Below are 115,343 nucleotides of genomic sequence, written 5' to 3'. Positions count from 1 at the left end.
CAGAACTTTTCTTTTTTTTATGAAAAACGAAGCGGAAACCAGCCCGTGGAAGAAGGAGATGGGAGGAAAGGGCGCAGCCTACCCGAAAATCTCCTCCACGGCAGGCCGGTTGAAAGCAAAGTGTTCCTTTAGCCATCAACAGCGAACCCAGCTTATTTTAAAGACGATGCAGTTTTTCATCTTCCGCTTTCATTCGAAGGCGCTTTGTTTTTAGCCGATGACCTTCAAAATCTTCTTCAAACTCAGTTTGAAATTCAAATCCGCTCAACATATAGAAATTCTCGGCTTTTTCATTTCCTGATTCAATATCTATATACAACTCCCTTACGTTCTGCATGTGACTCCACAAATGTCTCATTAATGCAGATCCTACACCTTCCCTTTGTGCACCAGGAAGTACATATATAGCTTCAACTTCCGCTGAATCAACAGTTTCGTAAAAAAAACTGGCAAATCCAATTACACGCCCGGCTTTTTCACAGACAAACATATGGTTTTTATCAATCCGTTCCTGCAGACGCTCTTTGCTGTAATATTTATCTAAATATTTATCCTGTGACTCTCTCGGAATTAACCCCTCATAGGTATCATGCCAGGACTGTACAGCAATATCCCGGATATCATCTATATCTTCTTTCACAGCTCTTCTGCAAAACATTATTAACCCACCTTCCGATTTACTGTTTTATAATTCGTGCCGTTAATAACTTCGACATACTTTATTTTAAGCCTGCTATTTTATGATATACATGTTGGAAGCTAACTATAAAGACCCGCTTGTATTTATCCTAGCTTATAACAGGAATTCTTGCAAACGCTTCCTGCTGTCTTTTCCACTTACTTATAAATATGCTGAAGGTCTGTTTTTGTCATCTCACTGGGGGTCCCATTAAACACGATTTCTCCGTTTTGCAGACCTATAATCCGGGTAGCAAACTTCTCAGCCAGTTCTATATCATGCACATTGATAACAGTTGTCAGCTTTCTTTTCAGATGGAGGGACTTCAGCAGCTGAAATATATGATCCGAAGTTGTCGGATCGAGGCTTGCGACCGGTTCATCACCGAGAAGTATAGAAGGTTCCTGCACCATTGCTCTCGCAATACCTACCCGCTGCTTTTGTCCTCCGCTCAGCCTTTCCACTCTGCGCCCACGAAATTCATACAAGCCTACTTCTCTTAAATAAGAGTCTGTGAGTCTTTTTTCTTCCTCAGAAAACAAGCCCAGCATATTTTTCCAGACTGGCCGCTGCCCAAAACGGCCGGTGTAAACGTTCTGCTCCACTGACATCCTTGGTATTAAGTGAAAATGCTGGAAAATCATGCCTATTTCTGAACGAAGTTTCCGCAGTCTTTTTTCTTTCAGGCAGTTCAATTCATTTCCAAGTACTGTAACTCTTCCGTCAGTTGGAGTCTGAAGACCATTAACAGTGCGTATGAAAGTGGATTTCCCGGCACCACTTCTTCCGAGCACACATACAAACTCCTCCGGCTTGATTTCTAAATTGATATTATTTAATGCGGGGGCTTCACCCTTTTCGTAAACTACACTGACATTTTTGAAACTCAGCATGCAATCAGCCCCTGTCTTTTTATCTTCACCCTGGTAAAGCTTCTGATGTTAGAAGGACGCTCTGGCTCTTTTTTTACCTGCCACGGTGATAAGCGTTAAATAACACGTTTTCTCACAATACCTCCACTAACATCAACGATAATTACGAGTACCATTATAATTACTATTGCTGAAGCCATGGAATCGTATGCGAGGCTGTTATAATAGTTCATTAAACTTTGTCCAAGTCCCCCTCCACCAATCATACCAAGTACAAGAGATGTCCTGATCGCTACTTCAAATCGGTAAAAGTAGTGGGAAAGTACATTAGGCCAGATCTGAGGAAGGATAGAAAACAGCTGGCCGGTTCTTCTTCCGGCCCCTACAGACATCATGGCTTCCTGTGGTCCTTTGTCCGATGATTCCACAAGCTCTGCAATGAGTTTTCCAAGTACAGATACATTGTGAAGAAAAATAGCCAGAAGTGCGGCAAAAGGTCCCAGACCTAAAGAGACAACAAATATTAGACCAAAAACAATTTCCGGCACGGAGCGGAAAAGACTAAGAAGGGATCTGACGGAATAAAAACCGAAAGATGTCCGAGAAGTGTTTTCAGCTGCAAGAAAGCTTACAGGCAGTGCGATTACGAGTGCCATAAATGTTCCAAAAAAAGCTACTGATAAAGTTATAAGAGACTGCTGAAGAAGATAGGGAAACAAGTCCCAGCGGAGCGGCCAGAAATTTCTCTGCATAAAATCCCATGTATTGCCGAGCTGAAATAAAGCAGTTAAAGAAAAATCCGATCCGATGCCGCTGAATACCAGCAGCAGCAGAATTAGAACTGCGTAAATAAAAAGGCGCTTGCGGAACCAGACCATCAGTAAGCACTCTTATTCTGAATCATCAGTGTCATTATTCTCTTCCGTTTCTTCCGGCTCCAAAAGATCAAACGCCCGCGCAGCTTCAAGTACGCTGTCATACTCCTCATGGGAGGCTTCAGTGAAAGCCTCTGCACCTCCGAAAATACGAAGTATACGCTCATCTTCAATTTCCAGGAATGCTTCCTGCACTTCTGCCTTCAGCTCCTCATCCGTACCTCCTGGAACAGCCCAGGGGTACTGATAAAGCTGTTCGGACTCCCAAATAATTTTGTAGTCTTCTTCGTCAATCAGCTCATCGTCTACAAGCGCATTATATATAGCACTATCGATCGCTCCAGCATCTACATCACCATTAGCCACCGCACTGGCAGTAATGTCATGGGAGCCGGTAAAGCGGACATCAGCAAAATCATAAGTGCTTTCATTCTCATAAACACCGCGCTCATAAAGTTCATACCCGGGCACTGCAAAACCTGAGGTGGAGGACTGGCTTCCAAAAGCAAAATCAACACTTTCGGCATCCTCCACCAGTTCATCCAGCGAATCCCAGGGAGCATCGGGCTGCGTTAAAATATAAGAATAATAGTAAGGATCTCCATCGACTATCTGCGTTAGTATAGCTTCTGCGCCGCTTTGTTCATAAGCAATTAAATATGTAACAGGACCAAAATAAGCCAGGTCTACATGACCGTAATTAATCGCTTCTACAACAGCATTATAGCTCGGATAGTGGGTCACCTCGACCTCCCGGTTAAGGGCACCTTCCAGATGCTCTTCCAAAAGAGAAAGACCTTCTTCCATTTCTCCAATCGACTGGGAAGGTATAACAGCAACTTCATAAACAGATGAATCCTCCGCTTCATCTCCTGCTGTCTCATCTGTATTTTCGTTCACTGCTCCACAAGCCGTGAGTATCGCTGCAGATCCAAGCAAAGGTAAAATTGGTTTCATCTGTTTCATTCCTCTTTTCTGTTTATTAACTCAGACCGGTTTGTGACGGCTTCTGCAAGGTCGTGATTTCCAAAAAGTGCTAATACACCTAACAGCGTCTCGGTTTCAATAGGGCCTGCTTCTTCTTTAGAAACTGTCAGTTTAACTGCTTCCTGAAGCACAGGGTTGTCTGCCGCGCCATAAGCTTCCGCGTATACTTCTTCAGGATTCAGGTCGTTATTAATACACCACTGTGCAAACACGTGAGCCATCATCTGTTCATCCTGCTGAAAACTTTCAATAATCTTTTTTTCTCTATCTGACTGGTTCTCCATATTCTCACCTCGTTCTAACTCGCATATATTGTGCTTAAAGTTCCTTGGATTAATGTTTACTATCTTCGCTTCTTGTAAAAGCGTAAGAAATGAAAATTCAATACTCCTACTGATTTTTTCTTTCAAGCGTGGTATTTTTGTATTTATAGAAGTTTTCAATCAGCTCTGCAGGTGTACTCATAGATCACGTTGCAGAATATTTGTAAGAATTAACTGAGAACTTCGCTGAACCGGGACATGTGTATAAAGGATAGAAAGTGCCCCTTAAATCAATATGGGGCTTCAGCATCGATAAAATCAATTGGAAAGTGGGAAAAACTAATGATCAAAAAATTTATTAATATGACAGATGGTCAAAAAACCAAGGTAATTGTAAGCTTCGGTCTGCTGATGTTCGTGCTGAGCTACCTCGGAGGAACAGTTTTTGGGAACTTTTACTTTTCTGACTGAATCCTCGCTGCCCGGCGGCCTTCATAATGATCAAGCAGCCCCAGCATATCATTTAATAATCGTTCCATTTTTTCCAGATCACTGCGTCTGACAACTGGATCTTCATCAGACCAGCGCACAGTATAAATAAAATAATAGGATGGAAAAGAACGGAAAATCACCATGGAATTTGGAAACTTCGAAAAGACCGCTTTAATTTGATACCGTCTTCCGTAGCTCCAGTCAAGCAGTTCCATTCCTGAAATCCCCACCTTTTATAGTGTTATAAGAACCAGCTTAACCCGGTTGATCACCTGTCTGCAAGTGATAGCCCCCTGCTTAACTTGACGGTGAGAATTCAGCTTATAACCTTTAATCTGTTTGGGCTGATCTTCCTGCTGCGGCGGCTTTCATCCAGCCGACTGCACAATAAGATATCAGACATATACACTTCTCCTTCACTTTTCCAACTGAACTATCCACTCACGAAAGGACGCAGCTGCCTTTTTCAAAAAATCGGCAGTCTTCTCGTCCGTTACTTTTCCATTTTCTATGAGTTTATGTGCCTGAGCAATAAAAATCTGCGGCTGCTGGAGCGGATAAGCATCGCAGGCTGCAAGTGTCTGACGGAGCTGTGCCTGGGAGAACCCGGTGCCCATTCTTGTAGGCGTAGCACCTGCAAGCATCACCGGCTTATGATAAAGTACATTTTCATTAGTCATACTGCCGGCCCAGTCCAATGCGTTTTTCAATACTCCGGGAGTACCATGGGAATATTCTGGTGTAACAATAAGTATACCGTCTGCCTTTTTTAATTTCTGCTTCCATCTCGCTACCGGTCCCGGGTCTCCTCCCGTTTCGAGATCTGCGTTAAATAACGGAATTTCTTCAAGACTCTCTATTTGAATGTTTAGTCCTTCATACTCTTCATCTGCCATAAACTGCAGAAGATATTTATTAAGTGATTCCTGTCTTAAACTTCCGGCAATACCTATAATATTTTTTGTCTCCACTAATTGACACCCCTTCAAAAATTATTTTCGTTGATTTTTTCAAACATAAAACGTAAGATGAACTACGGGTATTTTCGGAGTCGAAATAAAATTCCGGATACTATGAATTATATATTCCCTTATTTAATTATGCATACACTTTTAATGTTTCATGGAAGACCCGGGCGGTTTTCTATGATTTTTTTGTAACTGACCTACTGGAGGCACTGTGATGACTGATTCAATTCCACAGAACAAAGAATTAACTAAAAAACAAAAAAATAGGCTGGTTCTGCTGCTCTGTATTATTCTTGCATTTACTGTGATGAATGGAACGATGTTTAACGTAGCTATCCCGGATATAGCTGAAGATTTTGATCTGCTCCCGTCCCAGGTTACGTGGGTAATGACAGGTTATATTCTTGTGTTCGCCGTTGGTGCATTAATGTATGGTAAGCTGGCCGACATTTATCCTATTAAAAGACTGCTGACTATAGGAATAATTTTGTTTGCCACCGGTGCTGCTATCGGTCTTTTTTCACAAAACTATGCCTTTCTTCTTATTGCCCGGATTATCCAGGCGATGGGCGGAGCTACCATTCCCGCCCTTGCTTTTATTATACCAGCAAGATTTATGCCGAAAGAAAGAGGCCGGGTTTTTGGGACAGTTTCGGCCACAGTAGCTTTTGCTTCCGGTCTCGGACCAATAACCGGCGGCTTTGTAGGAGGGGCTTTTGACTGGCGCTATTTATTTATCCTTTCTATTATTTCACTGATAGCCATTCCTTTTTTAAGAAAATGGATTCCGGACGAAACGGTGCGGAGTGGTTCGGTCGATATACCGGGTGCAGTTCTTCTCGCTTCCTCCGTAGCAGGCCTGCTGTTCTTTATTACAATGTTCAGCTGGATCGGACTTACCATTTTTGCTCTCTCATTAACTGCTTTTTATCTGCACATCCGAAAACATCCTGCTCCTTTTATTGACTTGGAAATGCTGAAGGATAAATATTATACAACTGCGGTATTAACAAGTTTTCTTGGAACAAGTGTCATGTTTGGTATGATCTTTATCGTCCCTATTATGGCCCGGTCTGTTTACGGGTTAAGCACTGTAGAAATTGGTCTGCTGCTTTTTCCCGGAGCAATGGGAGCAGCACTTGTCGGCCAGAGAGGCGGAAGATTTGTTGAAAGCCGCGGCAGCTTCCCGGTGCTTCAGACCGCTTTTTTACTTGCTGTTGGTGGAAGCTTTTTGATTTCAACTTTTATCGGTATTCCACCTTATCTTCTTGCACTGTGTATTCTTGTGCAGTATGTAGCATTTCCGCTGATCCAAAGCTCTACAGCTAATCTTCTTACTGAACTTGTACCGAAGGAAAAAACAGGAGTCGGTATAGGAATGTTTAATTTGATGAATTTTATGTCAGGTGCTATTTCCAGCGCTGTTTTTGGTGCTTTTTTGGACCTTCAGAATGTTCGTCTCCAGCTTAACCCTGTCGTATATTCAGATAATGTTCTTATTTACTCCAACCTTTTTCTTGTAATTTCTGTAATAGCAGCAGCAGCTCTCTTTCTCTTTACAAAACAGTTTAAAAATCGACCGGATCCTCTCCAAAAAAGCTAATACTAATATTTATTATAAAGGCTCTATTAAAGCTCCGTTTTATTTTTGAAGGTTGCCTGCGGCAGACCCTTCCGTCCGGGAGGGTCTGCGCGCTTCCGCAGGCGTCTCTGCCCGGGCCTCGGTTTTAAAAAAAAGAGCAGCATTTATAAAAAGCAGAACGTTTCTTTTTCTATGAAAAAACGAAGCGGAAACCGGCCCGTGGAAGAAGGAGATTGGAGGATAGGGCGCAGCCTGCCCGAATACCTCCTCCACGGCAGGCCGGTCAGCGAAGTTTTCCTCCAGCCGTCAACAGTGAACTTTAACATAGCTATTATAAAAAAACGGGCACTGACGATGTATCGTCAGTGCCCGGCTCTGTTTCGTGATGATTACATCATACCTATCGTATTATAGCCGCCGTCCACGTGCAGAATTTCTCCAGTAATTCCACTGGATAGATTACTCATTAAAAAAACAGCGGTGCTGCCAACTTCTTCCGTAGTTACAGTCCTCTTCAGCGGAGCATTATCCTCCATCTCTTTAATTACTTCATTAAATCCGCCGATTCCTTTAGCAGAGAGCGTCCGGATAGGACCGGCAGAAATCGCATTAACACGGATATTTTCCTTTCCAAGGTCATTTGCCAGATATTTCACACTTGCATCCAGACTTGCTTTGGCAACTCCCATGACATTATAATTTTTAACGACCTGCTCGCCGCCTAAATAGGTCATTGTAACGACACTTGCTCCCTCTGTCATAAAAGGCCTGGCTGCTTTCACTACAGCAGTCAGTGAATAAGAGCTGATGTTATGTGCCAGGAGAAATCCATCACGTGTCGTATTCAAGTATTCACCTTCCAGCTCCTCCCGGCTCGCAAAGGCCACACAATGTGCGATTCCGTGAATCGTCCCCGATTTACGCCCTATTTGTTCGAAAGCTTTCTCTATGTCCTCATCCTGGGTTACATCACAAGGAAGAACACTGTGGTTTCCTTCCAAGGAATCTGCCAGCTCCTGAACAGTTTTCCCAAAACGTTCTCCTGCATAGGTGAAAACGATATCAGCACCCGCCTGATCAAGTGCTCTTGCAATTCCCCAGGCGATGCTCCTTTTATTTGCGACCCCCATTACTACATAAGTGCGGCCGGACAAATCCAGATTAATCATACTGTTTCCTCCCTCAATATGTGCTTGCTTTTATTACCTGGTACTAATTTTACATTAGAGCTTTTAAAGCGTCAACGTTTTCATGCTACAATATCGTTAGATTAAGGGAGGGATACACATGTATGATGTAATAGGTGATGTTCATGGATGCCGGAACGAGATGCATACTCTACTTCGAAAACTGGGATATAAGCAGACTGAAACCGGTCTTTATCACCCTGAAAGCAGGATACCTGTTTTTTTAGGAGACTTAACAGACCGTGGTCCCGATTCTTTAGGTGTTATAAAAGACGTGAGCAGCTGGGTAAAAAAACAGCAGGCTTTATACTGCCCTGGAAATCACTGCGATAAACTCTATCGATTTTTTATAGGAAGGGATGTCCGAATTAACAATGGTTTGGAAACAACCATAGCTGAATGGGAAGCCCTGTCACCTGTCGAAAAGCAAACGTCAGCCGCGACTTTTCGAAACCTATACGAGAATGCCCCTTTATATTTAATGCTTGATTCCGATAATTTAGTAGTAGCCCACGCCGGCATTAGACATAAGGATCTTGGGAGGAAAGATCGAAAAGTGAAGTCGTTTGTTCTGTATGGGGATGTTACTGGAGCAAAAGATAAAGAAGGTTTCCCAATTCGAAGAGACTGGCCTGAAATCTACCCACAGGGAGAAAATTGTATTGTTTATGGTCATACTCCTGTCATTGCACCAAGAATTGCCGGTAAAACAGTAAATATTGACACCGGCTGTGTATTTGGAGGAGCATTAACAGCTTTCCGTTATCCGGAAAAAACATTTGTTTCTGCGGCATCTGAAATGCCGAGAGTACCGGAAAAATTCAAGACCTTTCCGGACGGGAAAAATGAAGCATAGACGAGCGGAGGTCAGCGGCAGAGGAAGCCGAAAGATCCGGCAGGATATGTGGAAACGGAGTTTTCCCCCGCTTATCAAAACGAACCTGGCTTATACGTAAATTTGGTAAAAACAGGGTGTATATTTCATTAAACCTTATTTAACCGAGAAGACTTTATCAATAAAAAGCTTTTCTTCCAGTTTTTCAGCAGATGGGCCCGCTCAGCCAAAAGCCCATAAAACGTATTCTCTCGCCTTACGCAAGAACCACGAATGCTTTAATATAACTGAATTAAAAAGGGACAGGAGCTTCCATTATCATTTCTTCACCTGTGTCAGGATGAAAAAATGTGATGCAGGCAGCGTGAAGTGCCTGTCTTCCTAATCCAGTATTCTCCTCTGCTCCATAAAGCGTATCTCCTGCCAGCGGATACTGCAGCCAGCTTAAATGTATACGTATTTGGTGGGTTCTTCCGGTTTCAAGCAGGAGGCGGATTCGCGTTCCTCTTTTAGAATTGATTTTCGTAATATGAGTAGCTGCATGTTTTCCGTGAACCGTCACTTCACGCTCAATCAAACTTCCTTCCCGACGTCCGATAGGGGCATATACTGAGCAGGCCTCCCAAGGAAATTTCTTTTCTGTTAAGGCTTCGTAAATCCTGTTAACAGATCCTTCCTTTTGAGCCGCCGACAGTTTCCCATGGGCGTAACAGTGTTTTGCTATAAGCATGATGCCCGATGTGTCCCGGTCCAGCCGTGTTACAATATGCACTGTAGCCGGCCAGTCTGACTGAGCGTAATAATTCAATATGGCTCCACTCACGGAGTGCAGGCTTCTGTCTGACATTGGAAGTACAGGAAGACCGGCAGGTTTATTAATGAGCAGTATATGGTCATCTTCATATACTATATCGAGAGGAATGTTCACCGGAACAATATTCGGACTGATTTCCTCCGGTGGAAGTTTTACGATAACCTCATCCTCCTCCTCAAGTAGTGCGGTAACTTTTGCCGGACGACTATTTATAAAAAGTCCCCCTCCGTTAAACTTAACATCCGCAAGCAGCCGGCGTGACATACCTTTCCTCTGTCGGAGAAACTCACGCAGTGTGGTTCCGGAATCTGAGGTGGTAATTTCCCACGCAAGTTCTATCGAAGAGCTGTTCATTAAATAAACGACTCCTTTACCCTTTTCCAGAATGGAAAAGGACGGAAACGGGCAAAACGTATTTTTTCCGCCGCGACCCTCACTTGAATAGATTTAACTTTTTTCTGTACAAGAGTTAAATGATCGAGAGTCACCTGAAAATCCACATCACTTCTTGGTTTCAGCAGGCAGGTGTGATGCTCAGGAAGTACAACAGGAGAACCGATCGTCCGGTAAACGCGGTTGTTAATAGAAGCCATTTCTGCAAGCTGAATCGACGCAAGAGAAGGATGCAGAATAGCTCCTCCGAGAGCCTTATTGTAGGCAGTACTTCCTGAAGGAGTGGACATGCATAATCCATCCCCCCTGAAAGTTTCAAACTGTTCTCCCTTTATTTCTATATCCATAACGAGAGAGCCTTCCATGCTCTTTACCGTGCACTCATTAAGAGCAAGGTACCGTTCTGTTTCCAAATCATTCGTATGACGGATAAGCACTTCCAGCAGTGGATATTCCACGATTTTAAAAGGAGTTTTGGCAATATGGATTACCAGCTTTTCCACCTCTTCCGGCTGCCAGTCGGCATAAAAGCCGAGGTGACCAGTATGCACACCTACAAAACTAGTTTCGTCCAGCCGGTAGGCATATTGATGAAAAGCTTCCAGCAGTGTTCCGTCCCCTCCAATGGAAATAACGATTTCAGGTTCCTCTTCATCGTAAACCAGTCCAAATTCTTCAAGGTAGGATTTTACACGCTGTGTCAGCACATTGGACGCATGATCTCCCCTGGATCTCACATTAAATTTCACCTGACCGCCTCCCTCTCTTTTCCGTGCAATTACGACTTTCTTCTTGATGCTTCCTGTTTTTTTGTCATGATTTTCTGGGCTTCCTGCACCTCTCCACGGATCTTCGACATTTCTTCATCCAGCTGAAATGCGGCCTCCGCAGCCTTTACCAGTCTCTGCTCAATTTCATCAGGAATTTCACCTGAATATTTATACTGCAGCGAGTGTTCTATCGTGGCCCAGAAATTCATAGCGAGTGTACGCACCTGCAGTTCTACAAGGATCTGTTTTTCCCCCTCGATTGTCTGTACAGGATAGCGGAGGATCATATGATAGGAACGATAGCCGCTCCTTTTCTTATGCTTAATGTAATCCCGCTCTTCTACAATTTCAAAATCAGTTCTGGCTTTGATTAAGCCTACCACTGTGTCGATATCCCCGACAAACTGACACATCACACGCACACCGGCAAGGTCCTGCATATCATGTTCCAGGCGGTTTAATGGAATGTTTTTACGTTTTGCTTTTTCCAATATACTGGAAACCGGTTTCACCCGCCCGGTTACAAATTCGATCGGGGTATGCTTGGAGGACAGCTGATACTGATCCCGTATTCCTTTGAGCTTAATTTTGAGCTCTTCCACCGCCTGCTTATACGGGGTGAGCATCACATCCCAATCCATCATCTTTCTCACTCCTCCATGCTGTCTTCCATAAATATCTTTTCTATTTTATTTACGAATTCTTTCCCGTAATTCTGATTTCCACGGATATTATCCAGCAGAAAATCAATCTCAGTCCAAAAGTCTTCCAATTCCACCGGCTTAATACCTGTACTTACGTATATGGGTTTTTCTGTCTGCCGGTATGTATGTATCTCGTTCCAAGTGTTTTCTTCAAAACGAAGGTGTACAAATTCCTCTCCATGTCCGAGAAGGTATACAAAAGCCCCTCCGTCTGAATCTACAAGCATACGACCTTCTGCTTCCAATCCATGAAACGGAAGCGTTACATCCGTGCGCACTATTAAAGTGCCTTCATTTTCTTCTATATGTGATGCGTGAATCATTGTACTTCCCCTTTCTGCTACCTACTTTTCCAGTTTATCATAATATCTTTAATTCCCGCTTTTGTAAACTTAAAAACAGACGTAATTTCTCCGCTGTTCCTTCATTGAAAACTGTTACTCCGTGTGGAATAATGATGATAAACTTACACAGACAGGAGATGCTCTATGACTCAGGAAATTGAGATCGAATTTAAACAGCTTATTGACGAAAAAACTTATCAGGAAATGATGGATTACTATCAGGATAAACTTACTTTCACTCAGGTAAATCATTACTTTGAAACCAGCAGTCTTGGCTTAAAGCAATTGGGTGCCGCCCTGCGTGTACGTGAAAAAGATAACGGTTACGTCCTTACTTTGAAGCAGCCTCACGAGACAGGCGGGCTGCTGGAAACCCACCAGGAAATCGGCAGTTCTGCTTTCACAGCTCTTCAGCAGAAAGGCCTTCTGCCTCAGGGAGAAACTACTGACCAGCTTATTACTCTTCTTGGAACAATGCCCGAGCTGCAGTATTTAGGTATGCTTCAGACAGAGCGCCTTGAAACAGAGCTCGACGAAGGAATTCTCGTTCTTGATCGGTCCGACTATGTGAATGTTACTGATTTCGAACTTGAATTTGAGTGCAGGGACGAAGTAAAAGGAAAAGAAGCTTTTAATAAACTACTTCAAAAGTGGAACCTTACCTGGAATCAGCCTGACAATAAAATTGCCCGATTCTACAAAGCTGCGTTTGAATAATACAACATATACTTCTCCAAAACTCTATGCTTAACTGCATGGAGTTTTTTTGGTAAATGAAGCTTTAATTAATCTGTTTACAAATCATGAAACATCAAGCGTAAATAATCCCTTAATTAACGAATGTTCATTACGTCAAACGCTGACAAATCTTCTTTCACAAACAATCAGGCCTTTTCCTCTCCTTTTTCTCTATTGTAAAAACTTTTCTGCAGCAGAAGGTACGGATCTGCAGGAAAGTATTGATTATCTGCATATGATTTGCATCCTGCTGTAAAGCCGGGTATGATAAGCAATCGGGGCAGAGACCGGCTCACTTAAATTGTCACTAATAGTTCACAATTGTTGCCACTCTCTACAACCCTTGCTACAATTACGGTACATTCAGTAAAGAGGGATAATTTATGAATGAAAAATATAATGTTTACGATCTGCTGGGTCCGGAAAGACTGGAAGAGGTCGTGGACCTCTTCTACGGACATGTTTCCGATCACCCTGACTTAAAACCAATATTTCCAGACGATCTCACAGAAACAAAAAGAAAACAAACACAATTTTTAACCCAGTTTTTCGGTGGTCCTCCGCTTTATACGGAAGAACACGGTCATCCAATGCTGCGCGCCCGTCACATGCCTTTTGTTATCACACCAGCGCGCGCCGATGCCTGGCTTTCCTGCATGGCTCAGGCTTTAACAGAGGCTGAAATCGAAGAACCTCTGCGCTCAGCCATGTTCGAACGGTTAAGCTTTACAGCCAGACATATGGTCAATCATTCAAATAATGCTGCCAGGGGGGATCAGAATTGACGATTAATCAACAGCCGACTTATGTCTGTGATGAAGAAAAGGATTACTGCTGCCCCACAGAAGCCTCCGATGTTTATAATAACAACGACGAGCAGAAGCTGCTTGAAATGTATGTCTTCATCGATCCGCTGTGCCCCGAATGCTGGGCACTGGAGCCAATTATGAAAAAAATGAAGATGGAGTACGGCCGTTATCTGGCAATCACTCCCGTACTGGCAAACGATTTAAACTCGTTTGACTCTTCCTGCCGGAGTGGACGTTCATTGACGAAAGATATGGCGAAAGCTTATCATGAAACGGCATGCAGGACGGGGATGCCATGTGATGGGGATGTATGGCACGAAAACTCTCTTTCAACACCCGAAACAGCTATAAGTGCCATCAAAGCTGCGGAACTGCAGGGAAAAGGCGTTGGTACAAGATACATGAGAAGAGTTCGCGAAGCACTTTTTCTTCATAAAGAAAATATCGCCGAAGAAGAAGTTCTTATTAATTGTGCCTTCCGCGTAAAAGGAATGGACGTCCGGGAATTTGTAAAAGATCTCCACTCTGCGACCACAAAAAAAGCTCTTCAGGACGACAAAGAGCTCGTAAAGGAAATGAATATAGTATCTGCACCTTCCATTGTATTTTTTGGTGAGGATGTGAATGAACCGGGACTTAAAGTGGAAGGGATGTACAACTACAGCGTTTATGAGGAAATTCTGGAGGACATGACAGATAAAAAACTTTCAAAATGTTCTCCCGTGCCTATGGAGGAATTTGTATCTTTCTATTCCCTTGTAGCTACTAAGGAAATTGCGGTCGTCTACGACTTAAAACTGGAAGAGGCGCACAGGGAAATGCGGAAGCTGCAGCTTCAGCGTAAAGTGGAGGAAATTCCGGCAAAGCACGGCTCCATATGGCGCTCTCTTTATTAAACTTATAGCAGCACTAAAAACCTGCTTCAGCCTTTTACGGGCTGAAGCAGGTTTTTTAAGATATTTTTTAATTATCTTTTTGAAATAATTGTTCTTTCTATCGGGTAACTTATTTCTCAATAAATCGTACCACGGATTATTTTTATTCGTGAAACATTAGATTTTCCAGTTCATTCAATGTTTCTTCAAACACATCCAGAGCCTGCTGGATTGGTTCCGAGGAAGTCATATCCACCCCGGCATGTTTCAGCACGTTGATCGGATAATCAGAATTGCCTGCTTTCAGAAAATCAGTAAACCTTTTTACTGCAGGTTCTCCCTCCTTCTGAATCTGCTTAGCCAGTGCTGTAGCCGCACTGTAACCGGTAGCATACTGATAAACGTAAAAATTCATATAGAAATGAGGGATCCTCGACCATTCGTAGGCAATTTCCTCATCGATGACAATTTCACTGCCAAAATATTTTTTATTTAAGTCGTAGTAAGTTTCATTCAGCATTGCCGGAGTCAAAGGAATGCCATCTTCTGCTTTTTCATGAATCAGCTGCTCAAACTCGGCAAACATTGTCTGTCGGAAAACTGTCCCCCGGAAACCTTCCAAAAAGTTATTCAGTAAATACAACCTGCGCTGTTTATCTGTTTCCTTATTAAGCAGATAGCTGTTCAAAAGCGCTTCATTTGTCGTCGAAGCTACTTCTGCTACAAAGATGGAATAATCAGCATAAGGATAAGGCTGATTTTTTCTCGTATAGTAACTGTGTACTGAGTGGCCGAATTCGTGGGCAAGCGTGAATAAGTTATTGATATTATCCTGCCAGTTCATCAGCACGTATGGTTTTGTTCCATACGTCCCGGAAGAATATGCCCCGCTTCTTTTACCTGCACTCTCTTCTACATCCACCCAGCGCTCATTCAAACCTTCTTTAACAATATTCTGATATTCCGACCCCATCTGAGCAAGTCCCTCGACCATCAATTCTTTGGCTTCATCGTAGGAAACTTCAAAATCAACATCTTTAACTATAGGAGTATACAGATCATACATATGAAGCTCTTCCAGGCCGAGCGCCTTTTTCCTAATATCCAGATACCGATGAAGCAGATGCAGATTGTCGTTAACTGTAGAAACAAGTTGATCATATACCACTTCCGGAATATGGTTTTTGCTTAAAGCTGCCTGTCTCGCAGATTCATACTTTCTGACTTTTGAAGAGAATATATTTTTCTTCACATTTCCTGCAAGCGTACTGGCGAATGTATTGTGGTAACTGCTGTACGTATCATACATTGCTTTAAAAGCATCTCTTCTCACACGTCGGTCATCGTTCTGCATAAAGCCAATAAATCGCCCCTGGGTTACTTCGACCCGTTCACCTTTTTCATCTTCAATGGAAGGAAACTTCAGATCCGCGTTATTGAGCATGCTGAATGTATTGGCCGAAGCTCCTGTGACATCACTCACCTGAGCCAGAAGCGATTCCTCTTTTTCAGTCAGAACGTGAGGACGTTTTTTATTTAACCGTTCCAGTGCATGGCCGTAAAGTTCCAGCTCTGGAGCCTCCTCCAGGAATTTTTCGATTTTCTCCTCCGGCATACTCAAAATTTCCGGTGTAATATAAGAAGCTTCTTCTCCAAGCTGTACAAGGAGCTGTCTCGCTTTTTCATTAAGACCCTGATAAAAGGAATTGGTCGTGTCTTCATCGTATCTCATGCGGGCGTAAACAAAAAGCAGCCCCAGCTCAATTGAAAGTTCATCTTCTTTTTGAAGAACTTCGTACAATTTTTTTCCGGATTCCGCGAGTTGACCTTTGTACTCAGCTATTTCTGGAATGCGGTTTTTCACTCTGCTGTAAGACTGCTCCCATTCTCCGTCCGTAGCAAAAATGTCTTCCAGGTCCCACGTCCTATCTTTAGGAATATCTTTTCGTTCAGGCAGTTTTGTTGGTGCAGCCATAATATCGTCCTCCAAAATTTTATAATAATTAGAAAAATAACACTGATATAATCATAGAGGTTACACATCAAATGTTCAAATATTTTTATAAACGAAACAATTTTCCGGGCTTTTTTAAGCTTTGTTTCGTTTTTGAATGGGGTGCAACAGTTTCCCGCCCTGCAGTGAAATTCACTGTACTGATTACTACTGAAACACTTATGTGTAATCACTGGACTATAAAGCAGAAAAAACCTTCCATATGATGGAATTACCCCTCTGAAACAATATATCATACCTTATTTTAGAGCAGGCTTTGTATTTTATTATAAATAAATTTGTCATCTTCAAGAAGCTGCTCCATCGGCTTTTTAACTGTTAAAGGCTGAATCACCAGATAAACTCCGGGATAAATGCGCTTAAGCACTCCTAATGACTCCATTATAAAAAAATATTTCCTGAGAGCCAGCCTTACTGCGTTAGCGGGATGATCCGTCATTGGAAAGCTATGAAATTCAGGCTCATTTATTATCGAAAGACAAACTTCACTCAGAGTGAACCGGCTTCCTTTATGCTGAACATATTTCCAGTGAATCCAGCTCTGCCATACTTCTGCCCCTGTCTGAACACCAAAAAAAGAATATACAGGAAGAAAACATAATGAAGGATAATAATTAAGTGAAAGCTGATGTTTATAATAGTAAGATAAGATTTTTTTCTCTGCTCTTGAATAACCGAATTTAGGAAAAAGTCGTTTTTTTCTGCTTAAGCTTTTCCATTCCTGATTCACTTTTTCTTTATAAGCTGCAGCAGCAGGAGAAGGTTGAGACGGATAAAGACTTTCACACGGATCCTTTTCCCATGTTATTTTTTTAAAATGAAAAAGACTCATTCCCGTCTGAAACTGTACATGTCCAAACTCCATATAGAGAGCATCTTCAGCTATTTTATAACAGAAACTATGCATAAAAGGAAAAGCGCGGAACCGAATCGTTTCAAGAGCTGACATTCTTTTTTTAAAAATGTGTTTCTCACTCGTTTCAACTCCTATCCAGAAAACGTCGTACCCAGCTTCACAATAAATGGTCTGCCTCTTATTAAACTCCCGAGCCGGAAGATAAGATTTCTGAATTTCAAAAACAACTTTTCTGCCATTTAAAAAAACATAAATATCCGCTCTTCTGCCTCCTGATCCAGGTACAGTAAATTCTTTTTTCGGCTGATATCCATGAGTCTTTAACCATAAGACTAACTGTTCTTTAACGTATTGATGTTCAAACGATTCTTCGCTCCCATTACATGAAGTTTTCCGGGCATGTGCGAAATGCCATCGCACCTTGCCGCTCCCAGCTTTGATTAATAATCTACTGCCGCATTCCGGGCAGGAAAAAACGCTGTTATTAACCGACAAATCCAGGTGATCAATGTGAATTGGATCTTTCCCGTCTACATACGCAGTGAACACAAGTATCCCTCCATTTTTATCCATTATATATAAAAGGGAACGTATGTTCAATAAATTAATTTTTTCGAATTTATCAGTACTTTTCCCGCGAAAGAAAGTTTAAACAAGTTGACGAGCCCCTATATTCGATAAATGAATCTACAAAAAAATCCGGACCGTTTTAAGCGGTCCGGATTTTCATTAGGAAAATTGATTTTTAATTGTCTGAAGTGCATCTTCTTCCAAAATTGTTTTTCCGTATTCAAGGATACGATGGATAGTTACATCGGATTCGTAACCAAATTCCAGCATACGGCTCAGCATATTATCCTGTTCTTCATCTGTATAGGAATCATCAATCGTAACGTATACGAAGTACGTTTCTTCAAAATGATACAGTCCGGTATGAACATTTTCTTCAAAAGTTCTGCTCAGGGAAATAATGTCTTCAAAATCCCGGAAGCCGATTACTACACTGAGAGTATGATCTCTGGCAGCTTCATTTTCACCATCAGATGAAAACTGCTGATCCAGCATATCAACGATATTTTTGTCTACATCAGAATCCGTGTCGTCTTCCAGAGGAATTTCAAGTTTTACGTTGCCATCATTCATCTGACCTCTGGTCACAATGACTTCCAGCCCCTTTTCCAGCGCGTGTACCTGTACCCAGAGCGGGCCGTTCATTTCAAACTTTTCCTGATCACTTACTTCACTCATCATATCAAAAAAAAGTTCTTCGCCCCGTTCCCGGCTGTACCAGATTTCCTCTTTGTCAAATCCGCGCCGCTCTATATCATTGTAAGTGATAAAAAACTTAATCGTCGTGTCATTGATTCTTTCTATTTCCATGGTGTCTCACCCTTTCGCGAGATTAACTCTGCTGTAGACGTGTTTTTTCAGAAAAGATTATTGATTAATCTATTCCCATTCCCTTCTAGGCTCAACCCTCTATTAAATACTTATATATCATTTTAAGGGATATGAAGCAGAAAAGAAATAAATATTACTTATTTACACTTACATTTTTCAGAAATTTCACTCAATTACCCAAACAGAAACAAGGGTGAAGCTATTTTCACAGCATTCACCCTTATTGAATCATCATATCATACTCGATCGAATCTGTTAAGCAGAGCAAATTATTCATTTACGAGCTTCTTAGCAGCTTCCTGAAGCTGGAAAGTACGAACTTTTCTAGGAAGAAAACGACGAATTTCAGCTTCGTTATACCCTACCTGAATCCGTTTTTCATCAAGAATAATCGGTCTGCGGAGAAGACCCGGATGATCACTTATAAGCTGGAACAATTCCTGCAGAGGCATTGAGTCAAGCTCCACATCCAATTCCTGAAATACTTTTGACCGTGTAGAAATGATTTCGTCGGTGCCATCCTCCGTCATCCGGACAACCTGCTTTACTTCCTCCACTGACAGTGGTTCAGAAAATATATTTCGTTCAGTAAATGGAATATCGTGCTCTTCAAGCCATGCTTTTGCTTTCCGACAAGATGTGCAGCTGGGCGATGTAAATAGAGTGACCATAAGGCTGAATCTCCCTTCAGAATTAGTAATCTGTGCTATTTATTAAGCTGGCGGCAATTTCTAGTTTATAATCATTATTATACAACAAATCTTTTAATTTTACCAGCCTCTTTATAAAAAACTTGAACAAAACTTGTACAAATTATTCATATGTAACTCCGTAGTTATTCGTTTTCCCTTTTTTGAAAATAATAAACATCGTATTAAAGAAATTCCTAAAGTAAGAGCTCACTTAATACGGGTTTAACTGGAAAAATTGTCTAGTTATCAACAGACAGCGAACAGATATTCCAGTTCCTTTAAAACCTATGTGTTTATATTATCACATTTTCATTTAGAATAATACGTTATCAATTAGACTGATCCTCCAAAAATCTAAAAAAGAGTGTCCCCCACTTTTCAGGGACACTCCTACGCCTCAGGCTGACGGCCGCTTATTAATATCCATCGTCATGCGACAAATGTTCTGGAATAAGGCACCGGCTGTTTTTTCGGCGCTTTATTCACTTCATCCAGCTTTCTTTTTAAAAGATCTCTCCAAAGCAGTTTCCTTTTGGATCTTCTTTTTGCTTTATTGCCTTTCATACAAAACACTCCTTTCTGTGTTTTGACGAGAGTGGCATTTTAGTTTGCGGGCTCTTTATCCGGACCGCCTGGATTCTTTTTTCTTTCCTTGTAGCTGAGCGCCTTACTAACCTCTTCATAAGGCCGGCCGTACAGCTCTATATCTTTATACGTATGAATTACTTCATACGTGTGGCGCATTTTATCATATATACTTTCCTCAGATTCGTTTACCGGCGTCCAGAAAAGTATTTCCATTTTATTTACTTCTCCTGTTGCCAGTGAGCGTCTTGTATACCCAATCGACTCAGCATGGCGAAAACCTTCCCGCCGATAAAATTTCTGTCTTTTTTCAGTATCTGAATCTTCATAATCCACCGGTTCGACTTCCAGAATGATTGGTTTGTTTTGTTTTTTAAGCTGATCAAGAAGCTTTCTGCCGATCCCCCTGCCCCGGGCTGCTTTTGACACAAAAAGGTAATCAATAAATAGAAAGTCTTCCATTTCCGCATACATCATCACGTGAAATTCATCTTCACTTTTCTTATAAATGTTTTCTTTCTCTTTAAGCAGCAGTTCTATATGCTCCTGCGATTTCATTTCCTCTATCGGAAAATATTGATTCAATTTTTCATACCAGTGCATCCTGCCACCTCCTGTTCGTGCCTTCTCCTTCTATTATAAGCGATAATTTAAAACAGGCAAGTCCCCTGGAACCTTTATCAGGCTGATTACTGCTTTTATCAGCTTCTAAAATAGAATGAGCCTCAGTATCATTTAGAATGCTTCTGCATGTTCTTTGAGCCTTGTTTAAAGGGGTGTTCTTCCCGGTAAGCACGGGCCGTCATCTTTCAGTTCCGAATCTTTCCTTCAGGTTAATAAAAGAATTCACAGAAATCACCGTTCCGGTGAACTAACAGACGAATTGATATGCTGTATTTCAACTGCAGCAAATTCCTTATTACTTTACTTTCGCCACTTTAAGTATATATACCTTCCAAATAGACAAAAACGATAAGAATCGGGTTAATGATGTCTGCTGTTCTACATTTCAACTCACTAAATACCACCTCAGGTAAATATATTGACTTTGCTTAAGCAAACAGGTATTATAGGTAAAATATCTTAAAATGGAGGCGATCGATGTGAGCCGTGTAACCTTACTGGATATATTCCAGCATCCCGCCGCACAAAAATACGTTAAGCGATCTGGTCTAGCTCATGCTGTTTCATGTGCTTTTCATGCGTATCGCTTCGCTATTGAAAAAGGAGCCGATCCCGACTCGGCATGTAAAGCCGCTTTTCTTCATGATATGGGACACTACACATGGTACCGTAATGGGGAATGGGATTATGACTTGTATAAACAAAATGATATTCATGCTATTAAAGGAGCAGAGCGGGCCCACAAACTTTTAATCCGTCTCGGGGAAGACCCGGTCAAGGCAAAAGAAATTTCTCTTGCTGTTCTGCTTCATACAGATTCTTTCCTTCCGCAAAAAAATATAAGCCGTGAAGCTCTTCAGGAGGTAGTGGCGATGGCCGACGAATTAGATGAAGAACCAGGAGGACTCCACCACTACCGCCGGATGACTGATGAGAAAGCAGCCGGTCTGTTAAAGCAGCTGGACGAACGTATTGAATCTTTCTATCACAATCCACAGACGGCCGCTTATTGTTAAATATCCTGTTCTAATAATACAATTAGTGTTATAGTTAAACTATCGTAAAAAGGGGAGTAGCGACCAGCTGGTCCTGGAGTCGTCATTACAGTATCTGTTAAGATGCTCGGTTCCTGGAGCTTTGATTACCAAAGTACGCAAGACCTTTTTATGCAGCGGGAGAGCTGTGTAAAAAGGTCTTTTTTTGTGCAGTTTTCGGAATCAAAGAAAGGGTGGTAGGTATGTTATATGTCGTTTTCCTTGCAGCGGCTGCAGTTACAGTGCTGGCAGCTGTCCGTCTGTCCACGTACGCTGATGTTATAGGAGAGAGAACTTCTTTAGGAGGTCTTTTAGTCGGCACATTCCTGCTTGCTGGAGCTACTTCTCTCCCGGAAGTAACTACGAGTCTGACAGCCGTATTTGTAGATAATCCGGATATTGCAGTCAGCAATGTATTCGGCAGTAATTTATTCAATATATTTATCCTTGCATTAATGGATGTTTTGTACAGAAGGAAACAGCTGCTCCGCTCAGCAGATCCCTCTCAGCTGAAAACAGCTGTCCTCAGCCTGCTGCTGGCCGGGCTGATGCTTACGGCTATTTTATTTCCTACAGGAATTATTCTGCTCGGAGCCGGTCTGGAAATGTATGTATTAATTTTAATGTACAGTGCGGGTATGATGTATCTCACAAAAACAGATACCCAGGAAACAGTGGAATCAGAAACCGAATTTCATATGCATGCTGTATCCCTGCGCCGCGCTAAAATAGGATTTGCAGCAGCTGCTGTTATTATTTTTGTTTCCGGTTCCCTTCTTTCCATTACAGGCGACCAGATTGCTGCTTCCACTGGTATCAGCTCAAGCTTTGTAGGCACCTTTTTTATAGCGGGTGCAACTTCCCTGCCGGAGCTCGTAACTGTGCTCGTAGCTGTTCAGCTGGCAAATTACAACATGGCTATTGGCAACATACTCGGTTCCAATGTTTTTAATATGTTAATTCTCATTATTATTGATTTTGCCTTCCGTGGAGGTGCGGTTCTTGCCGCAGTTCATCCAGTGACAATTATTACAGCCGCATCGGTACTTCTATTGAATACTGTAGTAATAGGAGCGGTTCTTGCATCACGCCGCAAACAGCATGCCCGCTTTTATGCTCTTCCTTCTTTAACTGTTCTTATTACCTACTTTCTTTTGAGTTACACTATCTACACTTTCAGTGCATAAGTAAGGCCGCCTTTTAACCAGGGCGGCCTTACTGCTTTCAAACTATCTGAAAAAGTTCGTCATCTTCAGGACAGGGAACGTTTTTCAGCAATCTTATCAATAATTACAGCAATTGCTCCATCACCGGTGACATTTGCGCCTGTACCAAAGCTGTCCTGAGCAAAGTACAGTGCAATCATCATACCCATAGCCGCCTCTGAAAAGCCGAGCATTGTCGTAAGCACTCCAAGTGCTGCAAATATAGCTCCTCCAGGCACTCCCGGTGCTGCCACCATGATTACTCCAAGGGCGAGAATCACTGGAAGCATCGTAAAGAATCCTGGTATTGAATAACCATCCATCACGCTCATTACAGCAACTGCACAGCTGACGATAGTTATTACACTCCCCGCTAAGTGAATAGTTGCGCTGAGAGGTACAGTGAAGTCCGCAACTTCTTCTCTCACGTTGTTCTGCTTCGCCTGCCGCAGGGTGACTGGAATAGTGGCTGCAGAACTCATGGTTCCCAATGCCGTAAAATAGGCCGGAAGCATCGTTTTAATAAGTGCAAACGGATTACGCCCGGATAACAGCCCTGCAACAGTATATTGTATGGTAATCCATACCCAATGTGAAGCAACAGCTACGGCAAGGACAATTCCGAAGACCTGGAGCGTCTGCAGTACTGTTCCTTCCGCTGCCATGTCCACAAAGATCCCGGCTATGTAAAATGGAAGCAAAGGGATAACTGCTTTATAAATAACTATTTCTATTATATTCTTACCTTCATCAAACACTTTTTTCAGTCCATCTGATTTCAATGCAGCTATTCCTATACCAAATACGAAAGCCAGCACAAGTGCTGTAAGAATCTCCATGAAAGGAGCAAGTTCAAACGTGAAGAACGGTTCAGGGGCTGTCCCCTCCTCCGGTGCTGAACGGTCTCTTGTCACCATAGGCATAATGAGCACCGCTATAAAGAAAGCTCCTACACCGGCCAGAACGGTTGATAAATACGCAGTACCCACCGTCGCCCCGACAAGTTTAGAAGAACCTTTGCCGATACTTGCTATCCCCGATGTAATAAAAAACAGTATAATAAGCGGAATAACAAAATTGATCCACTGCCCAAACACTTCTGTAAAAGTTACGAGAGCCCTGATCAGCGGATCCACTCCTGAGAGTCCAATTAATATACCGGCGGTTATACCAGCAATTAATTTAAGAATTAGCTTCATACTATTCCTCCTTCTGTTTACAGTGAATGTACAAATGTCCTGCACATAAAATTAATAGTGACGTAATTTCAAAGTGAACACAATACTGTTCGTAATAGTCGAAATTTTAAATTATTTCTTTAGTTGCATTTCTTTTCTCCTGCATATATAATATTTTTGTATATTGATAGGCGATGAGAAAGAAGAGTACTTTTCCGTTAGTGTATTCAGAGAGTCTGTGGCAGGTGAAAACAGACAACACGGGAAAAGGAATGGACTTTCGAGCCGGACAGCTGAACGTCAGTAGGCCGTCCCGGGCTTCTCCCCCGATACCACGGAGAGCTTTTTCCGGAAAGACGGAGAAGGCTGAAGAGATCTTCGTTTACATAGAACGCAGATAATAAGGGTGGCACCGCGGTCCATTCGTCCCTGATTTTTGGAGACGAATGGCTTTTTTGTCTTTTAATATCATTTGAAAGGAAGTAATAATTATGAAAACAATTTTTTCCGGCATTCAGCCGAGCGGCACACTTACGCTCGGAAATTACTTAGGAGCAATGAAAAATTTTGTGGAAATGCAGGAAGACTATAACTGTTATTTTTGTATAGTTGATCAGCATGCCATTACTGTGCCCCAGGACCGACTGGAACTGCGAAGTAATATTAAAAGCCTCGCTGCATTATATCTTGCCTCAGGGATCTCTCAGGAAAAATCGACTTTATTTATTCAGTCTGAAGTCCCGGCACACGCTCAGTTAGGGTGGATGATGCAGTGTATCAGCTATATTGGGGAACTGGAAAGAATGACACAGTTTAAAGACAAATCAGGCAGCAGTGAAGCTGTGCCATCTGCCCTGCTCACCTATCCACCTTTAATGGCTGCCGACATTCTATTATACGGAACGGATATTGTCCCTGTTGGAGAAGATCAAAAACAGCACCTTGAATTGACACGGGATCTCGCACACCGTTTCAACACCCGCTACAATGATATTTTCACTATTCCGGAAGTTCGTATTCCTAAAGTAGGGGCCCGCATCATGTCGCTCGATGACCCTCTTAAAAAGATGAGTAAATCAAACCCTAAAGCTAAAAGCTACATTTCCATGCTCGACGACGAAAAAACAATTTTAAAGAAAATGAAAAGTGCTGTCACAGATTCTGAGGCTGAAGTCCGCTTTGACCAGGAAAATAAACCGGGAGTATCCAACCTGCTTACTATTTACTCTCTTTGCTCAGGAGAATCTATTGAAACTCTGGAGAAAAAATACGAAGGATCCGGCTACGGCCCCTTCAAAGAAGATACTGCCCGGGCAGTTATACAGGTTTTAAAACCTATTCAGGAACGTTACGACGAATTAATGCAATCGAAAGAACTCGACGAAATTCTTGACAAAGGAGCCTCTCAGGCTGATCGTGAAGCCAAAAAAATGCTTGCAAAAGCAGAAAGGGCGATGGGACTCGGCAGAAAAAAACGTTAACCGATTTCTTTTTCAAAATGGCTGCCTTGAAAATAAAAAATAAACGTCTGCTTGCGTTTCCATGGAGAAATTTTCCATGCGGGCCGGCTTCAGCTCATTCTGCCCGCCTTTTTTCAGATCGGAGCTGAACGAGGTCTTGATCGCTCTGGAGTCCCCCATGTGTCCTCCACCTTTCATATTTTGAAGGAAGAGGCAGGTAGAGGAACAACACTTCTATTAAAATAATCCATGTTTACAGGAGGCCCCTGAGTCTAAATGACGAATTCAACAAAAGATCCCGATTAATAAAGAGAGTGGACTGTCGGCATAGTCAACGGTCCACTCTCTTTAAGTTCTCTACTTTTGATTGTTGTTTATACTGTGCCGCAGGCTTTGTACCCAGCGATTTACTCAGCGAACTTTCTGAATATCAACGATACGTTATGTCCGCCGAATCCAAGAGAGTTGCTCATTACAACAGAGGTATCCTTTTTACGGGCACCTTCTGTAACATAATCGAGATCACATTCCGGATCTTTCGTTTCATAGTTGATTGTCGGAGGGAGAATACCATCCTGAATGGCTTTCACGGAAAAGATTGCCTCGATTGCACCTGCCGCTCCAAGAAGGTGTCCAGTCATCGATTTTGTTGAGCTCACCGGGAGTTCGTAAGCATAGTCACCGAATACTGTTTTTACAGCAGTCGTTTCATATTTATCGTTGTATTCTGTGCTTGTCCCGTGAGCATTTACGTAATCAACATCTTCAGGCGTAAGTTGTGCCTGTTCCAGAGCCTGTTTCATGGCTCTTGCAGCACCTTCTCCACCAGGAGCAGGGGCCGTAACATGGTAGGCGTCACTCGTAGCACCATAACCGATAATTTCCGCATAAATTTCAGCTCCACGTTCCTTTGCAGATTCGAGTGACTCCAGAATCAGAATACCGCTTCCTTCCCCCATTACGAAACCATCACGATCTTTGTCAAATGGGCGACTTGCTTTCGCTGGATCCGGGTTGGTGGAAAGAGCCCGTGCGGAAGAAAATCCAGCAAAGGACATCTCAGTGAGAGGAGCCTCGGCTCCTCCTGTTATCATAATGTCTGCATCTCCACGCTCAATAGTACGGTAGGCATCACCTATCGAATTAGCACCGGAAGCACAGGCCGTTACTGAGCATGAATTGATACCTTTAGCTCCAAGAGTAATGGAAACCTGTCCTGCAGCCATATCCGGAATAAGCATCGGTACGAAGAATGGAGAAACACGTCGATACCCTCTTTTTTCATACATACGAAACTGCTTTTCGTACGTATCCATCCCACCGATTCCTGAACCGATCCACACTCCTACACGCTCTGCGTTTGAATCGTCTATAGTAAGTCCTGCATCTTTCACAGCCATCTGGGCACCGGCTACTGCAAACTGGGTGAAACGATCCATCTTCCGTGCTTCTTTACCTTCCATATAATCAGTAACCTGGAAGCTTTCTGCTTCTGCAGCTACCTTCGCCGGAAAGTCCGCCTCCTCAAAGCGGGTAAGAAGGGAAACACCCGATTCTCCTGCTTTTATTTTATCCCAGGTAGTATTAATATCATTAGCGAGCGGCGTAACCGCTCCATATCCTGTTATTACGACTCTGTTTTTCGTCATAAACTGTCTCTCCCTTTAGTTATTTTCCCCATACTAGAGCAATAGACCCCCATACAAGTCCTGCACCGAACCCTACGAGAACCACAACATCACCTTCGTTTATTTTACCTTGGTCCAGTTCGTACTTCAACGAGAGCGGAACAGAAGCGGAAGATGTATTACCGTACCTCTCCACCGTTTTCGACATACGCTCTTCCGGAAGTTCCAGACGCTGCCTTGCTGCTTCCATAATACGTATATTTGCCTGGTGGGGAATGAGAAAATCAACATCATCTTTTGTCAATCCTGCTTTTTCAACCGCATTCAGACAGGATTCCCCCATCTGCCGGACAGCGAATTTAAATACTTCCCGTCCGTTCATAAAAATATAATCATTCATGCGGATGTGCGCTCCTCCGCTGCCATCAGAACCTAGTTCAAATGAAAGTATCCCCCGGTCGTCCGCTACAGGACCCAAAACAGTGGCTCCTGACCCGTCTCCGAAAAGTACCGCCGTGTTTCTTTCGTCCCAGTTAATTGTCTGGGAAAGTTTTTCTGTACCAATAACAAGGACATGCTTATATGTTCCATTCTCTATAAACTGCTTTCCGGTTACAAGGCCGTAAATGTATCCTGCACAGGCGGCACTGATATCCATTGCCGCAGCGTTAACTGCGCCAAGCTGATGCTGAAGCATCGAGGAAACAGACGGAAAATCCTGATCCGGTGTAACTGTCGCAACGATAATCATATCAATTTCTTCCGGTGAAATTCCTGCATTTTTTACAGCTTCTTCTGCTGCATAGTAACTCATATGCGAAGTTTTTATGTGATCAGGAGCAATGCGCCTTTCTTTAATGCCTGTGCGTGTTCTGATCCACTCATCAGATGTATCCATTATTTTTTCCAGATCATGGTTTGTTACTACATTTTCAGGGACGTAGGTGCCCATGCCCCAAATGCCGACGCGCATGACGTCTCCTCCTCTAACTAATCATATTTATACGTATCATTATGACCTAGTACTAAATAAAATGCAAGCCGTACTATTAAGCGGGAACCCTGGTTCAGAAGCCTCTATTTGATTTTCCTTACATTAAAAATTCCTCACCTGCGACCAAAGATTTTCACCAGTAAGGGATCGTAATTCATTGAGGTATGCCTGCACTAAAACTACAACTTTCATGAGATAAATAAAAGCAGATTTGAAATTCTAAAAAATGAAATATATTTTTCTTTTTTTCTAATTTACGGTTTAAATATTTCATAAAAGTGTTATTATGAAATTAATATTTCAAATTTGCATACGGAGGTTTTTTAAATCATGGTAAAAACAAAAGCACCCTCGACCACGGATAAAATGGCTGTTTCCCGTCAGCTGCACGAGGAAGCATCCAGTGTTATTCCGGGAGGTGTTACAGCCAATATTAAATACTTTGCTCCCCATCCGATTGTTATGGAAGAAGGCCACGGCAGCAAACTGATCGATGTGGACGGAAACGAGTATATTGACTATTTAATGTGTTATGGCGCGCTGATGAGCGGACACGGTCATCCTTCCGTCTATGCTGCAGTTACGGACCAGATGTATTCTAAAGGAACGACCATTTTTGGAACCCCCCACCGCCTGGAAACAGATATGGCTAAAAAACTCGTATCACTTTATCCCGGGATCGATCAAGTACGCTTCTGCAACTCCGGAATGGAAGCTACACTCCTGGCAACCCGTCTTGCGGCAGCTTATACCGGAAAGAAAAAACTGGCAAAATTTGAAGGGCATTATCACGGAGGTTATGACCAGGTTCTTATGAGCGTGAATCCTGAGGAAGGAAAATCCGGACAAAGCAGCGAGCCTGCTGTTGTACCGGAGTCCAGTGGAATTTCTGATTATTATGTAAATAACACTATCATGCTCCCATTCAATGACTATCAAGCCACGGAAAAAATTCTCCGCAGGCATGCACACGAAATTTCCGCTATTATCATGGAACCGGTGCAGAGCGGGTTTATTCCAGGAAAGCAGGATTTTATGGAAAAGCTTAGAGCGTTAACCCTGGAGCTCGGTATTCTTCTGATTTTTGATGAAGTAAAAACCGGATTTCGTCTTGCACTCGGTGGTGCCCAGGAAATGTATGGGATTAAGCCGGACTTAACGACTCTTGGAAAAGTACTTGGGGGAGGTTTTCCGATCGGAGCGCTCGGTGGAAAAAGAGAAATTATGGAACTATGTTCGCCGAGCTCCAGCCGGGATATACTGACTGCAGGAGATGACAACCCCGGAGCCCGACAGGCTTTTTTCCACAGCGGCACCTATAATGGTCATCCGACGACGCTCGCTGCAGGGCTTGCTACTATTCAGCTCCTTGAAGAAGATAACAATCTGAGAAAGATTTTTGACCGTACGGAGCATCTGAAGGGAGAGCTTGAAAAAATGTATTACTCAGCCGGTATCCCTATGCAGGCGATGGGTGAAGGAAGCATCTTCAATATTGTCATCACCGACAAAGCGGTTAACAATCTGAGAGACATGAACGGGACAAACACTTCTTTAAGAAAAGCTGTAGACTACGAACTGCTAGATCTCGGGATATACTCCAAACCTCTTAACCGTTATTCTATGTCCACTGAACACAGTGAAGGAGATGTTGAAAAAACACTCCAAGCTCATCACGAAGCTATCCGGCGTGTAAAAAGCAAAATTAACGTGTAAACCAATCTAAAAAGCCGTTCCTGAAGTTTATCCGGACTCCTGGTATATCTCCATATTGATAGACTCTAAGCCTGTCAGAATCAACTGACAGGCTTAGAGCTGTGCATACTGCGTATTTTAATTTTTTCTCCTTCAATTTCTTAAGAGACCTGCTGGAATAACCAGGGGAAGGAAACTTTCTTTTGTTACAGGCTCTATTAAAGCTTTATGTGGTTATTTAAGGCTGCCTGCGGCTCTTTACACCTGCCGCGTAGAAAGCCTTCGGTTGTCCCTTCCGTCCGGGGGGATCTGCGCGCCTTCCGCAGGCTTTTCTGCCCCGGCATCGGCTTTACAGAAGAAAGAACAGCGTTTACTAAAAGTAGAACTTATCTTATTTCTACAACAAAACGAAGCGGAAACCGGCCCGTGGAAGAAAAAAATTGGAGGATAGGGCGAAGCCTGCCCGAAAATCTCCCCAACGGCAGGCCGGCTGGCAGCGAAGTGTTTCTCCATACGCCAGCGAAATTCAACACAGATTTGTTATGTTCTAAAAACATGAACTAAGAGCGGTCAGAATAAAAATTCCGTCTGCCGCGTGTCAAATTGTCTATTAAAAGGAAACAGGGATTAATCATTTTAATCGATACTTATTAATCTTTAAAGTATATTTCAGTATTGGGATAATGGCCTGTCTACTGCTTCCTGCCGGGTTTAATAATAGTGTAAAGTACAATAATCATTAAAACAGCGATTACAATGTATATAGGATCCTCCAGAAGGTTTTCCATCAGTTCTCCTTTCTTATTCAAACCTTTTTCTAATACCTCAGTTTACTATTATAGCAGAGAACTATTTACATACTGTGTTAAAATTCAAAGAGCTTTACACAGCTGTGAATGTATTAATTATTGTGATAAAACCTGCTGATTTTATTAAACACTAACAAATTTACCCCTCATCCATTGAATTAGATGCACTTTACTTATATGATAAATAGAAAGACAGCTCATATGCCTGCAAAGAAAGGTGACTTTTTAATGACGACTGAACAGGACAAATCATTCAGCACTAAAGATGTAAGCTTACAATTAAATGTAGGAACGAGTACTCTTCGTAAATGGGCTATTTCCATGGAAAAGCACGGCTATGTATTCACTAAAAATACAAACCAGCGGCGTGCATTCACAGAAGAAGACATTACTGCCCTCGAGTATATTCAGCAGCTTATCCAAAAAGAACACTTTTCGCTTACCAACGCAGCAAAAGTAGTTGTGACCAGGTTTAAGAATCAAGCAGCCGAATCGGAAACTCCTGCAGTACAGGAGGAATCGGATTTAGCCGAACGCACGGCTCAGCGCTACAACATGCTGTTGAATGAAATGCTTCGAAACACCATGGATCAGAACGAAAAACTTGAACGTCATGAACAGCTTCTTAATCAGATTACTGAACAGATCAGTACGAGCGACCAAAAAAGCGCTGAACGCGAGCAGCTTCTGCTTGATACGATCAAACGATTAACAGAAGAAGACAAACCTAAAAAAACATGGTGGAACGTTGCAAGCTGGTTCCGGTAAAAGAATAGTGCAGAAAAAACCTGAACCTGCGGGAAATCCGCAGGTTCAGGTTTTTTTACCGGAAGCACATTTTTTAATTACCGGTTCAAGTTGTTCCCGTCTGTTACTTTTCCGGTCGGCTTTCTTTTCAGAGTGCCTGCATCTTCCCTGACCTCAGGAAAGTTCCTTCCGTTTAATTTTCCATCGTCGCCTCTGACCTGAGGCTGCTTTTACGTAAGAATGGAAGAAGGAGATTGGAAGAACCGCAGGGCGGAGCCTATTCTAAAATCTCCTCCAAAGCAGACCGCGTGAAGCGGAATTTTCTTTAGGCATCAAAAGCGACTTTTAACCCAGCGTTTCAAATAACGACACGTATGAGTTATCTTTCAGAGTGATAAAACGTGCTGAAATGTTCCAACTGCTCGATGTTTGTAATATCATGAGGAAAAAAAGGCACCATAATGAGTTCCTGTTTTTTAAACGTGTCTTCAATTAACTTTAAATATTGTTTTTCATGCTCTTTCCGCTGTTTGAAGAACTCACCATCAGTCTGGTTTGGAAGCACTTTATTTACAATAAGGGTTTTTACGTGCAGGTGATATTTTTCCAAAAGTTCAAGAGCTTTTTTGGTCTCTAATACAGGAAGTCTTTCAGGATTCAACACAAAGATAAAACCTGTTTTGCTATCATCAAGCAGAATATCTCTCGCTTTTGAGAAGCGTTCCTGTCTTTCCTTCAGTACGTCGTAAATGGGATCTTCTATTGGCTCGCCATCATTGAGCAGCTGTGAATAATTTTCTTTTGTTTTTTTTCTCTTTTTAAGCAGACCTTCAATCCAAACACCCATTAATTCCGGAAGGGAAAGCAGACGAATCGTATGTCCGGTAGGAGCTGTATCAAAAATAAGTTTATCAAAATGTTCTTTCTCCTCCAGAATAATAGATATAAGCTTGTCAAACAATGCTGCTTCATCTGCACCGGGCGAAGCTTTAGCAGTATCCAGCTGCCTGTGAACTTCTTCCATCATACCGGAATGGACCGTTCCTTTAATGTTCTCCTTTACTCCCGCTATATATTTTTCAGTTTCGATTTCCGGGTCGATCTCCAGAGCATAAAGGCGGTCTGCCAGTTTTGTCGTTTTGCCTCCTATATTCCGGTTAAATATGTCCCCGAGATTATGTGCCGGATCAGTGGAGATCAAAAGAGTAGTGTACCCTTCTTCCGCAGCTTTCCAGGCTACGGCAGCAGCGGAAGTGGATTTACCCACTCCCCCCTTGCCTCCGATGAATATAATGTCTTTATTTAATACTTCCATAGCTTCCCCCTTCTTTCAATACCCTGTTTTAACAGCAGCGGATGCCGTTTAATGGGGACTTGTCCATTCCCATTCTCAGATGCCAGTCGTGAAATTCCTCTATCATGTGCGGATAAAGTTCCAGCGTATAATAATAAACAGGATTCGGGATCCCGATCATTTCCGAGTAAAGCAGCAGCATAAATAAATCATCTTCGTTCCGAAGCTCCCGTGCTATTTCCTGACGATGCGGCATACTCAGAACTTCTTCGTAATATTTGATGAGTTTTTTCATATTCTCGAGCATGTACTCCACCTCCCCGAATATTTATTAGTTTAATATCTTTCTTTTATTTTATCATCCGCATACCGCAAAAACCGAACTTTGATTTCCAGCATACCAACTGGTTCTCTTAAGGTTACCTTTAACTTCCGAAAAAATATGGTTCAGCTGGTCTTTTTCAAAGCAAATTAGGTGAGTGATACTATAAATCCGGCGCTCCTTTAACAAAAATCTTCTGTTTCAATAGTATTGGCTATATGGATAATAATGAAAATATTCACACCCACATTTTGAACAAGGATTCCAAAGAGCTGACTTAATTAATAGCTATGTTAAATTTCGCTGACGGTAGGAGAAACACTCCGCTGCCAACCTTCCTGCCGTGGGGCTGATCTTCAGCTGTTTGACCTGCGCCGCGCCTCCGCCGTTTCGGAGGCAAAATCATCTCTTTCTCAAAGAAAACGGCATTATAAAGAGAAATTCTTCATAACAGAAAACTTTTTTAATTTCCCTGCCGCAGCCGCAGAGACGACTCCTGGGCGAGCCAGGGCGAGGCGAAGATCCGTTTAGGAAAAAAATAGCTGAGCCCGGCCCGCCCGGAAGGCGAAAGCAGGGCAGTGCCTATCTATACATGAAAAATACTTTATCAACAGCCTGAAAGCCTGTCAGGAAAACCTGACAGGCTCTGATAATTGTAAAGTGTTCAATTTTTCATTTGAAAAGCACCTTAAATAATTCGTTATTTAACCATCTTAATTGTTATCCGCCGGAGTATCTGATTTTCCTGCGAGAACTGAAATAGCCGTCACAGCAATCCAGAGGGCAAAAACAAAGTTTACTGCTCCGATAATGAAAAGAAGCATATTTGATTCTGTCCCCCACCATGACCATGTAAACAATACTTGCTGAAAAAGAGCGTACATTGTCATAAAGAGCAGGAATACCATCGGGACGAAAGTAATGATATAGTTTCGCCCGAGTCGTTTCAACCAAACGGATATAAGCAGAAGACTGATACCTGCCAGCAGCTGATTGGATGTACCGAACAGCGGCCAGAGCAGGTAACCTCCGGAACCGAACCCTTGAGGTCCTTCAGGTATTAGGACAAGTGCCGCTGTAGAACCAACAGCAATGAATGTTGCAACGTGTTTTTTCGTTAAAGCCGGTACTTTGTATTCTGTACCAAGCTCTGCAATTATATAGCGCATCAGGCGGACAGCAGTATCCAGTGTAGTAGCCGCAAAACTTACTACGATGATGGACACTATTGTCGTTGCAACTCCTGCCGGAATACCAAGACCGCCCGCCAGAACTGCTGCACCTTCTACGAAGTTCCCGAGTCCAATCGCATTGGCTTCTGTAAAGCTGGAGTAAGCGCCTGTAAACTCATTCATATTCGCAAAAAGTGTAACTACGGCGAGAGTGGATATAAGTGCCAGCACCCCTTCACCAACAGCACCGAAATAACCGACAAACCGGGCGTCGGTTTCTTTATCCAGTTGTTTGGAAGAAGTCCCTGAAGAAACCAGCCCATGAAATCCTGAAATTGCCCCACATGCTATCGTAATAAAGAGTAATGGGAGCCAGGACGTTTCTGCACCCGTATTTGTAGCAGGGGCAGTAATTTCCGGATTAGTCAGGAAAAGACCTGCGTAAAGAATCAGCAGCCCAACAACAAGCTGATGGGAGTTAATAAAATCCCTCGGCTGTAAAAGTTTCCAGACTGGAAGCATGGAAGCAATGTAAACATAAATAAGGAGAATAATGATCCAAATGAAAAACGCTGTTGATACAGCCCCCAGTCCAAACAGACCGGCTGCTCCTTCCCCGCCCATATACTGCACGAGATCAATCTGCATTAACGGAATCTCACTTGCAAATATGGCAGTTCCATACATTACTGCTAAAGCAATAAGCGACGGAACGAGCATTTTAATATTCTTTTTATATACGGCGTATCCGATCCAGATTGCTAAAGGAATCTGAATAAATACCGGTAGTACACTTGCCGGATATGTAATGAATAAGTTGGCAATCACCCACGCAAATACGGCATTTACCATAAGTACCAGAATTAAAATGATAAACAAAAATAAAATTTTCGCCCGCTGGCCGATCAGCTTGTTCGCGAGCGTACCGATAGACTGTCCTTTGTTTCTGACAGAAAGAGCAAGGGTTCCAAAATCGTGCACCCCTGCAGCGAACACTGTTCCGAGTACTATCCACAGCACAGCGGGGAGCCATCCCCAGTAAACGGCTATCGCCGGTCCGAGAATCGGTGCAGCTCCGGCAACGGAGGTAAAATGGTGGCCCCATAGAACAAATTTGTTTGTTGGTACAAAGTCTACACCATCTTTATACCGATGTGCTGGAGTTACATAATCCGGATCCAGCCGAAAAATGCGTTCTGCTACAAATTTTGAATAATAACGGTAACCAAGTGCAAATACAATCAAACCTACAATAGCTACTAAAATAGCCGGCATACGTCATCCTCCTCTGTAACTAGTTTACTACGGTGAAATTCCCCTCCTTTAAAAACGCTTCCATAAAAGAAGCAGTCTATTATCAATTCTAGCAATAAATCTGTATTTGTAAATGATTTCGAAAATTTAAACAAATCAGTCGTGGTTAGATTTCTTCCCTTGAAATATTTTCAGTAATGCCACAGGTTTTCCCTTCCTATTGTTTGAAGCAGTCTTCTCCTGATTTAAAATTGTCAAAATTTTATTGACGGTCTTGTCAAAAACAGATACGCTCAAATTAGGCCTCCGTATATAAGCGTTATTTATCTTTCCTCTTCCCAATGGACCATTTCAAACCCTTACCGTCTTTCACGGTGTATAAAATTTTAAAAATTTTCAACCAATTTAATTCTATTTCAAGGCCTTCCTTTATGGACACTGTGTCCGTCCACGGCAGTTGGAATAAGCCGTCGGCATCTCCAAAAACATCATGGAGCTTACACCGGCTCTTTATGAAAGCGTTATCAGACAGGCGGCCGGCTTTTATTTTTTACTTAGGAGGTATTTATATGCATGTACCATTAATTTTGACAGACTTTCTTGATCGGGCTGTGAAGTATTACTCTAATAAAACGGCAGTTATTGATGGAGAAAGAAGACTCACTTATAAGGAGGTTGCCCAGCGTGTCCAGAAGCTGACAAGAGGACTCCAGTCTCTCGGCATTGAAAAAGGAGACCGCGTTTCCTACCTGGCTCCAAACTCGCTTGAAATGTTCGAAGGATTTTATGGGGTCTTTCAGGCCGGAGGAGTTATGAATTCCCTTAATACCCGTTTGAAACCGGAAGATTATATTTTCATATTAAATCATGCGGAATCAAAAGTGCTTTTTGTAGATCACGTCCTTTATGAAAGAATCAAAGGTATAAAAGATCAGCTGGAAACAGTCGAAACTTTTATCGTTCACGGAATGGAAGAAGATAAAGGTGAAGATCTTTCCTATGAAAAGTGGCTTGCAGGGTTTAAGGACTCTCCGGCAGAAAGAGCCCCACTTGAAGAGAACGATCTGGCCTGTCTATTATACACAAGTGGTACAACCGGGAATCCGAAAGGAGTTATGCTTACCCACAGAAGCAGCTACCTGCACGCTCTGACTACAATGCACCATCTTAGGGTAAGGGACGATGATACGCTTCTCCATGTTCTGCCAATGTTTCATGTCAATGGCTGGGGATCTCCTTTTTATTATACTGCCAATGGATGTACACAGGTTATGCAGCGGGAAATGGATGGACATTCTATTCTGGAAAACGTCAAATCTGAAGGGGTGACTGTCATGCACATGGCACCCACGGTCCTTAACATGGTTATAGAATCATACGGCAGCTTAAAAGATCCTTATAAACTGGATCAAGAACTTCGGATAGTTATTGCAGGATCAGCCCCTCCTCCAGCTTTCGTGAAACGAATCGAAGAAGATCTTAAATGGGAATTCATTCAAGTTTATGGTATGACAGAAACTTCTCCGCTCGTAACAACTTCCCAGTTACTTACAGAACAAAAAGATCTTGCTCCGGAAGACAAGCACCGGCTTAAAGCTAAGCAGGGATATGAAATGATCGGGAGTGATGTAAGGGTAGTTAACGATGAAGGGGAAGACGTTCCCTGGGATGGGAAATCAGCCGGGGAAATCGTCGTCCGGTCGAATAATGTAATGGAAGGATACTGGAAAAATCCTGAAGCTACAGCTTCTACTATAAGGGATGGTTTTTTCCACACTGGAGATATGGCTAATGTAGATGAAGGAGGATATGTTGAAATTGTAGATCGAAAAAAAGATGTAATCATCAGCGGTGGAGAAAATATATCTTCTATAGAAGTCGAAGGAGTTCTATACGAACATCCCGCCGTACTCGAAGCAGCAATTATTTCTGTTCCTCACGAAAAGTGGGGTGAAGCTCCTCATGCAATTGTTGTTCTTCGGGAGGAAGCCGAGGTAACCCAGGATGATCTAATTCAATTTGCGCGGGAGCATATGGCTCACTTTAAAGTTCCTAAAGGGATTACCTTTACAGATGCCCTGCCGAAAACAGCTTCTGGTAAAATACAAAAAGTGCAGCTGCGCAAACCATTCTGGGAAGGAAAAGACCGGTTTATAAACTAACGAACCTCTTAATAAGTAAAACTTACTGAAGAATTTTAAGAGCTTTCAATAGTCCTGAACCCCACCGAATAAATTCAAGGTGCTTTATTATTTATTTTTAAAGGGAGACTACCAGTAATCTGAGCAGGAGTGCCCTTTTTCATCTTCGGGTATTTTTCCCGATATTTCCATTCTCCTCACTGTACACGGTCTTTTCGATATGGATCGTTCATCGCTGCTGTAAACATTAATCTGCCTCCCTGATCTTTGTCGGTTCTGTTTATCTTTGTATTCGTGAATACGGGAACCTTGGCAGACTTGCGGCTTTAATTATGTTAGATATACCCGGAATTTCACCTGGTTCATTTATTCAGAACCAAATTATGAATATCTGGTTTACTGAAGGTTATTTGACCGTAACAAAATAAAAGGTTTCCGGATTTTAAGCCGGAAACCTTTTATCGTTTTTTTCTATTATCGTTTATAATAGTATGTCCTCTTCCAAATATATAACTTCGCTTCCATCCGCCACCCGCAGCTCGATTATGAATTCTCCAGTTAGACCTTCGCTGTCCCAGTTTACTTTGCTGCTTCCTGCTTTGTCCCATGTTCTTTCTTTAATATCTTTTACTTTGTTGCCTTGACTGCCATAGACAGCAGCCGAAACGTTAGCATTGTTATAGGTCGTATAATGCATTTCAACCTCTTCACTGTCAATTTTCATCTCATTCACTACTGCCAGTCCAATCTCAGGAATTTCCAGTGACTTTTCCTCATACACTACTTCATTTCCATCTGCTGCCCGAAGCTCAAATGTGTACTTGCCGGCGTAGGAGCCGGCCTCCCAGGTTACTGTATTTTCTCCAGCCTGGTCCCAGCTTCTTTCTTTCATCGTATCAACATGACTGCCGTCTTTATCGAATACTTCGATTGAAACATTGGCATTTTTCATCGTTTTATAAGTGAAGGATACTTTACGGTTTTCAAGATCCAAGGCTGCTTTAGTAACCAAATCCAGTCCCGGAATCTCCAGCGATTTTTCCTCATACACTACTTTACTTCCGTCTGCCGCCCGAAGCTTAAATGTATGCGTACCTGTATACGTCCCGGCATCCCAGGTTACTGTGTTTTTTCCAGCCTGATCCCAGCTTCTTTCTTTCACCGTATCAACTTGACTGCCGTCTTTATCGTATACTTCAATCGAAACATTGGCATTTTTCATCGTTTCATAGCTTACAAGTACTTCTCTGTCTTCCAGTTTAATATCATTGATTACAGCTGAAAGAGGAGAAGGAATTTCCACTGATTCTTCTTTAAAAATTACCTCGTTCCCGTCTGCTGCTCTTAATTGAACAATGTGGCCGCCATGCACATCTTCTACTTCCCATTCTATTTCATAGGAGCCGGCACTGTCCCACGATCTGGATTTTAATTCTTTTACTTTTTGTTCATTATTATCCAGAAGATCTATAGAAAGATTCGCACCAGTTTCGGAAGTAAAAGCAACGATAACTTTACCATCCTTGTATTCAACATTCGTCAGCTCAATCATGTCTTCCAGTTTTTTTAACTCTTCGATAGTGACTGTTTTCGTTTCATAGGCGACCTGCATACCATCTGCTGCTCTTAACTCAAAAGTAAATTCGCCTGAAAGCTCCCCAGGATCCCAGGAAATTGTTTCTTTCCCGGCCTTATCCCAGCTTCTGGATTTTAATTCTTCTATCAGTTCATCATTTTCGTCCAATATATTTATGGAAACATTACTGTTCCTTGCGGTTTCATACGTAATTTCTACTTTCCTGTCTTTTGAACTGATATCCATAGACTTTATTAATTGAGACAAGTCGTCGAAGCTGACTGATTTCGATTCATTTACAACGTTGCTGTCGGCATCAGCAGCTCTTACTGAAACGGTATATGTACCTTCCAGTTCAGATGCATCAAAACTGTAATTATTATCTCCGGCACTGAGCCAGGTACGTTCCTGAAGCGTCTCGACAATTTCTCCGTCTTTTTTCAAATGTACTTCTAAATTCCCCGACCTGGAAGTCGAAACCGTTACCCGCAGATCGTTACCGGGATTGACGTCTGCATAAAATTCTTTCAGAGACATTTTATCTTCTTTAGTCTCATCAGGTTCTGAAGGTACTTTCCAGCTTACGTTATCCGGATCGTATTGATCACCGTTATGTTCGATTAACGCATTAGGGAAGTAAAAAGCTAAAATACTTTGATCGCTGTAACCATTCAAAGCCCGTTGAATAGCCCCCCGCTGACTTAAACCTACCCCATGGCCAAGTCCTTTACCCTTCAACGAAATCGCATTGTTTGTAACCTTGACGTCAGTAATGACATGACTCCCCATGCCGCTTATACCTGAACCTAAAAGCTCAATGCGAAATTCATAAACAGGGGCTTTAAACTTCAAAGTAGAAGAACTTCCATTCTTCTCAACTAAAGCCTCAACCTGCATTAAAATCCTTTCGTTAGAAGCAAAATCAAGTGGAACAATATTAATGATATCTTTTACTTTTACTTCTCCACTTGAGAAATCATCTCCCCCGTGTCTTTTGACCAGGTTTTCAAATATTTTATAAACAGGAGAACCAGCATCCTTCCGCTTAATGTCGAAATTCCATTCAGGCTTAGGATCATAGTCATCGGTTCTCTTTTGCAAATATGGCAGGGAGCTTCCTCCCCATGCATTTACATTGGACTGGACGATTCCCCCATTACTGGCTGAATAAAATGTTTCAAACAGTTTGCCTTCGTAAGTGAGTACCTCTCCGACGGTTTCGTTCACAGCTTTGATACTGTTCGGCGCATCCAGAAGACCACCGTATACCTGATCGTTGGTCGTATCCTCCAAAGTTCTGTCCATTCTTGCCTGGGCAAAAGTTCTCGCAATTATAGCCTGTGCTTTCAGGGCTTCCAGTCCGCTGTTTCCTTGAGCGTCTGTATTTCCTGTGCTGTCACTCATTTCTCTTGGAACTACACCTTTCAAATAATCTTCAAATAAAAGGGTGTTTGTAGGAAGTACTGCATAGCTGCTCCCCCGTTTGTCTGACTGAAATTTCATGTTTCCAAGATAACTCTGATCGTTGATTTTAATATATTGATTTTCGTACTTTTCAGGGGTTAAAGTAAAACTCCTGCTTTCAGCTTTTTTCTCCGTCCCGTTCATAAACAGTATATTCTGACCGTCCGTCTTAACTTGATAATTTTTTCCTTCTTCCATTACAGTACCGTCTTCAAGATAATAATCACCTTTTAACTCGACATTAACGGATGAAGCGTTGTTTATATACTGCTTTAAGTCTACCGTTATTTCTTTCACTTCTGCTGAAGCGAAACCTCCAAACAAAAATAAGCTTAACAAAAAAGAAATAAATATCGTCCCAATAGTTCTTTTCATCTTCCCATCCCTTTCAATTCTTTTTACTAATCTGCTGTACTCCAGCATTACTTTAAAAAGCTGCAGCTGGAGAAATTCCCCCGCACCCGCAGTGAAATTTCTTCAAAATAGCAGCAGGGCAGTCTTGCCGCCTGTTCCCGTGAAAAGTAGCATCCCCCCCTATTATTTATTAACATTTAACGGAAAATAAAATTACTAATGCATCTTAATATTACAAAATACTTCCAAGTTATTATATCAATTTATAAGCTGTTGTGCTTAATTTTTTTCATTTTAGTGAACAATTTTCAGTAAAATGCCTCGCCCATTCGCTGGAACCGGTGATATCTGATACTTTAGAAGTGGCAGGGCACCACTTCATGACGACGAGTAGAAAATCATTTTACACAGGAGTAACGACCCCCTGTAAACAAAATCATCATTTCGAGTTTATTGAAGTTTTGGGAGCGGGTATGAGGGAAAAGTGCTTTTTAAATTTAATAGTTCTATTTGTATCATAGACTGCTGGAAATACAATTGCGGCTGCCAGCAGCTTTTAATGAACAATAATAAAACTAAATATGTTGAAACGGAGGAATTTTTCATTGTATAAATGGCTTCCTGAATCGTTGAGAAAATATTTTCAAATGAACAGACGGGAAAGAAAACATGAAATGCAGTCCACGCTATGGTACATGCCGCTATTATATATCACTCTTTCACTGCTTCTCGTTGCGGCTACACTGACAGCGGATATTTTAATGGAAGCTGAAACATATGTGCCGCCAATTATGCGGATCAGTGCAGAAGCTACGCAGGTTCTTGTCAGTACCCTGATCGGTGGTATTCTGACATTAAGTGCCTTCACGCTGAACTCCCTGCTTGTCTTCCTGACTACGTTCAGCGGACAATTTTCACCAAGAATGCTTCTTAATTTTGTATCAGATAAAAAAACGCAGCATGCCCTCGGTATATTCAACGGTAACTTTGTTTACGTGCTCGTTGTGTTTCTTTTTATCGGCAGCACCCAGAGAGAGGTATTCGCCGTTGTGCCGGCAGTTACGATATCTGTAACTTTCTTGTCATCGATAACGTTTATTTATTTTATTAACCATGCGACCACCTGGATGCAGGTGCACAATATTACTGACACCATGAAAAAAAATTCGCAGAAAATAATTAAAACGACGCTTAGCGAAGAGCTGGAAGTTTATCGTACGAAAGAGCCCGGATACATTATGAATGAAGAAAAATCTAAAGAAACTTTCGTTCCGGCTGAACGTAACGGTTATATTCAGCTTATCGACTACCGCAAAATGATTGAACACGCCCGCAGAGACAATGTCATCATTCAATTTCATGTAAGTATGGGAGAGTATGTTCTTGAAGGAAATACACTTTTCAGCTACTGGGGTAAAAACGTTGAAGCAATCGATGAGAACCAATACTTCGACATGATCCGTATCGGTCATAAAGAGCTTGAAGTTCAGGATCTCCACCTTGGTATGCATAAACTTTCAGAAATAGCCGTTAAATCACTCGGTAACAATGACCCAAAAACTGTCATAAACAGTATTCATCAGATGGCAGAACTGATGCTGAACGTCGTCAGTCACGTTACTTTTACTCCGTACCTTGTCGATCACGACAGGCAGGTCCGGGTTATTCTCGTGTCGGAATCGTTTGAATCATATCTTCACAAAGGCTTTGGCTACATCCGTTTCTATGCCGGCAATGACCATTTAATAATCGCAGAAATGACAAAAGCATTCAGCAAGTTAGCCCCGGCTATTGACGAGCAGAAAAAGCAGGCAGTGTGGGATTTCATATACGATACAGCTTTGCATCTTGACCCGGACAAAATTTACCGGCTTGACCGTAAGTTTCTTTTGGAAGCTTTTAAACAGCTTGCTGACGAAACCGGACGGAAGGATGACTACCAAAAGATTGAGCTGCATTTTTCTTAGTTCCCTTCACCTGGAACAAATAATATTATAAGCTCATTTATATGCATATCTACTGCAGCTCCGGGTTAGTCTGTTGGACGCACACAAAATCCTGCTTCATCAGTCCCCCTGATTATGTCCAGGTCTGAGATTATTATTTTTCCGGGTGTACAGGTTTTCTCCTGCATTCAACTCTGACGCAGGGCCTGTCTTCAGCTGTTAGTCTCAGGCTTTGAAAAAAATCTTCCGACTTCGCTGAATTCCACCTTCGTCCATGCCGGACATTTTGGTAAAAACTTTTTATATAAACAAAAAGAATCGGAGAGCCCCCCTCTCCGATTCTCATCCAATAATTAACGTTTCAAAGTATAATTTCCACTTCGGCCTGTATCCTTTTTATTAACTTATAGCTGTATCTCTTCTCAAAAATGCTGTCATACAATGGACCGCCCCCCACCCTTTCAGAAGTTCAGACAACTCTACTTCAATAACTTCTATTTGATGAGATTCGAAGACTGCTTTGGAGTCCGGACACCCTGCAGGCATTACAATTTTCCCAGGTTCCAGTACTATGAAATTAAGCGCCATCCCGTTTTTAATTTCTTCAATATTAGTCACTTCAATCAATTCAATACCTTTATTCATCAGTAATTCAGCAGTATCATATGCTAAATGCCAAGGAAATACAGCAAGTTTCCTCTTATCCACCATGTTCATAAATCCATCGAGATGAATGGATCCGTACGGTACAGGGGTACGGATAATTTCTGTTACTCCAATGCTTCGGAGTTCTCTTTCCACCTGATGAGCTCCAGCTTCGTTGGTCCGGCTTCCTGTCCCAAGTATGACCGTCTCCCTGTCGATCCACATTGCATTGGCTCCTTCAAAAAAACCTTCCCCATTGATCGTTTTAATAACAGGAACACCCAATTTGATGAATTTTTCTGCCACTGCCTTTTCTTCGCCACGCCGGGAAGACACCGCCGGACGTGAAAGGATTGCACCCTCCGGCGTCATAAGCATTAAATCCCGCATAAACATTGCATTGGGCCTGTCTATCCGCTGATTTTCCACATAATGAACCTCTACTCCCTTATCTCTGTATACTTCCGTGAGTTTGTCGTGTTCCCGCCGAGCCTTCTCTGGATCGATTACTCCCCGAAAACGATATTTTTCCACCGTTTCTGCTGTCATTCCTTCAATTTCCCGGCCCGGCCTGTGCATAAGCACCGCACGAAGCTTTCCTGTTTCCGAATCACAATACCAGTTCCCCCATAAATCTCTCATCTCATCAGAAAAAGATTTTTCTGACGGGAACCACCTTTCTCCCTGCACTTTCACTTTTTCTCTCCTCATGACAAGCCTCCCCATTCATTTACAACAATAAATTTTCCGGCCATTACATCTTTAACTATTAAAGAACCAGTCTTCAACGTTTGAAAAAAGTGGTTTTTGATCGTTAGTTGAAACTCTAATGATTGAATAGTATATAGATCCGGGGTTTCACTACACGTAAAAGAGTTTATATTGAGCTATCTTAATATCTCTCCCCCGTGCTCTTCCACTGATCGGAATATACGCTGCCTGTAAGTAACAAGTTCACTGTTCATGCTGAGTTCATACCGCTGCCCTACCGAAAAAAATAATTCTATTGATTCATAGGAAGCACGGTCTCCTTCTTCGTTAATGTGAAGAGCAATTTGGTCGATTTCCTCCCAAGCATAGTGGTTTTCTTCGAAGGAAAAGAGAGGATTGACTGAAAACCCTTCGTCATCAAAATAATAGTAGTGCATCATCCCTGAAAAAGCTATAGGCAGAGCCATAAGGGCGATCAAAAGAAAGGCAGCGCCACCTACTATTGGATGCATTCGCTTCCATATTTTTTTCGTCGAGAAATAAATGATCGCTGCAACCGGAATAACCAGAAAGCTGCCTATAACGATAATGTAAGAAAGAGCCGGCCTGGAGAGCAGCCACTGATCCTGATTATAGAAAAATATTTCCTGAAAAAGCAGCACAATTACAATGGGCATCATCACAGCCATTAATACTGCAAGAATAGCTGTAACTACTATCCCTTTGTCGATATCGTCATAATCTATCATATCCAAAAATCCCCGCATCTTCCCCCGCCTTTCCCCTTTTTATCCTACGTTACTGCTTCTATACAGGCTGTCCTGCTCCGCTGTAACCCCTGCTGTACCCACATATCAGGCCAGACTTATGAAAACCTTCTCACTCTGGTAAATTCAATTTAATCACAGCGATTAAAATTAACTACAGCATTCATGGCCTTCATTATATAAAACTTTGCTATGTTAAAGTTCGCGGCTCTTACGTAAACATGGGAAAATCAAACTTGTTTTTTATTAGAAAAGCGTCTTCTCTCTCCCTGAGTCACAACCCGGAGCTTTAACAGAGATACTCATGCGTAATCACTGCACAATGACAGATGAAAGGACGAGGTCTTTTTGTCATAAGCTGTAGTGGACACGAAGGGACTTCAGAGCGATGATGGCCTAGTCGAAGATCCATCCAACCGATCACAGGAGGATGGAATCCGCTGAGGCCTGTCCGCTCGGGAAGCCTCTCCATGGAAACGAAAGTGGACGTTCAATTTTTATTTTCAAAGCAGCTTAAAACTTAATCAGATTGGATCTATATAACATAAAGAGTTCTGTAAAAAAATCAGGCCCTGCTGAATTTGCCGGCTGATTTAATAATGGATGCGCTTTCTTCATCTGCTGCAGAGCTACTTCAAGGCAGAGCTGATCATTAAAACTGTTTTGGTTCTTTATTTATTATAGTATATAATAATTCACATCTGAATAAGCTTATATCTTCTTAATCCGTCAATTGTTACTAAGTCGGATTAGACGGCAGGAAAGGATGGAAATCATGATACGAACTGCAGCTTTACAATTACATGTAAAACCAGGAGATACTGTGGAAAATTTCAATAAAGCTGCCGGCTGCATAAGAGAAGCGGCTGCTAAAGGTGCAGATTTAATAGTACTCCCTGAACTTCCAATTACTGGGTACGGACTTACCGAAGAAAATTACCACTCTCTCGCCGAAGCCTTCTCTGGAAGTTTAATTACTTCTTTTCAGGAGCTGGCCAGGGAGCTTCAGACAGTTCTTGTTGTTCCCTTTGCAGAAAAATACGAAAGCCGCCTGTTTATTTCTGCTGCCATTATTGAGCGCACCGGAAGTCTTCTTTCCGTCTACAGGAAATCTTTTTTATGGGGAAACGAAAAGCGGATATTTTCTTCAGGTAAAAAATGCTATAAGCCGGTGGAGACTTCTTTAGGTAAAATCGGCATTTTAATTTGTGCCGACGCTGAATTCCCTGAACCAAGCCGCCTTCTTGCTCTCCAGGGGGCAGATTTGATCGTTGTCCCTTCAGTATGGAGTTTAGAGGCCGAAAGCCGGTGGGACATCCAGCTGCCGGCACGGGCTCTTGATAACACAGTGTTTGTTATGGGAGTTAACACTGTACACGAAGGCAGCTGTGGAAAAAGTAAATTCGTGCGCCCTGATGGAGCAGTACTGAAAGAAGCTCCCCGTGATGGGGAAAGCTTGCTGATTGAAGATCTCGATTTTACTATCATTAAAAACATTAGAAAAGCTGTCCCCTATCTGCAGGACCTCCCAGCCTCCTTTTACAACTTCCCACTAATTGAAAACAACCCGGAAAATTGACTTCTTTAATTTTCCGGGTTGTTTTATGGTGTAAGCCGCACTCGGTGCCGTTTTAACTATTTATTTAGAAGGCTGTCGAAGCCATTCTCTCGCTTTTTCCAAATCCTCTGTTCCGAACGTCCTGAAATTAGCTTTAGTAAAAGCATCTCCGGCTTTAACCAGCCCTGAGGCTGCAGAGGAATCTGTAACGAGAGCATATTTCTCAACATTTTTTAAGTCATCCTTCAAAAAACCGAAATAATCCTTGAAGGAACTCAGGTTGCCGGTCGGCATCTTTTCCGTGTATTCGAGCATTCTGATTTTACCATGAGTTTCGATCAGTCTCCTGACTTCTTTGAGCATTTCTTCTTCTTCCTCTGCAGAAATTTTTCCTTCTATTTCATATTCCAGAATATCTCCTTCACTCGTGCTGAGCTTTTTAAGCATTTAATTTCTCCTCCTTTTTGAACTATTATTCCCTATTTTTAATCATATTCAAACACAAGTAAACCGCCAGCTCAAAAACTCTGTTTAAAAAATTGCATTTCTCTCTGGAAAAGCGTATACACTTAATCATAGCAGTCTTTTTTTGCAGTCAACTTACGGGGCTGCTGCAGCCCGGGAAGAAGGGAACTATGAGCGAAAAAATTCTAATAGTGGAAGACGAACAAAAAATAGCCCGTGTACTGCAGCTGGAGCTGGAATACGAAGGGTATGCAGCCGAATCAGTTTATGACGGCATGGAGGCCTGGCAGCAAATACAAAATAACGATTACAGTCTGTTTATTTTGGACGTTATGCTCCCCGGATTAAGTGGGATAGAACTGCTCCGAAGAATCCGGAGAACAAACAAGGACATTCCTGTTTTAATGCTTACAGCAAGAGATGCCACCGTCGATAAAGTGACCGGGCTTGACCAGGGCGCAGATGATTATGTTACTAAACCATTTGATATGGAAGAGCTTCTCGCACGTGTCCGGGTGCTTATGCGGAGAAACAGCAGGAAATCCGCAGATGAAAAACTTCAATTTCAGGAGGTGGAAATCAATCTCCCACGCCGTGAAGCAAAGCGTGGTTCTGAAAAGCTGGATTTAACACCACGGGAATATGATCTTCTTGTATTTCTTATGGAAAACCCTTACCGGGTCCTATCCAGAGATCAACTGTTGGAAAGAGTGTGGGGTTTTGACTATCAAGGTGAAACGAACGTTGTGGATGTTTATATACGCTACCTCCGACAGAAACTTGATAAGCCATTTTCTGTACATTATCTACACACTGTCCGCGGCGTCGGGTACGTACTTAAGGAAGAAGACAGATGAAGCTTGCCCAGCGCATGACACTTTATTCAACCGGTCTACTTTTTTTAATACTTTTAGCTGTCAATATAGGAATTTACTTTGTGTTTCAGCAGAATCTGCTGGAAGGAGAAAAAGATCGGACGCTTGAGCAGGCACAAGCTATTACAGCAGCTGTGAGTGCACAGCCTGACGAAAATCCCACATCTTTTATCGAATCCTATGTTTCCGGAAATGGTATGCTTCGCATAATCAGTCCTGAAGGAAGCAGTCTCTTGACGGTAACAACTCAAAATACAGAAATTACTGCCATCCCTGCAGGTGATCCTAACCCCGGTAGAGAGAGAACACGGGCTTTTGAATTTGACGGGGTTTCCTATGCCTCTGCAGAAGTTCCCTTATTATGGGAAGATGGAGCCGTTGTAACCCTTGAAGTGACAGAACCAATGGCAATGTATGAAGAAACACTGCAGATTCTTCAGTTTGTTTTAATTTTTGCCACTGCTGTAATTCTTTTCCCCTCTTTTCTCGCAGCAAGATCATTAAGCCGCTTCATTTTACGACCTGTACAGGCGCTTGTCAGTACAATGAAACAAATTGAACAAAAGGGAACGTTTCAGAAGATTCCTCTTGACCAGAAACGAAGCGATGAGTTTGCGGATATGGGCCAGACTTTTAACCATATGATAGACCTTCTTCGGGAAAACTATGAAAAACAGCAGCAGTTTGTTTCAGATGCTTCCCACGAATTAAAAACCCCTTTAACAATCATTTACAGTTATGCTCAACTGTTGAAACGCCGGGGGATGGACAAACCTGAAATTTTTAATGAGTCCGTAGAAGCTATTTCTTCCGAAGCTGCACGCATGAAAGAGCTGACTAATCAAATGCTGGCTCTTGCTTCCGGGGAAAATGCTGCAGTTGAGAAAAAAGTTCTTTCTCCTGCACCTCTTTTTCGGGACACTGCAAGACAGCTTGCACTTGCTTATGACCGGAACATTATAACTGATGCAGATGATAATACCTTCATTGAAGGTAATGAAATACAGATAAAACAGCTTGCTTATCTCCTGATAGAAAATGCGTTAAAATACAGTATGTCGGACGTATTTGTTTATGTGCGAAAACAAGGCGATTATGTCACAGTCGGAGTGCAGGATAAAGGCATTGGTATTCACGAAAAAGACCTTCCTTTCGTTTTCGACCGCTTTTACAGGGTGGATAAAGCACGGACCAGGTCAGGAGGAGGTACGGGACTCGGCCTCTCTATCGCTAAACAGATTACTGAATATCACGAGGGGAAGATCTATGTTGAAAGCCTTCCAGAAAAAGGTTCTAATTTTTATTCTGTCTTCCCTGCTGTAAAAAAGGAGCCGAAACTATGAGCCTTTCAATGAAAATTATTCTTTTGGTTCTCACAGCCGGCTCTCTTGTCTTAATTTACGTTCTTTTTGTACAGGAGGAAGAATCATTAGATAGTGCAGACGTGGCTGCTATGGTAGAAAACCGGTATCAGGCAGAAATAAAAGATTTTTCTTATGAAGAGGAAGGCTATCTAGTAGTTTTTCATACCTCTTCTGGGGAGTATAGAACACTTGTAGATCCCATCTCAGGAGAAATTCTGGAGATGGAGCTGACAAATATACATGAAGAAAGCAGCCCCGAAGAACAGTCCCTGTTACTTGAAGAGGAAATTCGCTCTATCACCGAAAATACCGTTTCCGGTGACGTGGATATATCTTCTGTTGAACTTCAGACAGAGGGTAACCCACCTCACTATGAAGTCATCTTCTCACTTGATAATCAGAAGGGAAGGCTCGAAATTGATGCCTACTCCGGTTCCGTCGAATTATTTTCTCTGGAGGAAGAAGCCCCCGTTCAACCGATGACTGAAGAAGAAGCATCAGAAATCGCTCTTTCTGAACATCCCGGTGAAGTAGATGATATCGACCTTGAAGAAGATAATGGACGACTCGTTTTTGAAATAGAAATTGAAAACGACAGTACGGGAGTGGACGCCGATATCGTTATCGACGCCTATACAGGAGAAATTATTTCTGTTGAATACGATGATTGATCCATACTTGTACTACTCAGCAACTGTTAAATTTTAAAATCTCATATGTTTCTCATCGAATTCTCATTTTAAGTTCATCGTCCTCTCATCTTTTCTGGATATATTAATAACATAACCAATAAACATTATTCAGAGGAGATGTTACAAATGAAAAAAACCTCTTATCCCTTGCTGCAGTATCTGTTATTGGAGGTACTACAGCTTACGCGGCTTCCGGCTCAGAAAGTGTACGAAGTTGAAGTTGAGTTTAGTGAAGACGATGTGGACATTTACATTAATCCTTTTACTGGAGAAGTGCTTTACGAGGCTCATTAAATAGAACATGGCGCTGCCGCTGATTTCCGGCAGCGCCTTGCTTGGTTTTACGAGACGTTATTCCATATAATCCAGAGAAAACTACTCTCGTAATCAAATGGCGCCGTGAAAGAATTGCTGAATTTCTGATTAACACCAGGTACTGTAACCTGCCTGTTTGTCCTGCGTATTCCTTTCTATTTTCATAATACAGAAGGAGGAAATAACAACCATTTTCTACATATAGGAAGGTTTTTCCTTTTCGCCAATAGAAATCCGTACTATGATGGAATCATATCAGGAGGGATTGAATATGAAGTTCGGCATGCGTAAACCGAGTATCAAGCGGTCACTGAAAGCAAGAACTACAGGGCGTGCGAAAAGATCGCTAAAAAAAGCTGTCTCCCCCGGCTATGGCAGAAAAGGGATGGGAGTTATAAAAAACCCTAAAAAGTCTGCCTATAATAAAGTGTATAAAAAAACTTCCTTCAGCTTCTGGGATTTGTTTAAAAAATAGGCTTTTGAGAGTATCTGCGTCTCTTTTTTCTTAGCACGCAGGCTGAAAGCGGATTTATTTTCCTGGCACTAACAGTGAACTTAACATAGCGCTATAGTAAGCTCTGTAACAATGTCATGTGCTTTTTTACTGATGCACAAATATCCGTCCCCCCTTCTGTGCGGCACAGATTGGAAGACGGATATTTGGGGTGGTTCAATCAGCTGATAACCTTCAATCTGTTCCAGTCTGTAAATTTTCCGGTCCCCTGGCAGCCGGCACATTTAGACGGTTCCACATAGTAATACTCATTCTGCAGAACCTTCTCCAACCCCCGCCCCCGGCATTCCGGACAAACACCCTTTTCCCTGCAGCGGGAAATTTTTCTTTCATACAATACATTTTGTTTACGGAAAACAAGCTTTTTTTCTTTCATGCTTCCAACCCCCTTCTAATTAAGATCAGGCGTCAGGTACCAGCACGTCCAGTTAATTATTTAAAAAACCTGACAGGGGTTCACTTTTCTGCATCGTCGATGTAAAAAAGAAGCCGGTCAGGTTTTATTATACAAATATAATTAACTTGTTTTTTAATTATAATACCCGTCAGACCATTATTTTAAACGTCTTTCAGTATTGTTTTGTCCCCCGTTTTTATTGTTCCTTTCTTTAAAACAGTACAGTACATACCAAAAACATTTTCTCTGTTATTGACCACAGTTTTCAGAAGAGACGGCGAGAGAAGGCCATCTTCTGGATCAACGTTTATTATCATGCACCGTTCACAGGGCCTTTTAATGAAAAGTTCTACTTCCGGTCCGATCTGAAGTTTCTTACCCGTCCACCCCTCTTCTGCGAATGGAATTTTGTTTTTCAGTGACAAAATAATATTCGGACGAAACCTCATTGCATCGAGCTTTTTCTTCCCCCATATCTCTTCCAGCCTGGATAAGGAAGCATCTGTAATTAAAAGGATATGCTCTTCTTCAATCGCTCCAGCCGGCACTAATTCCGGTTCGTACTTTTTAAAGGCGACATGGGTTGAAGAGCCTTTCTCAATTTCCTTTTTTAACTCCTCTCCGCCCCAGTTCATACGGTTCCCTGAAGGTGTAACAATTGTTACCTCTGGGAATTCCTCGTCCTTTTCCGCTCCGGTAAAAGCTGCTTTATATAGAGCCATTTGCTTAAACTGTGTAATTGTTAAGAACTTTCCTTCCCGGCTTTCATCGAGAAACACGTGGCTCCGGTCCCCGTACAAACCATAATTCATTACACGGGTGCTCATAACACATTCTCCGCCAAACGATTTTACCGGGTATCTTATAAGCTGTTGAATTGTTCCTGTTTCCATATCTGAATACTCCTTTAATTTCACGAACTCAGCATGTTACACATTGGCAGCCAGTCGGATTCCCATGCACTGCCATCGTTTTTCCGGAGGGAAAAAATTGCGGTACGTTCCGCGTATGTGTGTTTTAGGAGTAAAGGCAGAACCTCCCCGAAGTACCATCTGACTGTTCATAAACTTCATGTTGTATTCCCCGAGCGCCCCTTCCGGACGAGCCGCCTGCGGGTACGCCACGTAGGGACTTGCTGTCCATTCCCAGACGTATCCGGTGTGAAGATTCGACAACTGGCTGTTCTCCAGTCCAATCGTCTGTTCCAGACAGCACCCGTCGCTTACATCTTCTTTTAATGCATTTTCCCACTCGAATTCTGTTGGCAGCCTGGCACCTGCCCACCTGGCATACGCGTCCGCTTCAAAATAACTTACGTGCTGAACAGGAGCATCCAAGTTGATATTTTTGCGCCCTGTCAACGAAAAATGGGTCCACTTCCCACCAGATTTTTCCCAGTAAAGAGGGGCTTTCCAATTTTCCTGTTTTACAGCCGCCCAGCCATCCGACAGCCAGTAGTCCGGAGTTTCGTATCCTCCGTCATTTATAAATTGAATAAATTCTCTGTTCGATACCGGACGGTCTGCAATTTTATATGAATACACATAATGCCGGTGCTCCGGCTGTTCATTATCAAAAGAAAAATACTCGTCGTTCGTCCCGACAGTGATTACTCCTTCGTCAAAAGGAATCCAGTTCATTATTTCCGGAAGGCCGGTGATTGGACTGTCCCGAAACTGGGAACTGTACACCGGTTCTGACGGATTAACCGATAAATTAAATTTTGTATCTGTTATTAATAGTTCCTGATGCTGCTGCTCGTGCTGGATTCCAAGCTCCATCAAGTGGACCAGCTCCTTATCAGGTGCTGAGCTGTCCAGGAGCTTTTCCATATTTTTATCTACTTGCCTGCGGTATGTTTTTATTTCATCTACTGTCGGTCTCGTAATCAGACCGCGCATCGACCGGGGGAACGGACGGCTTATCGTTTCATAATAAGAATTAAAGAGCTTTCTGGCGTCTTTTAAGTAGTATTCATAACCTTCGATCCGCTGCTTCAAAATAAATTCTTCAAAAAACCAGGTAGTGTGGGCCAGGTGCCATTTCGGCGGACTCACATCTTCCACAGCCTGCACAACATAGTCTTCTTTTTCAAGAGGCTCCACAATTTTCTCTGACAGCTTTCTCATTGCCATAAATCGTTTTTTTAATATCTCCAGTTCCGTAACAGCCATAGTACCCTCCTTAATAAACTGAACTATTTCAGGACACGAAACTACTTTCTGCAGCTGATTAATCTTTTCCTGCTTTCGTTAGTAAAGTTTTATAAAATTTTGCTTGGTATCCAATCTCCTGCTGCTTTTTTAAACGTGATGATATGTTAGAGAATACATTACGAAAAAAGTTATTGTTTTACCGGACAGCTTCGATGGGAATAATGGAGTAAAGAGTGAATTATAAGGAGGGATATTTGTGAAACGAAGAGTTGCAGGCATTTATGAATCTGAAGAAGAGGCCAAAGAGTCTGTGGAAAACCTTCAAGTTGAAGGGCATCGACCGGAAGAAATCATAATTGTTGTAAATGATAAAGAAAAAACCGACTGGCTGCGTGACGAGACTTCTGCTAAAACAGAAAAGCTCGTGGAAAACCCTGAAGAGATTGAAGAATCACCGGAAGAAAAAATGTCCTTTATGGAAAAAATAAAAACTGCCTTTAAAGGACAGACGGAATTCAGCGGGGACACTTCTGCTAACGATGCAAAAGAGCCTTTTAACTTCACAGAACATGGTTTCCCTCAAGAGGAAGCCGAACGATATGCTGCTGAAATTAATAAAGGTAATATTGTTATATTGGCTCCTGCCGCTTCCGAAACCGCAGCCGACCAGCCAGCAGAAAACGAAGCGTCACCCGAACCCGGCCGGAGTGAAGAATCTATTGGTTCAGATTCATCTTCTGAGGGAGACGTTAAATTCACAGAAGACAAAGATTCTGAAGAAAAAAGTCCCGGTCGCTAGAAAACTTTTTATTTGCAGTCCACTTTAACCGCTGCTATTACTGACTCCGGTAAGTTTTTAACCCTTTCGTAAATCTTCATACAAAAGCGGCATCAGTTTCTACCGATGCCGCTTTTGCTTATTCACACTGGAGGGGACCCAACCATTTCTTGACTGTGCTCTGGTAACCTTCATTCCAGATTTCATCCTTAGACTACTTACTGGAGCGGTGTAACAGGCTTCAGTCTCAGCTGCTTTCCGCAGGCTTTTCAATCGGGCATCTCTCCTATGGAGGTTCACTGAATCTTTTGTACCCGACGTAGTCGTCTGTCCAGCAGATAAAAAATCAGGTAAACATAAGATTCTATGCCCTTTCATCGGCTTGATACAGCTTACTCATCATCCGAAACAGGAAACTCTACATTGTAAAGCTTTCATTTCGTTAAAGGGGCGTATCAGCCACTCAGGTCAGTCGCGGAATCAACGCGATGGCTGAGTCTCCTGCAGTGTGAATTAATTCTGTTGTTATTATATATATACCCGCTTTTTAAGAAACTAACCCTGTATATTAAAAAAAGTGATAATTTTCCGAAGACAGCTAAACATTATCTTTTTATTAAAAAATTTTTTATAGCTTCCCAAAAGCGCGGCGAGGAATGAATATCATTATGCCCCCGATTTTCGATAAATTCATAATCAGATGTTCCTTCTTTTTCTTCCAGCAGCCTCAGCGCCCGTTCTTCCGGAATTATATGATCCTCTCCTCCGGCAATAATCAAAAGAGGTGCGTCAGTATCGTTGATGCGGGAAGCGGAATCAAACGAATAACGCAGCAGCCATGACACTGGAAGAAAAGGATAGTGATAGCGGGCCACTTCCTTCAGTGAATCAAATGGAGTGATCAGCACCATCCCGTCCACCTGTCTTTCTGAGGCGACTTTCACAGCAATTCCAGTACCGATACTCCTTCCCATCAATACCGTCTTTGCAGGATCATGATCCATTAATCCATTCACATTATCAAACACAGCAAGCGCATCTTCATACATCATTTCTTCGTCAGGAGTTCCTTCACTCATTCCATAACCACGGTAGTTGACGAGCAGTATCGTCCAGTCCGCAAGATTTTCAGACATCAATGATATTTGTCCGGATAATTCTTCCGCATTGCCCCCGTAATATATTAAGAGTTTTTCTTCTTCAGCTTTTTTACGCGGATGTACAAGCCACCCGTGCAGCTCCTTCCCTTCTCCACCAGTAAACATTACTTCTTCTGCTCGTTCGTACATTTGTGAGACTCTATCAGCTTCTTCTTCAGTAATTGTCTGTGGATAGAATATGAGGCGGTCCTGAAACAGGTAAATAAGTAAAATCACCACTCCAATAATAAGTACAGGTACACTCAACAGCCAAATCCACTTATTCCATAAAACAGCCGGAATAATCATCTGCCCCACTCCTTTACTGCTTTACTGCAGAAGTTCTTTTGATAAGTTTAGTTATGTTACAGTATCCTTATACTATATTTTCCAAACTTACAGTTTATTATGTGCATGTTTCAAAAGAAGTTCAAAACTAATATAAGAAAGATGTTTTCTGGAATAACCATTGTCAGCTGCTTTCTCCGTTCTCACGGGAGTAATAATTCGTGAAGCTTCCTTTAAAAAACGATGTCTTTACTTCCTTTGTATGAAAAGGCAGGTGGTTGAACATCCACCGATATAGTTTGCTGTTCTCACCTTCTGCAGAGAAAAAAGAGCGCAGGCAACCTTCAAAAACAATACGGAGCTTTAACAGAGCCATTTTTTAAGTCTACTGACGCCTGATACGAAAGGATGATTCGATGGTTTTTGGAATTCTCGGCGTACTCGCTGCGCTCATCTGGCTGATGATATCGCTCCTCAGCCTCCCTGTTCCTATACTCGTACTTGATTTATTTATTATATTTGGAATGCTGTTTTTAGCTGTTGGTGCAAGACAGCAGGGCCAGAGGAAAATGATGTATTTATTTTTTATTCTCACCGGCTTATATGCTGGTTTTTATCTGATTTTATTAACAGCAGCCTGAAAATTTTTTCAAGTATACTGATCAATATTTTTGCTGTCTTCATTATTTCATTTCAAGAAAGGTGGATTTGGATGTTTACACTTTACTTATTCTCAACGGGCTGGGATGATCCTGCTCCTGATAACGGGATCGAACAATGAATCAGCTGAACCCGGATATTGAATTCAGCGGCAGGCACAGGATCCGGCTTCTTTTATTATCTCTGGCAATGGTTGGGGCCATGACCTCCTGGTTTGCTATGACTGCCGTTCTTCCAGAGTTGTCTCAGCAATGGGAGATTTCCGACACCGGCCGAAGTATGGTCACCATAATGGTACAGGCGGGATTTGTAGCCGGTTCCCTTCTTTCCGCATTTACGAATCTGCCCGACCGTATACGGCCGGAACGTCTGTTTTTTTATTCTGCTGTAACTGCAGGACTTACTACTCTGCTCACAATTTTTCTTGCAGACGGTCTAACTACGGCTTTAATCCTACGATTTATTACCGGCATGGCTCTTGCCGGAGTTTACGGCCCCGGGTTGAAGTTAGTCTCTACCTGGTTCCGGGTACGCCGCGGAACAGCAATGGGTATTACAGTAGGTGCTTTAACTGTAGGTTCGGCTAGTCCCCATTTGTTCAGCGGTTTCTGGACAGGCACATGGGAACCGGTACTGGCCGCTGCCGGCTTTTCTTCGATAGCCGGAGGGTTTCTTGTTCTGCTTTTTGTCCCTTCCGGCCCTTATGTGCTTCCAAAAGGTAAATTCGATCCGAAAGCTATTCCGAGAGCATTAAGTGTTAAACCGGTAAGGCTTGCCAACTACGGCTATCTCGGTCACATGTGGGAGCTTTATGCCATGTGGGCGTGGTATGGAATTTTTTTGACACACAGTCTGAACGCAGCCGGAGTAGAGGAGCCATCACGGCTCGCTTCCATACTTACATTTGTTGTTATCTCATCCGGTTTTTTCGGTACGTGGCTTGGCGGTAAATTTGCCGATAAATTCGGCCGTGAACTGCTTACTTTATGGGCTCTCGGCATTTCTGCAGTTTCTGCGGGGACAATAGGATTTTTTTACGGAGCTTCCCCATGGATAGTCACAGCTGTCGGAGTTGTATGGGGAATAAGTATTATCGCAGATTCTGCCCAGTTTTCTGCATTAATTACTGAACATGCAGACCAGCGTTACGTCGGTTCAGCCTTAACTTTTCAGCTTGCCGCGGGCTTCGCTCTTACTATAGCAGCTATAATGCTTCTCCCATTCGTAGAAAATCTGATCGGATGGCGTTATGCTTTTCTTTTTCTTGTGCCGGGACCGGTCTTTGCTTTCATTTCCATGCTTCGAATGTACAGGCTGACGAAATAAAAATTTGCCTGTCAGCCTCCCCCGCCGTTTAATAATGAGCATGGAGGGAAAAGTTCAATGAAAGTATAGTGAAAGACAAATGAAAGCAGAAGCTCAGCAAATGTTGTATTTATTGTTAATGCTCATATAAAGGGTGTGAACTAACATGGCGAATAACGACAGACTTGAACCCGTAAAAGATGAAAATAATATTAAAGCTGTAGTTTCTCTTGTGATTGGTATCATATCCATTCTTTTCACCTTTTTGATCGGTATTTTCGGCCTCCCGCTTGCCGCTGCCGGACTGGTTATTGGGATTCTTGCGCTGCGTGATATTAAACGGAACAATCAACCCGGCCGGGGAACAGCTGTCGCCGGGATTGTGTGCAGTTCAATAGGGATTCTTCTTCCAGTCATCTTCATAGTTCTGGCTTTTACAGTTTTCCAGAATATGCCGCAGATGCCTGTACAGCAGCCGTAAACTTCTCATCATTTATGAATAAAACAATATTGGATTAATTTATCTGATATAGCAAAAGGGACCCCGCATTGTATGCTGAGGTCCCTTTTGCTATAGGCCGCTTTTTAATGTACGTTCTGTGAAGCAGTCGATTTTTTTACGCCATCATATCGCTTTCTTCGTGAGCCGGCAGCATGGAAGTCTGGATATCATTTTTCATGACAAGCGGATAATACTGTTCCACCCTGCGTGAAACAATCCAGTTCTGCTGATTGTACCAGAGGTCATTTCTTAATGTTATTACTCTTTTAGAAGCTACTCCTTCTTCATCAGCAACAGCAGAAATTTCTTTTTCATAATACGGATCAACAGAATAAACAGCAGTTATACTTTTCCCATTCTCTTTCTGCCATCCGGCTAATACAGTGTAGGCCTGAACAGTCATAGCGAGATTTTCCCATACTGCTTTCAAAGTACTTCCGCTTTCTTTATTCAGATGAAAGCGTTCATCAATAAGAGGGGCATACTCTTCATCAGAATCTTCCCCTGCAAGCAGAGCTATAATGTCGGCTCTTTTTACGCCGCAGGCTGTTGTAACTTCAGGAAAATAGCCTTCTTCTTCAAACAAAACAGCCACTCGCCCAATACCCGGTACAGAGACTACTGTAAGATCACTTCCCTCAGCCCAGTGACCATCTCCCTCGTGAAGATGGGTGCTTCTGTGCACAGCATCTATCTTCCCTTCTGCATTTATAATCCAGGCCGATAAATAAACCTTACTTTCCACATACTCCGGGGCACTGACTATAAGAGCAGTATTCATACGTTCTGCCAGAAGCTGATACTTCGGGAGCCACTCAGCGACAAACGCCTGACCAACGAAAATCAGCTCTTCGTACTTTAAATTCGACACTGATCCTGTTGCACTGAGAGCCGGCAGGACGGAGAGTGCGGGGATGCGTTCAGAATTTTTTTCCTGACGGTTAAGTTTTTCTTCCCAGTGATCATAAAACTGTTTAAATGTTCCTCCCCCTTCGATCCGGGGCATTGTATAAGACTTTAAATTTATTTCGGAAGGTTTTGCCGTTTTACGTGAATTCCACGGTCCAATGTGAAGCATAATATCCCTGTAAAGCTCCGGACGACGTTTAAGAAGCCTTTGACGATTCGGATTAACGTAATGCTTCGGATCAATCACTCCATAAATAATTTCCTCGTATCCACCGTCAATCATCGTTTTGGCTTCTACGAGCTTCTCTCCATAAGGTGACCATATTGCACTTGCTCCAGCCATTTGAAATCCCTTTTCCTCATCAGCACGGTTGGCACTGACAATATACATTCCATTCAGCGTAGCCCACCCCTGAAGCATGGAAATGGTCTGTGCACTCGAGTTTGTTGGGAATGCCAGGATGTCCGCTCCGTTCAAAGCCGGAATTCTGGAACTCTCCATATAAACAGCGTCCATACAGATGTTTATAGCTATCCGGCCCAGCTCCGTCTGATAGACTGGAAAACCTAGATTTCCAGGTGTCGCCCAGTGTGCTTCTGCTTCCCATAGATGCGTTTTTCTATATTTACCAATGAATCCTTCCGGTCCAATCAGTGCTGCCGAATTATATAATAAACCTGTTTCGCTGTCGTATTCGGGCATCCCCAATACTATATATACATTCCACTGAAGGCATACAGAATGAAAACGGTCTGTAACAGTGCCGGGGATTGTATCTGTATGAGGAAGAATGCACGAACGTGTATCGTACATATAGCCAGATACTGCAAGCTCCGGCGTTACTATGAATTTTGCTCCGGAAGAAGCAGCCTGTACCACTGCTTCTTCCAGACGTTGTAGATTATTTTCGACTTTCTCTAACTGTGGATGAAATTGAATTGCTGCTGCAAAAAACATAATATCCTGTATACCTCCTTTTATCGTGGTAATTCGTCTTAAAATAACAATATCACCTATATATATGTATCATACATCATTATTCTTTCACAAGCTTTATTTTTCTATATTGTTTGACTGTTTATTTAGGTTCCCTAAAATAGTCACTTGGGATCTTACTATCTCAATTTTTGTATGGATCAAGCCAGAATATTAATAATACTATTTGTTACAGAGAGGTTGTCTCAAAAGGTTCATAGAGACAGCCTGAAAAACACGTATGGAGCCGGACCAAGGTTTTAAACCCTTTTTAGGACGGGGGTTGTCCGACAGGGGGTTGGTCTGTGCGCAGCCGTACTCCATCCCTTATAGAACATCCCCGTCACCCGTACGAGCATTAACAACGGACAGTGAAAACAGTGCAGGCTGTTTCGAAAAAGTATCGAAACAGCCTGCAGGAATATTTTTACTGAAATTTCTTTAGTTAATCAGCTTCTTAACATTATTTCTTGGCAGTGTATTTTTTCACGGCGGGGATAATTTCTGTTCCGAGCAGTTCCAGATTTTTTTGAACTTTTCTGAACGGCATGCCGCCGAAATCTATTTGTGCAGTATAACGCTGATGTCCAAACATTTCATGCTGATACAAAATCTTTTCAATAATCTGCTGTGGACTTCCTACATTCATAATGCTTTCCTTTTCCATTCCATGAGCAAACTGTGCTTTTGGAAAGCCCTGACCGTTAGTTCGTTTCATACCTTCGTTTATATGGGGATACAGCTCGTCCACCGCCTGCTGTGAAGTTTCAGCCGCATAAAAGAAACCAGCTGTAGCAATCGGAAGCTCTGAAGAATCATGGCCGCTCTCCTCTGCTGCCTCACGGTAAGCATCAATTGTCCGTTTGAACATTGAAGCAGGCCCCCCCAGGTGAGCCATAAACATCGGTACTCCTGCCTTTCCTGCTTTTACAGCACTGGCCGGAGTACCGCCGACCGCCCTCCAAACAGGCATAGAACCTTCCACCGGTCTCGGGAGCACTTGGGCATCCTTAAGAGGCGCACGAAATTTTCCATTCCAGTTTATTACTTCTTCCTTATTGATTTTCAGAAGCAGCTCAAATTTTTCCTCAAACAGCTCTTCGTAATTTCTAATATCGTATCCAAGAAGCTCAAACAGTCCAGCTCTGGAAGCCCGTCCGGCTACAATTTCCGCCCGCCCCCCGGACAGTAAATCGATAGTCGCAAAATTTTCAAATACTCTCACCGGATCCGATGTTCCAATAATTGTGGATGAACTCCCGAGCTTTATTTTTTTTGTCGCCTGAGCCGCAGCCCCGAGCACAACCGCATGTGCCTGTGCTGCGAAATACTCCTGATGACTTTCCCCGACACTGAAAAAATCAAGACCTGCCTGTTCAGCCTCCCATGCATAATCGACGATTTCTTTTATCCGTTCCTGAGCGGACACCCGTTTACCGTCTTCTGGATCAGGCAGGTGATCACCGAGTGTATACAAGCCTATTTCTATTCCTTCACTTTGATCAATACGATATTTTTTCATTAATATACATACATCCTTTCAATAAAATAAAGCTCAAACCAAGATGTTAAAGCATACGATACCCGGGCCTCATCCGGAAACTTCCGGGCCGATAAAACAGCTGATGGAAGAAAGGTTCTCTTTTTCGTCCTGAAAGGCAAAACACGAAAACATTTAAGCGGAAATCTGCCACTTATGCTGAATTAACTATAGTTCAACTTACTATTAGTAAGCAAACAAAATACACTAAAGAGATAAGACCCTGCTTATTATTAAGCGTAAAGGGTATACCCATTGTATTAAACAATATTTTAATCTATGGCTCTGTTAAAGCTCCACGCTGTTTTTAAAAAGCCGCTGCGGAAGCGCACAGAACCTTCCGGACCAAATGTCAGCCACATGCTTTCTCCACGGCGGATGTAAAAAACGACACAGAGCATTAACAGAGACAGTCATATAAAAATCGCAGCATTATGACAGGTGAAAATAGTCTTCTATATCGTTAAATTTTCATCTCCTGCTTTTTCCTTCAAAAGATAAAAGGACGTTGTTTTTTAACAAAGCTGGTGGAGACATCGAAGGACTCCGGCCCGATGGGAAAGCTTATCCAAGGAAACGCAAGCAGACATTTATTTTCAAGCCAGTCTATTAAGAAGGAGAGATAAAATGTTGAAATATGTACTCGGGGGCGCTTTGATAGGAGCTGTCATTTCCGGAATTACCGCTGCCCTGTTTAACGGTGAAACCTTTTTATTAATTACAGTAGTACTTGGTGTTCTGGCATTTCTGCCTTTAATAATTAAAGCTTTTACAAGCAGCCAAGTTCCACGCCCTACACTGTATGGTACTTCCGCCCCCAAACGCCATACGACAATTGATGCAGACCAAAGTAAAAACAAACAGCCTGAACAGAAGAAAAAAATGAACAAAACGGCTGCGAGCACAGCTGCAGGCTTAATGCTGCTTATCGTTTTTTTCACAGGAGCTCTCATAATTTTATAAACTAACTATATTTAAGCATATGGCAGCCGGAGAAGTGGACCCACTCAAAATTACCGGCTGCTTATGCTCTCCGGCAAATACACAAAAAGTAACCCTTATTCGTTCCCTCCTGCCACATTTTCATTTTTCAGAGCATTGTCTATAATTCCTTCTTATTTAAATGGAAAAGATAAAAATTACGGAAAAAACTTAAAGAGGTCTATGTCAGTCATAGATTGTATGATGAGGTAATATATCGTGTTAAAATATGACATTAACCACATTCTTTTTTCTTTTATTTTCCATTTAAATAAACTAAATAACGATAAACTACCGTCAATTAAATCATTTTATCCTATATAACGAATATAATTTCTTAATACAAAACATTTGTGTTTATTTTTTGTGAAATCTCAAGTAAAATTAAGTAGAACTCATAAACAAAACAAACAAACGATTCCGGCTGTGCTTTCCTATTTGATTATCTATAACTTTCTAAAAAAACCTCATAAGCTGTAAAGTTTAACTGTAACAAGCGTTGTATACTTAAATTATCTTCTTCACACAGGAAAGCCGGCCGTCCAGGAATCAATATGAAAGGAAGGAATATATTATGATTGGTGAAAAAGTAAGACATTACCGCTTTTCCAGTGGGATGAATATGACCGAACTGGCTAAACGGGCCGGAGTAGCAAAATCCTACATAAGCAATATAGAGCGGGATATACAAAAGAATCCTTCGATTCAAGTATTGGAAAAAATTTCAGAGGTACTGGATATTGAAGTACATATGCTGCTTGCAGAAACTTCCCGGGAAACAGCTCAGGAATCTCTTGCTGTGGATGATGAATGGCAGAGTTTGATCATTGAAGCTATGAATTCGGGGATATCCAAAGACAATTTCAAAGACTTTATTTCTTACAATCGATGGAAAATGCAGCAGAACTGACTTTTCTCTATAAAGAGAAATAATTCTCTGTATCCGAAAGCCTGTCACATATGAGTGGCAGGCTTTTCTTCTGTTGAGGAGACCGCTGACTCGCGTACTCCTTTATACAATCATGACAGACGAAATATATTCCTTGGAATACGCGGAAGAAAACTGTTTGTTCTGTCACCGAAATCTGGAAAGTCTGTCGAAAAAGGCAGTAATAAAATGGTAAAATATTTCTTCTGTCGGCAGGAGTGCTCTGTCTTTGGAGGTAATAATTCCCACGGTCCGCGTGACCGCAGGTTCTGCCACTGGAATTTTAACAGTGGAACGGCTCTGAGTGTCCATCAATGTGGATTCCGGCATTAGAGTGACTCCCAGACCAGCTGCAACAAGTCCTTTCAAGGCATCAATGTCATCTCCTTCAAAAGCAATATACGGGGAAAAACCAACATCTCTGCAGGCTTCCAGAACCATTTCCCTAAAAACAAAACCTTCAGGAAGCAATACGAACGGATCTTCCATAAGTTCACGAAGCCTGACCGTTTCCATATCAGCCAGCGGGTGATTCACTGATAATAAAGCAACAATGTTTTCGGTAAATAATACACGCTGTTCCAGCTTTGACGTTTCTTCAGGCAGAGGTCCGATAACTGCCATATTAAAATCACCTTGCAGAACACCGGAAACCAGCTCATGGTAAAGCCCTTGTTTCAATTGGAATTTTGCTTCAGGATATTCGCGCCGGAAAGCAGAAATTACCATAGGAAGTGTATGAGCAGCCAGACTGATTGGAAATGCGATCCGGATTGTTCCCCTTTCCGGATTTAAATATTCTGTAACTTCCCGCACCCCGTCATCGATTACATTCATCGCGTGAGTCATCCGCTCGAGAAATATTTTTCCGATCGGGGTCAGTTTCACCCTTCTCCCTTCCCGTATAAAAAGATCCACACCAACCTCCTGCTCAAGATTAACTATCTGACGGCTGACTGCAGATTGAGCAACATGCAGCGCCTCCGCTGCTTCTGTCATATGTTCGCGCTTTCCGACTTCCATAAAGTAGCGGAGCTGCCTCAATTCCATCGTTTTCGTCTCCCCTTTTTAAGTATTTCTTCTGCACATTTTTCTGTTGGAATAAACCCCTGACGCTTTAAAGCTCCTTAAAACAATATCTGCGTTCCATCATGGAACATTGACGAGGAACAGTACTTGAAAGCAGAAAATAGAAAGTTTATTAACATAAACTTATGGGTCTTCTAAAGCTTAATTGTTATTAATCTCATATTAGCATCAATCTTATCTATAATCGATATTGATTAGATGATTTCTACCGAAGTAGAATACAGAGTACAGAAGTACTGCAATAAATGACGTGTATATAAATTCAGCAAAGGGGCTGATCGAATGAAAACTGTGGAAGAAATCGCGCACCTCCCGAGCCGGCGGGCGCTGGAATATTCAGACCGGGTTTTCCAGACAGTAAAGAGCCGGAACCCGAATCAGACGGAATTTCATCAGGCAGTGAAAGAAGTATTTGATTCGCTCGTACCGGTGCTGGCAGACAGACCGGACCTGGAGAAACAGGCGGTACTGGAACGAATATCCGAACCCGAACGATTAATTTCCTTCCGCGTGCCATGGGTCGATGATAAAGGCGGTATTCATATTAACCGTGGCTTCCGTGTCCAGTTCAACAGTGCGCTCGGTCCCTACAAAGGCGGGCTTCGTTTCCATCCCTCTGTGAACGAAAGCATAATAAAATTTCTTGGATTTGAACAAATTTTTAAAAACGCACTGACAGGTCAGCCTATCGGTGGAGGAAAAGGCGGTTCGGATTTTGATCCAAAAGGAAAATCTGATATGGAGATTATGCGCTTTACACAAAGCTTTATGACAGAGCTGAGCCGTCATATTGGAGCGGATACAGACATACCAGCAGGAGATATTGGTGTAGGAGCCCGGGAAATAGGTTATATGTTCGGGTATTATAAACGACTGCGCGGCGGCTACGAATCAGGTGTCCTGACAGGAAAAGATGTACAATCCGGCGGCAGCCTGGCTCGTAAGGAAGCTACCGGCTACGGCACGGTGTACTTCGTTCAGGAAATGCTGAAAGACCGTGGTCTCGACCTTTCCGGAAAAGATGTCGTAGTCTCCGGCTCAGGCAACGTCTCTATCTACGCTATAGAAAAGGCTGAGGAATTAGGAGCACGCGTAGTGGCTTGCAGTGATTCCAACGGATATATTGTTGATGAGAAAGGAATCAACATAAGTACCTTAAAACGTTTAAAGGAAGTTGAACGGAAAAGACTGGAAGAATACAAGGAAGAGCACCCCCATGCTCATTATGTGGAAAATGATATCTCCTCCATCTGGGCTGTACCATGTGATATCGCTCTTCCATGTGCCACGCAGAATGAGCTTGGAAAAGAAGATGCAGAAATGCTTGTACAAAATGGCGTGAGGGCGGTAGGTGAAGGTGCCAATATGCCTTGTACGCAGGAAGCAATAAGCCATTTTATGTATCACGGTGTCTTTTTTGCTCCGGGTAAAGCAGCCAATGCCGGAGGAGTTTCCGTTTCCGCACTGGAAATGGCCCAGAACAGCTCCCGCCTTTCCTGGAGTTTCAGCGAAGTTGATGAAAAACTCCAGGAAATTATGAAAAAAATTTACCATGATAGTCAAGAAGCTGCCAATCAGTACGCTTCCAGAGACAATTTAATTGCAGGAGCCAACATTTCCGGCTTTTTGAAAGTAGCAGATACTATGATCATACAAGGCGTTGTTTAGTAATCAGCGGTCCGTCTGAGCAGCTCGTGACCGCCGGAACATACATCCCGATAAAACAACAAACATTAACAGCTTTTAATGAAAAAAGCCGGACAGGATCATTTTAGATCCAGTCCGGTTTTTGTTATCCCCTATAATACCTTAAGCATAAAGGTCATACGCTTATTATCTCAGAGCACCAACCAACAATTTTAAGTAAATAATTCTTTATCCTCACTCATTATTCCCATTTTTTTCACGTCCTAATTCTTTTGTATGAATATGAATGAAAATTAGTATTTATCTATCTTTCTTAGTTTGGATGCCTTATATTCAAGGGAAACGTTTACCATAGTCAGATAATCTAATCGTTCTTTTGGTAATCAGCAGTCACCGTCGATTTTTTGCAATTTCAGTCAGCAGGGAGAGAACTAATATGAATATACGCATGGATAACAAAACGCGAACGTGGATTGAAAATCAAGGAGGCATATGCACGGTTAATCTTGTTGCTTACCCCGGCCAGGTAAACAATAAACGGCTGCTCGTTGATTTCGAATGTTCAACCGAACCACCGCATAACCTTGAAGATTACTACCGGCTTGAACTTGACGGTGCCGCTCTTTATTTTCACAAAAAGCTGGAACAGAAAAAGAAAGATGTTGAGCTTCGTGTTTCTGGACGTGAACCGTTTGAATATTTGGAAGTAAAAGGCTTTAAACGATTGTTTACCGAAGCAGTATAAATAATAGCCTTCTACTGCTTTTTCTATCATTCCAAGTAGAAAAAGCAGTTTTTTGTGTTTTAATTTGTAAATAATCTTTTATTATCCCCATTATAATACTCCATGTGAGTTGTAAAAAACTGCCTGGAGCTTTCTCCGCAGCCCCCCCTCCTATTGAATATCTATTTTCCTTCACATAAACTACTCTATCTTCGGCTTCATTTCCCAGCAGTCTGCAAATAAATCAATGTTAAGTATAGGCAAACCGGAAATGTTTCATTAAAATAAAGAAGCATGCAATTAATAACCCCTGGTACTGGAGGAAATTTACATGAAGAGGATGTACATATTATCGGCCTGCGTTTTATTAACCACTGCTGCAGGCTGCAGCAATCAAGAAGAGAACACTTCTACTGAAGATAAAAAGGTGGAATCAAACACTGCTTCTGAAATAGAACAGGATCCTGAAGCTCTGGAAATCGTTGAAAATGCGATTGATACAGAACGAAACATTGAAAGCCTGTTTCTTCATCAGGAAATGATTATGAAAATGGAAGACGATGAGGAAGCGCCCGGGGATACGATAGAAGAAAAGCTGTGGATCTTCCCTGAGGAAGGAGAAAATACTCACGAACGTCGGGAGGCATCCATGTTTGGTAATCCACTTGAATACATGATAAGTGATGGAGAAGAAATATTAATATATACAGAGGGAGACGACACCGCACATCTCTACCCTGCCGAATCGGACGATGAAGTGGAATTTGCTGATGAAGCATCTGTCATGGAAGAACGAATAAATACGTTTGATTCGCGTTTCGTTGGAGAAGAAAAAGTGAATGGGTACGATACTTACCATGTTGCTCTGGAACAGGAAACAGAATCCCATGAGTACTGGTTTGAAAAAGATTCCTACTTTACAGTACGTCAGGTCAGCACTATGACAACTGCAGACACAACGGAAATAAACGAACTGAATGTACTTGAATTTGACCTGGATCCGGAATATGAAGAAGAACTTTTCAATTTCGAAGAAGCAGTTGATGAGGAGACAGAGCTTATACGTACGGACGATCAGGAAGGTTAGTTGAGCGGATTAATGAAAAAAGATTTTTCAAACTGCGGCTTTTTATTCAAAAAAACGGTTATGACTGAATTTAGTCATAACCGTCAGCAGTCTTCATAGCAGCAGGAATATAATAATTTCCCTAGTTATTCACTGCTATGGGATTACGATAACAGCACCTGCGTTGATACGGGATGGATCAGTGATGTTGTTGTGCTCTGCAATTTTCTGTACAGTCGTACCGTTTCTTAAGGCTATGCTGTAAAGTGTGTCCCCCGGCTTAATTGTATACGAGGTGCCTGAAGGAGGAAGAGTTGAAGGCGGCTCTCCTGCTCCTTCTTTTAAAAGAATAACCTGGCCTACGCTGATAGCTGCAGGGTTGCTTATATTATTTATTTCTGCCAGTTTTTGTACCGTTGTATTATTGTTAACTGCAATTCTGTATAACGTATCTCCTGGTTTAACGGTATAAGTGTCTCCGGATGGCGGTGTGGTTGAAGGCGGCTCTCCTGCTCCTTCTTTCAAAATGATAACCTGACCTACACTGATAGCTGCAGGGTTGCTTATATTATTTATTTCTGCCAGTTTCTGTACAGTCGTATTGTTGTTTACTGCAATTCTGTATAACGTATCTCCTGGTTTAACGGTATAGGTTTCTCCGGAAGACGGTGGAGCCGGCAGCGCTTCTTTACTCAAAATGAGAAGCTGACCTACGCTCAAAGTCGTCGAGGAAAGGTTGTTAAGTTCCATCAATTCGGAAACGGTCATATTGTGATTTTGAGCAATTTTGTAAAGCGTATCCCCCGGCTGTACTGTATACGTTGTTCCTGCCGGTGGTTCACTATGGTAGTTGAGCAGTTCGGAAACCGTGACAAACTCATACCCTAATGCATCAAGTTCCTGAATCATGTCCGGCAGAGCATAAGGAGTACCGGAGGCCCCTTCTCCAGTATGCATCAGTACAATCGAACCGGGAACAACATTGCTGATAACCTTATCCACCATTTCATTTTTAGGGACTCCCCTCCAGTCAACAGTATCAATGTTCCATTGAATAGTGTGTGTGTAGCCTGCTGTTCCTACTGCAGCTAACACAGCATCATTCGTATATCCGTACGGAGCACGGAAAATTGGTTTTGTGGATTCCCCAGTTTCCTGCTTGGCGAGGGCTTCCGTTTTATCAAGTTCACTTTTTATCTGCGAGGCGGTCAAAGTTCTGAAGTCTGGATGGCTGTAGGAATGATTTCCAAGCTGGTGACCTTCGTCTGCGATCCTTTTAATGTCCTGAGGGTGATCTTTAAGGCCTGTTCCCGTTAAGAAAAATGTTGCCTTGACATCGTACAGATCCAGTGTGTCAAGAATACTGTTAATATTAGTGCCATCCGCACCATCATCGAATGTCAGCGCTACAACTTTCTGGCTTGTATTCGCTTTTGTAATAAACTTGGAATCAGCCGCTTCTGCAGATTGAGGACTAAACGTAAAAGCAGCAACGAAAATCAGAATAAACGCCAGCATTATTTTCAGCAGCTTTACCCCCATTGTCTTCACCCCTTTTTATGTTTATGCTGACTATTAATCAGCATATGTACAGTGAGCAAGACTTTTTGATCACGAAAAAAGTGAATTGTATAGTAATACTATTCCCTTATTCCTAAGAAAATAATCTATAATAATTCTTTGAAATACTACTTTATCCCCCTTATTAATACATATGGCCTGTTTTTGTCCATTATAATAAATCATTAGTTTCATAGATTCTACTGGTTAAGCACAGGCGCACGGATAATGACGCAACAAAACATTTTCGTAGAAGGAGTTCAATTTATGAAACGCTTACTACCTGCCAGTTCTATTTTATTTTTAACAGCCTGCTCCTCAGACACGTCATCCGAGGACCCTGTTATTCACGTAGCAGCAGCTTCTGGTTTATATCATGCTTTTTCTGAAATAGGAGAACAGTTTGAAGCAGAGACCGGCACGGAAGTTGTCTTCAGCTTCGGCTCCACCGGGCAGTTTACTCAGCATATTCGTGAAGGGGCTTCCTATGACTTGTTTGCAGCCGCCCAGGAATCCTATATTGATCAGCTGAACGAAGAAGACTTGATCGATGAATCAACCCGCCGGCTGTATGCGTATGGACGGATTGGATTTATGTATGAAGGCGATATACCGGATGGAATGACCCCGGACTATCTTCTTTCAGATGAAGTGGAGCAGATAGCCATCGCCAATCCCTCCCATGCTCCATATGGCATGGCAGCTCGCCAGGCATTGGAAACGTGGGGTATATGGGAGGAAGTTGAAGATAAACTTGTGTTCGGAGATAACATACGGCAGACTGTTCAGTATGTAGAATCAGGCAATGCTGACACAGCTATATCAGCTCTTGCCCTTTCTTACGAAACCAACCTTTCATTTGATTTAATTGACGAAACTTTGCACGAACCGCTCGCACAATCACTGGCTGTCCCAACAGCAGGTGAACATCCTGAAGAAGCAGCCCAGCTGATTGAATTTATTTTTTCTGAAGCGGGAAGGACTATTATGGAAAGCTATGGTTTTACTCCGCCGGATGAAGACTGATTTCCTGCCTCTGTAAAAGATTCACGCTGGTACAAGGACGCCTGCCCCCTTTAACCTGCCGCGGATTCAAAACTTTGTTATTGCGGGTTAAATGTAATTTTTAAAATGGAACGCTGAATTTTTAATTCGTATAAATGAATTTATTTACGGGAGGAAGAATAATGAATTTTGTTAAACCGCTGCTCTGGATTAATTTATTGGGAAGTACCGGAGCGCTCATCTTTTATTTGTTTACTTTTCAAACTATGAACTACCGGGACGATTTTTTAGTACTTGTCGGTCTTTTTATTGCTGTCAGTGCGCTGGGTCTCTTCATTACTAAAAAGTTGGAAAACGAACAGTCACACCGTTAGTTTCTCATTGGCTGCGCCTTCTGACTGTTTCCTTTCCTTTATCTATATAAAAAGTTCTTTCTTCTGCAGGCACTATCATGCCGCCGGTTGCCCAGACAAGATGGGTTGTATTCTCATTATCAATGTTATACCCTGATGTATTTATACGTGCGGGCCCTGCAAACCCGGCTGCAGCTGAAGGTTCCACGAAAATTCCCTCCGCTTCATAAAGCAAGGACAGCATTCGAAATAAATCTTCATCCCCTGTCGTGAACTCTCCGCACAGCAGCTGTTCGCAAATTTCGGATGCAAAGCTCGACGGACGCCCTACTGCCAGACCATCTGCTTCCGTTACGTTGTCAATTCCAATATCCTGCACGGAAATTTTATCTTTTTCTCCCGTCATAAGTCCAAGAAGCATAGCCGGGGCGTGGGTTGGTTCTATAAAGAAGCAGTGAACGGCACTTCCGAATACCTGCTTCAAACCAAATGTCAGTCCGCCGGGAGCTCCTCCTACACCGCACGGAATATAAACGACAAGCGGATGTTTTTCATCGATAATAATATTTTCTTTTTGAAGCTGTTCGTTCAGTCTGAAGGCCGCTGTACTGTAACCGAGAAAAAGATGTCTCGATTTTTCATCATCCACAAAGTACCCGTCCGGCTTATTAATCGTCTGTTCTCTTCCTTCATCTACAGCCAGGCTGAAATCCCCTTCCGATTCATGAACGAATGCTCCTTCTGACCGTAGAAGCTCTTTTTTCCACGCTTTAGCATCGCCGGACATATAAACATGAACTTTAAACCCCAGCCTGGCACTTATAATACCAATACTCAGTCCCAGGTTACCGGTGGACCCCACCCCAATCGTAAACATACTTAAAAATTTTTTCATATCCTCTGAAGCGAATGCTTCCCGGCTTTCCTCCTCTTTTATTTTCTCATGCTTAAGAGCCAGCTGCTCTGCATGGGAAAGCACTTCATATACCCCTCCTCTTGCTTTTACCGAACCTGCAATCGGCAGCTCATTATCGCATTTCATCCATAGAGACCCTTTTAATTCCGATTCGTAATATTTGTTAAGCTGGTTTTTCATAGTTGAAATACGACAGATGCGGGATTCAACAATGCCCCTGTTGTCTTTCGTTTGGGGAAATTCCTTTTCCAGGTAAGGGGCAAACCGGTGCCATAATGCTTCTGCTTCTTTCATATCTTCCAGATTTACAGGAAGATTATCGCCTTCCTCTATACTGCTTCGATGTTGGGGATTAAGCCATATTAATGGATCCATCTTTTTAAGAGCTTTAAATTCCGGGTACTTTAATTCCCACCATTTGATTTTATCTTCATGCATTTTTTAGCTTCTCCCTTCGGTCACACGATTGGACAGCTGTACTTCCCGACTGGTTATTAAGACGATCCCCTGCGTTTTCTTCGAACTGCCGGAAGACAGCTGTTTCTTTTCCTGTATGTTATATTTTCTCTGTTTTCTTCCTGATCCCTCCCTGCTATTTTTAATGACTTTCCTTACATACTTAGAAACGCTGTTACAGAAACAGCTTAATCGGGAAACGAAATCATATACTTACATTCATGGAGGAAGCAAAATGAATTTACAAGCGCAACTGTTCAGCAAATTTGTAAGAACAATACTTGCCTGCACTCCAAATGAATTAAAAAAGAAACTTCTGTATGCTTTCATTCGAAAAGCTCCACGTTTACAGCTGGACGATCTTCAGTCATCGAGGAAAAAACTAAACAAGCTGACATTTAAAAACCCTTCTATTCCCTACAAAGGGTATATTACACAGGAAAGAGCAGCCACTTCTATTAGAAAAACCCCGCTCCGGATCTATATTCCGGAAAGCGGGGGACCTTTTCCTGTTATTTTTTATATGCATGGGGGAGGGTTCGCTCTGGGCGGTCTGCAGTTGGGAGATAACCTGTGCCGGCTTCTCTCCTCTCTGACGAACAGTGTCGTAATAAACATCGACTATGGTTTGTCGCCGGAGTACAAGTTTCCCTCTGCACTGCAGGAATGCTCAGAAGTTATTGAATGGGCTTTAACAAACGCTGATCACCTGCATATTCTACGTGACAAAATAATACTTGCCGGAGACAGTGCAGGAGGAAATCTGGCAGCTGGCCTTGCCTTAAAACTGCCCCGGGACATGGCCATTTATCCTGAATGGCAGTTACTTATTTCACCGGTCGTCAATCTTAATCAGCCTGCAGATGAAAAAATGAATAATCAGGAGGAACTTGTTTTATCCCGTTCAGGAATGGAAAAATTCCATCAATATTATTTTATCCGACCGGAGGATTCCTCCACCCCCTATGCCTCTCCACTTCTTGCTTACATTGATCAGCTTGCACTTATGCCTCCGGTTGTACTTATTACCGCAGAAGACGATCCCCTTGCTGATGAAGCATTTTTATTTGCTAAAAAAGTCCGACAGGCCGGAACAGCTGTGTACCATAAACACTATGAAGGACTCTTCCATGATTTCCCGGCACTCACCGGCATCATTACTGAAGCGGAAGATGCCCTGATTTATATAGCTGAAATTATGCGCAGATACAGCCTGAAATAAGTTATACGTTTCCCTCTTAATCAAAGGTATCAGAATTAACGGAACAAGGTTTTTGGCTTTAGTGTTCCACAGGCACCATGTCCCTGCATTTTTGAGAGTGAATAACAGCTACAGCATCGTGCCTTGCAAATTCCATTCCTTCTTTTTGGTTCAGCCAATCCAGCTGTATTTCCCTGCCTGAAAGAATAGCAATAATCACCGCCGGAATATCGGCACCAGCTTCATGGGAGAAGCTGTACCCTCCTGCAAATCTCGGGTTTATATCAATGACATAGTAATGGGTTCCGTCAAAATAAGCGTCTGCATTTACGTACCCGGCATGCCCAAGGTTCCGGCCGATATCCCTGCAGATATTATGCAGAGCAGGATCTGTGACAATCCGGCACCGGTCCACATCCCCTGCCCGCATCGCCAGCTGTTTCCTGACAAAGGATACGATGAAATTCCCTTCAAGGTCATTAAAAATATCCATACTGAATTTTTCTCCGTGAATATACTCCTGGATGATTACATTTCTTTCCGGTTCGTTGACGGCAAGTTTATGAATTGGAGCACGCTTCAGCTGCTCAACAGAACTCCGGTAGGCAGGGTAGAGCTCTTTCAGACAGGAAGCTGTTTCTATACCAACAGAGGCGGAACCGTTTCTCGGTTTTAAAATCATCGGGAAAGAAGCTTCTCCTTTCATAACAGCTCTTTCCGCTTCCTCGCAGCTGAAATACGTTTTCGGGGCCTTAGCCTGGAATCCTTTAAAAACCGTCTCATAGCTGCCTTTATCCCTCATTTTTTCCACAGTCGCAGGATCCGGAGCAAACACCGAGACACCGATTTCTTCAAATCTTCTTTTTTGTGCGGCTACGAGCGCTATCTCCATGTCATTCAGCGGGATAAATCCTTCTATCTCATTGTCCCGGCAGATTTCTACAAGAGAATCTATATAAGCAGGATGTGTCTGATGAGGTGTTATATAGCCTTGATCCCCATACTGAAGCGCCGGGGCGTTATAGTCGGGGTCAGCGGTTATAATACGTCCCTCTACCCCTGCTTTTATAAAACCTTCTCTGAAATACTTTACAAAATCCACTCTTCTAGCGACAGAACTCAACAAAATATTCACCTTACACCCTCCTCTGTTTAGTGTTTTCTGCTTCTCCAAAACTAACATTCACTTTGGTCAGCAGTAGGATGATAATATAAGCGTTTTCATTTTTGCGATAGTTTTTAAATATTATGATGAGAAAAATACACTCCAGTTAACTTTAGACTCTACTATTTTGGATTATTATCCTTATTTTCATCCATTCATTTCCTATTGGCTCATTCTAGCATAAATAATAATGTAAAAGCAGAAATTTCTGTTCTTTTTACAGTTCTTCACATTTTTTAGAATTCAGCTAGACCTTATTTTTATTTTTCTATAACCAGAGGAATAACGTAGTAATAATGCTATTTGTAGATAAACCTTCTTAAACAAAAGCAATTGACTTTCTAGTTCTTTAGATGATATGTTTTTCACGTTGTAGTATCCCTGCTACTAAAAATCAACGTCTAATAAGAATAATTTTTAACTATATTATCCATAGGTGATTCGCTTGAATAGAAATCTTCTTTTTTTGATCATGGCTTTATGCTTAATTGTATTTGCTGGTTTATCTTTTCTCACAGCTGTAAACAGCCGTTTTATGCTGGATGAGCAAATCTTACAGTGGGTGCAGACCATTAACTCTCCCTTTCTTCTTGGATTGATGCAGGGGGCTACAATTATCGGTTCTGTGGAATTCATTTTTGTTATTTCCGCGGCTCTTATGTTCACCTTTCTATTGAGAAGAAACTGGTACCTGGTTATTTTTCTATCAGTACTCAGCGCCGGAGGCATCGTTTTAAATTATGTGTTGAAAATTCTTTTTCAGCGTGCACGCCCCGGTGAAATGACTTATATTGAACTGTTCGGATACTCCTTTGAACTGGCCTCCTACAGCTTTCCGAGCGGTCACACGATGCGTACTGTCCTTTTATTTGCATTTCTTATTTATCTTTCATTTTTATTAACAAAAAATTACTGGGTCCGTTTTGTTTCTTTTGTCGCAGCGCTCGTTATTATTTTGTCGGTAGCTGCAAGCCGTGTCATAGTTGGTGCCCATTACCCGTCGGATATTCTAGCCGCCGTTGCTGCCTCAATAGTATGGGCCGGTGTCTGCTGGTACTTTATTTCAGATGATTTTCGTCATAAGCGAAAAGGATTTAACCCAAAAGACACGGAAGCTTCACAGCAGCTGGAAGAAGAACAAAAAGAACGACAGTCATACCTTTAACAAATTAAGCTGTCTTTTTGCGAGCCGCTGTAAGCAGGCGTCTCCCCCGGGAAAGAATGAGGACGGGCGGAAGCAAAAAACCATCTATTTATAAATAGAAAACACTTTTTTAACAGCCCGGGCTGTTCAGTCGATTAAATCGATTGAACAGCTTTTTTATTTTTTAATTGACTTCTTCCAATAATATTATATACTTATATACATAACTATATAACCTTATAATCCAGGGTGGTGAAAGCATTGGGAATGGATTTTCACGACAGGAAGCCGATTTATCAGCAGATCAGAGAGCAGATTGAAGACCAGATTCTGGACGGACGATTGAAGGAAGAGGACAAAGCTCCTTCCACTACGCAGCTTGTTTCATTTTATAAAGTTAATCATCTGACTGCAGCTAAAGGCGTTAATGAACTGGTGGAAGAAAATATTTTATACAAGAGACGGGGGATCGGTATGTTTGTTGCCTCTGGAGCGGTAGAAAAATTGATTAACAAACGCCGTAAAGTCTTTGGAGAGGAATATATTACCGAACTTGTAAGAGAAGCTGAAAAACTTCATATTACAGAGCGGGAGCTGTTAGAAATGATTCGTGAAAGGATGAGAAAATAATGGATATGCATCTTCTGTTTAACAAAGTGGACTTGTTTTATGGAAAAGAACAGGCGCTTCATAATATTACTCTTGATCTTAAGTCGCCGAAAATATACGGTCTGATAGGCCGGAATGGTTCTGGTAAAACCTCCCTTTTATCCATTGCGTCCAATTATCGGAAGCAGTCTTCCGGAGAAGTGAAGTTGAACAACGCTTAGCTTTTTGAAAATTTTGAACGCACAAAACACGTCCAGTTTCTTTTTCAGCGTAATTTTGACGAATTTACGGAAACAGGAGAACAGCTTCTCGAAGCAGCCTCCCATTTCATCGACACATTCAGTATGGAAACAGCCTATCGGATCGCTTCCCGGTTCGAACTGGATCTCACCGTGCCGATGAAAAAACATTCCTCCGGCCGCTGCTCTATGTTTCAGGCTGTACGGGGCCTTGCTTCCCGGTCACCGGTAACTATATTTGATGAGGCTTATACAGGAATGGACGCCCCATCCAGGGAGATTTTCTACGAAGAGATATTAAAGGAGCAGGAAACTCACCCGCGGCTGATTATTATGTCTACCCACCTGATTTCAGAAATGGAGCATTTATTTGATGAAGTTATTATGCTGGAAAAAGGCCGCGTACTTTTGGCAGAAGACTACGAAACAGTGCTTTCCAAAGGTTTCACACTTACCGGGGAGTCTGCGCTTGTGGATCAATTTTCCGAAAATCTGCGGGTTGTAAAAGAAAAACGTCTCGGAGGAACGAAATCAGTAGTTATTTTTCAAAACGTGTATGACAGCGTATTGACCGAAGCATGGGAAGCCGGACTGGAAATAGGCAGAGTTTCGCTTCAGGATGTGTTTACAAGTCTTACGAAAGGAGGAGAGCTCTATGAAGAACAATAAAGCTGTTTCGGTGTTAATCCAGGAGCAGCTGAAATGGACGCTCTGGTTTATAGGCATACTATATCTGGTAAGAATAGGAGTTTATTTCCTTGGTGATTTTTCACAGGAACCTGAATTAACTGAGCTTGTTTTTCTTAATTTTGCTTATGATCCGAGTAAAATTTATATGCTCGTGATTGGACTCATGTCGGTTTATATGTTTCTTGGCTTTTGTATTGAGCACGGTCTGACAAGAAAACATTACTATCAGGCAGCTGCTCTTTCTGCCACAGCTCTTGCTTTATTCATTACTGCGCTCATCATACTGATTGCTGTCATTGATTCCTTTATTTTTGGAACAGACCCTGCAGCGTTTCATCTGATCGAAGCGGGAACGACAGCCGGGTCATTAGCTGCAAGCTTTCCTGCCTACTTTATTACCGTCTTCATGTATTATGTGCTCGGTATGTTTGTTAATTCCGGATTTTACCGCTTTGGCTGGATTGCAGGGCTTGGATTCGTAGCAGCTGGATTCTTTTTTCTGCTGATTGAAAGCCTCATCTGGGGAACGTACTATGCTGTATTCAACATCGGCGTGCTTACAGAAGGACTTTCCGCACTGCCGGCAGTACTGGCTACTGTGGTTCTCACAGCAATTATTTACTCAGCTTCAGCTGCAGTTATTAAAGATACCCCGGTTAAAATTGAATAAATAATAAGGACCAGAGTGTTGATTAAGTCTATTTTTCAGAATTATTATTTCAGTGTATAGTTTTCTCCTGCACTTTCCGAGCCTGCCGTGGGGGCTCGTCATCAGCTGTTTGCCCTCCGGCCATGGAAAAGGATTTTCTGACTTCGCTTTCCCACCGGCGACTCCGCCGAACGTTCCGGAGAAAAAAGACAGAAGCAACACGCATTTAAAAAAAGAAAACTGCTTTTTATTTTTTCTGCTGGAGTTGTCGTGGGCGGCTCCGAGGCGAAATAGTAAAAGCTGAAGATCCATTTTTCCCAACCCACAGGTGGGAAGAATTAGCTGAAGTCCGCCCGCCCGGAAAGCGTCCCATGAAAGCGGAAGCAAAGACCCGTCTATTTATAAATAAAAAACTTTTTAACAACCTAAAGGACCAGATGCTTTCAACATCTGGTCCTCAGTTTGTTGATTAAATGATCAGTGCATAAGCGCCTTCGCCGTTTAGACGGAAAGTGTTCTGCAGAAGCGAAAGCAGAGAATTGTCTACAAATAACGAACCAGTATAAAACTCAAAACAAACTGTCTTCCTCTTCAATAAATGTATATGTAAAGGGTAGTAAAACAGTCCATAAAACTGTAAGGACCCCGGCAAACATAAGGTTTCCGATCCACCCTGTGTTCATAACATTCATGCCGATCAATAAGACAAGAATAAGCAGGATATTTCCAGTCCCGTATTTTTTTCTGCTCGGTAAATAATTTGTTTTTCCACAGGAGGGGCACTTTTTAGACGAAATAAATAAAACAACTTCTTTCCATTGGAACCTGCGTCGGCAGTTCCAGCATTCCGGAAGTTTCACCGGATCACCACCTGTTCAACTATTTTTACTTCACATAACGATTAACTGTATTTCTTTATGTATTTACATAGCAGAAAACTGTCTTTTCATTGGCCCCCAAAGGTTCTGCAGATTACTAATTTATGAACGTAAACTTTACATTTATTTTTAACAGGAGGAATAACATTCTGAACTGCTTAATTTTATCATTTTACGTTCGTTTATTGAACTCCTTCTAAATAAATTACCGCCATTAAAAACTAAACCGAAAGCAGCTTGCTTCCGGTTTAGTTTGAAAATAAAAGCTGTATTTATTTCTTCTCTGCAGCGACTACTTCCCTGCAGTATTCAGCAGCTGACTGCATATTGGCCAGGGCAGCAATTGTTTCTTCTTCCGTACGTGTTTTCAGACCGCAGTCCGGATTGATCCAGAACAGCTTCGGCGGCAGAACACGCAGCGATTGAAGAATAATATCTCTCATTTCCTCTGCGGGTGGGATCCTCGGACTGTGAATATCATAAACACCAAGGCCGATCCCTTTATCATATACGTTTTCTTCAAACACTTCGATTATCTCCCCGTGGCTCCGGGACGTTTCAATGGAGATGACATCCGCATCCATAGCAGAAATGGCACTCATAATATCATTAAATTCACTGTAGCACATATGTGTATGCACCTGAGTTGTCGGCTGCACCTGCTCAGACACTGCCCGGAAAGCATTCACTGCCCAATCAAGATAATAGGCGTGATCTTCTTTTTTTAATGGCAGCCCTTCTCTGAGAGCCGGCTCATCTACCTGGATCATTTCAATATTATTGTCTTCCAGCGCTTTCAGTTCAGGCTGAAGTGCTTCTGCTATTTGAAACGCTGTCTGTTCTCTGGAAATGTCCCTCCGTTCAAACGACCAGTTTAAAATAGTTACCGGTCCTGTCAGCATTCCTTTAACCGGTCTGCTGGTCTGCGCTCCTGCATAAGCCGTTTCTTTTACAGTCATAGGTCTATTAAACTTAACATCAGAGTAGATCACCGGCGGCTTCACACAACGGGAACCGTAGGATTGGACCCACCCATTTTCTGTCACAGCAAAACCATCCAGCTTTTCACCAAAAAATTCAACCATATCGTTTCTTTCAAATTCCCCATGCACAAGAACATCCAGGCCGATATCTTCCTGCAGCTTTATCCAGCGGTCGATTTTTTTCTTAACAAGCCTGTCATACTGCCCCTGATCCATCTCTCCCCGCCGGAAAGCAGTACGTGCCCTTCGCATATCCAGTGTCTGGGGAAAACTTCCTATCGTTGTGGTCGGCAGAAGCGGCAGGTCCCACTTCTTCTGCTGCAGTGGAAAGCGTTCTTCAAATGAATGGTTTCTCTTTGCTTTTCTTACTTCTACTTGGGTGAAATTTTGATATCTTCTCCGGAAATCATGAAGCTTTTCCTGGTGAGCTTTCCAACTCGTTGTTTTTTCCTGGTACTTTAACAGCTGCAGTTCCTGAAGCTTCTCTTCGGCAAAAGCAAGGCCATTTTGAAGAGCGGAAGAAAGCTTCGTTTCATGCTTTAAAGACACCGGTACGTGAAGCAGGCTGCAGCTGGGCTGAAGCCATATTTCCTGTTTTGCCGAAAGTTCGGAACGAAGATACGCTGTCAGGGCATCTGCCGTTTCCAAATCCGTTTTCCATACGTTTCTTCCGTCAATAACACCGAGCGCCAGGATTTTATCTTCCGGCAGCTTGAATTCTTTTAACTGAACTGCGTTATTGCCCTGATCGTGGACAAGATCGATGCCTATTCCCTTTACCGGGAAATGAGCTAGGCGCTTAAGATCGGTAATAGACTCAAAGTAAGTCTGAAGGAGAAGGCCTGCTCCTGGAACGAGTCCGTGGATATCCTGATAAACTTTTTCCACAATATCCATTTCTTTATCATCAAGAGAATAGACCAGTGCGGGTTCATCCATCTGGATTATTTCAGCTCCTGCTTCCGTCAGCTCTCCAATAACTTTCGCGTAAAGAGTGACGAGAATGTCAAGATAATTCTGGAATTGTTCTTCCGGATATCCTTTAGACACCTTCAGCAGCGTATAAGGACCGACAAGCACCGGCTTTCCTTTTATTCCTGTTTTTTCTTCTGCTTCTTTAAACTCTGCGAGGGGCTTATTATAAGTAACTTTTGGAATCCACGCTTCTTCAATTTCAGGTACGATATAATGATAGTTTGTATTAAACCATTTCGTCATTTCACACGCTCCACTTTCTTTCGTCCCTCTGGCCATAGCAAAGTACGTATCCAATGAACCGGCCTCTCCTGCTGAGGCAAAGCGCTTCGGAATCATATTGAACATCACTGCCATATCCAGCATATGATCGTAACAGCTGAAATCTCCGACCGGTATATAGTCCAGTCCGGACTGTTTGAGCTTATTAAGCCTGCTCAGCCGTATCGTTTGCATCTTTTTTTCGAATTCATTGTTATTGATTTCGTTTCTCCAGAAGCTTTCCAGGGTTCTTTTCCATTCCCGCTGCTCTCCAATTCCAGGAAAACCTTGAATACTTGTTTTGACTGTCATTATCCTTCCCTCATTCCTTAAAATAGTTAATCCTATCTGCCATTGTATGAAATTGAAAAAACCCTTACATTCGTTGTTACACGAACATTCAGCTGACATAAAAAAAGGATATTCCTCTTATCGGGTAAGAGAAATATCCTGAAGATCAGCACAAAATAGACACGGGGGTTCCGTGTATGCGATCGATATTCCACCTCCTATGACCCGTAGGCTAATGGTTAGAAAAACACAGGCAGGTCTCCTGACTTGAGGATGAACACATTTATACCTTCCCGAACCAAATGGCTCAGTGGCATACATAAATGCTAGCCTCTTACAGTGGCGGGACCGTCCCGGAATTGCACCGGGTTCCCTTTTAATGAACGAACAAAAAGCTCATTCAACCTGAATTTTTATAATTATTAAGTTCTTCTGTATCTTAGCCTACACACCTTACATTGTCAAAACATTTCGAAGAATTTTCATTCCCTATTTATCATACTGTGTCTTTATTCGGCTGTTTTTAAAATCGCTTCAATAACCACTTCCGGCTCCTCATGGTGAATAAAATGAGTAGTGTGCGGAATAATTTCCTGCTCCGACTGACTGGAATAATCTTTCATATCCAGCTGTGTTTCATGCCAGTTTTCCCGGCCTGGGAAATCAGCCGTAAGAATGGTTAATGGAATGTCTCCGATATCTCCCTCTTCATATACAGTTCGACCGTTTTCATTGAATTTTTCTCTTTCAGCTATCATCGTATCGTTCCACCGGTGCTGCAATGTCATCAGCTCGTTCTTTTTTCTAATGTCCTCTGGAATCTGTTCATAGGGATCTACTTCCATTGAAGCAAAATATTCACTCTGCATTAACAGACGAAGTATCCCGGTATTTCGCATCGCTTTGTATACATAGGAGCGCATCGGAGTTTCGATCGTTCTTTCCGCCGCATGACGCGGATGAACGCCGTCGATCAGCACAATTCCCTTCACTTCTTCAGGATAACGCTGGGCATAGTGCAGCACTTCAAGAGCACCCATGGAATGAGCGGCAAAAACGTATGGTCCTCCTTCCCCGGATTTTTCGAGAGCCTGCTTTAATTCACTCGTCAAATTGTGAACTGTACGCTCCTGGGATGATGGTTCACTCCATCCGTAACCCGGCCGTTCATACATAATGGTGGAATGCTCTTTAGAGACTGCTTCCTGCAGTTTATACATATCGGCGTAAGGAGAGGCCGTACCGCTGCCGGCTGTAAAAACAACTGTCGGATCCCCTTCACCTCTTTGGTGGAGATGAATATTTTTATCGTTCACTTCCACTATTTTCCCAGGAGGAGGGTTAGCTTTTTTCTCCTTCTCCGAAACCCAGGCTTCATAAATAGAAGATGCGGCTAAAAATATAAGCAGGAGACCCCCGAAAACAAACATAAGGCGTCTCCAGCGTCGTTCAGGCTTTTTTTTATTATCCATCGTTTTCTGCTCCTTATGAAAATCTTTCCTGTCAAACAGGCTGTGATTTTCATTCCCTGAGTCATCGTGGCGGTAAACCTTTTACTCATGCAAATGTATGTAAAAAAGCTGTTTTTAATGGCTCCATAAAAAAACGGAAGTATGCGACCATCCGGCGTCAAATTTATACCTGTGATACGTTTTTTCTCAAACGGAAAATATATTTTCTCCTCAGAATTTATGTTTTATAAATCTAATAAATTCGAGAGTCATGATTCCCTTCTCCGCTTAGTGTGCTAGCCAACTGTAGCCGTTCTCTGCTGGAGATAATAGTTTATCAACAGCTTTATAAATATATATGGATCCTGTTTCTATTATAAAAAGGTAACTATTTTCAAATGAATTAAAGATCTTTTTTGAAAACATAGCTCGCTTTTTGATAGGCCATTTTATTTTCATAAAACCGGTGAGCAGCCTCCCGCTGCAGCCCTGAAGAAAGCGCTGTGCTTTCATATCCGTGAGCCTGCGCCCACTCCTGTACAAAGGTAAGCAGTTTTTCTCCATATCCCCGGGAACGGCTGTCTTCTGCAGTCACGAGATCACATATCCATACAAACCGCCCATAGTAAAGAGTGATCATCGGTTTAAAACCTGTAACTGCAGTTATTTTCCCTTCTTCCAGCAAAGCAAACAGACGGTAGCTGTCTTTTTCTGCGGCTTCCTTAACCAATGCTAAGTATGAAGATTCATCCAGATGCGTCCTCAGCTGTTTCATGACTGGAAAGGCACTGAGCAGTTCTGTTTTTGTTTTCAGTTCTTTTATTTCCATTTTCCTCACATCACATTCTCCTTTATCAATGACGATGTTAATGCGTATTATGGATAGAAAAACGAAGCGGGAACCGGCGGACGTCTTCGAAAAAAAAAGAGGTCGGAGGATAGGACGAAGTGCCAGCCGGAGATCTCCTCCACAGCAGAACTGGAGTGAAGTTTTCTCCAGCCAACCATGAACTTTCACATAGCTTGGTTAATAAAGTCTTTTAGTATAGCTTTCCTCCAAGCTTTTTTCAATGGATTCTTCTGATCTTCCGGGAAGTGCTGCGTGTTTCTTCAAAATTTTTACTGCAGAAGGAAGTGTTTCTTCCGCCGGCCACTTCTCTGTCTGCCATAAACCGGATCGTTTAAACGCTTTTGCACAGTGAATAAAACATTCTTCTACGTCCACCCCTATTCCGAAAAGTGGAGTCTTTCCTTTCACTGCCATTCTTTCCATCAGCTTTTTATCATTTAATACTGCCGCTTTTCCGTTTACACGCAGTGTTTCTTCTAGCCCCGGTATTATAAACAGCAGCCCGGCACGGGGATTGGAGATAATGTTTATCATGGAATCGAATCTTTTATTGCCGGGTCTTTCCGGAATAAGAAGCGTTTTGTCGTCCAGAATGTGCACAAACCCGGGAGCATCTCCTCTCGGTGATACGTCACAGGTGCCGGCTTGATCAGCAGTGGACAATAAAAGAAATGGAGATTTTTGAATGAATTCTCTGCAGTGGTCATCCAGGTAATTAATCGCTTTATTCGCTGCGAGTTCACCAGCTTTTCCTGCCGTTTCATGGAGCTCATTTACGGAGATAACTTTTTTATTAAACCAGGGATTCATTTTTACTATCTTCCTTGTTCACCCTTTGAAGCATCTCCACACGGTTTCCAAACGGATCCCGGAATTCAAACCGTTCCATACCGGGGATAGGCACGGATTCTAAAATAATTATTCCTTGGTCTGCAAGTTTATTTCTCCACAGGTTAAGATCTGTGACCTCATAGGCTAGATGGGCTTTCGTCTGAAAACGGTCAAATCCATCTTCCGTTCCAGCATGAACTTCCAAGTTTCCGGCCTGCAGCCAGAATCCTCCACGTTTTTTCAGGGATTCCGGCTTATCAATTTCTTTCAGGCCAAGAATTCCGCAGTAAAAATCTTTTGCCTTTTCTTCTTCGTTTCTCGGAATGGTAATCTGTGCATGGTGAATTCCTGTACTCATCATTTGTCCTCCTTTTATTGTTTTAACTATTATTAGGCATAGAATAAGGTAGAATATAAGAAACCAAAATCTTGAAAGGGCTGAAGCTGATGAAAAAAGTTACTGTTCATACCCGCCGCCTGACTCCTGTCTCTAAGGTGTATGAAGGGAAAAATCAAATAGGGCAATTAAAATCCGTGAAAAATATGACAGCGCAGCAAAAGGAGTTTTCCTTACAACTCGACTGGCATGGTATAGCTTATCAGGCACTGGAAACAAAAAATAATCTTGATAGAAGAAACTGGACGCTTTATAAGAAGAAAGAACAGGCTGGAACACTGTCTGTTCCAAGTCGTCCATCTGCGCTCGGGAATCCGGACTACGAACCATCACAACTTCTAATTCACGGTAGTACATTAACTTTGAACGAAGGAGAAAAGGGCCGTCACCTTACACTGATGAATGAACAAAGTGAAAAAACAGCCGAGTTGAAGAAAAAAGGATTCGGTAAAGTGGAAGCCACACTGTACCCGGAAGAAGACGAACCTCTTTTTCTTCTCGCCCTTTACATTGCATTCAAACTTTAATCATCCTTTATTCACCCATTCCGGCCGAAGCATACCGTATACGTAATGATCAACGTAGTTATCGTACAGTTTTTCACTCCCTCTAAGACATCCTTCGTATTCAAAGCCGAGCCGCTTTGGAACAGCAGAACTTTTCCTGTTTTCCGAAGCGGCCCGTATTTCCACCCGCTGAAGCTCCAGTTCAATAAAGCAGTGGTCCACCACTTCACGGCACGCTTTGGTCATCAGCCCTCTGCCCGTAAAGGCTTCCCCCAGCCAGTACCCAACAGATGTGGACCGGTTCGGCCAGTCAATTTTATGCAGCCCGATAACTCCGGCAAGGTCTTCCTTAAACCAGATTCCTGCCTGAAATCCATTGTTTTCTCCGTACTGTTTCATCGCACCATGAATAAATTCTTCGGACTGGCCGGGGGTCTCAATAAAATCCACCCATGGAAGCCAGGTCCGGAGACTCTTTCTGGAGCTGTCCGTCACAGCAAACAGCTGCCGGGCGTGATGCGGCTCCAGCAGTTTCAAATATGTATTTTCATCAATCTGCTTCGTAAACATATTTCCTCCTTAAGCATCCTCATTTTTTATGTTCTTTTTCCACTCGTTACTAAGCATACTCATTTCCAGAAGGCTCCAGAATTCCTCCCCGACTTTTACTTTATCTCTCAGCCTTCCTTCTTTGACAAACCCAACTTTTTTGTAGGCAGCAGCTGCAGATAAGTTAAAATCAAAAACGCCGAGACTTACCCGGTGCAGCTGCATTTCTTCAAAAGCAGTGTGAAGCACTTGACGCATCATTTCCTGTCCTTTACCCTGCCCCCGGTCTGCTTCACTCCCAATAAGCACTCGGCAGATCCGTGCAGATTCATTCTTTTTGTCTATGTAATCCAGCGAGATATGACCGATAATCTCCCCTTCTTCATTCACTGCACTGTAAATACGCAGCCTGCCTTCCTGCATTCTTTTACGGTACTTCTCAAGCTGAGATTTTGTCAGCGGGTAATTGAAATCAGATCCTCCCCATTGAACGAGCAGTTCCGGGGAATTGATCCATTTTATAAGCTTCTCGTCATCTTCCGGTTGAAACGAGCGAAGTATAATCATATGGTGCCCCCCTAAAAACAGCTGTAATAAAATTTTTAAAGTTTACTCTTTCACCTTCAGTTGCAGCGAGTCCTACTTTCCTTTCTCATTACCTGCTTTTATTTCTTCCCGCAGCTTAGTCAATTGATAAATTATTTGTGTGTTCTGGTTCACCTGCTCTTCAGAGTTGTTTTTAATTTTAAACAACAAATAATACATAACAATAATCAACCCGATAGAAAAGACTATATTGATTAGCATACCTATATTAACTATCATTCCACACCGACCTCCTATGATTTCTATTTGTTAATCATTTATCCGTCTTGATGAACTAAACTAAAGAATTACTCTTGTTCTATTGATTGGATTTCGGTGCAGGCAAAGCGCTGTACAATATCTAAGAATTCACATTCCCATTCATTACTCCACCGGAAAGTGAATCAGCTGCCGGATGAGGAGACGGCTGCCCCACCTGCAATGGTCGCGATCATGGCAGCATTCTGCGCTTCCATAACAGTTTCCATCGTCGCAAACAAATGCACGTCCACTGCTTTCTGCTGATCAAACAATGTCACCATAACCAAATTTGCTGCAGTCAGGCTGTTCCAGTCCTTATGCCACCGGAATGGTTTTTTCCGGTTAAGATCATCTGCCGTTCTCTTGATTTTTTCAAACGTTACTTTCTCCAGAGAGGTAAGGGCCAGAAGAGCGAGTGCCGGGTAATGCAACTGTTTAAGTTTCAGCCCCGACTTCTTCCATTCAGCTGCTGCTTCCTTAAGCCGTTCAACCAGCTCTTCTTTTTCATGTTCTTCATCCAGAGAAAGGATATGACTCAAAAACTGCAGGTCGTTACCTTTATGGAGACCGATGCCGGTCGCTTCCTTATAAAAGTACTCAATCCGGTTCATCAGTTCTTCGGTATTTTCTTTTCTCTGAGCCAGAAGAGAAGCAAGCGGATAATCATGCTCGGACGTAATGAACGGATGCTCCTTTTTCATTGCCCGGTGCACTTCCATTGTTTTACTCGTCTGCTCATGAAAAGGCACCGTCCGGTCCCCGGAAGAAAGCAGGACAAGAGCCGTGGTATAAGTGGCAGCTCCCTTCTTGAATTTTTGATTTCGAAGCTCTTTATAAATCAGCTCGACATCTTTCAGCCTCTCCTTCGGTTCCTCATAATTCGTATCCAGCACAGCTCCCATAGTCAATCTCGGGGTCGAACGGAGGGGAGAAAACAATGCCGCCTCTTTCTTTATATGTTCTGTAAGGTCCCGATACCTGGCCAGTGAAAAATCCTTTTCTTTCAGCACATACATGGAAGAGGCATTCATGAACAGTTTACTGTCCGCCATCTCCCACTTAAATGACTTTTTCAACTGCAGAAAGATATCCTCATATTTTTTCAAATACTCATTCATCTCGCATTCCTCCCCGGTAAATCAACTAATATTCCGTTTCCTTCATGCACCTTATGTTTTAAGAAAGAAAAAGACACCCGCTCCAAAAGCAGATGTCTTCAATTATTACTATATATTCTGTTTACCAATGAGATTATCCTGCTTTTGACTCGTATTCCACATCTTCTCTTTTTTCTTCTGCAAAATATCCGAAAGCTGCTGCAATAAGAGCGGGCAAAACCCAGCCGAGACCGTTGTCGTGCAAAGGGATATAACTGAGTCCGGCATTCAGCTCATTCGACTGTATCCCTACAGCGTTCAGTGACTCATATACAGCAAAAACGGAAGTAACCGCGACTGAGTAAACGTACATTTTCCTGCTTTCCTGAAAGAAATGCTGAAAAAGGGAAAGTGAAATAAGCACGATTGCGAGTGGATAAATCAGCACCAGCAGTGGAACCGCAATATCCAGAATCACAGCGAGGCCAAAGTTAGTGAAAACGAAGCCCGTTCCTACAAAAACAGTGGTGAAAAAGCTATAGGAAAACTTAGGAAATGTTTCATGAAAAAAGCTCGCGCAGGCGCTCGTCAGCCCGACGCATGTTGTTAAGCAGGCAAGGAGAATAATCATACCGAAAACGATGCTTCCACTGCTTCCGAAGAGCAGCTGGGAGGCGATAACGATAATTTCCGCACCGTCTGTAACTGGCTGATCCACCGGCAGCACCCGGCCTATCCAGCCGAGGGAAAGATACACTATCATGAGTCCGGCAGAAGCGATCAACCCTGCTGTAAGAGTCCCCTGGACGAGTGATTTTTTATCCGCTGCTCCTTTGCTTTTCAGTCCGTTAATTATGACAATCCCAAAAGCCAGGGCAGCGATTGCATCCATCGTAAAGTAGCCTTCAAGAAAACCACTCAAAAACGGGGAAGCTTCATATTTATCTGTAACCGGCGCATCGTTGTACTGAAAAGTACGGAAAGCCTGAATAAACAGGACAGCAAGTACAGCAAGGAGAGCCGGCGTAAGTATCCGTCCTACGTAGTCGACTACTTTTTTCGGGTTGATACTAAACAGATAAGTCAGTATAAAAAAAACTACCGAGAATGTGAAAAGTGCCAGAGTTCCCTCCACGTTGAACATTTGTACAAAACCCAGTTCATACGCTACGTTCGAAGCACGCGGGATACCATAAAAAGCTCCGATCGACATGTAAATAATAATCGCAAAAACAAGCCCGAAAAGCGGGTGCACCCTCTGTCCGATCTCCAGCAGTCCGTTGTTGGATAAAGTGACTGCAAGAATAGCGAGAAGCGGAAGAAATACTGCCGTCAAAATAAAACCGGTGACTGCCGGAATAAATGCTGCTCCGGCCTCCATCCCTAGCAGAGGAGGAAAAATTAAATTCCCCGCTCCGAAAAACATCGAAAAAAGCATGAAACCAGCAAAAAGATAGTGTTTCTTATCCATTTTATTCACTCCAAAAAATTCCGGAGCCACAGCTGTTCCGGATAATAGATACTGAAAATATAGCTTTTTATAAAAAAATATTAATAGAAATTGTTTCGGTTGGATCTCCGTGTACCCTAAGAGAATTTAGCATGGCTGATTGAGAAGGTCAATATATTTTTTTAATATATCAATAAATTGGAAATTGTCTGTATAATTATTATTTTTATAAAAATTTTGTATACACGAGAATGTTTTTGGACCAAAAAAAACTGCTTAACTGATGATTGCACCAGGAAAGCAGCTTTTTCTTTTCTCTTTGTTTTTAGTCGTTATTTCTATACCATAAACCTGCGGCATTCACCTCACTGCCTGTCAGTTGATGACCGGCAGATTCCCAGTGGGTTTTTACGGAAGCGCCGGCTTTTTCAAGAACTGCTGCCAGTTCTTCTGCCTGCTCTTTCGGAATAAGCGGATCGTTCGTCCCTGCTGCGAGAAATACTCGTTTTCCTGTCAGATCCGGCAGATCTACATTTTTAAGCGGTACCATGGCGTGATGCAGTACAGCTGCACTCAGGGCGTCTTTGTCGTGGTAAAGCAGACTGGCTGCAATATTGGCACCGTTGGAGTATCCGACAGCAGTAATATTATGACGGTCAAAGCCATACTTTTCAGAAGCTTCGTCCAGAAAGGAGTTCAGCTCCTTCGTGCGGTAGATGAGATCTTCTTCATCAAACACGCCTTCCCTCAGACGTTTAAAAAATCTTGGCATTCCGTTTTCCAGAACATTACCCCTGACGCTTAGAACCGGTGCCTCCGGATCAATCATGGAAGCAAGCGGCAGCAGATCTTTTTCTGTGCCGCCAGTCCCATGCAGCAGGAGCAGTACCGGTCTTTCAGAACTTACCTCTTTAAAAATATGTTCCATCTGTATAACACTCCTTTTATTCGACCCGGATGGCAGAACACCGTCCCCGGGTTTCGCTCAGCTGTCCTCAGCTGTTATTTTCTGATTGGTTTCATCGCTTCCGACCAGCTGACAAGCTGGTCAAGCATGTCGCTGACGGATTTTTCCTGTACGTCCGCCGGACGGAGTGTCGTTCCGTTTTCAAAGTCTGTAAACAGGGAGAGTGCTGGATGAACCCGCACATCTGCAATAAGCAGCTCTCCAAGAATTCCCCGGAGATGTTCAGCTGCCCTTGCGCCACCGACAGAGCCGTAGGATACAATTCCTGCTGCCTTGTTATTCCATTCGCTTCTCAAATGGTCGAGTGCGTTTTTTAAGGAGCCGGTAATCGAATGATTGTATTCCTGTACGATGAAAATAAATCCGTCTTTTGATGCTACATCTTCTGACCATGCTGTAACACCGGAAGTGTCCCCTTCCGCTTCTCCGAGAAATGGAAGCTTATAATCTGCAATGTCGAGCACACTGTAGTCTGCGTCTCCTCTGTCCTCAGCAATTTTCTTTACCCATTCTCCGACCTGCGGGCTGACTCTGCCTTCTCTCGTGGATCCCAGCACAATCCCAATATTTAATCTGCTCATTTTTTGTATCCTCCTTTAAATTTTACAAGTATTCTTTTTCTATAGTTTTTGTACTGCGTACTGTGTCGATGGGACGTACTTTGCTTTCGATCTGCTCTCTCTGGTCTTCAAAAAACGGCGGCAGGGAAAGTTTTTCCCCGAGCGTTTCATACGGCTCATCCCCCATGAAACCGGGTCCGTCAGTTGCCCACTCGAATAAAATCCCCTGTGCTACTCTTGCATAAAGAGATTCGAAGAAAAACCGATCGACGTAACCGGAAGTCGGGAAGCCGGTCTGGTGCATATGACTGATCCACTCTTCCAGCACACTTCGGTCAGCCACCCGGAAAGCGGCATGGTGTACTGTTCCAAATCCCTGGCGGCCCTGTGGCAGAACTGCATTGTACTCTACAATAACCTGGGCCCCGCTGCCTCCTTCTCCCATCTCATATAAGTGTAGCGAACCTTCAGACGCTTTTTCTTTCATAAACATGACCTTCTCAAGTACTTCCTTAAAATGATCAAATTGGGAAACCCGGATATGAAGAGGCCCAAGACCGGTAATAGCAAATTCCAGCGGCACCGGTCCGTTCTGCCACGGAATCCCCGGGGCCACCCCTTCGTTATGCTCATCGGATACGAGCATATACTGCTGGTCGTCAAAATCCGAAAAATTAATGATTTTTCTGCCAAACTGCTCTTTGATACCTGAGTGGGAGACCTCGTATTTATCAAAGCGTTTTACCCAGTACTCAAGTGCTTTATCATCCGGTACTCGGAAACCGGTTTTATATATTTCATCTGTGCCGTGCGATCCCTTTGGAATACCCGGAAAATCAAAGAATGTCATATCGGTTCCGGCAGATCCTTCATCATCTGCGAAAAATAAATGATACGTCTGAATATCGTCCTGGTTCACCGATTTTTTGACAAGTCGCATCCCGAGTACGTACGTAAAAAATTCATAGTTTTTTTCAGCACTGCTCGTTATTGCTGTTACATGGTGGAGTCCTTTAAGTTCGTTCATGCTATTCTCTCCTTTAGATTATCTCGTTTTCGAGATATTATATTAAAATTTTTTTATCTTTGCTGTGCTTTATAGCCGATCTTTTTCAGGCTTTCAATCAGCGTTTCTACTTCCTCCTCTTCCAGTTCGGAAAACACTTCATTTACCGAGAGTTCGTGTTCAGGGAAAATTTTATTCATGAGCGCTGTTCCCTCTTCGGTAAGTTCCGCATACGTTACGCGGCGGTCATCCGGGCAGGCTGTACGGACAACGTACTGTTTTTTTGTCAGCTTGTCGATGACGTAAGTAATACTGCTGCTGGCGATCAGCACATTTTTACCGATCAGCTGGATAGGATGTCTTCCTCGATGATGAAGAAGCTCCATGACCGAAAACTCTGTCGGGTTTAATCCATGCTCTGCTGCGTCTTTTTTAATCACTCCGTGAACCGCATCCGCAGCTTTTACGAGAACGGTCACTGCCTTCAAATTTCTATTTTCCGGTTCCATGAGCATCACCTCTCAAAAATTTATCTTGAATTAAAGATTCTTTAATATGAGATAAATATATCATGGGTATAGAAAGGTGTCAACAGCTACTTAAAAAAAGTTAGTGACCTCGACATCCTCAATGAGAAATTTTTTAAAAGCATAAAAGATAAAAACGTAGTATGATAGGTAGAGTCATTTGAGTAATAAAAGGAAGAGGTTTTATTAATGAGTAATACGTTTGATCAATTCCAGCTCAGCGGAGAAATTCGAGATGCGCTGGCCGGAATGAAATATGAACACGCAACGGAAGTGCAGAGTCTTGTTATACCGAAGCTGTTACATGGCAGCGATGTTATTGTAAAAGCGAAAACAGGAAGCGGAAAAACTGCTGCCTTTGGTGTCCCCCTCTGTGAGAAGGCAGTCTGGGAGGAAAACAAACCGCAGGCTCTCGTACTGACGCCGACACGTGAACTTGCTATGCAGGTTAAAGAAGATATCCAGAACATAGGACGCTTTAAACGTTTAAAGGCTGCTCTGCTTGTCGGACAGCAGCCGGCAGCTCCTCAGCGGGTGGAATTGAATCAAAAGGTTCATATTGTTACCGGTACACCAGGCAGAGTGCTGGATCATATCGAAAAAGGCACGTTGAATCTGGAAAACGTTAAATACGTGGTGCTTGATGAAGCTGACGAGATGCTGAATATGGGCTTTATCGACCAGGTCGAGCAGATCCTTGCGGAAGTCCCTGAAGAACGAACCACCTCACTGTTCTCAGCAACACTTCCCCAAAAAGTAATTAAGCTTTCGGAAAGACATATGAATCAGCCCGAGATTGTCGAAACTGTGCTGGAAGAAAAACCCGACATAGATTTTACCTGGCTGGAAACGTCCCGGGAAACGAAAATAAAAGACCTTTATAAATTTCTCGTGAAAGAGCAGCCGGAGTCCGCCGTGCTGTTCTGCAATCAGAAAGATACGGTAGATGAATTGACTTCCTACCTGAAGGAGCAGGGCCTTTCCTGTGACAAAATTCACGGAGGGCTGGAGCAGAAAGAGCGGACGCAGGTTATGGAAGAATTCAAGCGTGGTACTACCCGCTATCTTATTGCCTCTGATGTAGCAGCAAGAGGAATTGATGTTCTCGACATGCCCCTCGTTATTAACGTGGATGTGCCTGTTGAAACAGAAAAATTTATCCACCGGACCGGAAGAACGGCACGGGCAGGCAGAGAAGGAAAAGCAGTGACATTTATCATTCCTCAGGAAAGACGTTATGCGGAGATTATCGGCCGCCGCTTAAAAACAGAAGTAGATCTGGAACCGGTTCCTTTCCCAACCACGGCGGAAGAAAAAGCCTTCACACTAAAAATGAAGGAAGTTCCACAGCTGAAAAAAGATAAGAGTGCTCCTCTGGAGAAGAACATTACGAAGCTTTATTTTAATGGCGGTAAAAAGAAAAAACTCAGGGCTTTCGATTTTGTCGGTACTATCACTTCGATTCCCGGTATAGAAGCTGAAGATATCGGAATCATCACCGTAGAATCACTTGCTACTTACGTTGATATTCTCAACGGAAAGGGTGCCTTGGTTCTTCAGGAGATGGAGGATCGTAAAGTAAAAGGAAAGAATTTAAAAGTTAGAGAAGCAAGAAGATAAAGATAAAGAAGCAGAGCCGGCAGCCGGTTCTGCTTCTTTTCATTGGATGAGCTGATTTATCTGTCTTTAATAATAATTTACCGGAGGGAGAAATATTTCCCTTCCCGCTGATAGTCTGTCTGCAAAAACTTTATGAAAAACAACCGCATAAAAGTTCCCGGTGCAGCCTCCGGTTATCATTCCGTATTCTGCGGCTTCATCTCCAGTGGAATGAAATAGTTGGAACATCCCTGCCACCCGAGCTCCCCGCTTAATATATCAAAAGTGGAATGGAAAAAATCCTGCACCGCTTTTTGCGGCACCCCGGCTGAACGAATGGTTTCCACATTTAAAAAGTACTCGCTTAAAGCACTGTCAAAGTAGGCTCCTTCCGGCTTTAAGGATGTACCGTCGAGATCTTTATTAATAAAGGGATAAGGAAGCACAAAATAGGAAGGTACGTCCACCTGTTCGTCCCCGAGCCAGAAACCAAACTCAATCATCTGCTCATCGAACGCAGCTTTTTCAATAATCTTGTCTTCAGGAAAAGGCTCCATAATACCCGGCAGGATTATCATAGACACATCGAATGTCCCCCAGAACAAGGCCGGTTTGACTTTACGGCAGCGAAGCGGGCCGATAAATTTCGTCTGCTCCTTTACTGCTTCCTGAAACAACCGCAGCCCTTTTAAGGCGCTTTCTTTATGGTATAAAAGTGGAGTGCTGTCCTCATTCAGCAGCTGCTTGTATGCCATTTCCTGCGGCTTTGGATTAATGGAAACATTTAGATCGTGCTTCTGCAGTTTATGAAATATTTCGTCAAAGTAGTCCCGGATTGATTTGGAAGATTCGATAATGACAGACTCTGTTTTCCCGTCTACATGAATAAGGATCAAACTGTTGGGTATATCCACATCCAGCTGAAACACATGCTCTTTTTCAAAAAGCAGGCCTGTCGTAAAACCCGAGGGCGTCAGCGGAAGCGTCACGTGTGCCCACTGCGGCTCCTGCTGTGCTCTTTCCAGCTTAATTTTTCCAAGGATTTGAGAAATAAGGTGCAGCGTGAACTTCGTATCCTTCCATTCGGAGTGGCGAATAATTTCCATAGTCATTCCCCTTTCATAATTGTAATGGTCTACTGTCTTCTTTAAGACTTAGTTACTTCTTCCCCGCACCGGGGCTGTTAAACCAGTCGAGATCAGGAATGTTTTTCAGAGGGATAATCAGGGGATATAATCCATAGTTACCAGCAATTGTTCAGAGGAGGTTTTTTGATGCACAATCAGGACAAAGACATCAACCCGTATGCAGAATTTAAAGGTGCTAAAAAAGAAAAAGACCGGAAGCCAGTTTTCCGGATCATTGATTATGCCTGCTACGTATTCGGAACTCTGCTTATTATCGCGATGGGGACGGGCTGGAACCCGCTGCCGGAAGAAGGGTACCTTGGCGCGACTTTTTTCTTCCTTGCTGCTTTATACACAGGCTCCCATGCGCTGGAGGGCGGTATCGATGGAAAGAAACGGGTCGTTCTCATGTTTGGTATACCGGCATTAATCGGCCTCGTTACAGCGATACTTTTTGTTTACGTAGTATAACCGTTTTTATAGGCTCTGTTAAAGAACTGTACTTTTCACTGCTTCCATCCGACACAATAAAAAAGGAGCCGAAGCCCCGCCTTATTCATACTAACTATTAATAAAACTTTTAATTTTAAAAGCCGGTGCCTCCTTTTCATCCAAGTTAATCTATAAACTGCTGGTCACCGGGATCCTCCGAAGCCTCCGAAATTTTGTCTTCCACTTCCCATTCATACTCACTTAATACCCTGTTCACAGCCTGCCTTGTCTGATAGTCTTCCGTAGCGTAAGGAATTGTCAGAGTCCTGCCATTACCGCTGAATGTATAGGAGGTAACACGCTGCGTATCCTCTTCCACAACCCGCGACACACTTTCCACGTCCCCCCAGTGAATTTCATCTTCAGAAACACTCCAAAAAGCATTCACCTTCACTCCTGCTTCATCCAGATAAGCATAATGATAGATAGATAAGACGAAAATAGGGAATGCTGCTGCCATAAGAAGAGTATGCACACTCAGTGACCGGTCATTCCAATTCTTTTTCTCCGCAGCCGCTTTTATAAAATAAAGAGAAAACAAACAGACGGCGAGCCAGATCATCGCCCCACCGAAACCGAGATAGGCAGCCCGGGGACGTATAAAGGACCAGTGGTCGTATGAAAAAAAGAGCATATCCTGAACCATCATGATAACTATCACAGGAACAAAAAAAGCAGATATTATAAGAAGCGGCCCTGCAGTTAAAACATAAGGCATAAGGGTGTCCGCATCTATTTGTTTTCGTCGCTTCATGTAATGTCCTCCTTCGCAGCTTCTTCTATAGGCTACGAACAGAACTTCAAATCGTTTCATAATAGAGGATGAATTTGAAATAAATTGTAATTTGACATAAGCTGTTTCTTCTAACCGAGCTGCTGTTCTTCAACTGCTGACACATAGGTATTTCCAATTTACACAGGCTCTCCTAAGCCGGATCCCCTTATGAGTCAAAACATATCTGTTACAATAGGAGGCAGCTATAGTAAGTTTCCTCTGCTGACTTAAGTACATGCTTAATTCGGAAGACATCCTTATACCCAGTCAGCATGTTAAAATTTTTCGGAAAGGTTTTTTTAATTATGAAGAAAAGAACAGTAATAATTGCGGAAGATGATAATAATTCATCGGAAATCCTGCAGGAATTTTTAAAGAAAGCTGCTGATTTCGAAATTGTCGGCGTGGCAGAAAACGGAGAAGAATTAATAGAATTGAATTTTAACCTTAAACCGGATGTTGCTCTCGTCGATATTGGCCTTCCTGTGCTCGATGGCATGAAAGCGATTAAAGAGTGCATTAAAACAAATCCTTCTCTTCAATATATATTTACGACAGCTTATGAAGAATTTGCAGTCGAAGCTTTCGATATTTCCGCTGCAGATTATATCGTAAAGCCCATAAAAAAAATACGCCTTTACGAAGCACTGGAAAAAATAAAATCCCCTGTTCCTTCCGAAGAACCTGTGGCGGCGGATAAAAAAAGTAAAAAACTAATTGTTAAAACAGGTACCGCCCTCCAGGTAATAAATTCTGATACGATTGTTTTCATTGAAAAGATAAACCGCAAAACTTTTATTCACACCCGGGAAATGACGTACGAAAGTAATGAAACACTTGGGAATTATGCGAAAATGTTAAACGATAACTTCTTTTCCAGCCATCGTTCCTACCTTATAAATTTGAATTTTGTTTCGCAGATTATCAGTGACGGCGAAACATATTTTATCTACTTTCACGATTTCAGTAAATATGCTCACGTATCAAAGCTTAAATACCTGGAACTTGTAGAAAAATTAAAACGATAAAAAATCGTAACTGCTGGCACATTTCCCCGCAGGTCATTCTTAAACGAAACAAAATCACCCACCAGCCCCCTTGTCAGCCTTTTCACCTGCTAATCGAGCTTTATGACGGGTCATCAAGCGAGAAACGGCTGACACGATTCTTCTTTCCTGCCGATATAACTCCTTCCCCCTTTTTTTGACGCTATATTAAGTTTCGCTGTTGATGACTGGGTGAAAACTTTGTTCCTGACCGTCCCCCCTTATGGAAACGAAAGCGGGCGTCCATTTTTATTTTTAGAGCCCCTTTTTAAAAACCATTTTTTATAAACATTTCAGACACCTAATCACCCATTATAGACCCGTAAACCTGTCATTCACCTGGATTGCATTGTCTCCATTCCTTCTCTCACTTATAATTTAATGTTAGATAAGTGGAGGGAAACCTTACATAATCCAGTTCTTTTTTAGTTATTTATATATAAGAAGGGAAAACTCTCTTTCTTTATAGTGCACGTCATCGATTGAAGAAGAACAGCTTAGCACCCTGGCAGCAGGAAGGTGAGAAACATGCCAGAAATTCTTTAACAGGTGCCAGTAAAATTTTAATGACTTGAATCAATTTCATCAGAAGTTTTCCAGACAGAAATACGATGGCGGAGGAAAATCTCTGTTATAAACGTAAACTTTCTCGAAATCCTGCCTAAGTGAATTTAATTCAATCTTGCAATATAAATTTTTATTATGTAATTGATTTACTTATATTTAGACAATTTTCCTGCTCAATCTATTTTTAACATTACGAAAGCAGTACGTTCAAAAGGAGTGGGCGCGTTTTGGATAATTTGATCGACTATCAGCAGATGGCCAACCATCTGGATGATGAGGTAGTTATTTTTAAAGTAGAAGACCGTAACCGTTATCACTTCGTGTTTCTTAATGACAAAGCAGCCAAAAAATACAGCCTGAAAAACCCAATAAATAAAATTCTTCAGGATATCCTTCCCATTTCCGAATGGGCAAAAATAAAGAGGTATTATAAGGAAGCTGTTTCCAAAGAAAACCCGGTTACTTTTATTCAGTACAGAGAAGAGAGTGTTGAAGAAACAAAACTTTCATTAATTTCAAGTTCAAAGGACGGTTTAAACTACATTCTCGCTGTTACTAAAGATATTACGAAAGAAAAACATCTGGAAAGAAAAAATAAATTTCTTGAGAACAATGATCCTATAACCAGTCTGCCCAATAAATCTCTATTAAAAAACCAGCTCGCCAATTCTATCCTGAATTCCAAAGAAAAAAAATCTTTGACCGCTCTTCTTTACATCTATGTTGATGGTTTTCAAAGCGTACATGATTACTTAGGCCATTCTTCGTGCGTCGATCAGCTTTTAATTGAAGCTATCGGCCGTATTAACGGATGTTTTGAAGGCGAGCAAACGCTGGCACGAACAGGGAACCAGGGTTTCTCACTCCTTATCACAGATATTTCGCAGCAAGAAACCGCAGTTACCTGTGCAAAATCCATAATAAAAAGCTTGGAAGAACCGTTTTACTATAACGAGCACACGTACCATCTTTCAAGCAGTATTGGTATTACGTATTATGACGGCAGTGAAGAAACTTCAGTCGAAGAACTCTTGAAACAGGCTGAACTTGCTATGTATATGGTAAAAAAACGTTATAAAAACCATTATGTTGTGTACAAAGAAGAAATGCAGCATATGATCCAGCATCAAATAAATATCGGCGGCGATATTCAAAAAGCTTTAAATGAAGAAGATTTTTTCCTCGAATATCAGCCTATCATTGATATGAAAACCTACCGCATTAAAAGTTTGGAAGCGCTTGTCCGATGGGATCACGAAACAATAGGCACCCTTCACCCTGTTCAGTTCATTTCTCCCGCTGAAAGAACAGGCTTAATTGTTCCGCTTGGTGAGTGGGTTTTAAAAGAAGCATGTACACAGCTGGTAAAATGGCAGGAGCAAGGTTTAAAGGATGTCAATATTACTGTCAATGTGTCGACTGTCCAGCTTCAGAAAATAGAAAATTTTTACGAAATGGTTCAAAAAGTTTTGGCAGAGACAGGCGTATCACCTGAAAACCTGGAACTTGAAATTACTGAAACTATCTTCATGGAAAACATTGAAGCACTCTTCGTTATTGTAGAGAAATTATCCGACCTCGGTGTTCAAATCTCCATTGATGATTTCGGCAGGGGACACTCTTCGATGAATATATTGAAGTATCTCCCGGTCAATACAATAAAAATTGACCAGTCATTTTTAAGAGAAAAGTCGGACGGGGCCAAAAATCGGGCTGTAATTAAATCAATCAGCGGCCTCGCTGAAGATTTGCAGTTAAAAACTGTTATTGAAGGTATTGAAGATGAAGATCAGCTCACCCTTGCCTTAAAGGAAGGCTGTTACCTGCTTCAGGGATCCTATTTCCTTCCTCCTTCTTCAGTCAATGAAGTAACTTCGTATATAAATAAAAAGACTATTATTACCAATTGATTTTGATCTCCCCCTCGGTGTCCTGGTTTTATACTGTTCTTTTAAAAAGCTGTAAAAAAAAGATGAAGGGCTTTCCCCAGGTTAAAGAGGAAAGCCCTTTTTATCTTTTAATTGCTGGAACTCAGCCATGACTGACGATAACAAAAGATGCAGTGAAATAAAATCAGGGCTGTATGCTCCTGCTGCTTTGACTACTCTCTGACGGTTTCAGAGCATTCTTCAATAAACTCCGTGTTTTTAAGCTGTTTTCCTCATTAAAAACCTGATTTCTATCTAACAGACAGGCTCCTTTACTTCCTTTTTTCAGTATCTTCGAATAAACTAATCTGTTCCTTTTCAATTTTTTTGAAAGAGACCCAGAATGTAGCACCTTTTTCCTCGTTGTTATAAGCCCCGTACAAACCGTCCATTTCTTTTGTCAGCTTCGAAACAATCGCGAGCCCAAGGCCGGACCCTTTCCACTGCTGCATGTTCCGCTTACTGCGATAGAACGCTCTGAATAACATGTCTATTTCCTGTTCTGGAAGTCCGATTCCTGTATCTTCCACATTCAGCTTCAGTCTGTTCTGTCCTTTTGACGTATAGATTCGAATAGTACCATTTTTGGTATTGTACTTGAGGGCGTTTGTCAGTAAATTGTTGATAACCTGCTTTATCCGTCTATGGTCAGCCTGAATATATAGATCTTCCTCCATCGGTTCCACCTCTATATCAACGTGTGGGAGTTCTTCAAAAGAAATGGATGAGATGCATTCTTCCAGCACCTTTTTTACAGGAAGAGGCTTTATGTTTAAACGAATATTTCCGGCTTCAATAGCAGAAAAATCGAGAATTTCTTTGATTAATTCCAGCAAGTGGTTGGACGAATTATTGATGCGGTTCAGCATTGATAAAGATTTTTCGCTCATTTGTTCATCGTCCAGCAGAATTTGGGTAAAGCCGGAAATAGAATTTAAAGGTGTACGTAAATCATGGCTCATCTGCGATAAAAAAATACTTTTCGTCCTGTTTGCTTTTTCTGCATTCATTTTAGCTATCTGCAGTTGATGCTGCTCGAGCAGCAATTTAGTATTTCTTTCTTTAATTTTATTATAGTCATGCTCAATTTTCTTTAACTTCTTTTTGTCTGATTCGGCAAACTCCAATAAATAGTCTTCATTGTAGAAAGGAGATTTGACGATCTGTTCATCTGTCATAAAATACTCATGAACTTTAAGCATTTCATTTTGAATAAAGGAGGAACAGGTCAGAGCATTATACGAGCAGACGCTGATGACATGCTTTTCCCCGAGAAGCTCATCACAGGCACATTCATATTTTCTCAATTCGCTGATGGCGTTGCCCTGCACTAAAACCTGACCCCATATTCTCGTAGTGACATTGTCCATAAAATTCGGTTCCAGAAGCTTCAACAGGTTTTCATATGACTTGGACGCATTAAAATCGGTGTCCGAAGAGTACAGGTCGTCGTTTTCGACGTACGTGATCGTTTTCAGTTTCTTTTCAGGCATTCCTTTTTCAAGCAGTTTTTCTTTCACCTTTTCCAAAAAGGATCTGGACTCCACAATAATAATCTTTTCTCTTTTTAACATACCTTCTGTTACATAATTCACAGTATGCTCCATATACCGTTCCTCATCATCAAACATATAGAGAATATGAGCTCCCTGCTTATTTCCGATTTCATTTATATGATCCTGAACATTCATTTTTTTATGTGCGGCGGTCGTCTGGGGTTCCCTCATCGTTCTGCCTCCTCCGTGTCGCTGTTTATCATACTCAGGATGAATCCTTCCAGCTATTATATCAAATCTTCTTCTACGGGTAAGTACGTCAAGTCCGGCTTTTGGTAATGTCATAAACAAAAATCCCGCTCTTCAGTAAACACAGCCACTGAAAAACGGGAAAAGACAGCTGCACCAGCTGTTAAAATCATTACAGGATATAGTTGAATCGTTTCAAAAAGACATTCTTTTGTATTTAATGTCGAATTAAAGAAGTAATCTCCACCTCTTGCGGAAACTTTCCGCGGGACTTGTCTTCATCTTACCTGCTTTCAAGGGATGAGTAATCATTTTTATAATGAATATAAATCCGGCTTATTTTTCTCTTTTCTGCTGCTTCTTTTTCCGGTACCGGGACAGCCAGTACACAGATCCTGCAATAACAGCAAGCGGAACAATTACCGGGGATAATCCTATGAAGATAATAATTACCCGGGATAAGGCTGTAAGCATTAAATTCACTGTGTTCATAAACAGACGCTGTGCTTGTTCGAGAGTATTCAGCGACTCCCGATCCTGAATCTGGTCGACATGAACAGCTCGTTCCTGTATGCGGATTGTGACTGTGGAAAACGCCACCTGGTTTTCCAAATAATTCATTCTCCCGGTCACTCGTTCAATTTCACTCTGCACCTCATCTAAATTCTGAGAAATCGCGAGCAGATCTTCCGTCGTCTCCGCCTCTTCCAGAAACGTGAGCAGCCTCTCTTCCACCACTTCCTGGGACTCGAGGTAAGACTCAAGGTCGACATACTCTTCCGATACATCATTTCCGGTAGTAGACCGTTCCAATACTGTTGTGCTTGCAGATTCCAATTCCTGAAGAAACGGATGGAAATGCTCCTGTGGGATTCTGACGACTATGCTTCCGCTGCGTTCCTCGTTTTCTCTTTCCTGCTGGACATTGGACTCTACGACATACCCTCCCATACTATCGACTTGGTCCTGAATGGCAGACTGCACAGTATCAAAATCGTTTACTTCGATAGAGATGTCTCCGTTGTAAACCACCATTTGTCCTGTTTGATCAGCAGTTGCTTCTTCCCCGCTTTCCGGAAAATTTTCCTCTGAGCCGTTTTCTTCAGCGGGGGCATTCTCAGCCCCGTCATTTGACTCCACGAGTCCTCCATCATTGTCCACTGCTTCCTCTGTGTTTCGGTTATCGACAGCCTGATTATTTTCTGACTGATTCATGCATGCTCCAAGAACAACAAGCACTACAGTCAGAAATATGAAAAGAAGATACTGTTTTCTTTTCATAATTAAAACCTCCATTCTGTCTCTGCTTATAACTTTAGTCGTAAGAGAGAGACAGCAGGTTACAAAAAATGGAGGAAAACCCTTTGTATAGATCTATTGCTTAAAAACTATTAAACAGGGGCCTAGTTAATCTTCTGTGCTTTATAAGATAGCCGCGGCCTTTTTTCTTCGCCTTGCTGAATCGAAGTTCTCTTCGGCAATTAATATTAAATTTACAAAGCTGTTTTTATGTAACAAAATAACCGGCTGCAAGTATTAATAAAAGCAGAACGAAACATATGGCGATGATTTTTTTCGTTTTATTTTTTTCTTCTTTAGAAGAATTATTCATTTCTTTACTTGTTAATATTTTTATATTCGCTACGAGTATGCCGACAATTAACATAGCTGCCGAAACAGCGGCAGCCGTAAATATCTCCATCCTTTTTCTCCTTTTCTGATCATACCTGTATTATGTATCCCTCTCCAGAATAACCCCTGCAAACTCCCCTGTCAGTACTTCTTTTTCCAGTTGGTTGTGGCAGCGGAAGGAGGCCGTAATCGCCGTGCGTTTTTTTTCCTGTTTTTCGTACTGACCAATTGTGACGCGGCAGACGATCGTATCGTCTGTGAACACCGGACGCAGAAATTCGAAATTCATCGTCCGGGCCAGCACATTATGATCTCCGCCGACTTTAGTCGGAAGTACGGCAGTTAAAAGTCCCTGTACAACGAGTCTCCCCTTCTCATCCGGGGTCAGGTGATGGATACCTTCATCTCCGGAAATCCTCGTAAAAATTTCCACATCTTCTTTCGTAAAAGTACGTTCAAATGTAATAATGTCTCCTGTTTCTAAAGCCATAGGTTTTCCTCCTTTCCTCCTTACATTATTTGATCGCAGCCGGCGGCAGTCCTATCCGTACCCAGTCTTTCGGTTTAATATTCCTGTTCATCCAGGACGCATCCGGGGCATGATACGAAGCGGCAGCTTTCAAGTACTCTCCGTGCCATAAGGCGGCTTCGGAACGTATCATTTCCTCCATCAGCACCGGAAGAAAATCCGCCGGTTCCACGTTAAAAGCATGTTTTGCAAAATCACGGAACCAGCCGCACGACAGCAGATAGCTGTTGATTTCATTTTTATGCAGGCCATCTTTAATCATCAGGGTATAGGCAAAAACCCGCTTGCACCCATGCCAGGCGACTTTCTCCGGTTCTTTCAGCCATTTCTCCGTTCTTTTTCTTGCTTTATCGATAGCGGTCCCTGGGTCGTCCATCGCCGGACCGTGCCCGGAATATGCTTTTTTGATCCGGAAGCGGGAAAGTTTCTCCAGACTTTCCATCGACCGGTGAATCGCCGCTGTCCCCTCCCGGAACGTATTGAGCCAGCCGAGGTCGTCCCGGTGAAACAAATCCCCTGCCATAAGTATTTCTTCTTCCGGGGCATAAAAAGAAAGATGGCCAAGTGTGTGGCCTGGTGTTTCTACTGCCTGAAGCACCGTACTTCCGGAGGTGATTTCATCTCCTTCTGAAAGCGGCTGCTGAATACGGTAAGGCTCCACAGGCTGGTCAAGCCACTCTGCACTGCATGCTTCCGGATCGACGGCATTCACTGCCCCCGCCTCCCAGCGGTGAGCCGCGATGGGTGTCCGGTAGTTTTTCTGAAAGTAATAGTTTCCTCCGGCGTGGTCACTATGGTAGTGAGTATTTACAATCTGCCCTATTTTTTCCGGCTTTACTCCGGCTTCTGTAATAAGCTGCTTCGTTCCTTTAATGTCGCTTCCGAATCCTGTGTCAATCAAGAGCGGCTTCTTTCCTTTAACAAGCACCATATTGGCACTCGGAAACGTTCTTTCAATAAATACTATATTCGTATCGTTCAAACAACTCCCTCCCCCTTCAGCAGATTATCGTCCCGCAGCCATATAAGATATTTCTTTCTTCATCCGGTCAGGCAGCTTTTTTGTCAGCGCTTTCATAAAATTATACATAAGAAACCACCGTAAGTAAAAAATTCTCATACTTGATTTCGGCATAATAAAGAGGCAGAAGATGCTGGATTATCTCCCCTGCCTCACGGTTATTTAATTTTCATGTAAAAGCTGACTGTTGTAATAAAGTACTTTCTACTCTAACTTTCGTCTTCATGATTAACCTGCCATTCGATTCCGAATCGATCGGTAACGCTTCCATAGAGCCTGCTCCAGAATGTTTTCTGCAGGTCCATGTTGACATGTCCGCCCAGCTGAAGTTTTTCGAAATAGCTCCGCAGGCGTTCCTCATCTTTGTTTGAAACAGAAAGGCTGATGTTATTTCCCTGCGAAAAAGGCATGTCAGGGAAGACATCTGAAAACATGATCCGGCTGCCTTCCACCATCAGGTGAGTATGCATAATTAAATCTTTCGCTTCCTCCGGCATGGAATAGTCAGGATCTGGAGGAGCTTCTCCAAATGTCATAAACTGAGGCTTACCTGCCTGAAACACATCTGCGTAAAATTCCACGGCTTCCCTGCAGTTTCCATTGAAATTAATATAAGCATCAACTGCCAATGGAATCACTTCCTTTTCTCAGGATACGTGCTTAATTACAGTCTACTCTGCTGTTAAACTGAAGGCAACGGCTGAATAACAAAATAAGGAAAACACTTCTGTAGACCTATTCCTGCAGATCTTCAATAGATTCAATATCCATATAGTCCGGTACAACGAGACCGATTCTCGTGCCTTCTGTATTTGGTCCCAGATCTTCTATTTCCTCTTCGTAATCATCATAATAGTTTTGCTGCGCCGGGAGCCAGGAAGCAAACATCGCATCGGCACTTCCGTCTGCTATACCGGCGTACATAGCATCAATCATTACTTCTACAAGATTTGTTTCGTAGCCCAGATCCTGTAGAACTTCGCTTACAACGTTTGTAGCCGCTACAGCGTCCGCCCAGTTCACGAGAGTCAGTTCCACTTCCTGACCATCGCCTTCTTCGATACCGTCTGTCCATTCCGCAACAAGCTCCTCATTTTCCTCGATCCACTGTCTTGCAGCTTCTTCCACCTCAGTATCTTCTTCTTCAGCCATTACCATAACTTCTTCCATTTCGCTCATTTCCCATTCAAACTGATCAAACAATTGGTAGACACCGGGAAGGTCTTCTTCAAGCCCGAGACGTGCCATAGTATGTATATCATTTCCTTCGCCAAAAACTCCTTCAGGGTCTTCAAGAAATTTAAGGTCAAATTCGATAAACTTCCAGTGCGGCTGCCAACCTGTAACGATGACAGGTTCTTCATCTTCAATCGCGTTACCAAGCTCCGCCGTCATAACTGGTCCGGAACTGCTTACAACGGACCATTCCTCTTCCAGTTCGTACACTTCAATTGCTTCGTCTGCATTTTCCATAATTCCCGTGCCCGGATCAATACCGATGATTTCGTAGTCTGTTTCTTCTCCAATAGAGGCAGCAGCTTCATCATTTCCTTCTGCTCCTCCTTCACCGCTGGCACAGGCGCCTGTAATAAATAATAAAGAAGTAATACTCAATATACTTATTGATTTCGAGTTTTTAATAATCAAAATATCTCTCCTCATTTAAATACTTTTAGTGAAACGTCCTGAGACTAATTACTGAAAGCCTATGAAATTTGTTTCCTTAAAAGACTTTCTTGAAAAGAATACTTCAAATTCATCTGCTAATCAATAAACCGCATTAAAACATACTCGTGCTGTGTTTCGGCTGTGCTTTCGCAGCAGGATCTATATACATCTTTGCGTTGTTTACAGCGAGAGGCGCTTCCCCAAATCCGATCGCAATCAGCTTTACTTTTCCTTCATAAGTGGCAATATCTCCCGAGGCGTAAATACCTTTAATATTCGTTTCCATTTTTGAATTAACGATAAGAGCATTTTTCTCAATATCCAGCCCCCATGATTTGATCGGTCCGAGAGTGGAAACAAAGCCATGATTAACAATGACTGCATCCACATCAATTGTTTCCCGCCCGCCGTTCTTTTCCTGAAGAACGACATGTTCAATTTCCTCCTCGGTTCCTTGAAATTCTTCGACCGTATACGGGGTTTTGATATGCACGCTGGATTGAAGAAGTTCCCGCTCACTATGTTCATGACACCTGAATTTGTCCCTTCTGTGGACGAGCGTAACTTGTTCAGCAACAGGCTCAAGCATGAGGGCCCAATCTACCGCCGAGTCGCCGCCGCCGGAAATGAGCACTTTTTTGTTTTTAAAAGCCTGCAGATCGTTTACGAAATAATGAAGGTTTCTGCCTTCATAGCGGGAAGCTCCTTCAAGCTTGAGCCGTCTCGGTTCAAACGCTCCCGCTCCGGCGGTAATAACTACGGATTTGGAATAGTGGGTATCTTTATCTGTATTCACTTTAAAATGCTGTTCACCCAGTTTTTCGATATGCTCTACGACTTCTCCGAGGGCAATTGCCGGATTAAAATAAGAAGCCTGTTCGAACAAATTATCAACCAGCTGTTTTGCCCGCACTTTTGGATAGCCGGCAATATCATAAATGTACTTTTCGGGGTACAGCGCTGCCAGCTGGCCGCCAATTTCCGGAAGACTGTCAACGACTTTGACCTTCATTTGGCGCATCCCCCCGTAAAACGCTGTAAACAATCCGACCGGTCCCCCGCCTACGATAGTTAAATCATAAATTTCTTTCTCCTCGTTCATAAGTCATCACCTGTATTCCCAACTCTTTATTTGAACCAGTTCAGTGGTTCCGGGTTTGTATTCTGAAAAATGTGCTTCTGTTCTGTATACTCTTCCATCCCGATGTGGCCAAGCTCCCGGCCGATACCTGACTGTTTATAGCCGCCCCAGGGTGCCTGTGGAATATAAGGATGAAAATCGTTTATCCATACCGTTCCCATGCGGAGACGGGCAGCAGTTCGTTCTGCTTTTCCAAGATCGGTCGTCCAGACGGCTCCAGCCAGACCGTAAATTGAATCGTTGGCAGTTGCCGCTGCTTCCTCCTCTGTTTTAAACGTTTCTACTGTGAGGACCGGGCCGAACACTTCCTCCTGGACAATAGTCATTTTGGATTCACAGTTTGTAAATACAGTCGGCAGATAGAAAAATCCTTCCGAAAGCTCCGATTTATCCGGACGCTTCCCTCCTGCTGCGAGAAAAGCTCCTTCTTCTTTACCAATCTCCACAAACTTTTCAACCTTTTCCCGATGCTCTGCCGAAATGAGCGGACCCGACTCCGTGCCGTCTTCCATACCGTTTCCAAGCTTAATCTGCTTCACCCTTTCTATGAGGGCTTCGACAAACTTATCATGGAGGGATTCTTCAATTATAAGCCTTGCTCCGGCTGAACAAATCTGGCCTGCATGAAAATAAACAGCATTTAATGCCTGATCGAGAGCGGTTTCAAAATCACAGTCCGCGAATATAATATTCGGATTTTTCCCACCAAGTTCAAGCGCGATTTTTTTCATGTTATTACTGGCTTCCTGCATAATTTTCTTTCCAGTGATCAATCCCCCCGTAAATGAAATCATATCCACTTCATGACTTGCGGCCAGTTCTCTGCCTGCTGCAGCACCAGGACCCATAACAAGGTTAATTACCCCTTTCGGAAAACCTGCTTCCTCCATTAGTTCAAACACTTTAACGGTTGTGAGAGGAGTGATTTCACTCGGTTTCATGACGAGCGTATTGCCTGCAGCGAGCGCCGGCGCAAGTTTCCACGCAGCCTGCAGAAGCGGATAATTCCATGGGGTAATCTGCCCGCAGACACCTACCGGCTCCCGGATAATTCTGCTCGTAGAATCAGGAATAGGCGAGGAAGCAAGTTTTCCTCCGTCTTTATCGGCAAGGCCGGCATAATACCGGAATACGCCAGCGATATCATCCATGTCAGCTGCGCTTTCAGTCAGTGTTTTTCCTGTGTCCAGAGTTTCCAGATTCATCAGTTCCTCTTTATCCCGTTCAATCAGATCTGCCGTTAAAGCAAGCAGCTTTCCGCGTTCTGCAGCGGGAACTGACGTCCAAGCTCCCTTATCAAATGCTTCCCGCGCTGCAGCGACGGCCCTTTTTGTATCGGCTCCACTTCCTTCTGTCACCGTGCCGATTACCTTCTGATTGTAAGGATTGATTATCTGCCTTGTATCTTTTGAGAGCGATTCGACCCACTCACCGTTAATAAACATTTTTTTCATGTATTTTCACTCCCGTGGGGCTGTCTACTTGTAGACGATAACCTGCTCGTTTTTGACGTGAACTTTAAAGTTTCTTATTTTTAATTTTTCATTAGCGAGCATGCGTCCCTCGTTTTTTATATCAAATTCCCGACCGTGCCAGGGACAGCGGAGAATATCGCCTTCTTTTACGAAGTTATATTCTCCGACCTCATCCGTCGCGGCGGGGGCTCCACACAGTTTCCCTTTGGAAAGCGGAGCACCTTGATGAATACAGCGATTTAAAAAAGCGTAGTAATGACCGTCTGAGGCTCTGCACAAAACGATGGAATGCCTGCCAAACGTGCTTTCCATCATTTCTCCCGGCTTCAGGTCTTCTTCGTGACAGACTATTTCCCCCATTATTGTTCCTCCTTTAGATGAGCAAGTTTCGGATAAAAGTTCCTGGCATTTTCCGAAAACAGTTTGCGTTTCAAATCCTCATCGAGGCCCGGCGGCAGCGCTTCATATGGAGAATCATAATCCCAGTGCGGATAATCGGTGGAAAAGGAAACAATTTCATCTGATCCCATCTGTTCGAACGTCTGAAGAAACTCTTTTTTCGTCATTTCCTCCAGCGGCTGCGTTGTAAAGCAGATGTGCTCACGGATAATGTCACTCGGCATCCGTTTTACCCAAGGCACCTCGTGGCGCAGATCACGGTACTGCTGATCCATTTTCCGCATCAAAAACGGCACATACGTGAATCCGCCTTCTATCATCATCATCTTCAATTTCGGAAATTTTTCGAAAACACCGTTAAAAACCATGTTTGTTACCATCGTCATGTGAGCTACGGGAATAAGTGTATGCCACTCAATAAAGTATCTCGGCCAGCCTCCATAATGGATCGGTGGCTCATTGTGGTGCATCCCGATCATTAGCTCATACTTCTCAGCGGCTTCGAATATCGGATGATAGTAAGGGTCCCCCCACAGCTTGTCATCAATAGGAAGCAGAATCTGGATCATTTTTTTATGAGACCCGACTCTTTCGATTTCTCGGACAGCACTCTGAGGATCCTGTGCAGCTATATGCACGGAGCCGTAAAGACGCTCATCCTTATCCAGCCAATTTTCAATCTGCCAGTCATTGTAGGCACTCGCGAGAGCGGCAGCCATTTCATACCATCCGTGCATCGAAGAAGGAGAAGGATCAAGTGCTCCAGTGAGAATACCAACGTCATGACCGATCGCATCCAGCAGCTGTTCCTGCATGAAAGGAAGGTCGGATCCCGCCGGTCGTCCGTCCGGAACGACAGCATCTGCCCGGTTGACACCTGCCACTGCAGGCTGAGTGAAAGGCATATGTTTTTCCTGAATCCATCCGCAGTCTTCAATATAACGTTTATACGGCTGTTCCAGGTAAGGAAGAAGCTCCTCATACTCCACCCGTTCGTGAATATCCGTATCAATTAAATGAAGTTTTTTCTGTTCTTTTGTCTGTGCCATAGCTTTCATTTCCTCCTTGTTTTACACTGGTTATCTGCTGAAAAAGCATAGCATAGGGACTTTTTACCTCCAAACTTACTCCCGGACGATGACAGCACGTTACCTCGTTCAGTGAACGTCAGTGCAGTTCAGTGAAAGCCAGTGACATATTTTCAGATTATTTTCCTCTGAGCCGTAGAAACAGTATTATTTTATACAGGAAAATAGTGGCCGAAAGACTTTCATCAGCAGTTAAAAACAAAAAGCGGAGCAGAATTTTCTGCTCCGATAGGGGTGCTTCAGTATATAAATTCAGAAAATCATTAAACCGCAGTGTCCGATTATCGATATGTAACCTCTCCCTTTTTGCAGCTGTTGGATTTACAGCAGAAGGGACATGTAGTATTCGTCAGCATACTCTCCGTCAATTTTTAAGGAATCTCTTTTTATCCCTTCAATTTCAAAACCCATTTTTTGATAGAGCGCCAGAGCAGACTTGTTTTCCAAAAGCACTGTCAGTTCCAACCGGTATATACCTTCCTTTTCCGCCCAGTCTATCGCATGACTGAATAAAGCTTTACCAACCCCCTGTCCCCGGCTGCTGCTGAGGACACCAATAACAATATAAGCCCTGTGGGAAATCCGGTTCGGCTTTTCTCCCCTCAGCAGCAGATACCCGAGAATTTCAGCTTCGTCTTCAGCAATAAATACAGCGGATTTTTCGGTACTGTTCGTTTTTACAATAAAGGAGCTGAGAGAGTCGGAATCCATCTGTCTTTCTCCGGGATCAAACAACATGAACCCTGATTTTTCTGCATCTTTCATTACTTGCATTATTTGTTGTGCATCAGTTTCAGCTGCTTTTCGTATTCTCATCCTGTATTCCCTCCAAGTATCGTCCCATGAGTAAAACATGAAGTCTTGCTTCTGGGATAATTAATTTGCCGCAGCAGAGCTAATCCGTCCGGCTGTAAGTCATTACAAAATGCAGGACAGCTGTTTTTGGTGAAGGATTTTTATAAGTATGAGGGCTGTCCCCGTAAAATTTGATCGAGTCGTATTCATGAAGATGCTGAACTTCATTCTGCAGCTCAATAATGACTTCCCCTGCCATTACGGTTAAGTATTCTATGACTCCTGCCTGATGCGCACCTGGGGAATACTCACTGTACGGCTTTAAAAAGGCCCGGTGTATTTCCAGGGATCCAAAGCTGGAGGTATCAAAAACAGGTTCGAGCGTACAGGATCCGTCTGCACTGATTACTTTATTGCCTTCGTGTTTTCTTGATACAGTTACTTCCGGCTGTTCATTAATTAATGACGATATAGGTATTTTAAGCCCGTTTGCTATTTTCCATATGACAGCAAGAGAAGGATTAGCCTCGCCTCTTTCAATATTTCCAAGTGTCAGCTTACTGACCTCTGTCAGTTCGGCAAGCTCTTCCAGCGTAAGCTTTCTTTCTTTTCGGTTTTTTCTTAATGTATCTCCAACCCGTTTCGCTAATTTTTCTGGATTGTTTGAAGCGTCATAACTGTTCATTTCATCAGCTCCTGTTTTCTTTTTATTGAAAGTATATTATAATTTACTAATAATTAAATATAATATACTAAAAAGGAGGGCGGTATTAATGAAGGAAATACTGATAGGCACTGCAGCAGCGATGTTTTTCGCAGTGACATTTATTCTGAACCGCTCCATGGAGCTTTCGGGAGGCAGCTGGATATGGAGCTCCTCCCTGCGCTTTTTGTTTATGTTTCCTTTTCTACTGTTAATTGTACTGTTCCGCAGAAGCTGCACACAAGTACTCCAGGAAATCATTCAACGACCCCTTCCATGGTTTATATGGAGTTTTGTCGGATTCTTTCTTTTTTATGCACCGCTGACCTACGCTGCCGCATTGGGTCCCGGATGGCTTGTTGCAGGTACGTGGCAGCTGACGATTGTCGCCGGCGCCCTGCTCGCTCCCCTATTTTTCCGTACAGCAGAAACACCCGGCGGTACGGTCAAAGTCCGCCATAAAATCCAGGGCCGGGCGCTCGGTATTTCCTTTGTTATTCTAGGCGGAGTTGCACTGATTCAGCTTCAGCAGGCAGATCAGCTGTCTGCTTCAAGCCTTGTAATCGGTGTCCTCCCCGTCGTTATTGCTGCCTTTGCCTATCCGCTCGGTAACCGTAAAATGATGGAAGTGTGCGGCGGCCGCCTGGATACTTTTCAGCGGGTGTTCGGTATGACGCTCGCCAGTCTTCCATTCTGGCTGCTCCTCGGCATTTTTGGACTGTTTACTGCCGGTCCTCCCTCGTCCAGTCAATTACTGCAGACTTTTATTGTCGCGGTCTGCTCCGGCGTCATTGCCACGACTCTGTTTTTCATCGCGACCGACCGTGTAAAAAAAGACCAGCAGAAGCTTGCTGCGGTGGAAGCCACACAGTCTGCCCAAATAGTCTTCGTCGTTGCAGGAGAAGTACTCCTGTTATCTGCTCCTCTGCCGAACGGCCTTGCTGTGCTCGGGCTTATTGTAATTATTTTTGGAATGTCCCTCCACAGCTACGGAACATTTAAAACGGGAACCCGCACACAATATGGAAATCATTCTGCAAAAAAAGAACGTAACGCGTAACCGAACCTTCTGAATATGGTACCTATGAAGAAACCGTAAGCACCTTATACTCAACGGTGAAATGAAACGGGTTTAAGCATAATTTTATATTCCTGAAAATATTCTGCACAGAAGTTTTTTAGTGCGTAAAAAAGCCTGACAGACTGAATTTCTCTATCAGGCTTTAATCATATAAAACTTTTCTGTACTTTCTTCAGGGCAATTCCTCAAATACTTACACGTAAAAACTGTTTCGTTATCCTCCGTAAAAAATGATCCCTCCGACGATGCCGATTATTACAGCCAGCCAGGCGGGACGTTTCCAGTAGACGAGCATCATAAATAACAGCGCCGCAAACGCCAGATCCGCCGGACTCGTCACAGCTGACGTAAATACCGGCTGATAAAGGGCTGCTGCAAGAATCCCCACCACTCCGGCATTTATACCGGCTGCCGCTGCACGCATTCCTGGCTTCTGCTGAATAAGAAGCCATATAGGAAGTACACCTAGAAGCAGAAGAAACGCAGGCAGAAAAATAGCGATTGTCGCAGTAACGGCACCGGCAGTACCATCGATTACCATGCCGAGATAGCTCGCAAAAGTAAAGAGCGGTCCCGGAACGGCCTGAGCCGCCCCGTATCCTGCAAGAAATTCACTTTCTGAGATCAGTCCAGCCGGGACAACCTCCCTTTCTAAAAGTGGGAGAACAACGTGGCCTCCTCCAAAAACGAGCGCTCCGGCTCTGTAGAAACTGTCAGCAAGCTGCAGATGCAGGCTGTCAAATGCTGCTTTAAGTACCGGCAGGAGAGCCAGAAGCCCAAAAAAAGCCGTCAGACATACTGCTGAAAATTTCATCGACAGCTTTACGGGAAGACTCTCCGCCGATGGCAGCTTTTCCTGGCGGTAAAGCCACCAGCCGATGAGTCCGGAAGCTGCAATTACAGCGACCTGAATCCAGACTGCCGGTATAAGCAGAACAAGAATAAACGCCAGAACGGCAATGGAAGCCCGCTGGTTGTCCGGGGCAAGATTCCGTCCCATTCCTAAAAGAGCGTGTGCTACAATCGCTACTGCAGTAATTTTCAGGCCATCTATTATTCCGAGCTCAATCAGCCCCTGCTGCTGAAATCCTACGGCAGCCGCCATCAGAATCAGCACCGATGGAATAGTGAATCCAATAAAGGAGATAATTCCTCCAACCGTCCCTCCCCGGGACATTCCTATTCCTATTCCTACCTGACTGGAAGCCGGTCCGGGAAGAAACTGACACAGCCCGACCAGATCGGCGTACTGTTTTTCTGTCAGCCATTTTCTCCGTTCTACATACTCCTCCCGGAAGTAGCCGAGGTGGGCTACCGGTCCGCCGAACGACGTCAGCCCGAGGCGCAGGGAAACTATAAAAATTTCCAGCCATTTCTTTATCATATGTCCACACGTCCCTTTCCCATTCAACACGAATTCCGGCCACCCGAATTAGTAGCACTGAGCTTTCCGCCTGAACAAACGGAATCCACTTCTATGATAACAGAGCTTCGGCAAAAAAATCATAATTATTCATTCAGTGAACGTTTCGTAATACTGAATCTCCTTTTGAGCATTTTCAAACATAAGTTCTTTCAGTTCCACTGCTGTAAAAACTTCTTCATGTACGTCGAATAGTATTAACACTGCTTACTCCGCTTCTGCCGGATGGCTGCCGTACTTCGAGAAAACATCCTGGATGTCATAGTAGGAACGTTTTAACCGCTCTTCATACATTGGTTCCTCCCATTTCTCCCACGTATAATTTCCGACAGGAAGGGTGGAAGTTTTATCCTCACTTCTCCTTAAAACAGCACTCACTGCTATATTATCTATAAAAATAGAATCACTCAGTCCTTCATTCTGAAGATCTCCAATAAATTCCCGCTGACTCGGATCTTTTGCGTTTAAAAGCATCCATGGAATCCGTATTTCCACATAGTTATTTTCTGCTGAAAACATGTAATCATGAAGGGAATTATATTCCTCCTCCTCCGGATCCGCCTGCCCGTGAAGGAATTCTCCTGTTTCATAATATTCAAAAGGAATTGTTTCCCCGGTGTCTGGACGTATGATTTCTTTGTTCAGGGCTAAACGGATTGGCTGAAAAGAAGTCATGATTTCTTTCTTTTCCTTATCTGAGTAAGTTTCCTCTGTGATATCTTCTCCGTAGTCATGGAAAAAAGTATCATAATCGCCTGCGATCATCATCCTGCCTTTGTCCTCATTAAGAGACAGTCGAAAATCTGATTTCATTCCTCCTGCTCCGATCCCATTTTCCGACCGGATGCTGAAATATAAATTCAACTCGTCTCCTGCTTCGAACTCCCCTTCTGCCTTTACGTACAAATACCTTTCGTCATGATCGGCGGTTACACTCTGCAGCACCTTGATGCTACTCTAAAAACTGGACACAGCTAATTGGGGGAAAGCATGTATAATGATCTGTACATGGAACCCACATTAGAGGAGTGTTCAAGATGGTAAAACGAAAATATGATAAAGAGTTTAAACTAC

General features: G+C 42.7%; 114 protein-coding genes, 1 riboswitch and 1 other annotated feature. Of the genes, 42 read left to right on the top strand and 72 right to left on the bottom strand.

Annotated elements, in window-relative coordinates; genetic code table 11:
- Positions 1–157: 157 nt before the first annotated feature.
- From C6Y45_RS02110 to C6Y45_RS02080, 7 genes are all read right to left on the bottom strand, one after another.
- Complete coding sequence (locus C6Y45_RS02110; protein ID WP_160058078.1) at positions 158–640, bottom strand: GNAT family N-acetyltransferase; 483 nt, start codon at positions 638–640, stop codon at positions 158–160.
- A gap of 197 nt (positions 641–837) precedes the next feature.
- On the bottom strand, positions 838–1,572 hold the full coding sequence (gene phnC, locus C6Y45_RS02105; protein ID WP_107583373.1) for a phosphonate ABC transporter ATP-binding protein: 735 nt from the start codon (positions 1,570–1,572) through the stop codon (positions 838–840).
- A 95-nt stretch (positions 1,573–1,667) separates the two neighbouring features.
- Positions 1,668–2,429, bottom strand: coding sequence for a phosphonate ABC transporter, permease protein PhnE (gene phnE / locus C6Y45_RS02100; RefSeq protein WP_107583372.1), 762 nt, complete (start codon positions 2,427–2,429; stop codon positions 1,668–1,670).
- Positions 2,430–2,441: 12 nt separating this feature from the next.
- Entirely contained in the window at positions 2,442–3,383 is a 942-nt protein-coding gene (phnD, locus tag C6Y45_RS02095) for a phosphate/phosphite/phosphonate ABC transporter substrate-binding protein (RefSeq protein WP_107583371.1), read from the bottom strand.
- Between the two features lie 5 nt (positions 3,384–3,388).
- Positions 3,389–3,697, bottom strand: coding sequence for a hypothetical protein (locus C6Y45_RS02090; RefSeq protein ID WP_107583370.1), 309 nt, complete (start codon positions 3,695–3,697; stop codon positions 3,389–3,391).
- A 434-nt stretch (positions 3,698–4,131) separates the two neighbouring features.
- Positions 4,132–4,398: a hypothetical protein gene (locus C6Y45_RS02085; protein ID WP_245922479.1), complete on the bottom strand. Its 267-nt coding sequence runs from the start codon at positions 4,396–4,398 to the stop codon at positions 4,132–4,134.
- A 186-nt stretch (positions 4,399–4,584) separates the two neighbouring features.
- Positions 4,585–5,139, bottom strand: coding sequence for an NADPH-dependent FMN reductase (locus C6Y45_RS02080; RefSeq protein ID WP_160058077.1), 555 nt, complete (start codon positions 5,137–5,139; stop codon positions 4,585–4,587).
- Positions 5,140–5,350: 211 nt separating this feature from the next.
- Here C6Y45_RS02080 and C6Y45_RS02075 point away from each other — a divergent pair, with 211 nt between their 5' ends.
- Positions 5,351–6,739, top strand: a complete 1,389-nt coding sequence (locus C6Y45_RS02075; RefSeq protein ID WP_107583367.1) for an MFS transporter — start codon at positions 5,351–5,353, stop codon at positions 6,737–6,739.
- Between the two features lie 45 nt (positions 6,740–6,784).
- Complete coding sequence (locus tag C6Y45_RS17265; protein ID WP_160058076.1) at positions 6,785–7,132, top strand: hypothetical protein; 348 nt, start codon at positions 6,785–6,787, stop codon at positions 7,130–7,132.
- On the opposite strand, the gene fabI is transcribed toward C6Y45_RS17265, so the two are convergent.
- Complete coding sequence (gene fabI / locus C6Y45_RS02065) at positions 7,108–7,884, bottom strand: enoyl-ACP reductase FabI (protein ID WP_174703863.1); 777 nt, start codon at positions 7,882–7,884, stop codon at positions 7,108–7,110. The genes C6Y45_RS17265 and fabI overlap by 25 nt on opposite strands.
- 121 nt (positions 7,885–8,005) lie before the next feature.
- Between fabI and prpE the strand changes: the two genes are divergently transcribed.
- Positions 8,006–8,761, top strand: coding sequence for a bis(5'-nucleosyl)-tetraphosphatase PrpE (gene prpE, locus C6Y45_RS02060; RefSeq protein WP_107583364.1), 756 nt, complete (start codon positions 8,006–8,008; stop codon positions 8,759–8,761).
- A gap of 271 nt (positions 8,762–9,032) precedes the next feature.
- Here the strand turns inward: prpE and C6Y45_RS02055 are convergent, their stop codons facing one another.
- From C6Y45_RS02055 to C6Y45_RS02040, 4 genes are read right to left on the bottom strand one after another with little or no spacing between them, the layout of a single operon-like run.
- On the bottom strand, positions 9,033–9,908 hold the full coding sequence (locus C6Y45_RS02055) for an RluA family pseudouridine synthase (RefSeq protein ID WP_107583363.1): 876 nt from the start codon (positions 9,906–9,908) through the stop codon (positions 9,033–9,035).
- Positions 9,908–10,696, bottom strand: a complete 789-nt coding sequence (locus tag C6Y45_RS02050; protein ID WP_107583362.1) for an NAD kinase — start codon at positions 10,694–10,696, stop codon at positions 9,908–9,910. Before C6Y45_RS02050 ends, C6Y45_RS02055 begins: the two co-directional genes overlap by 1 nt.
- Positions 10,697–10,725: 29 nt before the next feature.
- Entirely contained in the window at positions 10,726–11,361 is a 636-nt protein-coding gene (gene yjbM / locus C6Y45_RS02045) for a GTP diphosphokinase (protein WP_107583361.1), read from the bottom strand.
- Positions 11,362–11,366: 5 nt separating this feature from the next.
- Complete coding sequence (locus C6Y45_RS02040; protein ID WP_107583360.1) at positions 11,367–11,744, bottom strand: UPF0738 family protein; 378 nt, start codon at positions 11,742–11,744, stop codon at positions 11,367–11,369.
- Positions 11,745–11,909: 165 nt separating this feature from the next.
- Here C6Y45_RS02040 and C6Y45_RS02035 point away from each other — a divergent pair, with 165 nt between their 5' ends.
- The 3 genes from C6Y45_RS02035 to C6Y45_RS02020 all read left to right on the top strand — a co-directional run bounded on the left by C6Y45_RS02035 (position 11,910) and on the right by C6Y45_RS02020 (position 14,208).
- Positions 11,910–12,482: a CYTH domain-containing protein gene (locus tag C6Y45_RS02035; RefSeq protein ID WP_107583359.1), complete on the top strand. Its 573-nt coding sequence runs from the start codon at positions 11,910–11,912 to the stop codon at positions 12,480–12,482.
- Positions 12,483–12,886: 404 nt separating this feature from the next.
- Entirely contained in the window at positions 12,887–13,288 is a 402-nt protein-coding gene (locus C6Y45_RS02025; protein WP_107583357.1) for a globin domain-containing protein, read from the top strand.
- Positions 13,285–14,208: a ClpXP adapter SpxH family protein gene (locus C6Y45_RS02020; protein WP_245922477.1), complete on the top strand. Its 924-nt coding sequence runs from the start codon at positions 13,285–13,287 to the stop codon at positions 14,206–14,208. Before C6Y45_RS02025 ends, C6Y45_RS02020 begins: the two co-directional genes overlap by 4 nt.
- Before the next feature lie 142 nt (positions 14,209–14,350).
- Here the strand turns inward: C6Y45_RS02020 and pepF are convergent, their stop codons facing one another.
- The 6 genes from pepF to C6Y45_RS01995 all read right to left on the bottom strand — a co-directional run bounded on the left by pepF (position 14,351) and on the right by C6Y45_RS01995 (position 20,338).
- The gene (gene pepF / locus C6Y45_RS02015) at positions 14,351–16,162 is read right to left on the bottom strand and encodes an oligoendopeptidase F (RefSeq protein WP_107583356.1); all 1,812 of its coding nucleotides are present in this window, start codon (positions 16,160–16,162) and stop codon (positions 14,351–14,353) included.
- 283 nt (positions 16,163–16,445) lie between these two features.
- Positions 16,446–17,630: a competence protein CoiA family protein gene (locus C6Y45_RS18160; protein WP_146159141.1), complete on the bottom strand. Its 1,185-nt coding sequence runs from the start codon at positions 17,628–17,630 to the stop codon at positions 16,446–16,448.
- A 156-nt stretch (positions 17,631–17,786) separates the two neighbouring features.
- Positions 17,787–18,437 (bottom strand): adaptor protein MecA, encoded by a 651-nt coding sequence (gene mecA / locus C6Y45_RS02005; protein WP_107583354.1) that lies wholly within the window; start codon positions 18,435–18,437, stop codon positions 17,787–17,789.
- A 290-nt stretch (positions 18,438–18,727) separates the two neighbouring features.
- Entirely contained in the window at positions 18,728–19,129 is a 402-nt protein-coding gene (spxA, locus tag C6Y45_RS02000; protein ID WP_107583353.1) for a transcriptional regulator SpxA, read from the bottom strand.
- Positions 19,130–19,579: 450 nt separating this feature from the next.
- Entirely contained in the window at positions 19,580–19,714 is a 135-nt protein-coding gene (locus C6Y45_RS18030; protein WP_281260568.1) for a hypothetical protein, read from the bottom strand.
- A gap of 39 nt (positions 19,715–19,753) precedes the next feature.
- Positions 19,754–20,338 carry a GNAT family N-acetyltransferase gene (locus C6Y45_RS01995; protein WP_107583352.1) on the bottom strand — a complete coding sequence of 195 codons (585 nt, stop codon included), beginning with the start codon at positions 20,336–20,338 and terminating at the stop codon, positions 19,754–19,756.
- Positions 20,339–20,838: 500 nt separating this feature from the next.
- Here C6Y45_RS01995 and C6Y45_RS01990 point away from each other — a divergent pair, with 500 nt between their 5' ends.
- Together C6Y45_RS01990 and C6Y45_RS01985 are read left to right on the top strand one after the other, a co-directional pair.
- Entirely contained in the window at positions 20,839–21,375 is a 537-nt protein-coding gene (locus C6Y45_RS01990) for an HD domain-containing protein (protein ID WP_107583351.1), read from the top strand.
- Between the two features lie 221 nt (positions 21,376–21,596).
- Positions 21,597–22,580: a sodium:calcium antiporter gene (locus C6Y45_RS01985; RefSeq protein ID WP_107583350.1), complete on the top strand. Its 984-nt coding sequence runs from the start codon at positions 21,597–21,599 to the stop codon at positions 22,578–22,580.
- 65 nt (positions 22,581–22,645) lie between these two features.
- On the opposite strand, the gene C6Y45_RS01980 is transcribed toward C6Y45_RS01985, so the two are convergent.
- On the bottom strand, positions 22,646–23,797 hold the full coding sequence (locus tag C6Y45_RS01980) for a dicarboxylate/amino acid:cation symporter (protein WP_107583349.1): 1,152 nt from the start codon (positions 23,795–23,797) through the stop codon (positions 22,646–22,648).
- A 164-nt stretch (positions 23,798–23,961) separates the two neighbouring features.
- Positions 23,962–24,210: a binding site (T-box leader), on the top strand.
- A gap of 54 nt (positions 24,211–24,264) precedes the next feature.
- On the opposite strand from C6Y45_RS01980, the gene trpS reads away from it, so the two are divergent.
- A complete protein-coding gene (gene trpS / locus C6Y45_RS01970; protein ID WP_146159140.1) occupies positions 24,265–25,257 on the top strand; it encodes a tryptophan--tRNA ligase in 993 nt (330 codons plus the stop codon).
- 12 nt (positions 25,258–25,269) lie between these two features.
- Here trpS and C6Y45_RS17260 read toward each other — a convergent pair whose 3' ends face one another.
- From C6Y45_RS17260 to C6Y45_RS01960, 3 genes are all read right to left on the bottom strand, one after another.
- On the bottom strand, positions 25,270–25,434 hold the full coding sequence (locus C6Y45_RS17260; protein WP_160058074.1) for a hypothetical protein: 165 nt from the start codon (positions 25,432–25,434) through the stop codon (positions 25,270–25,272).
- 209 nt (positions 25,435–25,643) lie between these two features.
- A complete protein-coding gene (gene fabF, locus C6Y45_RS01965) occupies positions 25,644–26,885 on the bottom strand; it encodes a beta-ketoacyl-ACP synthase II (RefSeq protein WP_107583346.1) in 1,242 nt (413 codons plus the stop codon).
- Positions 26,886–26,904: 19 nt separating this feature from the next.
- Entirely contained in the window at positions 26,905–27,837 is a 933-nt protein-coding gene (locus C6Y45_RS01960; RefSeq protein WP_107583345.1) for a beta-ketoacyl-ACP synthase III, read from the bottom strand.
- 351 nt (positions 27,838–28,188) lie between these two features.
- On the opposite strand from C6Y45_RS01960, the gene C6Y45_RS01955 reads away from it, so the two are divergent.
- Both C6Y45_RS01955 and C6Y45_RS01950 read left to right on the top strand, forming a co-directional pair.
- Positions 28,189–29,574: an aspartate aminotransferase family protein gene (locus C6Y45_RS01955; RefSeq protein WP_107583344.1), complete on the top strand. Its 1,386-nt coding sequence runs from the start codon at positions 28,189–28,191 to the stop codon at positions 29,572–29,574.
- Positions 29,575–30,590: 1,016 nt separating this feature from the next.
- On the top strand, positions 30,591–31,130 hold the full coding sequence (locus C6Y45_RS01950; RefSeq protein WP_160058073.1) for a MerR family transcriptional regulator: 540 nt from the start codon (positions 30,591–30,593) through the stop codon (positions 31,128–31,130).
- A 358-nt stretch (positions 31,131–31,488) separates the two neighbouring features.
- On the opposite strand, the gene C6Y45_RS01945 is transcribed toward C6Y45_RS01950, so the two are convergent.
- The 3 genes from C6Y45_RS01945 to C6Y45_RS01935 all read right to left on the bottom strand — a co-directional run bounded on the left by C6Y45_RS01945 (position 31,489) and on the right by C6Y45_RS01935 (position 35,172).
- Entirely contained in the window at positions 31,489–32,424 is a 936-nt protein-coding gene (locus C6Y45_RS01945; RefSeq protein WP_107583342.1) for an ArsA family ATPase, read from the bottom strand.
- Positions 32,425–32,452: 28 nt separating this feature from the next.
- Complete coding sequence (locus tag C6Y45_RS01940; RefSeq protein WP_107583341.1) at positions 32,453–32,710, bottom strand: cory-CC-star protein; 258 nt, start codon at positions 32,708–32,710, stop codon at positions 32,453–32,455.
- Positions 32,711–33,438: 728 nt separating this feature from the next.
- Positions 33,439–35,172, bottom strand: a complete 1,734-nt coding sequence (locus C6Y45_RS01935) for a carbon starvation CstA family protein (protein ID WP_107583340.1) — start codon at positions 35,170–35,172, stop codon at positions 33,439–33,441.
- A gap of 548 nt (positions 35,173–35,720) precedes the next feature.
- Between C6Y45_RS01935 and C6Y45_RS01930 the strand changes: the two genes are divergently transcribed.
- Entirely contained in the window at positions 35,721–37,313 is a 1,593-nt protein-coding gene (locus C6Y45_RS01930; protein ID WP_107583339.1) for a long-chain-fatty-acid--CoA ligase, read from the top strand.
- Between the two features lie 460 nt (positions 37,314–37,773).
- Here C6Y45_RS01930 and C6Y45_RS01925 read toward each other — a convergent pair whose 3' ends face one another.
- On the bottom strand, positions 37,774–40,707 hold the full coding sequence (locus C6Y45_RS01925; protein ID WP_160058072.1) for a SpoIID/LytB domain-containing protein: 2,934 nt from the start codon (positions 40,705–40,707) through the stop codon (positions 37,774–37,776).
- 584 nt (positions 40,708–41,291) lie between these two features.
- Here C6Y45_RS01925 and C6Y45_RS01920 point away from each other — a divergent pair.
- On the top strand, positions 41,292–42,653 hold the full coding sequence (locus C6Y45_RS01920) for a DUF2254 domain-containing protein (protein ID WP_245922475.1): 1,362 nt from the start codon (positions 41,292–41,294) through the stop codon (positions 42,651–42,653).
- A gap of 378 nt (positions 42,654–43,031) precedes the next feature.
- On the opposite strand, the gene C6Y45_RS01915 is transcribed toward C6Y45_RS01920, so the two are convergent.
- Positions 43,032–43,988 (bottom strand): dimethylarginine dimethylaminohydrolase family protein, encoded by a 957-nt coding sequence (locus C6Y45_RS01915; protein ID WP_107583336.1) that lies wholly within the window; start codon positions 43,986–43,988, stop codon positions 43,032–43,034.
- Positions 43,989–44,164: 176 nt separating this feature from the next.
- Positions 44,165–44,755, bottom strand: coding sequence for a hypothetical protein (locus tag C6Y45_RS01910; protein ID WP_107583335.1), 591 nt, complete (start codon positions 44,753–44,755; stop codon positions 44,165–44,167).
- Positions 44,756–45,530: 775 nt separating this feature from the next.
- Here C6Y45_RS01910 and C6Y45_RS01905 point away from each other — a divergent pair.
- Positions 45,531–46,334 carry a nitrilase-related carbon-nitrogen hydrolase gene (locus C6Y45_RS01905; RefSeq protein WP_245922473.1) on the top strand — a complete coding sequence of 268 codons (804 nt, stop codon included), beginning with the start codon at positions 45,531–45,533 and terminating at the stop codon, positions 46,332–46,334.
- Positions 46,335–46,394: 60 nt separating this feature from the next.
- Here the strand turns inward: C6Y45_RS01905 and C6Y45_RS01900 are convergent, their stop codons facing one another.
- A complete protein-coding gene (locus C6Y45_RS01900) occupies positions 46,395–46,760 on the bottom strand; it encodes a SpoIIAA family protein (protein WP_107583334.1) in 366 nt (121 codons plus the stop codon).
- A 188-nt stretch (positions 46,761–46,948) separates the two neighbouring features.
- On the opposite strand from C6Y45_RS01900, the gene C6Y45_RS01895 reads away from it, so the two are divergent.
- The 5 genes from C6Y45_RS01895 (at position 46,949) to C6Y45_RS01880 (ending at position 50,499) form a co-directional block, all read left to right on the top strand.
- Positions 46,949–47,635: a response regulator transcription factor gene (locus tag C6Y45_RS01895; protein ID WP_107583333.1), complete on the top strand. Its 687-nt coding sequence runs from the start codon at positions 46,949–46,951 to the stop codon at positions 47,633–47,635.
- Positions 47,632–48,996: a sensor histidine kinase gene (locus C6Y45_RS01890; RefSeq protein WP_107583332.1), complete on the top strand. Its 1,365-nt coding sequence runs from the start codon at positions 47,632–47,634 to the stop codon at positions 48,994–48,996. Before C6Y45_RS01895 ends, C6Y45_RS01890 begins: the two co-directional genes overlap by 4 nt.
- Positions 48,993–49,688: a PepSY domain-containing protein gene (locus C6Y45_RS01885; RefSeq protein WP_107583331.1), complete on the top strand. Its 696-nt coding sequence runs from the start codon at positions 48,993–48,995 to the stop codon at positions 49,686–49,688. Before C6Y45_RS01890 ends, C6Y45_RS01885 begins: the two co-directional genes overlap by 4 nt.
- Positions 49,689–49,835: 147 nt before the next feature.
- The gene (locus C6Y45_RS17255; RefSeq protein ID WP_160058071.1) at positions 49,836–50,003 is read left to right on the top strand and encodes a PepSY domain-containing protein; all 168 of its coding nucleotides are present in this window, start codon (positions 49,836–49,838) and stop codon (positions 50,001–50,003) included.
- Between the two features lie 292 nt (positions 50,004–50,295).
- Positions 50,296–50,499 (top strand): hypothetical protein, encoded by a 204-nt coding sequence (locus tag C6Y45_RS01880; RefSeq protein WP_107583330.1) that lies wholly within the window; start codon positions 50,296–50,298, stop codon positions 50,497–50,499.
- A gap of 199 nt (positions 50,500–50,698) precedes the next feature.
- Here the strand turns inward: C6Y45_RS01880 and C6Y45_RS01875 are convergent, their stop codons facing one another.
- The 3 genes from C6Y45_RS01875 to egtB form a co-directional block, all read right to left on the bottom strand.
- Complete coding sequence (locus C6Y45_RS01875; RefSeq protein ID WP_107583329.1) at positions 50,699–50,914, bottom strand: methionine aminopeptidase; 216 nt, start codon at positions 50,912–50,914, stop codon at positions 50,699–50,701.
- Positions 50,915–51,096: 182 nt separating this feature from the next.
- Positions 51,097–51,828: an MOSC domain-containing protein gene (locus C6Y45_RS01870; RefSeq protein WP_107583328.1), complete on the bottom strand. Its 732-nt coding sequence runs from the start codon at positions 51,826–51,828 to the stop codon at positions 51,097–51,099.
- A gap of 36 nt (positions 51,829–51,864) precedes the next feature.
- Complete coding sequence (egtB, locus tag C6Y45_RS01865) at positions 51,865–53,109, bottom strand: ergothioneine biosynthesis protein EgtB (RefSeq protein WP_107583327.1); 1,245 nt, start codon at positions 53,107–53,109, stop codon at positions 51,865–51,867.
- Between the two features lie 238 nt (positions 53,110–53,347).
- Here egtB and C6Y45_RS01860 point away from each other — a divergent pair, with 238 nt between their 5' ends.
- Positions 53,348–53,890 carry a general stress protein gene (locus C6Y45_RS01860; RefSeq protein WP_160058070.1) on the top strand — a complete coding sequence of 181 codons (543 nt, stop codon included), beginning with the start codon at positions 53,348–53,350 and terminating at the stop codon, positions 53,888–53,890.
- A gap of 584 nt (positions 53,891–54,474) precedes the next feature.
- Here C6Y45_RS01860 and C6Y45_RS01855 read toward each other — a convergent pair.
- Positions 54,475–55,275, bottom strand: a complete 801-nt coding sequence (locus tag C6Y45_RS01855) for an alpha/beta hydrolase (protein WP_160058069.1) — start codon at positions 55,273–55,275, stop codon at positions 54,475–54,477.
- Between the two features lie 437 nt (positions 55,276–55,712).
- Here C6Y45_RS01855 and C6Y45_RS01845 point away from each other — a divergent pair, with 437 nt between their 5' ends.
- From C6Y45_RS01845 to C6Y45_RS01835, 3 genes are all read left to right on the top strand, one after another.
- On the top strand, positions 55,713–55,937 hold the full coding sequence (locus tag C6Y45_RS01845) for a hypothetical protein (RefSeq protein WP_107583323.1): 225 nt from the start codon (positions 55,713–55,715) through the stop codon (positions 55,935–55,937).
- 136 nt (positions 55,938–56,073) lie between these two features.
- Entirely contained in the window at positions 56,074–57,282 is a 1,209-nt protein-coding gene (locus C6Y45_RS01840) for an MFS transporter (RefSeq protein WP_107583322.1), read from the top strand.
- A 145-nt stretch (positions 57,283–57,427) separates the two neighbouring features.
- Positions 57,428–57,742 (top strand): DUF4190 domain-containing protein, encoded by a 315-nt coding sequence (locus C6Y45_RS01835; protein ID WP_107583321.1) that lies wholly within the window; start codon positions 57,428–57,430, stop codon positions 57,740–57,742.
- 136 nt (positions 57,743–57,878) lie between these two features.
- Here C6Y45_RS01835 and C6Y45_RS01830 read toward each other — a convergent pair whose 3' ends face one another.
- The 3 genes from C6Y45_RS01830 to C6Y45_RS18025 all read right to left on the bottom strand — a co-directional run bounded on the left by C6Y45_RS01830 (position 57,879) and on the right by C6Y45_RS18025 (position 61,589).
- Positions 57,879–59,630: a nitrilase-related carbon-nitrogen hydrolase gene (locus C6Y45_RS01830; protein WP_107583320.1), complete on the bottom strand. Its 1,752-nt coding sequence runs from the start codon at positions 59,628–59,630 to the stop codon at positions 57,879–57,881.
- 481 nt (positions 59,631–60,111) lie between these two features.
- Positions 60,112–61,170, bottom strand: a complete 1,059-nt coding sequence (locus tag C6Y45_RS01825) for an LLM class flavin-dependent oxidoreductase (protein WP_107583319.1) — start codon at positions 61,168–61,170, stop codon at positions 60,112–60,114.
- A 290-nt stretch (positions 61,171–61,460) separates the two neighbouring features.
- Positions 61,461–61,589: a hypothetical protein gene (locus tag C6Y45_RS18025; RefSeq protein ID WP_281260567.1), complete on the bottom strand. Its 129-nt coding sequence runs from the start codon at positions 61,587–61,589 to the stop codon at positions 61,461–61,463.
- A gap of 226 nt (positions 61,590–61,815) precedes the next feature.
- Here C6Y45_RS18025 and C6Y45_RS01820 point away from each other — a divergent pair, with 226 nt between their 5' ends.
- Together C6Y45_RS01820 and C6Y45_RS01815 are read left to right on the top strand one after the other, a co-directional pair.
- Positions 61,816–62,151: a hypothetical protein gene (locus C6Y45_RS01820; RefSeq protein WP_107583318.1), complete on the top strand. Its 336-nt coding sequence runs from the start codon at positions 61,816–61,818 to the stop codon at positions 62,149–62,151.
- A 592-nt stretch (positions 62,152–62,743) separates the two neighbouring features.
- Complete coding sequence (locus tag C6Y45_RS01815; RefSeq protein WP_107583317.1) at positions 62,744–63,079, top strand: helix-turn-helix domain-containing protein; 336 nt, start codon at positions 62,744–62,746, stop codon at positions 63,077–63,079.
- A gap of 165 nt (positions 63,080–63,244) precedes the next feature.
- Here C6Y45_RS01815 and gltC read toward each other — a convergent pair whose 3' ends face one another.
- Complete coding sequence (gene gltC / locus C6Y45_RS01810) at positions 63,245–64,147, bottom strand: glutamate biosynthesis transcriptional regulator GltC (protein WP_107583316.1); 903 nt, start codon at positions 64,145–64,147, stop codon at positions 63,245–63,247.
- 321 nt (positions 64,148–64,468) lie between these two features.
- On the opposite strand from gltC, the gene gdhA reads away from it, so the two are divergent.
- The 3 genes from gdhA (at position 64,469) to C6Y45_RS01795 (ending at position 67,644) form a co-directional block, all read left to right on the top strand.
- Entirely contained in the window at positions 64,469–65,854 is a 1,386-nt protein-coding gene (gene gdhA / locus C6Y45_RS01805; protein ID WP_107583315.1) for an NADP-specific glutamate dehydrogenase, read from the top strand.
- A gap of 415 nt (positions 65,855–66,269) precedes the next feature.
- Positions 66,270–66,578: a hypothetical protein gene (locus tag C6Y45_RS01800; protein WP_107583314.1), complete on the top strand. Its 309-nt coding sequence runs from the start codon at positions 66,270–66,272 to the stop codon at positions 66,576–66,578.
- A 310-nt stretch (positions 66,579–66,888) separates the two neighbouring features.
- Positions 66,889–67,644: a DUF2092 domain-containing protein gene (locus C6Y45_RS01795; RefSeq protein ID WP_107583313.1), complete on the top strand. Its 756-nt coding sequence runs from the start codon at positions 66,889–66,891 to the stop codon at positions 67,642–67,644.
- A 135-nt stretch (positions 67,645–67,779) separates the two neighbouring features.
- Here the strand turns inward: C6Y45_RS01795 and C6Y45_RS01790 are convergent, their stop codons facing one another.
- A complete protein-coding gene (locus C6Y45_RS01790) occupies positions 67,780–69,165 on the bottom strand; it encodes a LysM peptidoglycan-binding domain-containing protein (protein ID WP_160058068.1) in 1,386 nt (461 codons plus the stop codon).
- A gap of 285 nt (positions 69,166–69,450) precedes the next feature.
- On the opposite strand from C6Y45_RS01790, the gene modA reads away from it, so the two are divergent.
- Positions 69,451–70,209, top strand: a complete 759-nt coding sequence (gene modA / locus C6Y45_RS01785) for a molybdate ABC transporter substrate-binding protein (protein WP_160058067.1) — start codon at positions 69,451–69,453, stop codon at positions 70,207–70,209.
- A gap of 161 nt (positions 70,210–70,370) precedes the next feature.
- Positions 70,371–70,562 (top strand): hypothetical protein, encoded by a 192-nt coding sequence (locus tag C6Y45_RS01780; protein WP_107583311.1) that lies wholly within the window; start codon positions 70,371–70,373, stop codon positions 70,560–70,562.
- 4 nt (positions 70,563–70,566) lie between these two features.
- Here C6Y45_RS01780 and C6Y45_RS01775 read toward each other — a convergent pair whose 3' ends face one another.
- A complete protein-coding gene (locus tag C6Y45_RS01775; RefSeq protein ID WP_107583310.1) occupies positions 70,567–71,895 on the bottom strand; it encodes a D-serine ammonia-lyase in 1,329 nt (442 codons plus the stop codon).
- 253 nt (positions 71,896–72,148) lie between these two features.
- Here C6Y45_RS01775 and C6Y45_RS01770 point away from each other — a divergent pair, with 253 nt between their 5' ends.
- Positions 72,149–73,135 (top strand): alpha/beta hydrolase, encoded by a 987-nt coding sequence (locus tag C6Y45_RS01770; RefSeq protein ID WP_160058065.1) that lies wholly within the window; start codon positions 72,149–72,151, stop codon positions 73,133–73,135.
- A gap of 58 nt (positions 73,136–73,193) precedes the next feature.
- Here C6Y45_RS01770 and C6Y45_RS01765 read toward each other — a convergent pair whose 3' ends face one another.
- Positions 73,194–74,249: an ATP-grasp domain-containing protein gene (locus tag C6Y45_RS01765; protein ID WP_107583308.1), complete on the bottom strand. Its 1,056-nt coding sequence runs from the start codon at positions 74,247–74,249 to the stop codon at positions 73,194–73,196.
- A 592-nt stretch (positions 74,250–74,841) separates the two neighbouring features.
- Between C6Y45_RS01765 and C6Y45_RS01760 the strand changes: the two genes are divergently transcribed.
- From C6Y45_RS01760 to C6Y45_RS01740, 5 genes are all read left to right on the top strand, one after another.
- Positions 74,842–75,444: a phosphatase PAP2 family protein gene (locus tag C6Y45_RS01760; RefSeq protein ID WP_160058063.1), complete on the top strand. Its 603-nt coding sequence runs from the start codon at positions 74,842–74,844 to the stop codon at positions 75,442–75,444.
- Between the two features lie 246 nt (positions 75,445–75,690).
- On the top strand, positions 75,691–76,053 hold the full coding sequence (locus C6Y45_RS01755) for a GntR family transcriptional regulator (RefSeq protein ID WP_107583499.1): 363 nt from the start codon (positions 75,691–75,693) through the stop codon (positions 76,051–76,053).
- Positions 76,053–76,253, top strand: a complete 201-nt coding sequence (locus C6Y45_RS01750) for an ATP-binding cassette domain-containing protein (protein ID WP_107583306.1) — start codon at positions 76,053–76,055, stop codon at positions 76,251–76,253. The genes C6Y45_RS01755 and C6Y45_RS01750 overlap by 1 nt, the downstream gene beginning before the upstream one ends.
- A gap of 123 nt (positions 76,254–76,376) precedes the next feature.
- A complete protein-coding gene (locus C6Y45_RS01745; protein ID WP_107583305.1) occupies positions 76,377–76,940 on the top strand; it encodes an ATP-binding cassette domain-containing protein in 564 nt (187 codons plus the stop codon).
- On the top strand, positions 76,927–77,631 hold the full coding sequence (locus C6Y45_RS01740) for a hypothetical protein (protein ID WP_107583304.1): 705 nt from the start codon (positions 76,927–76,929) through the stop codon (positions 77,629–77,631). Before C6Y45_RS01745 ends, C6Y45_RS01740 begins: the two co-directional genes overlap by 14 nt.
- A 548-nt stretch (positions 77,632–78,179) precedes the next feature.
- Here the strand turns inward: C6Y45_RS01740 and C6Y45_RS18155 are convergent.
- From C6Y45_RS18155 to C6Y45_RS01710, 6 genes are all read right to left on the bottom strand, one after another.
- Positions 78,180–78,470 (bottom strand): TIGR04104 family putative zinc finger protein, encoded by a 291-nt coding sequence (locus C6Y45_RS18155; RefSeq protein ID WP_107583303.1) that lies wholly within the window; start codon positions 78,468–78,470, stop codon positions 78,180–78,182.
- A 290-nt stretch (positions 78,471–78,760) separates the two neighbouring features.
- Positions 78,761–81,019 carry a 5-methyltetrahydropteroyltriglutamate--homocysteine S-methyltransferase gene (metE, locus tag C6Y45_RS01730; protein WP_107583302.1) on the bottom strand — a complete coding sequence of 753 codons (2,259 nt, stop codon included), beginning with the start codon at positions 81,017–81,019 and terminating at the stop codon, positions 78,761–78,763.
- Positions 81,020–81,233: 214 nt separating this feature from the next.
- A riboswitch (cobalamin riboswitch) is annotated at positions 81,234–81,422 on the bottom strand.
- Positions 81,423–81,507: 85 nt separating this feature from the next.
- Positions 81,508–82,470 (bottom strand): alpha/beta fold hydrolase, encoded by a 963-nt coding sequence (locus C6Y45_RS01725; protein WP_107583301.1) that lies wholly within the window; start codon positions 82,468–82,470, stop codon positions 81,508–81,510.
- 382 nt (positions 82,471–82,852) lie between these two features.
- Positions 82,853–83,278 (bottom strand): GNAT family N-acetyltransferase, encoded by a 426-nt coding sequence (locus tag C6Y45_RS01720; protein WP_107583498.1) that lies wholly within the window; start codon positions 83,276–83,278, stop codon positions 82,853–82,855.
- 198 nt (positions 83,279–83,476) lie between these two features.
- A complete protein-coding gene (locus tag C6Y45_RS01715) occupies positions 83,477–84,109 on the bottom strand; it encodes a pyridoxamine 5'-phosphate oxidase family protein (RefSeq protein ID WP_107583300.1) in 633 nt (210 codons plus the stop codon).
- Positions 84,093–84,488 carry a VOC family protein gene (locus C6Y45_RS01710; RefSeq protein WP_107583299.1) on the bottom strand — a complete coding sequence of 132 codons (396 nt, stop codon included), beginning with the start codon at positions 84,486–84,488 and terminating at the stop codon, positions 84,093–84,095. The genes C6Y45_RS01715 and C6Y45_RS01710 overlap by 17 nt, the downstream gene beginning before the upstream one ends.
- An 89-nt stretch (positions 84,489–84,577) precedes the next feature.
- On the opposite strand from C6Y45_RS01710, the gene C6Y45_RS01705 reads away from it, so the two are divergent.
- The gene (locus C6Y45_RS01705) at positions 84,578–85,054 is read left to right on the top strand and encodes a hypothetical protein (RefSeq protein WP_146159138.1); all 477 of its coding nucleotides are present in this window, start codon (positions 84,578–84,580) and stop codon (positions 85,052–85,054) included.
- On the opposite strand, the gene C6Y45_RS01700 is transcribed toward C6Y45_RS01705, so the two are convergent.
- The 9 genes from C6Y45_RS01700 to C6Y45_RS01660 form a co-directional block, all read right to left on the bottom strand.
- On the bottom strand, positions 85,055–85,603 hold the full coding sequence (locus C6Y45_RS01700) for a GNAT family N-acetyltransferase (protein ID WP_107583297.1): 549 nt from the start codon (positions 85,601–85,603) through the stop codon (positions 85,055–85,057).
- Between the two features lie 9 nt (positions 85,604–85,612).
- Entirely contained in the window at positions 85,613–86,149 is a 537-nt protein-coding gene (locus tag C6Y45_RS01695; RefSeq protein WP_107583296.1) for a GNAT family N-acetyltransferase, read from the bottom strand.
- 72 nt (positions 86,150–86,221) lie between these two features.
- The gene (locus tag C6Y45_RS01690) at positions 86,222–86,407 is read right to left on the bottom strand and encodes a hypothetical protein (RefSeq protein ID WP_107583295.1); all 186 of its coding nucleotides are present in this window, start codon (positions 86,405–86,407) and stop codon (positions 86,222–86,224) included.
- Between the two features lie 164 nt (positions 86,408–86,571).
- Positions 86,572–87,546: a DUF4003 family protein gene (locus tag C6Y45_RS01685; RefSeq protein WP_107583294.1), complete on the bottom strand. Its 975-nt coding sequence runs from the start codon at positions 87,544–87,546 to the stop codon at positions 86,572–86,574.
- Positions 87,547–87,679: 133 nt separating this feature from the next.
- Positions 87,680–88,996 carry a branched-chain amino acid transport system II carrier protein gene (brnQ, locus tag C6Y45_RS01680; RefSeq protein ID WP_107583293.1) on the bottom strand — a complete coding sequence of 439 codons (1,317 nt, stop codon included), beginning with the start codon at positions 88,994–88,996 and terminating at the stop codon, positions 87,680–87,682.
- Between the two features lie 304 nt (positions 88,997–89,300).
- Positions 89,301–89,903, bottom strand: a complete 603-nt coding sequence (locus tag C6Y45_RS01675) for an alpha/beta hydrolase (RefSeq protein ID WP_107583292.1) — start codon at positions 89,901–89,903, stop codon at positions 89,301–89,303.
- A gap of 74 nt (positions 89,904–89,977) precedes the next feature.
- Positions 89,978–90,523, bottom strand: coding sequence for an NADPH-dependent FMN reductase (locus C6Y45_RS01670; RefSeq protein ID WP_107583291.1), 546 nt, complete (start codon positions 90,521–90,523; stop codon positions 89,978–89,980).
- 22 nt (positions 90,524–90,545) lie between these two features.
- The gene (locus tag C6Y45_RS01665) at positions 90,546–91,529 is read right to left on the bottom strand and encodes a ring-cleaving dioxygenase (protein ID WP_107583290.1); all 984 of its coding nucleotides are present in this window, start codon (positions 91,527–91,529) and stop codon (positions 90,546–90,548) included.
- Positions 91,530–91,582: 53 nt separating this feature from the next.
- Positions 91,583–92,017 carry a MarR family winged helix-turn-helix transcriptional regulator gene (locus tag C6Y45_RS01660; RefSeq protein WP_107583289.1) on the bottom strand — a complete coding sequence of 145 codons (435 nt, stop codon included), beginning with the start codon at positions 92,015–92,017 and terminating at the stop codon, positions 91,583–91,585.
- A 207-nt stretch (positions 92,018–92,224) separates the two neighbouring features.
- Here C6Y45_RS01660 and C6Y45_RS01655 point away from each other — a divergent pair, with 207 nt between their 5' ends.
- Positions 92,225–93,655, top strand: a complete 1,431-nt coding sequence (locus C6Y45_RS01655; protein WP_107583288.1) for a DEAD/DEAH box helicase — start codon at positions 92,225–92,227, stop codon at positions 93,653–93,655.
- 176 nt (positions 93,656–93,831) lie between these two features.
- Here C6Y45_RS01655 and C6Y45_RS01650 read toward each other — a convergent pair whose 3' ends face one another.
- Positions 93,832–94,740 carry a DUF5996 family protein gene (locus tag C6Y45_RS01650; RefSeq protein WP_245922472.1) on the bottom strand — a complete coding sequence of 303 codons (909 nt, stop codon included), beginning with the start codon at positions 94,738–94,740 and terminating at the stop codon, positions 93,832–93,834.
- A 168-nt stretch (positions 94,741–94,908) separates the two neighbouring features.
- On the opposite strand from C6Y45_RS01650, the gene C6Y45_RS01645 reads away from it, so the two are divergent.
- On the top strand, positions 94,909–95,232 hold the full coding sequence (locus C6Y45_RS01645; RefSeq protein WP_107583286.1) for a hypothetical protein: 324 nt from the start codon (positions 94,909–94,911) through the stop codon (positions 95,230–95,232).
- 145 nt (positions 95,233–95,377) lie between these two features.
- On the opposite strand, the gene C6Y45_RS01640 is transcribed toward C6Y45_RS01645, so the two are convergent.
- A complete protein-coding gene (locus C6Y45_RS01640; RefSeq protein ID WP_107583285.1) occupies positions 95,378–96,007 on the bottom strand; it encodes a hypothetical protein in 630 nt (209 codons plus the stop codon).
- Positions 96,008–96,333: 326 nt separating this feature from the next.
- Here C6Y45_RS01640 and C6Y45_RS01635 point away from each other — a divergent pair, with 326 nt between their 5' ends.
- Positions 96,334–97,056, top strand: a complete 723-nt coding sequence (locus C6Y45_RS01635) for a LytR/AlgR family response regulator transcription factor (protein ID WP_160058061.1) — start codon at positions 96,334–96,336, stop codon at positions 97,054–97,056.
- 812 nt (positions 97,057–97,868) lie between these two features.
- Positions 97,869–99,551 (top strand): putative bifunctional diguanylate cyclase/phosphodiesterase, encoded by a 1,683-nt coding sequence (locus C6Y45_RS01630; RefSeq protein ID WP_107583283.1) that lies wholly within the window; start codon positions 97,869–97,871, stop codon positions 99,549–99,551.
- Positions 99,552–99,841: 290 nt separating this feature from the next.
- Here the strand turns inward: C6Y45_RS01630 and C6Y45_RS01625 are convergent, their stop codons facing one another.
- The 13 genes from C6Y45_RS01625 to C6Y45_RS01565 form a co-directional block, all read right to left on the bottom strand.
- Positions 99,842–101,410, bottom strand: a complete 1,569-nt coding sequence (locus C6Y45_RS01625; RefSeq protein WP_107583282.1) for an ATP-binding protein — start codon at positions 101,408–101,410, stop codon at positions 99,842–99,844.
- A 240-nt stretch (positions 101,411–101,650) separates the two neighbouring features.
- A complete protein-coding gene (locus C6Y45_RS01620) occupies positions 101,651–102,595 on the bottom strand; it encodes a DUF4349 domain-containing protein (RefSeq protein WP_160058059.1) in 945 nt (314 codons plus the stop codon).
- A gap of 226 nt (positions 102,596–102,821) precedes the next feature.
- Complete coding sequence (locus C6Y45_RS01615; protein ID WP_107583280.1) at positions 102,822–103,016, bottom strand: hypothetical protein; 195 nt, start codon at positions 103,014–103,016, stop codon at positions 102,822–102,824.
- Between the two features lie 30 nt (positions 103,017–103,046).
- Positions 103,047–103,436, bottom strand: a complete 390-nt coding sequence (locus tag C6Y45_RS01610) for a hotdog family protein (RefSeq protein ID WP_107583279.1) — start codon at positions 103,434–103,436, stop codon at positions 103,047–103,049.
- A gap of 25 nt (positions 103,437–103,461) precedes the next feature.
- Positions 103,462–104,457, bottom strand: coding sequence for an MBL fold metallo-hydrolase (locus C6Y45_RS01605; RefSeq protein ID WP_107583278.1), 996 nt, complete (start codon positions 104,455–104,457; stop codon positions 103,462–103,464).
- A gap of 248 nt (positions 104,458–104,705) precedes the next feature.
- Entirely contained in the window at positions 104,706–105,125 is a 420-nt protein-coding gene (locus C6Y45_RS01600) for a VOC family protein (RefSeq protein ID WP_107583277.1), read from the bottom strand.
- A 106-nt stretch (positions 105,126–105,231) separates the two neighbouring features.
- The gene (locus C6Y45_RS01595; RefSeq protein WP_245922470.1) at positions 105,232–106,143 is read right to left on the bottom strand and encodes a glycine betaine ABC transporter substrate-binding protein; all 912 of its coding nucleotides are present in this window, start codon (positions 106,141–106,143) and stop codon (positions 105,232–105,234) included.
- A 133-nt stretch (positions 106,144–106,276) separates the two neighbouring features.
- Positions 106,277–107,266: an NAD(P)/FAD-dependent oxidoreductase gene (locus C6Y45_RS01590; protein ID WP_107583275.1), complete on the bottom strand. Its 990-nt coding sequence runs from the start codon at positions 107,264–107,266 to the stop codon at positions 106,277–106,279.
- 26 nt (positions 107,267–107,292) lie between these two features.
- Positions 107,293–108,759, bottom strand: a complete 1,467-nt coding sequence (betB, locus tag C6Y45_RS01585) for a betaine-aldehyde dehydrogenase (protein ID WP_107583274.1) — start codon at positions 108,757–108,759, stop codon at positions 107,293–107,295.
- Between the two features lie 24 nt (positions 108,760–108,783).
- Complete coding sequence (locus C6Y45_RS01580; RefSeq protein ID WP_107583273.1) at positions 108,784–109,140, bottom strand: Rieske (2Fe-2S) protein; 357 nt, start codon at positions 109,138–109,140, stop codon at positions 108,784–108,786.
- On the bottom strand, positions 109,140–110,228 hold the full coding sequence (locus tag C6Y45_RS01575; protein ID WP_107583272.1) for an amidohydrolase family protein: 1,089 nt from the start codon (positions 110,226–110,228) through the stop codon (positions 109,140–109,142). The genes C6Y45_RS01580 and C6Y45_RS01575 overlap by 1 nt, the downstream gene beginning before the upstream one ends.
- A gap of 360 nt (positions 110,229–110,588) precedes the next feature.
- Positions 110,589–111,083 carry a GNAT family N-acetyltransferase gene (locus C6Y45_RS01570; protein WP_107583271.1) on the bottom strand — a complete coding sequence of 165 codons (495 nt, stop codon included), beginning with the start codon at positions 111,081–111,083 and terminating at the stop codon, positions 110,589–110,591.
- Between the two features lie 79 nt (positions 111,084–111,162).
- Entirely contained in the window at positions 111,163–111,747 is a 585-nt protein-coding gene (locus C6Y45_RS01565; protein ID WP_107583270.1) for a helix-turn-helix domain-containing protein, read from the bottom strand.
- Positions 111,748–111,835: 88 nt separating this feature from the next.
- Between C6Y45_RS01565 and C6Y45_RS01560 the strand changes: the two genes are divergently transcribed.
- Positions 111,836–112,825, top strand: coding sequence for a DMT family transporter (locus tag C6Y45_RS01560; RefSeq protein WP_107583269.1), 990 nt, complete (start codon positions 111,836–111,838; stop codon positions 112,823–112,825).
- A gap of 235 nt (positions 112,826–113,060) precedes the next feature.
- On the opposite strand, the gene chrA is transcribed toward C6Y45_RS01560, so the two are convergent.
- The gene (gene chrA, locus C6Y45_RS01555) at positions 113,061–114,230 is read right to left on the bottom strand and encodes a chromate efflux transporter (RefSeq protein ID WP_107583268.1); all 1,170 of its coding nucleotides are present in this window, start codon (positions 114,228–114,230) and stop codon (positions 113,061–113,063) included.
- A 246-nt stretch (positions 114,231–114,476) separates the two neighbouring features.
- Complete coding sequence (locus tag C6Y45_RS01550; RefSeq protein ID WP_107583267.1) at positions 114,477–115,214, bottom strand: hypothetical protein; 738 nt, start codon at positions 115,212–115,214, stop codon at positions 114,477–114,479.
- Positions 115,215–115,343: the final 129 nt, after the last annotated feature.

It is taken from the genome of Alkalicoccus saliphilus (genome assembly GCF_003044065.1).
GTDB lineage: Bacteria > Bacillota > Bacilli > Bacillales > Salisediminibacteriaceae > Alkalicoccus > Alkalicoccus saliphilus.
This window is presented reverse-complemented; position numbering and strand designations above follow the sequence as displayed.

What these genes read in the sequence shown, in the direction of transcription:
- C6Y45_RS01715 (WP_107583300.1), bottom strand. Translation starts at nt 84,109, where the DNA reads ATGAATCCCTGGTTTAATAAAAAAGTTATCTCCGTAAATGAGCTCCAT.
- C6Y45_RS01690 (WP_107583295.1), bottom strand. Translation starts at nt 86,407, where the DNA reads ATGATAGTTAATATAGGTATGCTAATCAATATAGTCTTTTCTATCGGG.
- C6Y45_RS01775 (WP_107583310.1), bottom strand. Translation starts at nt 71,895, where the DNA reads ATGCATGAAGATAAAATCAAATGGTGGGAATTAAAGTACCCGGAATTT.
- C6Y45_RS01570 (WP_107583271.1), bottom strand. Translation starts at nt 111,083, where the DNA reads ATGAGAATACGAAAAGCAGCTGAAACTGATGCACAACAAATAATGCAA.
- C6Y45_RS02025 (WP_107583357.1), top strand. Translation starts at nt 12,887, where the DNA reads ATGAATGAAAAATATAATGTTTACGATCTGCTGGGTCCGGAAAGACTG.
- C6Y45_RS01635 (WP_160058061.1), top strand. Translation starts at nt 96,334, where the DNA reads ATGAAGAAAAGAACAGTAATAATTGCGGAAGATGATAATAATTCATCG.
- C6Y45_RS01750 (WP_107583306.1), top strand. Translation starts at nt 76,053, where the DNA reads ATGGATATGCATCTTCTGTTTAACAAAGTGGACTTGTTTTATGGAAAA.
- C6Y45_RS01985 (WP_107583350.1), top strand. Translation starts at nt 21,597, where the DNA reads ATGTTATATGTCGTTTTCCTTGCAGCGGCTGCAGTTACAGTGCTGGCA.
- C6Y45_RS02090 (WP_107583370.1), bottom strand. Translation starts at nt 3,697, where the DNA reads ATGGAGAACCAGTCAGATAGAGAAAAAAAGATTATTGAAAGTTTTCAG.
- C6Y45_RS01935 (WP_107583340.1), bottom strand. Translation starts at nt 35,172, where the DNA reads ATGCCGGCTATTTTAGTAGCTATTGTAGGTTTGATTGTATTTGCACTT.
- C6Y45_RS01890 (WP_107583332.1), top strand. Translation starts at nt 47,632, where the DNA reads ATGAAGCTTGCCCAGCGCATGACACTTTATTCAACCGGTCTACTTTTT.
- C6Y45_RS01615 (WP_107583280.1), bottom strand. Translation starts at nt 103,016, where the DNA reads ATGGAGATATTTACGGCTGCCGCTGTTTCGGCAGCTATGTTAATTGTC.
- C6Y45_RS01660 (WP_107583289.1), bottom strand. Translation starts at nt 92,017, where the DNA reads ATGGAACCGGAAAATAGAAATTTGAAGGCAGTGACCGTTCTCGTAAAA.
- gdhA (WP_107583315.1), top strand. Translation starts at nt 64,469, where the DNA reads ATGAAAACTGTGGAAGAAATCGCGCACCTCCCGAGCCGGCGGGCGCTG.
- C6Y45_RS01960 (WP_107583345.1), bottom strand. Translation starts at nt 27,837, where the DNA reads ATGCGCGTCGGCATTTGGGGCATGGGCACCTACGTCCCTGAAAATGTA.
- C6Y45_RS02035 (WP_107583359.1), top strand. Translation starts at nt 11,910, where the DNA reads ATGACTCAGGAAATTGAGATCGAATTTAAACAGCTTATTGACGAAAAA.
- C6Y45_RS01560 (WP_107583269.1), top strand. Translation starts at nt 111,836, where the DNA reads ATGAAGGAAATACTGATAGGCACTGCAGCAGCGATGTTTTTCGCAGTG.
- mecA (WP_107583354.1), bottom strand. Translation starts at nt 18,437, where the DNA reads ATGGAAATAGAAAGAATCAATGACACGACGATTAAGTTTTTTATCACT.
- C6Y45_RS18025 (WP_281260567.1), bottom strand. Translation starts at nt 61,589, where the DNA reads ATGCTCTGTGTCGTTTTTTACATCCGCCGTGGAGAAAGCATGTGGCTG.
- brnQ (WP_107583293.1), bottom strand. Translation starts at nt 88,996, where the DNA reads ATGGATAAGAAACACTATCTTTTTGCTGGTTTCATGCTTTTTTCGATG.
- C6Y45_RS17260 (WP_160058074.1), bottom strand. Translation starts at nt 25,434, where the DNA reads ATGAAAGGTGGAGGACACATGGGGGACTCCAGAGCGATCAAGACCTCG.
- gltC (WP_107583316.1), bottom strand. Translation starts at nt 64,147, where the DNA reads ATGGAATTGAGGCAGCTCCGCTACTTTATGGAAGTCGGAAAGCGCGAA.
- C6Y45_RS01880 (WP_107583330.1), top strand. Translation starts at nt 50,296, where the DNA reads ATGAAGTTCGGCATGCGTAAACCGAGTATCAAGCGGTCACTGAAAGCA.
- C6Y45_RS01625 (WP_107583282.1), bottom strand. Translation starts at nt 101,410, where the DNA reads ATGACATTACCAAAAGCCGGACTTGACGTACTTACCCGTAGAAGAAGA.
- C6Y45_RS01930 (WP_107583339.1), top strand. Translation starts at nt 35,721, where the DNA reads ATGCATGTACCATTAATTTTGACAGACTTTCTTGATCGGGCTGTGAAG.
- C6Y45_RS01620 (WP_160058059.1), bottom strand. Translation starts at nt 102,595, where the DNA reads ATGAAAAGAAAACAGTATCTTCTTTTCATATTTCTGACTGTAGTGCTT.
- C6Y45_RS01695 (WP_107583296.1), bottom strand. Translation starts at nt 86,149, where the DNA reads ATGATTATACTTCGCTCGTTTCAACCGGAAGATGACGAGAAGCTTATA.
- C6Y45_RS01835 (WP_107583321.1), top strand. Translation starts at nt 57,428, where the DNA reads ATGGCGAATAACGACAGACTTGAACCCGTAAAAGATGAAAATAATATT.
- C6Y45_RS01710 (WP_107583299.1), bottom strand. Translation starts at nt 84,488, where the DNA reads ATGAGTACAGGAATTCACCATGCACAGATTACCATTCCGAGAAACGAA.
- C6Y45_RS18160 (WP_146159141.1), bottom strand. Translation starts at nt 17,630, where the DNA reads ATGGATAAAAATGGAGGGATACTTGTGTTCACTGCGTATGTAGACGGG.
- C6Y45_RS01885 (WP_107583331.1), top strand. Translation starts at nt 48,993, where the DNA reads ATGAGCCTTTCAATGAAAATTATTCTTTTGGTTCTCACAGCCGGCTCT.
- C6Y45_RS01685 (WP_107583294.1), bottom strand. Translation starts at nt 87,546, where the DNA reads ATGAATGAGTATTTGAAAAAATATGAGGATATCTTTCTGCAGTTGAAA.
- C6Y45_RS01995 (WP_107583352.1), bottom strand. Translation starts at nt 20,338, where the DNA reads ATGCACTGGTATGAAAAATTGAATCAATATTTTCCGATAGAGGAAATG.
- C6Y45_RS01700 (WP_107583297.1), bottom strand. Translation starts at nt 85,603, where the DNA reads ATGTTTACGAAGCAGATTGATGAAAATACATATTTGAAACTGCTGGAG.
- C6Y45_RS02055 (WP_107583363.1), bottom strand. Translation starts at nt 9,908, where the DNA reads ATGAACAGCTCTTCGATAGAACTTGCGTGGGAAATTACCACCTCAGAT.
- C6Y45_RS01915 (WP_107583336.1), bottom strand. Translation starts at nt 43,988, where the DNA reads ATGAGGAGAGAAAAAGTGAAAGTGCAGGGAGAAAGGTGGTTCCCGTCA.
- C6Y45_RS01925 (WP_160058072.1), bottom strand. Translation starts at nt 40,707, where the DNA reads ATGAAAAGAACTATTGGGACGATATTTATTTCTTTTTTGTTAAGCTTA.
- C6Y45_RS01845 (WP_107583323.1), top strand. Translation starts at nt 55,713, where the DNA reads ATGGTTTTTGGAATTCTCGGCGTACTCGCTGCGCTCATCTGGCTGATG.
- C6Y45_RS02040 (WP_107583360.1), bottom strand. Translation starts at nt 11,744, where the DNA reads ATGATTCACGCATCACATATAGAAGAAAATGAAGGCACTTTAATAGTG.
- pepF (WP_107583356.1), bottom strand. Translation starts at nt 16,162, where the DNA reads ATGGCTGCACCAACAAAACTGCCTGAACGAAAAGATATTCCTAAAGAT.
- phnE (WP_107583372.1), bottom strand. Translation starts at nt 2,429, where the DNA reads ATGGTCTGGTTCCGCAAGCGCCTTTTTATTTACGCAGTTCTAATTCTG.
- C6Y45_RS01980 (WP_107583349.1), bottom strand. Translation starts at nt 23,797, where the DNA reads ATGAAGCTAATTCTTAAATTAATTGCTGGTATAACCGCCGGTATATTA.
- C6Y45_RS01955 (WP_107583344.1), top strand. Translation starts at nt 28,189, where the DNA reads ATGGTAAAAACAAAAGCACCCTCGACCACGGATAAAATGGCTGTTTCC.
- C6Y45_RS01900 (WP_107583334.1), bottom strand. Translation starts at nt 46,760, where the DNA reads ATGCTTAAAAAGCTCAGCACGAGTGAAGGAGATATTCTGGAATATGAA.
- metE (WP_107583302.1), bottom strand. Translation starts at nt 81,019, where the DNA reads ATGACAGTCAAAACAAGTATTCAAGGTTTTCCTGGAATTGGAGAGCAG.
- C6Y45_RS01875 (WP_107583329.1), bottom strand. Translation starts at nt 50,914, where the DNA reads ATGAAAGAAAAAAAGCTTGTTTTCCGTAAACAAAATGTATTGTATGAA.
- C6Y45_RS01815 (WP_107583317.1), top strand. Translation starts at nt 62,744, where the DNA reads ATGATTGGTGAAAAAGTAAGACATTACCGCTTTTCCAGTGGGATGAAT.
- C6Y45_RS01840 (WP_107583322.1), top strand. Translation starts at nt 56,074, where the DNA reads ATGAATCAGCTGAACCCGGATATTGAATTCAGCGGCAGGCACAGGATC.
- modA (WP_160058067.1), top strand. Translation starts at nt 69,451, where the DNA reads ATGAAACGCTTACTACCTGCCAGTTCTATTTTATTTTTAACAGCCTGC.
- C6Y45_RS01910 (WP_107583335.1), bottom strand. Translation starts at nt 44,755, where the DNA reads ATGCGGGGATTTTTGGATATGATAGATTATGACGATATCGACAAAGGG.
- C6Y45_RS01645 (WP_107583286.1), top strand. Translation starts at nt 94,909, where the DNA reads ATGCACAATCAGGACAAAGACATCAACCCGTATGCAGAATTTAAAGGT.
- C6Y45_RS01780 (WP_107583311.1), top strand. Translation starts at nt 70,371, where the DNA reads ATGAATTTTGTTAAACCGCTGCTCTGGATTAATTTATTGGGAAGTACC.
- C6Y45_RS01830 (WP_107583320.1), bottom strand. Translation starts at nt 59,630, where the DNA reads ATGTTTTTTGCAGCAGCAATTCAATTTCATCCACAGTTAGAGAAAGTC.
- chrA (WP_107583268.1), bottom strand. Translation starts at nt 114,230, where the DNA reads ATGATAAAGAAATGGCTGGAAATTTTTATAGTTTCCCTGCGCCTCGGG.
- C6Y45_RS01565 (WP_107583270.1), bottom strand. Translation starts at nt 111,747, where the DNA reads ATGAACAGTTATGACGCTTCAAACAATCCAGAAAAATTAGCGAAACGG.
- phnC (WP_107583373.1), bottom strand. Translation starts at nt 1,572, where the DNA reads ATGCTGAGTTTCAAAAATGTCAGTGTAGTTTACGAAAAGGGTGAAGCC.
- C6Y45_RS01950 (WP_160058073.1), top strand. Translation starts at nt 30,591, where the DNA reads ATGACGACTGAACAGGACAAATCATTCAGCACTAAAGATGTAAGCTTA.
- C6Y45_RS01705 (WP_146159138.1), top strand. Translation starts at nt 84,578, where the DNA reads ATGAAAAAAGTTACTGTTCATACCCGCCGCCTGACTCCTGTCTCTAAG.
- C6Y45_RS01770 (WP_160058065.1), top strand. Translation starts at nt 72,149, where the DNA reads ATGAATTTACAAGCGCAACTGTTCAGCAAATTTGTAAGAACAATACTT.
- C6Y45_RS01945 (WP_107583342.1), bottom strand. Translation starts at nt 32,424, where the DNA reads ATGGAAGTATTAAATAAAGACATTATATTCATCGGAGGCAAGGGGGGA.
- C6Y45_RS01580 (WP_107583273.1), bottom strand. Translation starts at nt 109,140, where the DNA reads ATGGGGGAAATAGTCTGTCACGAAGAAGACCTGAAGCCGGGAGAAATG.
- C6Y45_RS01870 (WP_107583328.1), bottom strand. Translation starts at nt 51,828, where the DNA reads ATGGAAACAGGAACAATTCAACAGCTTATAAGATACCCGGTAAAATCG.
- C6Y45_RS01640 (WP_107583285.1), bottom strand. Translation starts at nt 96,007, where the DNA reads ATGAAGCGACGAAAACAAATAGATGCGGACACCCTTATGCCTTATGTT.
- C6Y45_RS01650 (WP_245922472.1), bottom strand. Translation starts at nt 94,740, where the DNA reads ATGGAAATTATTCGCCACTCCGAATGGAAGGATACGAAGTTCACGCTG.
- C6Y45_RS01745 (WP_107583305.1), top strand. Translation starts at nt 76,377, where the DNA reads ATGGAAACAGCCTATCGGATCGCTTCCCGGTTCGAACTGGATCTCACC.
- yjbM (WP_107583361.1), bottom strand. Translation starts at nt 11,361, where the DNA reads ATGATGGATTGGGATGTGATGCTCACCCCGTATAAGCAGGCGGTGGAA.
- C6Y45_RS01665 (WP_107583290.1), bottom strand. Translation starts at nt 91,529, where the DNA reads ATGAACGAACTTAAAGGACTCCACCATGTAACAGCAATAACGAGCAGT.
- spxA (WP_107583353.1), bottom strand. Translation starts at nt 19,129, where the DNA reads ATGGTCACTCTATTTACATCGCCCAGCTGCACATCTTGTCGGAAAGCA.
- betB (WP_107583274.1), bottom strand. Translation starts at nt 108,759, where the DNA reads ATGAAAAAAATGTTTATTAACGGTGAGTGGGTCGAATCGCTCTCAAAA.
- C6Y45_RS01740 (WP_107583304.1), top strand. Translation starts at nt 76,927, where the DNA reads ATGAAGAACAATAAAGCTGTTTCGGTGTTAATCCAGGAGCAGCTGAAA.
- C6Y45_RS01675 (WP_107583292.1), bottom strand. Translation starts at nt 89,903, where the DNA reads ATGGAACATATTTTTAAAGAGGTAAGTTCTGAAAGACCGGTACTGCTC.
- prpE (WP_107583364.1), top strand. Translation starts at nt 8,006, where the DNA reads ATGTATGATGTAATAGGTGATGTTCATGGATGCCGGAACGAGATGCAT.
- C6Y45_RS01655 (WP_107583288.1), top strand. Translation starts at nt 92,225, where the DNA reads ATGAGTAATACGTTTGATCAATTCCAGCTCAGCGGAGAAATTCGAGAT.
- C6Y45_RS01825 (WP_107583319.1), bottom strand. Translation starts at nt 61,170, where the DNA reads ATGAAAAAATATCGTATTGATCAAAGTGAAGGAATAGAAATAGGCTTG.
- C6Y45_RS18030 (WP_281260568.1), bottom strand. Translation starts at nt 19,714, where the DNA reads ATGAAAGGCAATAAAGCAAAAAGAAGATCCAAAAGGAAACTGCTTTGG.
- C6Y45_RS17255 (WP_160058071.1), top strand. Translation starts at nt 49,836, where the DNA reads ATGAAAAAAACCTCTTATCCCTTGCTGCAGTATCTGTTATTGGAGGTA.
- C6Y45_RS01905 (WP_245922473.1), top strand. Translation starts at nt 45,531, where the DNA reads ATGATACGAACTGCAGCTTTACAATTACATGTAAAACCAGGAGATACT.
- egtB (WP_107583327.1), bottom strand. Translation starts at nt 53,109, where the DNA reads ATGGCTGTTACGGAACTGGAGATATTAAAAAAACGATTTATGGCAATG.
- C6Y45_RS01610 (WP_107583279.1), bottom strand. Translation starts at nt 103,436, where the DNA reads ATGGCTTTAGAAACAGGAGACATTATTACATTTGAACGTACTTTTACG.
- C6Y45_RS01800 (WP_107583314.1), top strand. Translation starts at nt 66,270, where the DNA reads ATGAATATACGCATGGATAACAAAACGCGAACGTGGATTGAAAATCAA.
- phnD (WP_107583371.1), bottom strand. Translation starts at nt 3,383, where the DNA reads ATGAAACCAATTTTACCTTTGCTTGGATCTGCAGCGATACTCACGGCT.
- C6Y45_RS01790 (WP_160058068.1), bottom strand. Translation starts at nt 69,165, where the DNA reads ATGGGGGTAAAGCTGCTGAAAATAATGCTGGCGTTTATTCTGATTTTC.
- C6Y45_RS01720 (WP_107583498.1), bottom strand. Translation starts at nt 83,278, where the DNA reads ATGGAAATAAAAGAACTGAAAACAAAAACAGAACTGCTCAGTGCCTTT.
- C6Y45_RS01895 (WP_107583333.1), top strand. Translation starts at nt 46,949, where the DNA reads ATGAGCGAAAAAATTCTAATAGTGGAAGACGAACAAAAAATAGCCCGT.
- C6Y45_RS01590 (WP_107583275.1), bottom strand. Translation starts at nt 107,266, where the DNA reads ATGAACGAGGAGAAAGAAATTTATGATTTAACTATCGTAGGCGGGGGA.
- fabF (WP_107583346.1), bottom strand. Translation starts at nt 26,885, where the DNA reads ATGACGAAAAACAGAGTCGTAATAACAGGATATGGAGCGGTTACGCCG.
- C6Y45_RS01795 (WP_107583313.1), top strand. Translation starts at nt 66,889, where the DNA reads ATGAAGAGGATGTACATATTATCGGCCTGCGTTTTATTAACCACTGCT.
- C6Y45_RS01670 (WP_107583291.1), bottom strand. Translation starts at nt 90,523, where the DNA reads ATGAGCAGATTAAATATTGGGATTGTGCTGGGATCCACGAGAGAAGGC.
- C6Y45_RS01940 (WP_107583341.1), bottom strand. Translation starts at nt 32,710, where the DNA reads ATGCTCGAGAATATGAAAAAACTCATCAAATATTACGAAGAAGTTCTG.
- C6Y45_RS02075 (WP_107583367.1), top strand. Translation starts at nt 5,351, where the DNA reads ATGACTGATTCAATTCCACAGAACAAAGAATTAACTAAAAAACAAAAA.
- C6Y45_RS01575 (WP_107583272.1), bottom strand. Translation starts at nt 110,228, where the DNA reads ATGGCACAGACAAAAGAACAGAAAAAACTTCATTTAATTGATACGGAT.
- C6Y45_RS01725 (WP_107583301.1), bottom strand. Translation starts at nt 82,470, where the DNA reads ATGGATAATAAAAAAAAGCCTGAACGACGCTGGAGACGCCTTATGTTT.
- C6Y45_RS01755 (WP_107583499.1), top strand. Translation starts at nt 75,691, where the DNA reads ATGGATTTTCACGACAGGAAGCCGATTTATCAGCAGATCAGAGAGCAG.
- C6Y45_RS01820 (WP_107583318.1), top strand. Translation starts at nt 61,816, where the DNA reads ATGTTGAAATATGTACTCGGGGGCGCTTTGATAGGAGCTGTCATTTCC.